This is a genomic window from Saccharopolyspora erythraea NRRL 2338 (genome assembly GCF_000062885.1).
In the GTDB taxonomy this organism is placed as follows: Bacteria; Actinomycetota; Actinomycetes; order Mycobacteriales; family Pseudonocardiaceae; genus Saccharopolyspora_D; species Saccharopolyspora_D erythraea.
Genome location: NC_009142.1, coordinates 57672 through 173014, shown reverse-complemented (window position 1 = coordinate 173014; position 115343 = coordinate 57672). Strand labels below are relative to the sequence as shown.

At 71.4% G+C, this 115343-nt stretch carries 98 protein-coding genes, 2 tRNA genes and 3 pseudogenes (2 of these 103 cut by a window edge); 56 read left to right on the top strand and 47 right to left on the bottom strand.

What is annotated here, in order from left to right:
- The 3 genes in view from cydD to SACE_RS00680 are tightly spaced (at most 12 nt apart) and all read right to left on the bottom strand, a layout consistent with a single transcriptional unit that may run on beyond the window.
- Positions 1-2512 carry the 5' portion of a thiol reductant ABC exporter subunit CydD gene (gene cydD, locus SACE_RS00690; protein ID WP_011872954.1) on the bottom strand. Its footprint begins 761 nt before the window's first position, so the window shows 2512 of its 3273 coding nt (coding positions 1-2512); it begins with the start codon at positions 2510-2512; its stop codon lies off the left edge, out of view.
- Positions 2509-3519, bottom strand: a complete 1011-nt coding sequence (gene cydB, locus SACE_RS00685; RefSeq protein ID WP_009949265.1) for a cytochrome d ubiquinol oxidase subunit II — start codon at positions 3517-3519, stop codon at positions 2509-2511. The genes cydD and cydB overlap by 4 nt, the downstream gene beginning before the upstream one ends.
- 12 nt (positions 3520-3531) lie before the next feature.
- Entirely contained in the window at positions 3532-5067 is a 1536-nt protein-coding gene (locus SACE_RS00680; protein ID WP_009949267.1) for a cytochrome ubiquinol oxidase subunit I, read from the bottom strand.
- Between the two features lie 389 nt (positions 5068-5456).
- Here SACE_RS00680 and SACE_RS00675 point away from each other — a divergent pair, with 389 nt between their 5' ends.
- From SACE_RS00675 to SACE_RS00660, 4 genes are read left to right on the top strand one after another with little or no spacing between them, the layout of a single operon-like run.
- Positions 5457-5996 (top strand): RNA polymerase sigma factor, encoded by a 540-nt coding sequence (locus SACE_RS00675; protein ID WP_372491226.1) that lies wholly within the window; start codon positions 5457-5459, stop codon positions 5994-5996.
- Entirely contained in the window at positions 5993-6799 is an 807-nt protein-coding gene (locus SACE_RS00670; RefSeq protein WP_009949269.1) for an anti-sigma factor family protein, read from the top strand. Before SACE_RS00675 ends, SACE_RS00670 begins: the two co-directional genes overlap by 4 nt.
- A gap of 5 nt (positions 6800-6804) precedes the next feature.
- Positions 6805-7530 (top strand): ABC transporter ATP-binding protein, encoded by a 726-nt coding sequence (locus SACE_RS00665; protein ID WP_009949270.1) that lies wholly within the window; start codon positions 6805-6807, stop codon positions 7528-7530.
- A complete protein-coding gene (locus SACE_RS00660) occupies positions 7527-8726 on the top strand; it encodes a hypothetical protein (protein WP_009949272.1) in 1200 nt (399 codons plus the stop codon). Before SACE_RS00665 ends, SACE_RS00660 begins: the two co-directional genes overlap by 4 nt.
- Positions 8727-8773: 47 nt before the next feature.
- Here SACE_RS00660 and SACE_RS00655 read toward each other — a convergent pair whose 3' ends face one another.
- Genes SACE_RS00655 through SACE_RS00645 form a run of 3 tightly spaced genes read right to left on the bottom strand, consistent with a single transcriptional unit; the run spans position 8774 to position 11533 of the window.
- Positions 8774-9460 (bottom strand): IclR family transcriptional regulator, encoded by a 687-nt coding sequence (locus SACE_RS00655; RefSeq protein ID WP_009949273.1) that lies wholly within the window; start codon positions 9458-9460, stop codon positions 8774-8776.
- Between the two features lie 4 nt (positions 9461-9464).
- The gene (locus tag SACE_RS00650) at positions 9465-10670 is read right to left on the bottom strand and encodes a fumarylacetoacetate hydrolase family protein (protein ID WP_009949274.1); all 1206 of its coding nucleotides are present in this window, start codon (positions 10668-10670) and stop codon (positions 9465-9467) included.
- A complete protein-coding gene (locus SACE_RS00645) occupies positions 10667-11533 on the bottom strand; it encodes a hypothetical protein (protein WP_170108593.1) in 867 nt (288 codons plus the stop codon). The genes SACE_RS00650 and SACE_RS00645 overlap by 4 nt, the downstream gene beginning before the upstream one ends.
- A gap of 557 nt (positions 11534-12090) precedes the next feature.
- Between SACE_RS00645 and SACE_RS00640 the strand changes: the two genes are divergently transcribed.
- On the top strand, positions 12091-12870 hold the full coding sequence (locus tag SACE_RS00640; protein ID WP_009949277.1) for a DUF2470 domain-containing protein: 780 nt from the start codon (positions 12091-12093) through the stop codon (positions 12868-12870).
- 81 nt (positions 12871-12951) lie between these two features.
- Here SACE_RS00640 and SACE_RS00635 read toward each other — a convergent pair whose 3' ends face one another.
- Complete coding sequence (locus tag SACE_RS00635; protein WP_231849894.1) at positions 12952-13308, bottom strand: hypothetical protein; 357 nt, start codon at positions 13306-13308, stop codon at positions 12952-12954.
- Positions 13309-13462: 154 nt separating this feature from the next.
- Here SACE_RS00635 and SACE_RS00630 point away from each other — a divergent pair, with 154 nt between their 5' ends.
- From SACE_RS00630 to SACE_RS00620, 3 genes are all read left to right on the top strand, one after another.
- Entirely contained in the window at positions 13463-14275 is an 813-nt protein-coding gene (locus SACE_RS00630; protein ID WP_011872953.1) for a CPBP family intramembrane glutamic endopeptidase, read from the top strand.
- 131 nt (positions 14276-14406) lie between these two features.
- The gene (locus SACE_RS00625; RefSeq protein ID WP_009949280.1) at positions 14407-15588 is read left to right on the top strand and encodes an arginine deiminase; all 1182 of its coding nucleotides are present in this window, start codon (positions 14407-14409) and stop codon (positions 15586-15588) included.
- 323 nt (positions 15589-15911) lie between these two features.
- Positions 15912-16472, top strand: coding sequence for a ferritin (locus SACE_RS00620; protein WP_009949282.1), 561 nt, complete (start codon positions 15912-15914; stop codon positions 16470-16472).
- Positions 16473-16523: 51 nt separating this feature from the next.
- On the opposite strand, the gene SACE_RS35715 is transcribed toward SACE_RS00620, so the two are convergent.
- The 4 genes from SACE_RS35715 to SACE_RS00600 form a co-directional block, all read right to left on the bottom strand.
- Entirely contained in the window at positions 16524-17021 is a 498-nt protein-coding gene (locus SACE_RS35715; RefSeq protein ID WP_011872952.1) for a hypothetical protein, read from the bottom strand.
- Positions 17021-17602 (bottom strand): SigE family RNA polymerase sigma factor, encoded by a 582-nt coding sequence (locus tag SACE_RS00610; protein WP_011872951.1) that lies wholly within the window; start codon positions 17600-17602, stop codon positions 17021-17023. The genes SACE_RS35715 and SACE_RS00610 overlap by 1 nt, the downstream gene beginning before the upstream one ends.
- Before the next feature lie 124 nt (positions 17603-17726).
- The gene (locus SACE_RS00605) at positions 17727-18674 is read right to left on the bottom strand and encodes a DUF5926 family protein (protein ID WP_009949285.1); all 948 of its coding nucleotides are present in this window, start codon (positions 18672-18674) and stop codon (positions 17727-17729) included.
- A 54-nt stretch (positions 18675-18728) separates the two neighbouring features.
- Positions 18729-19493 carry a glycerophosphodiester phosphodiesterase gene (locus tag SACE_RS00600; RefSeq protein ID WP_009949286.1) on the bottom strand — a complete coding sequence of 255 codons (765 nt, stop codon included), beginning with the start codon at positions 19491-19493 and terminating at the stop codon, positions 18729-18731.
- A gap of 59 nt (positions 19494-19552) precedes the next feature.
- Here SACE_RS00600 and SACE_RS00595 point away from each other — a divergent pair, with 59 nt between their 5' ends.
- Positions 19553-20710, top strand: a complete 1158-nt coding sequence (locus SACE_RS00595) for a cytochrome P450 (protein WP_009949287.1) — start codon at positions 19553-19555, stop codon at positions 20708-20710.
- Between the two features lie 4 nt (positions 20711-20714).
- Here SACE_RS00595 and SACE_RS00590 read toward each other — a convergent pair whose 3' ends face one another.
- The 12 genes and pseudogenes from SACE_RS00590 to SACE_RS00535 form a co-directional block, all read right to left on the bottom strand.
- Positions 20715-21590 carry a DUF4328 domain-containing protein gene (locus tag SACE_RS00590; RefSeq protein WP_009949288.1) on the bottom strand — a complete coding sequence of 292 codons (876 nt, stop codon included), beginning with the start codon at positions 21588-21590 and terminating at the stop codon, positions 20715-20717.
- A gap of 29 nt (positions 21591-21619) precedes the next feature.
- Positions 21620-21967, bottom strand: a complete 348-nt coding sequence (locus SACE_RS00585; protein WP_009949289.1) for a rhodanese-like domain-containing protein — start codon at positions 21965-21967, stop codon at positions 21620-21622.
- Between the two features lie 485 nt (positions 21968-22452).
- Positions 22453-24093: a solute symporter family protein gene (locus tag SACE_RS00580; RefSeq protein ID WP_009949292.1), complete on the bottom strand. Its 1641-nt coding sequence runs from the start codon at positions 24091-24093 to the stop codon at positions 22453-22455.
- A 329-nt stretch (positions 24094-24422) separates the two neighbouring features.
- A pseudogene (locus tag SACE_RS38945) lies at positions 24423-24761 on the bottom strand (DUF485 domain-containing protein); the annotation flags it as partial.
- Between the two features lie 290 nt (positions 24762-25051).
- Complete coding sequence (locus SACE_RS00570; RefSeq protein WP_009949295.1) at positions 25052-26809, bottom strand: sodium/solute symporter; 1758 nt, start codon at positions 26807-26809, stop codon at positions 25052-25054.
- A 78-nt stretch (positions 26810-26887) separates the two neighbouring features.
- The gene (locus SACE_RS00565; protein ID WP_009949297.1) at positions 26888-27298 is read right to left on the bottom strand and encodes a hypothetical protein; all 411 of its coding nucleotides are present in this window, start codon (positions 27296-27298) and stop codon (positions 26888-26890) included.
- Positions 27295-28083, bottom strand: a complete 789-nt coding sequence (locus SACE_RS00560; protein ID WP_031334463.1) for a LytR/AlgR family response regulator transcription factor — start codon at positions 28081-28083, stop codon at positions 27295-27297. The genes SACE_RS00565 and SACE_RS00560 overlap by 4 nt, the downstream gene beginning before the upstream one ends.
- Before the next feature lie 325 nt (positions 28084-28408).
- Positions 28409-29305, bottom strand: coding sequence for a S49 family peptidase (locus SACE_RS00555; RefSeq protein WP_009949299.1), 897 nt, complete (start codon positions 29303-29305; stop codon positions 28409-28411).
- Between the two features lie 207 nt (positions 29306-29512).
- Complete coding sequence (locus SACE_RS00550) at positions 29513-30757, bottom strand: GAF domain-containing sensor histidine kinase (RefSeq protein ID WP_009949300.1); 1245 nt, start codon at positions 30755-30757, stop codon at positions 29513-29515.
- Between the two features lie 168 nt (positions 30758-30925).
- The gene (locus SACE_RS00545) at positions 30926-31780 is read right to left on the bottom strand and encodes an Fpg/Nei family DNA glycosylase (RefSeq protein WP_009949301.1); all 855 of its coding nucleotides are present in this window, start codon (positions 31778-31780) and stop codon (positions 30926-30928) included.
- 76 nt (positions 31781-31856) lie between these two features.
- On the bottom strand, positions 31857-32294 hold the full coding sequence (locus SACE_RS00540) for a hypothetical protein (protein ID WP_011872946.1): 438 nt from the start codon (positions 32292-32294) through the stop codon (positions 31857-31859).
- A 275-nt stretch (positions 32295-32569) separates the two neighbouring features.
- Positions 32570-33277 carry an RNA polymerase sigma factor gene (locus SACE_RS00535; protein WP_009949305.1) on the bottom strand — a complete coding sequence of 236 codons (708 nt, stop codon included), beginning with the start codon at positions 33275-33277 and terminating at the stop codon, positions 32570-32572.
- 115 nt (positions 33278-33392) lie between these two features.
- Here SACE_RS00535 and SACE_RS00530 point away from each other — a divergent pair, with 115 nt between their 5' ends.
- The 5 genes from SACE_RS00530 (at position 33393) to SACE_RS00510 (ending at position 37613) form a co-directional block, all read left to right on the top strand.
- Positions 33393-33803, top strand: a complete 411-nt coding sequence (locus SACE_RS00530; protein WP_011872945.1) for a PPOX class F420-dependent oxidoreductase — start codon at positions 33393-33395, stop codon at positions 33801-33803.
- Between the two features lie 132 nt (positions 33804-33935).
- Positions 33936-34008, top strand: a tRNA-Gly gene (locus SACE_RS00525).
- A 657-nt stretch (positions 34009-34665) separates the two neighbouring features.
- On the top strand, positions 34666-35271 hold the full coding sequence (locus tag SACE_RS00520; protein ID WP_011872944.1) for a lytic polysaccharide monooxygenase auxiliary activity family 9 protein: 606 nt from the start codon (positions 34666-34668) through the stop codon (positions 35269-35271).
- A 205-nt stretch (positions 35272-35476) separates the two neighbouring features.
- Positions 35477-36175: a poly-gamma-glutamate hydrolase family protein gene (locus SACE_RS00515; protein ID WP_009949309.1), complete on the top strand. Its 699-nt coding sequence runs from the start codon at positions 35477-35479 to the stop codon at positions 36173-36175.
- Positions 36176-36368: 193 nt separating this feature from the next.
- Positions 36369-37613 (top strand): hypothetical protein, encoded by a 1245-nt coding sequence (locus tag SACE_RS00510; RefSeq protein WP_011872943.1) that lies wholly within the window; start codon positions 36369-36371, stop codon positions 37611-37613.
- 96 nt (positions 37614-37709) lie between these two features.
- Here SACE_RS00510 and msrA read toward each other — a convergent pair whose 3' ends face one another.
- Together msrA and SACE_RS00500 are read right to left on the bottom strand one after the other, a co-directional pair.
- On the bottom strand, positions 37710-38393 hold the full coding sequence (gene msrA, locus SACE_RS00505) for a peptide-methionine (S)-S-oxide reductase MsrA (RefSeq protein ID WP_009949312.1): 684 nt from the start codon (positions 38391-38393) through the stop codon (positions 37710-37712).
- 21 nt (positions 38394-38414) lie between these two features.
- Positions 38415-40439: an acyltransferase family protein gene (locus SACE_RS00500; protein WP_143538043.1), complete on the bottom strand. Its 2025-nt coding sequence runs from the start codon at positions 40437-40439 to the stop codon at positions 38415-38417.
- A gap of 235 nt (positions 40440-40674) precedes the next feature.
- Between SACE_RS00500 and SACE_RS00495 the strand changes: the two genes are divergently transcribed.
- Positions 40675-41922: a hypothetical protein gene (locus SACE_RS00495; RefSeq protein WP_009950867.1), complete on the top strand. Its 1248-nt coding sequence runs from the start codon at positions 40675-40677 to the stop codon at positions 41920-41922.
- A 111-nt stretch (positions 41923-42033) separates the two neighbouring features.
- Here SACE_RS00495 and SACE_RS00490 read toward each other — a convergent pair whose 3' ends face one another.
- The gene (locus SACE_RS00490) at positions 42034-45285 is read right to left on the bottom strand and encodes a glycosyltransferase (protein ID WP_009950868.1); all 3252 of its coding nucleotides are present in this window, start codon (positions 45283-45285) and stop codon (positions 42034-42036) included.
- Positions 45286-45456: 171 nt separating this feature from the next.
- Between SACE_RS00490 and SACE_RS00485 the strand changes: the two genes are divergently transcribed.
- The 6 genes from SACE_RS00485 (at position 45457) to SACE_RS00460 (ending at position 51811) form a co-directional block, all read left to right on the top strand.
- Positions 45457-45711: a hypothetical protein gene (locus SACE_RS00485; protein ID WP_009950869.1), complete on the top strand. Its 255-nt coding sequence runs from the start codon at positions 45457-45459 to the stop codon at positions 45709-45711.
- On the top strand, positions 45701-47155 hold the full coding sequence (locus SACE_RS00480) for a sensor histidine kinase (RefSeq protein ID WP_009950871.1): 1455 nt from the start codon (positions 45701-45703) through the stop codon (positions 47153-47155). Before SACE_RS00485 ends, SACE_RS00480 begins: the two co-directional genes overlap by 11 nt.
- Positions 47152-47814, top strand: coding sequence for a response regulator transcription factor (locus tag SACE_RS00475; protein WP_009950873.1), 663 nt, complete (start codon positions 47152-47154; stop codon positions 47812-47814). The genes SACE_RS00480 and SACE_RS00475 overlap by 4 nt, the downstream gene beginning before the upstream one ends.
- 239 nt (positions 47815-48053) lie before the next feature.
- Positions 48054-48968 (top strand): DMT family transporter, encoded by a 915-nt coding sequence (locus SACE_RS00470; protein WP_009950874.1) that lies wholly within the window; start codon positions 48054-48056, stop codon positions 48966-48968.
- A gap of 165 nt (positions 48969-49133) precedes the next feature.
- Positions 49134-50645 (top strand): SLC13 family permease, encoded by a 1512-nt coding sequence (locus SACE_RS00465; protein ID WP_009950875.1) that lies wholly within the window; start codon positions 49134-49136, stop codon positions 50643-50645.
- Positions 50646-50659: 14 nt separating this feature from the next.
- On the top strand, positions 50660-51811 hold the full coding sequence (locus SACE_RS00460) for a glycerate kinase family protein (protein ID WP_011872941.1): 1152 nt from the start codon (positions 50660-50662) through the stop codon (positions 51809-51811).
- A 27-nt stretch (positions 51812-51838) separates the two neighbouring features.
- Here SACE_RS00460 and SACE_RS00455 read toward each other — a convergent pair whose 3' ends face one another.
- The 3 genes from SACE_RS00455 to SACE_RS00445 all read right to left on the bottom strand — a co-directional run bounded on the left by SACE_RS00455 (position 51839) and on the right by SACE_RS00445 (position 57729).
- Positions 51839-53938: a putative bifunctional diguanylate cyclase/phosphodiesterase gene (locus SACE_RS00455; protein ID WP_009950877.1), complete on the bottom strand. Its 2100-nt coding sequence runs from the start codon at positions 53936-53938 to the stop codon at positions 51839-51841.
- A gap of 200 nt (positions 53939-54138) precedes the next feature.
- Positions 54139-55944 carry a gamma-glutamyltransferase family protein gene (locus SACE_RS00450; protein WP_009950878.1) on the bottom strand — a complete coding sequence of 602 codons (1806 nt, stop codon included), beginning with the start codon at positions 55942-55944 and terminating at the stop codon, positions 54139-54141.
- 471 nt (positions 55945-56415) lie between these two features.
- Complete coding sequence (locus tag SACE_RS00445) at positions 56416-57729, bottom strand: UDP-glucose dehydrogenase family protein (RefSeq protein ID WP_044547055.1); 1314 nt, start codon at positions 57727-57729, stop codon at positions 56416-56418.
- A 152-nt stretch (positions 57730-57881) separates the two neighbouring features.
- Between SACE_RS00445 and SACE_RS00440 the strand changes: the two genes are divergently transcribed.
- The 6 genes from SACE_RS00440 (at position 57882) to SACE_RS00415 (ending at position 62072) form a co-directional block, all read left to right on the top strand.
- On the top strand, positions 57882-58844 hold the full coding sequence (locus SACE_RS00440; RefSeq protein WP_011872939.1) for an aldo/keto reductase: 963 nt from the start codon (positions 57882-57884) through the stop codon (positions 58842-58844).
- Positions 58845-59388: 544 nt separating this feature from the next.
- A complete protein-coding gene (locus tag SACE_RS00435) occupies positions 59389-60147 on the top strand; it encodes an SDR family NAD(P)-dependent oxidoreductase (RefSeq protein ID WP_009949850.1) in 759 nt (252 codons plus the stop codon).
- Between the two features lie 235 nt (positions 60148-60382).
- Positions 60383-60703, top strand: coding sequence for a YbaB/EbfC family nucleoid-associated protein (locus SACE_RS00430; protein ID WP_009949851.1), 321 nt, complete (start codon positions 60383-60385; stop codon positions 60701-60703).
- Positions 60700-61014, top strand: coding sequence for a hypothetical protein (locus SACE_RS00425; RefSeq protein ID WP_009949852.1), 315 nt, complete (start codon positions 60700-60702; stop codon positions 61012-61014). The genes SACE_RS00430 and SACE_RS00425 overlap by 4 nt, the downstream gene beginning before the upstream one ends.
- Before the next feature lie 27 nt (positions 61015-61041).
- The gene (locus tag SACE_RS00420; RefSeq protein ID WP_009949853.1) at positions 61042-61392 is read left to right on the top strand and encodes a hypothetical protein; all 351 of its coding nucleotides are present in this window, start codon (positions 61042-61044) and stop codon (positions 61390-61392) included.
- 11 nt (positions 61393-61403) lie between these two features.
- Positions 61404-62072 (top strand): hypothetical protein, encoded by a 669-nt coding sequence (locus tag SACE_RS00415; protein ID WP_009949854.1) that lies wholly within the window; start codon positions 61404-61406, stop codon positions 62070-62072.
- A 27-nt stretch (positions 62073-62099) separates the two neighbouring features.
- Here the strand turns inward: SACE_RS00415 and SACE_RS00410 are convergent, their stop codons facing one another.
- Positions 62100-63734 (bottom strand): TM0106 family RecB-like putative nuclease, encoded by a 1635-nt coding sequence (locus SACE_RS00410; protein ID WP_011872937.1) that lies wholly within the window; start codon positions 63732-63734, stop codon positions 62100-62102.
- A 165-nt stretch (positions 63735-63899) separates the two neighbouring features.
- Between SACE_RS00410 and SACE_RS00405 the strand changes: the two genes are divergently transcribed.
- From SACE_RS00405 to SACE_RS00380, 6 genes are all read left to right on the top strand, one after another.
- The gene (locus tag SACE_RS00405; RefSeq protein WP_009949857.1) at positions 63900-64544 is read left to right on the top strand and encodes a DUF6474 family protein; all 645 of its coding nucleotides are present in this window, start codon (positions 63900-63902) and stop codon (positions 64542-64544) included.
- 49 nt (positions 64545-64593) lie between these two features.
- A complete protein-coding gene (locus SACE_RS00400; protein WP_231849893.1) occupies positions 64594-65382 on the top strand; it encodes an ArsR/SmtB family transcription factor in 789 nt (262 codons plus the stop codon).
- Between the two features lie 105 nt (positions 65383-65487).
- The gene (locus SACE_RS00395) at positions 65488-66870 is read left to right on the top strand and encodes an MFS transporter (RefSeq protein ID WP_009949859.1); all 1383 of its coding nucleotides are present in this window, start codon (positions 65488-65490) and stop codon (positions 66868-66870) included.
- A gap of 131 nt (positions 66871-67001) precedes the next feature.
- Complete coding sequence (locus tag SACE_RS00390) at positions 67002-67817, top strand: lipase family protein (protein ID WP_009949860.1); 816 nt, start codon at positions 67002-67004, stop codon at positions 67815-67817.
- A 155-nt stretch (positions 67818-67972) separates the two neighbouring features.
- Positions 67973-68455 (top strand): VanZ family protein, encoded by a 483-nt coding sequence (locus SACE_RS00385; RefSeq protein WP_011872936.1) that lies wholly within the window; start codon positions 67973-67975, stop codon positions 68453-68455.
- Between the two features lie 180 nt (positions 68456-68635).
- Complete coding sequence (locus SACE_RS00380; RefSeq protein ID WP_009949862.1) at positions 68636-69004, top strand: hypothetical protein; 369 nt, start codon at positions 68636-68638, stop codon at positions 69002-69004.
- Positions 69005-69053: 49 nt separating this feature from the next.
- Here the strand turns inward: SACE_RS00380 and SACE_RS00375 are convergent, their stop codons facing one another.
- Genes SACE_RS00375 through SACE_RS00355 form a run of 5 tightly spaced genes read right to left on the bottom strand, consistent with a single transcriptional unit; the run spans position 69054 to position 74315 of the window.
- Positions 69054-70010 carry a glycine betaine ABC transporter substrate-binding protein gene (locus SACE_RS00375; RefSeq protein WP_009949863.1) on the bottom strand — a complete coding sequence of 319 codons (957 nt, stop codon included), beginning with the start codon at positions 70008-70010 and terminating at the stop codon, positions 69054-69056.
- A 35-nt stretch (positions 70011-70045) separates the two neighbouring features.
- Positions 70046-70813 (bottom strand): ABC transporter permease, encoded by a 768-nt coding sequence (locus SACE_RS00370; protein ID WP_009949864.1) that lies wholly within the window; start codon positions 70811-70813, stop codon positions 70046-70048.
- Positions 70810-71964: an ABC transporter ATP-binding protein gene (locus SACE_RS00365; RefSeq protein WP_031334447.1), complete on the bottom strand. Its 1155-nt coding sequence runs from the start codon at positions 71962-71964 to the stop codon at positions 70810-70812. Before SACE_RS00365 ends, SACE_RS00370 begins: the two co-directional genes overlap by 4 nt.
- A gap of 13 nt (positions 71965-71977) precedes the next feature.
- On the bottom strand, positions 71978-72625 hold the full coding sequence (locus tag SACE_RS00360) for an ABC transporter permease (RefSeq protein WP_009949866.1): 648 nt from the start codon (positions 72623-72625) through the stop codon (positions 71978-71980).
- Between the two features lie 4 nt (positions 72626-72629).
- The gene (locus SACE_RS00355) at positions 72630-74315 is read right to left on the bottom strand and encodes a BCCT family transporter (RefSeq protein ID WP_009949867.1); all 1686 of its coding nucleotides are present in this window, start codon (positions 74313-74315) and stop codon (positions 72630-72632) included.
- A gap of 276 nt (positions 74316-74591) precedes the next feature.
- Here SACE_RS00355 and SACE_RS37305 point away from each other — a divergent pair, with 276 nt between their 5' ends.
- The 4 genes from SACE_RS37305 (at position 74592) to SACE_RS00340 (ending at position 77902) form a co-directional block, all read left to right on the top strand.
- Entirely contained in the window at positions 74592-75146 is a 555-nt protein-coding gene (locus SACE_RS37305) for a hypothetical protein (RefSeq protein WP_011872933.1), read from the top strand.
- Positions 75147-75246: 100 nt separating this feature from the next.
- Positions 75247-76005, top strand: a complete 759-nt coding sequence (locus tag SACE_RS00350; RefSeq protein ID WP_011872932.1) for a YcnI family copper-binding membrane protein — start codon at positions 75247-75249, stop codon at positions 76003-76005.
- On the top strand, positions 76002-76532 hold the full coding sequence (locus SACE_RS00345) for a copper resistance CopC family protein (RefSeq protein ID WP_009949870.1): 531 nt from the start codon (positions 76002-76004) through the stop codon (positions 76530-76532). Before SACE_RS00350 ends, SACE_RS00345 begins: the two co-directional genes overlap by 4 nt.
- A 422-nt stretch (positions 76533-76954) precedes the next feature.
- Entirely contained in the window at positions 76955-77902 is a 948-nt protein-coding gene (locus tag SACE_RS00340) for a macrolide 2'-phosphotransferase (protein WP_011872931.1), read from the top strand.
- A gap of 4 nt (positions 77903-77906) precedes the next feature.
- Here the strand turns inward: SACE_RS00340 and SACE_RS00335 are convergent, their stop codons facing one another.
- The 3 genes from SACE_RS00335 to SACE_RS00325 form a co-directional block, all read right to left on the bottom strand.
- On the bottom strand, positions 77907-78200 hold the full coding sequence (locus SACE_RS00335; protein ID WP_231849891.1) for a hypothetical protein: 294 nt from the start codon (positions 78198-78200) through the stop codon (positions 77907-77909).
- 160 nt (positions 78201-78360) lie between these two features.
- Complete coding sequence (locus tag SACE_RS00330; RefSeq protein WP_009949876.1) at positions 78361-79251, bottom strand: phosphotransferase enzyme family protein; 891 nt, start codon at positions 79249-79251, stop codon at positions 78361-78363.
- A gap of 130 nt (positions 79252-79381) precedes the next feature.
- Complete coding sequence (locus SACE_RS00325; RefSeq protein WP_009949877.1) at positions 79382-80752, bottom strand: helix-turn-helix domain-containing protein; 1371 nt, start codon at positions 80750-80752, stop codon at positions 79382-79384.
- Between the two features lie 222 nt (positions 80753-80974).
- Between SACE_RS00325 and SACE_RS00320 the strand changes: the two genes are divergently transcribed.
- The gene (locus tag SACE_RS00320) at positions 80975-81226 is read left to right on the top strand and encodes a hypothetical protein (protein ID WP_009949878.1); all 252 of its coding nucleotides are present in this window, start codon (positions 80975-80977) and stop codon (positions 81224-81226) included.
- A gap of 13 nt (positions 81227-81239) precedes the next feature.
- Positions 81240-81578 carry a hypothetical protein gene (locus SACE_RS00315; RefSeq protein WP_009949880.1) on the top strand — a complete coding sequence of 113 codons (339 nt, stop codon included), beginning with the start codon at positions 81240-81242 and terminating at the stop codon, positions 81576-81578.
- 412 nt (positions 81579-81990) lie between these two features.
- Here SACE_RS00315 and SACE_RS00310 read toward each other — a convergent pair whose 3' ends face one another.
- Positions 81991-85311: an L-tyrosine/L-tryptophan isonitrile synthase family protein gene (locus SACE_RS00310; RefSeq protein WP_011872929.1), complete on the bottom strand. Its 3321-nt coding sequence runs from the start codon at positions 85309-85311 to the stop codon at positions 81991-81993.
- Between the two features lie 579 nt (positions 85312-85890).
- Between SACE_RS00310 and SACE_RS00305 the strand changes: the two genes are divergently transcribed.
- Positions 85891-86538 carry a TetR/AcrR family transcriptional regulator gene (locus tag SACE_RS00305; RefSeq protein WP_009949882.1) on the top strand — a complete coding sequence of 216 codons (648 nt, stop codon included), beginning with the start codon at positions 85891-85893 and terminating at the stop codon, positions 86536-86538.
- Here the strand turns inward: SACE_RS00305 and SACE_RS00300 are convergent.
- Positions 86508-87707, bottom strand: a complete 1200-nt coding sequence (locus SACE_RS00300; protein WP_009949884.1) for an amino acid deaminase/aldolase — start codon at positions 87705-87707, stop codon at positions 86508-86510. The genes SACE_RS00305 and SACE_RS00300 overlap by 31 nt on opposite strands.
- Positions 87708-87795: 88 nt before the next feature.
- On the opposite strand from SACE_RS00300, the gene SACE_RS00295 reads away from it, so the two are divergent.
- Together SACE_RS00295 and SACE_RS40020 are read left to right on the top strand one after the other, a co-directional pair.
- Positions 87796-89097 carry a D-arabinono-1,4-lactone oxidase gene (locus SACE_RS00295; protein ID WP_009949885.1) on the top strand — a complete coding sequence of 434 codons (1302 nt, stop codon included), beginning with the start codon at positions 87796-87798 and terminating at the stop codon, positions 89095-89097.
- Positions 89098-89235: 138 nt separating this feature from the next.
- Positions 89236-90084, top strand: a pseudogene (locus SACE_RS40020) (IS5 family transposase); the annotation flags it as partial.
- A gap of 150 nt (positions 90085-90234) precedes the next feature.
- On the opposite strand, the gene SACE_RS00290 reads toward SACE_RS40020, so the two are convergent.
- The 3 genes from SACE_RS00290 to SACE_RS00280 form a co-directional block, all read right to left on the bottom strand.
- Positions 90235-90891: an SDR family oxidoreductase gene (locus SACE_RS00290; protein ID WP_011872926.1), complete on the bottom strand. Its 657-nt coding sequence runs from the start codon at positions 90889-90891 to the stop codon at positions 90235-90237.
- 56 nt (positions 90892-90947) lie between these two features.
- Positions 90948-91586, bottom strand: coding sequence for a hypothetical protein (locus tag SACE_RS00285; RefSeq protein WP_009950411.1), 639 nt, complete (start codon positions 91584-91586; stop codon positions 90948-90950).
- 195 nt (positions 91587-91781) lie between these two features.
- Positions 91782-92570, bottom strand: a complete 789-nt coding sequence (locus SACE_RS00280) for an IclR family transcriptional regulator (protein ID WP_009950413.1) — start codon at positions 92568-92570, stop codon at positions 91782-91784.
- Positions 92571-92869: 299 nt separating this feature from the next.
- Between SACE_RS00280 and SACE_RS00275 the strand changes: the two genes are divergently transcribed.
- Both SACE_RS00275 and SACE_RS00270 read left to right on the top strand, forming a co-directional pair.
- Complete coding sequence (locus SACE_RS00275; RefSeq protein ID WP_009950414.1) at positions 92870-93727, top strand: arylamine N-acetyltransferase family protein; 858 nt, start codon at positions 92870-92872, stop codon at positions 93725-93727.
- Positions 93728-93870: 143 nt separating this feature from the next.
- On the top strand, positions 93871-95100 hold the full coding sequence (locus SACE_RS00270) for an FAD-dependent monooxygenase (RefSeq protein ID WP_009950416.1): 1230 nt from the start codon (positions 93871-93873) through the stop codon (positions 95098-95100).
- 58 nt (positions 95101-95158) lie between these two features.
- Here the strand turns inward: SACE_RS00270 and SACE_RS00265 are convergent, their stop codons facing one another.
- Positions 95159-97009: an ABC transporter ATP-binding protein gene (locus tag SACE_RS00265; RefSeq protein ID WP_231849890.1), complete on the bottom strand. Its 1851-nt coding sequence runs from the start codon at positions 97007-97009 to the stop codon at positions 95159-95161.
- 114 nt (positions 97010-97123) lie between these two features.
- Positions 97124-97291: a hypothetical protein gene (locus tag SACE_RS37300; RefSeq protein WP_011872925.1), complete on the bottom strand. Its 168-nt coding sequence runs from the start codon at positions 97289-97291 to the stop codon at positions 97124-97126.
- A 640-nt stretch (positions 97292-97931) separates the two neighbouring features.
- Between SACE_RS37300 and SACE_RS00260 the strand changes: the two genes are divergently transcribed.
- The 4 genes from SACE_RS00260 (at position 97932) to SACE_RS00245 (ending at position 103576) form a co-directional block, all read left to right on the top strand.
- Positions 97932-99305: a pyridoxal phosphate-dependent decarboxylase family protein gene (locus SACE_RS00260; protein ID WP_009950420.1), complete on the top strand. Its 1374-nt coding sequence runs from the start codon at positions 97932-97934 to the stop codon at positions 99303-99305.
- A gap of 739 nt (positions 99306-100044) precedes the next feature.
- Positions 100045-100845 (top strand): MBL fold metallo-hydrolase, encoded by an 801-nt coding sequence (locus SACE_RS00255; RefSeq protein WP_009950421.1) that lies wholly within the window; start codon positions 100045-100047, stop codon positions 100843-100845.
- Between the two features lie 155 nt (positions 100846-101000).
- A complete protein-coding gene (locus SACE_RS00250) occupies positions 101001-102542 on the top strand; it encodes an alkaline phosphatase D family protein (protein WP_009950422.1) in 1542 nt (513 codons plus the stop codon).
- A gap of 32 nt (positions 102543-102574) precedes the next feature.
- Positions 102575-103576, top strand: a complete 1002-nt coding sequence (locus tag SACE_RS00245; protein WP_011872924.1) for an endonuclease/exonuclease/phosphatase family protein — start codon at positions 102575-102577, stop codon at positions 103574-103576.
- 263 nt (positions 103577-103839) lie between these two features.
- On the opposite strand, the gene SACE_RS00240 is transcribed toward SACE_RS00245, so the two are convergent.
- Positions 103840-103922, bottom strand: a tRNA-Leu gene (locus tag SACE_RS00240).
- A 230-nt stretch (positions 103923-104152) separates the two neighbouring features.
- Here SACE_RS00240 and SACE_RS00235 point away from each other — a divergent pair.
- The 8 genes and pseudogenes from SACE_RS00235 to SACE_RS40015 all read left to right on the top strand — a co-directional run.
- Positions 104153-105466, top strand: coding sequence for an FhaA domain-containing protein (locus SACE_RS00235; RefSeq protein ID WP_011872923.1), 1314 nt, complete (start codon positions 104153-104155; stop codon positions 105464-105466).
- Between the two features lie 53 nt (positions 105467-105519).
- Positions 105520-105984 carry an FHA domain-containing protein FhaB/FipA gene (locus SACE_RS00230; protein ID WP_009950427.1) on the top strand — a complete coding sequence of 155 codons (465 nt, stop codon included), beginning with the start codon at positions 105520-105522 and terminating at the stop codon, positions 105982-105984.
- Positions 105981-107399 carry a PP2C family protein-serine/threonine phosphatase gene (locus SACE_RS00225; protein WP_011872922.1) on the top strand — a complete coding sequence of 473 codons (1419 nt, stop codon included), beginning with the start codon at positions 105981-105983 and terminating at the stop codon, positions 107397-107399. The genes SACE_RS00230 and SACE_RS00225 overlap by 4 nt, the downstream gene beginning before the upstream one ends.
- Positions 107399-108835 carry an FtsW/RodA/SpoVE family cell cycle protein gene (locus SACE_RS00220; RefSeq protein WP_009950429.1) on the top strand — a complete coding sequence of 479 codons (1437 nt, stop codon included), beginning with the start codon at positions 107399-107401 and terminating at the stop codon, positions 108833-108835. Before SACE_RS00225 ends, SACE_RS00220 begins: the two co-directional genes overlap by 1 nt.
- Positions 108832-110283, top strand: coding sequence for a peptidoglycan D,D-transpeptidase FtsI family protein (locus tag SACE_RS00215; RefSeq protein ID WP_009950430.1), 1452 nt, complete (start codon positions 108832-108834; stop codon positions 110281-110283). Before SACE_RS00220 ends, SACE_RS00215 begins: the two co-directional genes overlap by 4 nt.
- A 3-nt stretch (positions 110284-110286) precedes the next feature.
- On the top strand, positions 110287-111597 hold the full coding sequence (locus SACE_RS00210; protein WP_009950431.1) for a serine/threonine-protein kinase: 1311 nt from the start codon (positions 110287-110289) through the stop codon (positions 111595-111597).
- Between the two features lie 58 nt (positions 111598-111655).
- On the top strand, positions 111656-113617 hold the full coding sequence (gene pknB / locus SACE_RS00205) for a Stk1 family PASTA domain-containing Ser/Thr kinase (RefSeq protein WP_009950432.1): 1962 nt from the start codon (positions 111656-111658) through the stop codon (positions 113615-113617).
- Between the two features lie 11 nt (positions 113618-113628).
- A pseudogene (locus SACE_RS40015) lies at positions 113629-114048 on the top strand (transposase); the annotation flags it as partial.
- Between the two features lie 54 nt (positions 114049-114102).
- On the opposite strand, the gene SACE_RS38940 reads toward SACE_RS40015, so the two are convergent.
- Positions 114103-115343, bottom strand: partial view of an IS256-like element ISSer2 family transposase gene (locus SACE_RS38940; RefSeq protein WP_011872920.1) — the 3' portion only. It continues 139 nt past the right edge of the window; the window shows 1241 of its 1380 coding nt (coding positions 140-1380); the start codon falls outside the window, past its right edge; the stop codon is at positions 114103-114105.

The following is a 115343-nucleotide window of genomic DNA, read 5'->3' as shown; positions in this document are numbered from 1 at the left end:
GCAGCGCGACGGCTTCCGCCGCCGCGAGCGGCACCAGCGCCAGCAGCGGCGCCAGCTCGGGCGCCAGGCGGCCTCCGGCCACCGCCTGCGCCCCGAGCCACGCGCCTCCGAGCACCGCCGCGCCCACCAGCAGGGTGACGACCGCGGTGGCGCTGCCCGCGCCGAAGGCGGCGCGGCGGGCCCGCGCGGCCAGCCGCGCGTCCTCGTCGGCGAGCCGGGCGCGGCGCTGCCGGTCCGCGCCGAAGGCCAGCAGTTCCGCCGCGCCGTCGAGGAGCTCGAGCACCTGCGCCGCGACCCGGCGGCGGCCGCGCGCCGCGACCGTGGTCGCCCGGCGGTCGGCCAGCACCGCGGCGACGGGCCCGGCGATGCCCGCCACGAGCAGGCAGCCCGCGAGCAGCGCACCGGCGGCGGGGAGCACGGCGGTCTGGATCGCGACCGCGCCGATGGCGACGACCAGCGCGATCAGCGGTGGTACGAGCACGCGCGGCACCAGGTCGCGGACGGCGTCGACGTCGTCCACGAGCCGCGCGACGCCGTCGCCGCGCCGCAGTCCGGCGCTGCGGACCGGTCCGATGCGCACCAGCGCGTCCCAGAGCCGGCAGCGGAGCCGGCCGGAGAGGCGGAAGGCGGCGTCGTGCGTGACGAGCCGTTCGAGGTAGCGCAGCGCCGCGCGGGAGAGCGCGAAGGTGCGCACGCCGACCACGGCGACCGAGAGCATGAGGACCGGCGGCTGCTGGGAGGCGCGGGCGATCAGCCACGCCGAGGTCGCGGCCAGCGCGAGCCCGGACAGCAGCGACAGCCCGCCCAGGGCCACGCCGGTCAGCGTCCGCGGGCTGAGCAGCTCGCGGATCCGGCCACGTGCCTCCGGCAGGTCGATCGCCGCGTGCGGCCGGGAGACCTCGGCGGAGGCCGCCTCTTCGGCCTCGGCCCGGGGGCGGTGGCTGGCGAGGATGACGGTGGTGCCGCGGTCGGCCGCCGCGCGGACGGCGGAGTCGACGCGGTGGGCCGTCGCGGCGTCCAGATGCGCCGTCGGTTCGTCGAGCAGCAGCACCCGCGCGCCGCCGTGCAGCCGCAGCAGCGCGCGTGCCACGGCGACCCGCTGGCGTTCGCCGGTGGACAGCTCGTCGATCCGGCGGTCGACCAGGTGCGCACCTGCGACGTCGGCGAGCACCGACTCCGCGAGCGCGCGGTCGACGGTGACGTCGGAGTCGGCCACGGCCAGGCGGAGTTCGTCGAGAACGGTGCCGCCGGTGAAAACCGGCCGCTGCGGCACCCAGGCGAGCAGCCGCCGCCACTCGCGCGGGTCCAGGTCGGCGATGTCGACGCCCCCGCAGGTGATGCCGCCGCTCTCCGGGGAGGCGAAGCCGAGCAGAGCGGCGAAGGTGGTCGACTTGCCGCTGCCGCTCGGGCCGATGCCGCCGAAACCCTCCAGCCGCAGGACCTCCCCCGGCCTGGCCGTGAAAGCGAGCCCGTCCGGCGCGTAGCCGTCGCGCCGCGCGACGCGCAGACCCGAGACCCGCACGGTGAACTCGTCCGGGAGCGATGAGCGACCCGGTCGCGCGTCACCGCTGCCTTCCACGACTTCCTCGACCCGCCGGACCGCCTCGACACCGTCCTCGCTGGCGTGGTGGGCCGCGCCCGCCGCGCGCAACGGCAGGTAGCACTCCGGCGCCAGCACGAGCACCAGCAACCCGGTCGCCAGGTCGAGATCACCCGACACCAGGCGCAGGCCGATGCCCACCGCGACCAGCGCGACCGACAGCGACGAGAACAGCTCCAGCACCAGCGCGGAGAGGAACGCGATGCGAAGCGTCGCCCCGGTCGTGCGGCGGTGGGTTTCACCGACCCTGCGAACGACCTCGCCCTGCGCCCTCGCCCGCCCGAACGCGGTGAGCACCGGCAGCGCGCGGATCAGCTCCAGCAGTTGGCCGGAAAGTCGTTGCACCGCGTCGGCGGCGCGAGCCGTCCGGCGCTCGGTGTAGCGGCCGACCAGCCACGCGAACAGCGGGATCAGCGGCACCGTGATCACGATCGCCAGCGCCGAGACCCAGTCGGAGAACAGGATCCACGCGCCCACCAGCAGCGGCACCACACCGGCCGTGACCAGCGCGGGCAGGTACTTGGTGAAGTAGGCGTCCAGCGCGTCCAGGCCCTTGGTCGCCAGCGCGGTCAGCTCGGCGGGCCCGCGTCGCCGGACCCACTCCGGTCCGCGCCGCAGCGCGGAGTCGAGCAGGGCCGCCCGCAGCTCCTCCTTCGCCCCGGCGGCCGCCCGCGCCGAGACCGCCTCGGTCGCCCAGCCGAACGCGGCCCGCGCGACGACCGCGCCGGCGAGCACCACCAGCTCGTCGCCGATCGCGGTGGTCCCGGTGGTCACCACCGCCGCCAGCGCGGTCGCCAGCGCCCACGCCTGCACGATCAGCGCGACCGCGTTGCCCAGCGCCAGGGCGCCCGCCGCGACCAGCGCGCGACGCGCGGACCGCGACAGCTTCGGCAGCGCTCCGTTCGGGCTCATGAGGGCGCGTGCACCTTCGGGATGTGCTTGGTGCCGATCCGCTTGCGGAACACCCAGTAGGTCCAGCCCTGGTAGACCAGCACCGCCGGGGTGCCGAACGCCGCTACCCACGTGATGACCGCCAGCGTGTAGGGGCTCGACGCGGTTCCGGCGACCGACAGCGACCACGCCGGGTCCAGAGTGGACGGCAGCACGTTCGGCCACAACGTGCCGAACAGGCCGACGACGACGGCGGCCAGCGCGACGCCCTGCAACGCGAACGCCTGCCCGTCACGCCAGCCGCGCAGGCGCAGGAACCCGGCCGCAGCGGCAAGCACCGCGATCACCAGCGGCACCCACGTCCACGCGGTGCCCTGGGTGAACTGCGCGATCAGCACCAGCGCGGTGACCGGCAGCAGCAGCGGGACGCCGAGCCGCAGCGCGAACTTGCGGGCCCGCACCCGCAGGTCTCCCTCTGTCTTCAGCGTCACGAAGAACGCGCCGTGCAGGAGGGCGAACCCGCACACCGCCAGCGCGCCGACCACGCTCGGCAGCGAGAAGATCCCGAGCAGGCCGCCCACCCGGTCGCCGTTGGCGTCCAGCGGCAGGCCGAAGACGTTGGCCGAGAGCACCAGGCCGACGACCAGCGGCGAGATCCACGACGCCAGCACGATCACGGTGTCCCAGCCGCGCCGCCAGCGGTCGCTGTCCACCTTTCCGCGGTACTCGAAGGCCACCCCGCGCCCGATGAGCGCCAGCAGCAGCACCAGGAACGGCAGGTAGGCGGTGCTCAGCAGCGAGGCGTACCAGCCGGGGAAGGCGGCGAACGTCGCGCCCGCCGCGACGATCAGCCACACCTCGTTGCCGTCCCACACCGGCCCGATCGTGTTGATCATGACGCGCCGCTCGGACTCCTCGCGTCCGAGGAACGGCAGCAGCATGCCGACGCCGAAGTCGAAGCCCTCCAGGAACAGGTAGCCCAGCCACAGCAGAGCGATCAGGCAGAACCAGACCGTGGGCAGATCCATCAGTCGCTCCCCTCAGTACGCGAACGACAGGGCTTCATCGGACTCCTTCTTCCCCTCCGGCGGTTCCGGTGGCAGCACACCCGCGATGCCGCCGCGCACGTAGCGCACGATCAGGAAGATCTCGACGACCGCCAGCACGCCGTAGATCGAGGTCAGGCCGATCAGCGAGGTCAGCATCTCGCCCGGTGTCACGCCGGAGGACACCGCCGTCGCGGTGTACATGAACACGCCGTCGACACCGGACGGGTTCGGGTTGGGCGCCACCACGAACGGCTGCCTGCCCATCTCGGTGAAGATCCAGCCGAAGCTGTTGCCCAGGTACGGGGTGGCGATGCTGAGCACGGCCAGCGGCGTCCACCAGCGCCACTTCGGGTACCGGCCCTTGCGGGTCAGCCACAGCACCACGACCGCGCCGGCGGCGGCGACCGCCCCGAAGCCGATCATGAACCGGAAGCCCCAGTAGGTGACCGGCAGGTTCGGCACGTAGTCGACGGGCTTGCCCGCGTAGGGGCCGAGCCTCGGGTCGTCCGGGTAGTGCGAGCCGTATGCGGCCTGGTACTCGCCGATGAGCTGCTGCACGCCCCTGACCTCGCTGTGGAGGTCGCCGTTGGCCAGGTACGACAGCAGGTAGGGCACCGTGAGGCTCTTGACGTCCTCGCAGTTGGACTGGCCGACGTCGCCGATCGCGAAGATCGAGAAGCCGGCGGGCTGCTCGGTGTGGCACAGCGCCTCGGCGGAGGCCATCTTCATCGGCTGCTGCTCGAACATCAGCTTCGCCTGCAGGTCACCGGAAATCGCCAGTCCCGCGAAGGCGATCACGCCGACCCACGCGCCGAGCCGCAGCGAGCCGTGCCAGACCTTGCGGTCCTCGTTCTGCTCTTCGGTGCGGCGCTCCAGGCCGGGGTTCTTGCCGACGGTGTCGCGGTGGTGCTTCCAGATCTGCCAGGCCGAGATGCCGACCAGGAAGGCGCCGGCCACGGCGAAGCAGCCGAACACGGTGTGCGGGAACGCCGCCAGCACGGTGTTGTTGGTCAGCACCGCCCAGATCGAGTCCAGCCGCGGCCTGCCGTCGGTGAACACGATGCCCACCGGGTGTTGCATCCACGAGTTGGCGGCCAGGATGAAATACGCCGACGCGACGGTGGCCAGCGAGAACGCCCACGCGCACGCCAGGTGCACGCCCTTGGACAGCCGGTCCCAGCCGAAGATCCACAACCCCAGGAAGGTGGACTCGACGAAGAACGCGACCAGGCCCTCCATCGCCAGCGGAGCGCCGAAGACGTCGCCGACGAACCGCGAGTAGGCGCTCCAGGACATGCCGAACTGGAACTCCTGGACGATGCCGGTGACCACGCCCATGGCGAAGTTGATCAGCATCAACTTGCCCCAGAACTTGGTCATCTTGAGGTACCGACGGTCACCGGTGCGGTACCACGCCGTCTGCATCCCCGCGACCAGGATGGAAAGCCCGATGGTCAACGGCACCATCAGGAAGTGGTAGACGGTCGTGATGCCGAACTGCCAGCGTGCGATGTCGAGCAGGTCCACGCCCTACACACTGCCGGGTCGCGCGCGTGGATTCGCAGGGTCAGGGGTCCTGCCACCCGGGCCGAGAGTCCCGTGCGGACCGGGACCAAGGTCCCGCGCTCGCGGGAGCGCCGCGCATCGGCCCCAGTTGTTGTACCAACCAACCCGCAACAGCGGAAGGTCCCGGCGGGAAATCCGTCGCGGCGCCGGCCTGGAAACCGCCGCGGCACGGGATGCGTATTCCCTGGCAGATCCCGGCAAGAACCGCCGGGACGGCTCGAAGGGAACACCCATGCGCACCTCCACTCCGGCATCCTCCCGGCCTTCGCGCGCACCGGCACGGTCACCGTCCTCGACAGCGGGTAGGCGATCCGGAAAACCGTTCCGCGGTCCCGTGCGTCAGGAGTGTCGTGCGCGATCGAGAACTGAGCGACGAGCGGTTGCTCCGGAAAGTGGCGCGCGGCAACCGCTCCGCCTTCGACCAGCTCTACCAGCGCAACGCGGGCTGGATCGCGGCGCGGTTGCGCCGCCGCTGCGAGGACCCGGAGCTGGCCGCCGAGGTGCTCCAGGAGTGCTTCCTGACCGTGTGGCGCTCGGCAGGCGGGTTCGACCCCCGCAAGAACGCCGCGGCGTGGCTGTGGACCGTCGCGTCCAGCAGGCTGGTCGACGCGCACCGCCGTCGCCAGGCGCGGGTCCGGACCACCGGTGAGCCCCACGAGTCGGCGCTCACCTCGGCGTCGGCCGAAGCGGAGTACATGCGTTCGACGCTCAGCCCGGAGCTGGCCGACGCGGTGCACCGGCTGCCTCCCGAACTGCACGCGGTGCTGAAGGCGACCGTCCTCGACGGCATGACGGTCCGGGAGACCGCGGCGCTGCTCGGCATCCCGGAAGGAACCGTCAAGACCCGCGCCCGCAAAGCCCGCCACATCCTCAGGGAGGCACTCGCATGACGCACCAGCACTTCCCCGCGTCGACCCTGCGTGCCTACGCCGAGGGCGCGCTCACCGACGCCGACGCGATCGAGGACCACCTGCTCGACTGCACGGACTGCCGGCGACTGGTCAACGAGTCCGCTCTGGACGATCCGCTGGTCCAGCAGGTGCGCACCGGTCTGACCGCTCTACCCCCGCAGCCACCCCGTCCGAGCCGCTGGCGCCGGCTGCGAGTGCTGCTCAACGCCGCTCCCGCGGTGCGCGGTGCGTGGCTGTTCACCGTGCTCGCCACGTTGGCGGGCGCGGTCGCGGCCGACCTGCTCGGCGGCCCGGGCGGCGGGGTCGGCCCGTGGTGGTCCGAGCACGGTTCGGCCTTGCTGCTCGTGGCCCCCGCCCTGCCCGTGCTCGGCGTGGCGCTGTGCTTCGGCAGGCTCGGCGACCCCGCCTACGAGATCACCGCGAGCACCGCGTCCGGCGGCCTGCGCCTGGTCCTCTGGCGCACGCTCTCGGTCCTGCTGACCACCGTTCCGGCCACCGTCCTGGTCGGCACCGTCACCGGCCGGGTGACGGCCACCGCGTGGTTGCTGCCGTGCCTGGCGCTCACCGCGATGACGCTGGCGCTCGGCTCGCTGCTGCGGATCGAAGCGGCGGCCACGGCGATCGCCGTGGGCTGGCTGGTGGTCGCGGTCGGGCCGCTGCTGGCCGACCGGGTTCCGGTCGTCCTCGACCGGCCGCTGCCGCTGCTCTGGTCGGCGCTCATCGCGGTGTCGGCGTTCGTGCTCTTCCTCCACCGCACCACGTTCCACGATTCCAGGAGTTGAAAGCCTTGATCCAGATCGAGGACTTGACCGTCAGGTACCGAGCGCGCCACGCGCTCGCCGGTGTCACCGCCCGCTTCGACGTCGGCGTCAACGGACTGCTCGGACCCAACGGCGCGGGCAAGTCGACGCTGGTCCGCGTCCTGGCCACGCTGATCACGCCGACCAGCGGCTCGGCCGAGGTCCTGGGTCGCCGGCTCGACGCCGCTTCCGACCCTCGCGAGATCCGTCGCCGGCTCGGCTACCTCCCGCAGGAACTCGGCTACTACCCGAGGTTCACCGCGCGCGAGTTCGTCGAGCACTTCGCGTGGCTGAAGGAGGTTCCCGCCGCCGGGCTGCCCGACGCCGTGCCGCGCGCGCTGGAGCGCGTCGGACTCGCCGACCGCGCCGACGAGAAGATCCGGCGGCTCTCCGGCGGCATGCGGCGCCGCGTCGGCATCGCGCAGGCCATCGTCGGCGAACCGCCCGTGCTGCTGCTCGACGAGCCGGCCACCGGTCTCGACCCCGAGCAGCGGATGGAGTTCCGGCAGCTGCTGGCCGAGCTCGGCCGGCAGTCGTGCGTGATCGTCAGCAGCCACCTCGTGGAGGACGTGGCGAAGGCGTGCGACCGGATGTGGGTGCTCGACGCGGGTCGTCCGGTCTTCGAAGGCACCCCGGCCGAACTCGCCGCGGACGGCGATCTCGAAGCCGGCTACCGGGCGGTGCTGTCCTCGGCCCGGGAGGAGGCGGCATGACCGGCCGGATCATCCGCACCGAACTCGTCCGGGGCGCCGGCGGCCCGCTCGCGCTGGTCGTGCTGGCCGCCACCGCGGGTGTGCTGTTCACCAACCCGGACTGGGCGGGCAACTGGAACGGCCTGGCGATGGGCGTCCGGGGAAGCCTCCTGCTCTCGTGCCCGCTGGTGGCGATGGCCGGGACGTGGGCGGTGGGCCGGCAGCACCGGCGGCAGACCTCGGAGCTGCTGACGATCGCACCGCGTCCGCGCTGGCAGCCGTTCACCGCATCGTGGCTGGCGCTGACCGCGGGCGCCTGCCTCGGGCTGCTGGCCGGGTGGCTCACCGGCGGCGCTTTCGTCCTTCCCGTGGCCACCTACATCGGCCTCGGCTGGGTCGCGACGTTGCTGGCCTGCGTACCGGTTCTCGGGGCGTCGGCCGCGTTCGGGATGCTGGTCGGCCACTTCGTGCCGTGGCGTCTGATGACGCCGGTGACCGGCATGGTGACCGGACTCGGGATGCTGTGGACGCAGTCGTCCGTGTCGGGCGGGCTCGAGTGGCTGGGGCCCGTGGCGGGGAATTCGTGGCTGGGCGGCACCGGCTACGCGGCTACCACCAACGCGCTGCACACCGCGTGGTTCTCCGGGCTGGCGCTGACGTTCCTGGCGGTCGCCTCGCTGCGGCGCAGGATCCTGGCGCTGGTGCCCGCCGCGCTCGCGGTGGCGGCGGCGACGTCGCTCATGGCGCTGCCCCAGCACTGGACCACCGAAGCGGTCGCCGAGGAACAGGTGTGCGTCACCAACGGCGCCACCGTTTGCGGGCCTCGGTACCAGGAACACCTCTACCCGGAACTGGCGGGCCTCGCGCGACCGATGCTCGACAAGATCCGGGGTGTTCCCGGCGCACCGGCGCAGATCACCTACGGCGGCGCGGAGGGCACGACGCTGCACGAATCGACGCCCGCAGGAACCCTCGCCGACCCCGCGGACGAACGCCGGGCGCTGGCCTACTGGCTGGCCAGTGCCAACTACCGCTGTCCGGGACAGCCCTTCTCCGAAGGCTCGTCCGCCGCTGCCCGTTGGCTGCTCGAAGGCATCCCGGGCACCGAAGGCCTCATCTCCGGCGTTCCCGTTCGCGACCGGGACTGGGTGGTCAGGTACTACGCGGCCCTGGAAAGCTGCGACACCCCCGCCATGCACGAGTTGGTGGGCGAGTAGGACGAGCCGGCCGCCGCGGACCGCGTCTCGCGCTCCGCGGCGGTCCCTCACTTCAGCGCCGCGGCCACGGCCTCGGCGGTCTCCAGCACCAGCGGGCCGATCTCCTCCGGTGACACCGGCACGAGCGCCACGATCCCCACGCTCGCCCGCAGCCCCGGCACGCCGCGCACGGGCGCGGCCACGCCGAAGGCGCCGGACTGGAGCTCGCCGGTGCTGCTGACCCAGCGCGGGCCGCCCGGCGGCAGGTCCACCGCGCGGCCGGCCGCTCCCCGGTGCACCGGATGCCTGGTGCCGACCCGGTACGACACGTGGTAGTTCGTCCACGACGGCTCGACCACCGCGACCGCCTGCGCCTCGCCGCCGTCGGCGACCGTCAGGTGCACCGTCGCGCCGACCTGCTCGGCCAGTCCGCGCAGCGCGGGCAGCGACGCGACGCGCAGCTGCGGAAGCACCCGCCCGGCCAGCCACAGCACCCCGAGCCCGAGCCGCACCTTCGAACCCTCGCGGCGCACCAGACCGCGGTTCTGCAGCGGCCCGAGCAGCCGGTACACCGCGGCGCGGCTGACGCCGATGGCCGCGGCCAGGTCGCTGATCGTGGGCGCCTCGCTCTCGGCGTCGGCGACCGCCTGGAGCAGGTTGAGGCCGCGCTCCAGCGTCAGCGAGCTCTCCTTGGCCGGGGCGTCGCCGGGCGCGCGGGTCACCGGCGAACGGGTCGGCTCTGGTGTGAAGGCCATCGAGTCACCTCCGGGCCACGGCGAGGACGGTTCCGGTCACCTCGCCGAGTCCGACCACCGAACCGTCCGGGCCGGGGGCCGTGCCACCGAGTGTCACCCGGTCGCCGTCCTGCAGGAAGGTCCGCTGCTCGCCGTCTTCGAGGCTGACCGGTTCGGCCCCGCCCCAGGTCAGCTCCAGCAGGCAGCCGCGCTGCCCGCGCTCGGGCCCGGACACGGTGCCCGAGGCGAACAGGTCGCCCGGCCGCACGGGTGCGCCGTTGACGGTCATGTGCGCGAGCTGCTGCGCGGGCGACCACGCCATGTCGGCGAACCTCGGCCGGGAGAGCACGGTGTCGTTGCACCGGATCTCCAGGCTCAGGTCGAGCCCCCACGGCTCGGACTCCACCAGGTAGGACTGCAGCCCGTGCTCGGGCACCGGCGTGGGCACGCGGGCGTGCGAGAACGCCTCCAGCGGCGTGATCCAGCCCGCCAGCGAGGTGGCGAAGGACTTCGACAGGAACGGCCCCAGCGGCTGGTACTCCCAGGCCTGGATGTCGCGCGCGGACCAGTCGTTGACCAGCCCGACGCCGAACACGTGCTCCTGGATGTCGGAGGTCGCCACTCGTCCGGACGGTTCACCGCCGCAGACGAAACCCACCTCGGCCTCGAAGTCCAGCCGCCGCGTCGGGCCGAACGCGGGCTGCAGGTCGCCCGGCGCCTTGCGCTGACCGCAGGGGCGGTGCACGTCGGTGCCCGAGACGTACACCGTCCCGGCGCGGCCGTGGTAGGCGACCGGCAGGTGCGTCCAGTTCTCCAGCAGCGGCGACGAGCCCCGCCGGAAGATGTGCCCGACGTTCTCGGCGTGGTGCCGGGAGGAGTAGAAGTCGACGTAGTCGGCGACCCGGAAGGGCAGCACGAGCGTGTGCCAGTCGGTGCGCAGCAGCTCCGCGCCGGGCGGAGCGCTCCCGGCGGTGACGATCTCGGTCAGCCGCTCGCGCAGCTCCCTCCAGCTCTCCCGGCCGGCCGCGAGCAGAGGATCCAGCGAGTCGCCGTCGACCAGCTCCGGCAGCCGGGGGCCGAGCGAGCCCGCGATCCGCCGCAGCGGGAGCGCGTGCCTGCCGACCCGCACCGACACGACCGGACCCGCGGAGGTCACCAGCACGCCGTAGGGCAGCGTCTGGGGCCCGAAGGGCTTGTCGAGCGCGAACTCGGGATCCTCGATCCAGCTCACAGCAGTTCCAATCCTTCGAGGTCGGTGACCGGATCGGTCAGCGAGGCAGAGCCGTAGGAGGCGAAGACGTCGCGCACCGCCCTGGCCGCGTCGTCGGACAGCGAGCGCGCCTCGTCGGCGAGCCCGGCGTCGTCGGTGCTGCCCAGGGCTTCGCGCACATTCTTGCCCGACAGCGAGCGCGCGGTGGCGACCAGCAGGTTGAGGAAGCCGTGGTGGGTGAAGCCGGTCTCCGGGTCGGTCCGGCGGACCGCGCTGTGCACGCCCGCGGTGACCTTGAACGGGACGCCGAGCGTGCTGGCCACCGCGAGGAAGTCGGAGACGACCTCGACCGACGGGAACGACTCCGCGGTCTGGCCGCCGCAGCGCAGCTTCGGCCAGCAGCCGTGCTCGGCGACCCGTTTGATGCCGTCGAGCCAGCCGTTGGCGCCGCGGCGGGGCTCGACCACGCGGACGATGTCCTCGGGCACGAACTCCGAGACCCGTTCCAGCCAGATGTCGTCGACGTCGGACGGCGCGGGCATCTCCACCATCCGCAGCGCGAGCAGCTCCTGCCTGCCCTCGATGATCGACAGCGCCTTCGGCACCCCGCCGAGACCGGTGTCGCAGACCAGCGACAGCGCCACCGGCTCGGCGGGCTTGGCCTTGGCCAGCTCGGTGATCAGTTCGGCCAGCCGGGACGCCTGGCACAGCATCGGGCCCATCACGCCGGCGTACGGACCGCTCCGCGCCGCGAGGTGGTCGACGACCGCCTGCGGCACCGGTGCGCTGCCCGGTGGGAACAGTGCTGCGTCATCGACCAGTCGGGCGAACAGGGGCGGGATGCCGCGCGGACCGGGCGCGCGAAGCTCAACAGCGCTTGACACGGCTGACACGCTAATGCCGTACCGGCCAGTGAACAAAGGTGCCCGATAAACGAACGCCCATAGGGACCAATTCGGCACTACGGTCGGGTGGAAGACCGTTCACCGGAACGCCGCAAAGCGCCGGTGGGGGCCACAACACCCCATTGTCACGTGCCTGTGGCGCGGGCCCGCGCGCAGGGTCGGCACACGGGTAGCGCCGCTGGTCGCACCGGACGCGGCTCGCACCGCCGAGCGGCGGCCCCAGCGGCCCGCGTTCGCATGGGACGCACTGCTCCTCGCCCGCGGGGTCGCGGCCGACCGCCCGCCTCGCGCGAAAGTCCGTCCACCGCTCGGCCCGCCCGCTGGCCGCTCCCGCACCCGAGATCACTCCGATCGGGTGGTTCTCGCCGAATCCGGCGTCCGACCGGCGCCCGCCGTGCGTCATCGGGGTGACCAGCCGCGTGGTGCGTCCGCACGCCGTACCGGCTCCGCCGGACACGGTTCTCACCTCCTGGCGGAGAAGTCGACTTCCACCCGCAGGTCATCTAAGTTAGGGTTACCTAAGTTGGAGGTGAGCAGTGGGCGAGAAGACGACCCGCCGACCGGCGCTGCCGAGCCCGGCGGAACGGGCCAGGACGATCGCCAGACGCGGCGGCAAGGGGGTGCTGATGCCCTCCGGCGAGAACTCGGCGCGGATCGCGCCTCTCCTGCACCACGTGCACCCGGACGGCGCCGCGACCGTGCTGCTGGCCGACGAACACCCCCTCATCGCGTCGGCCTGGCAGGCCCCGCGCGGCGAGCTGACCGCGATGCTGGAGGTGGCCGACCCGACGCCGGTCCGGCTCCGCGAGCCGGTGCGCGGCCTGCTGTGGCTCACCGGCTGGCTGCGCGTGCTGGAGCCGGAGCAGGCGCGCGCCGAGGTCGTCCGGGTCGCCGAGCAGCGGCCGGACTCCCGTCTGCTCGACGCCGGGCACGGCGCGAGCGTGCTGCGGCTGGAGTCGGCGTCGATGGTGCTCGCCGACGCCGAAGGCACCGCCTCGGTGCAACCCGAGGACTTCCTGGCCGCGAGCCCCGACCCGTTCTGCCTGATGGAGGACGGCTGGCTGCGGCACCTCGAGCTGTCGCACCGCGACGTCGTCGGCCTGCTCGCCCGCCACCTGCCGGAGCGCCTGCGCGGCGGGCACATCCGGCCGCTGGGGCTGGACAAGTACGGCCTGCGGCTGCGAGTGGAGTCCGCCGACGGCGACCACGACGTCCGGCTGGCGTTCTCCCGGACGGTCACCGACGCCGAACACCTCGGCGTCGAGCTGCGCCGGCTCGTGGGCTGCCCGTTCCTCGCCCAGCAGCGCCAGGGCTGACGCCCTGCCTTCGGTCTTCGAATCGGCGCAGCCGCTTGGCCCGCGACCGGCACGGCCGCGCAAGGGGCCAGGCCCTGCGCTTCAGTACCGTTCGCCGGAGGTCGGCACGGTCCGGATGCGGCCCTCCCGGTAGTGCAGCGGCTCGGTGTCGTCACCGAGGAGCAGCGCCTCCTCCACCGGCAGCCTGCGGGTGACCACCCAGAGGAACGAGTGCGCGGCGGTCCACGCGTCGGCCGGGCCGCCCGCGTCGACGAACCGCACCCGCGTGGCGTCCGCGCCTTCCCTGGTCACCTCCACCAGCACGCCGTCGCGCATGCCGACCAGCTCGGCGGGCCCGACCGGCCCGTCCAGGGTGTCGAAGGGGCGCAACGACTCCAGCGTCCGGGCGATCAGACGACTGTCGGTCCACCCCCACAGGAACACTCGATACCCGTCCATTCCGCTCCTCACGACGGCTCGCCGTTGCAGGGGTGCCGCAAATCGGACGGGAACCGCGCGGGACTCGTTCCCTCCGCCACTTCCACAGTTTTGCCAGTTCTCCCCCCACCGCTGGGCGTCGGCCGACGCCGGAGCCCCGGGTAGGGTCCGCGAGGTGAGTGGCAAGCTGCGCGCATGGTTGGCCCCGGGTCGTCCCGGCACCCCGGAAGTGATCACCGACCCGGCCGAGCGCAGGGCACTCGTCATCGAGCTCCTCATCGTCTTCGCGGTGACGCTCGGCCTCTCCGCGCTGCAGAGCCTGCTCTCGCTGCTGGACGCGCTGATGCGCCCGGAGCCGCTGGCCGACCAGGCCGTCGCGATCAACGTCCCCCGCGCGGAGCTCGGCCTGCTGGACATGGCGCAGCAGCTCGCCGGCGTCCTGCGCCTGTGCGCGTGGGGCGCGCTCGGGGTCTACCTGCTGTGGCGGGGCGGGATCGCGCTGCGCAGCGTCGGCCTGGACCGCTCCCGCCCGCTGCGCGACGCGCTCGGCGGCGTCGGCCTGGCCGCCCTGATCGGCGTGCCGGGCCTGGGCCTGTACCTCGTCGCGCACGCGCTCGGGCTGAGCCTCACCGTGCAGCCGTCCACTTTGGACGAAGCGTGGTGGCGGGCGCCGGTTCTCGTGCTGGCCGCCTTCGGCAACTCCTTCGCCGAAGAGGTCCTGATGATCGCCTACCTGCTGACCCGGCTGCGCCAGCTCGGCTGGGGCGAGAACCGGGCGCTCTGGGCCTCGTCGGTGCTGCGCGGGGCCTACCACCTCTACCAGGGCTTCGGCGGGTTCGTCGGCAACGTGGTGATGGGCCTGGTCTACGGCAGGGCGTGGCAGCGCACCGGCCGGATCTGGCCGCTGGTCGCCGGCCACGCGCTGATCGACGTCGTGGCGTTCGTCGGCTACGCCGCGCTGCGCGGCCGGGTGGGCTGGCTGCCCTGATCCGACCGAAAACCGTACGCAACGAATAGCCGCTCAACGCGCTTCGACACTTAACGTTCGATCGAATTCGCCTTCGAACACTGGCGTTTCCGATCGTCAGAGCTAGGCTTCGGGCCGTGAGCGAACCACACGTGCAGAGCGAGGTCGGCCCGCTGCACACGGTGCTCCTGCACCGTCCGGGCAACGAGCTCAAGCGGCTCACGCCGCGCAACAACGATCAGCTCCTGTTCGACGCGATCCCGTGGGTGGACCGCGCCCAGGAGGAGCACGACGCCTTCGCCGAGACGCTGCGGGGCCGGGGCGTGGAGGTGCTGCTGCTGCACGAGCTGCTCGCCGAGACGCTGACCGACACCCGCGCCCGCGCCGCGGCGGTGCACTCCGGCGTCGACGAGCTCAAGGTCGGCACCGACATCGCCGACACCCTGCGCTCGCACCTGTCCAGCGCGGACGCCCCTGCGCTGGCCGAGGTGCTCATCGCCGGGATGACCTTCGAGGAGCTGCCCGCGTCGGAGGGCCAGTCGCTGGTGCGCCGCATGCACCACCCGCACGACTTCGCCATCGAGCCGCTGCCGAACCTGCTGTTCACCCGCGACTCGTCGGCGTGGGTTGGCGACCGGGTGGCCATCGCGGCGCTGGCGATGCCCGCGCGGCGGCGCGAGTCGGCGCTGACCGACCTCGTCTACGCCTACCACCCGCGGTTCTCGCACTGCGCCCGCGCGTACGGCGCGCACTCCGCGCCGGTCGAGGGCGGCGACGTCCTGCTGCTCTCCCCTGGCGTGGTGGCCATCGGCGTCGGCGAGCGCACCACGCCCGCCGGGGCGGAGTCGTTCGCGCGGTCGGTGTTCGCCGACGACCTCGCCCACACCGTGCTCGCCGTGCCGATAACGCAGCAGCGCGCGTCGATGCACCTGGACACCGTGTGCACGATGGTCGACCGCGACGCCGTGGTCATGTACCCGGCGATCCAGGACTCGCTGACCGCGTTCTCGCTGCGCCCCCGCGACGGCGGGATCGACGTGTCCGGACCGCAGCCGTTCCTCACCGCGGCGGCCGAGGCGATGGAGATCGACCACCTGCGCGTCATCGACACCGGGCTCGACCCGGTGACCGCCGAGCGGGAGCAGTGGGAGGACGGCAACAACACCCTCGCCGTCGCCCCCGGCGTCGTCGTCGCCTACGAGCGCAACGCGGAGACCAATGCCCGCCTGGAGGAGGCCGGGATCGAGGTGCTGCGCATCAGCGGCTCCGAGCTCGGCTCCGGCCGCGGCGGCCCCCGGTGCATGTCCTGCCCCATCATTCGCGAAGTGCTCTGAGCACGTGCGCAACCGTTCGCCAGGAGCCGCGGTTCCTCTTTTCCGGAACCGCGGCCCGGCGCGGGAACTATTGCCGAGAACACAGCGGGACCGGGAATTCGGAACGCCCCCGCCCCGCCAGGCCATTCGAACGGTGGCCCATGCCGCACAGAACGTGATCAATATTCACCTGCGGCGGCTGTGACCAGCGGATATCCAGCCGCGACAAGCCTGAGGTTTGCCTAACCGAAATAAGGTGAACAAAACCTATATAAGGCAAGCCGAAACAATTGTAGGCGACCCTGATAAATGCGTCTTGACTGATTCCAGAGTATATTGGCCGCATGGCTATCACCGCGAAGAAGATTGAGCGCAGGGAATCGAAGTTCCACCAGTTGCTGCAGGAGCAGGTGCACAACGAGTTCACCGCCTCGCAGCAGTACATCGCGGTCGCGGTGTGGTTCGACAACGAGGACCTGCCCAGGCTGGCGTCGCACTTCTACAAGCAGGCGCTGGAAGAGCGCAACCACGCGATGATGATCGTCCAGTACCTCATGGACAACAACATCAAGCCGAACATCCCGGGCGTGCCCGACGTCCGCAACGACTTCTCCGAGACCCGCGAGCTCGTGGCGCTGGCCCTGGAGCAGGAGCGCGAGGTCACCCAGGAGATCGTGAACCTGGCCAAGACCGCCCGCGAGGAGGGCGACTACCTCGGCGAGCAGTTCATGCAGTGGTTCCTCAAGGAGCAGGTCGAAGAGGTCTCCCAGATGTCGACGCTGCTCAACGTGGTGGACCGCTCGAACGGCAACCTGTTCGACGTCGAGACCTTCCTGGCGCGCGAGACCGTGGGCGACGAGGGCGCCGACTCCGGTGCGCCGCCGGCCGCGGGCGGCACGCTCTGACCCCGCCAGGTCAGGCCCTGCCGCGCACCCGGTCCGGGACTGAGCCCGCGCTCAGCCTCCCGGACCGGACTCGTCCTGCGACGGGTTCTCCCCGGACTCCGACGACGGCCGCGACGTCGTCGGCGGGTTTTCCGGCTCCGAGGTCGACGGCGGCTCGGAGGTCGTGGGCGGCAAGGTGTCGCGCAGGATCGACGGCCGCTCGCTGGTCTGCGGGCTCGGCGTCACGTGCGAGCTCTCCGGCGGCGACCACGGGTGGTGCGGATCGACCTGCGGCGGCGGCGACGAGCCGCTCGACCCGCTCGGGCTGGTCGTGCTGGTGACCACCGGCGGCACCGCGGGCGGCACCGGCCGCTTCTCGTAGCTCATCGCCGCGACGCCACCGCCCACCAGCACCGTCGCGGCCAGCGCTCCGCCGACCGCGGCCACCGCGGTGTTGCGCTTCCTGCGGCGACGCGCACCGGCCACCAGCGACCACTCGGCCCCGGTCCGAACCGGGATGTCGAGCTTGTCGTCCCGCAGCACCCGCCGCAGTTCGTCCTCGAGGCCCATCACACGTCACCTCCCTCAACCAGCGGTCCGAGGCGCTTGCGCAGCGTGGCCATCGCCTTGCTGTTCTGGCTCTTGACCGTTCCGCAGCTCACCCCGAGCGTGTCGGCGATCTCGGCCTCGGAAAGCCCTTCGTAGAAACGCAGCACCACCACCGCGCGTTGCCTCGGCGGCAGCGTCTGCAACGCCTGCCACACCGGCTCGTCCTCCAGCCGGTCGTGCCTCGGCTGGGCGGGGACGTCCGGGAACTCCGCGATCAGCGTCTCGCGCCGGGTGCGGCGCCAGCGGCTGACGTGGGTGTTGGCCATCGCCTTGCGCACGTAGGCGCGCGGGTCGTCGCAGTTCTGGCTCACCTTCGCCCACCGCGCGCCGACCTTCTCCAGGACGGTCTGGACCAGGTCGGCCGCGTCGTGCGGGTTGCCGGTCAGCGCGTGGCCGTAACGCATCAGCCCAGGTAGAGCTACCCGGACGAACTCCGCGAAGTCGTCTTCCGTCGCCGCCATGTCCCCCTGATGCGCGCGCCCAGGCCAGCTGCGTGCCGCCTCCGCGGCGGATGCGGGTGCAGCAGGCAGGTGCGCGGTCACACTCCACTCCCTCCACGCCGGGACTCGCCGTGGAGGACACGTCCGTCCACCATGATCGGTTGCCGCGGCCCCCCTTCGTCACTCGATCGGAGCAATGTGGGGGTGATCGCCGCCGAACCGTGACTCAGCGGACGGTGATCTGCCTGCCGCGCAGACCGTCCCGGGACCGCCGCTCGGCGGCGTTGAGCGGCTCGGAGTCCAGCGACTCCAGGGCCTCGGCGAGCCGGGTGCCGAGCTCGGCCGCGGGCTGCTCCCACTCGCGGGCGTGCTTCTCGCGGTCGAGGTCCCAGACCGGCACCAGCAGGCCGTGCGCCCGGAACGACCCCGCGTACCGGCTGTCCTCGCCGAGCGCCAGCTCACCGCGCGCCGACAGCCGCGCGAGCGCGGCCAGCAGCTTCTCCTCCGGCTCCGGGCGCACCCACCGCAGGTGGGCCTTCTCGCCGGCGTCGACCCAGTAGGCCGACTCGACGCCCTCGGCGTTGAGCCGCTCGGTCGGCATGATCGCGGCGTTGGCCCGCTCCAGCGACAGCGCGACCTCGCCGGTCGGCTCGGTGTCGCCCGGGATCCACCACGAGAAGTCGTCGTGCAGCTCGACGTCGAGCTTCGCGTCGACGTCGACGAGGTCCTGCAACCGGTTCGGGACGGTGCCCGCCTCGGCGGTCTCCGGACCGACGACCGGCAGCGAGGTGCCCGCCTCGGCCGACTGCACCCACTCCAGGGCCCGCGCGAGGTCGCGGCTGATGTCACCGGAACGGGTCTGCACCTGGAGCCCGACGAACGCCTTCTCGTCGACACGCATCAGCGCGGCGGCCGCCATCGGCAGGACGGTGGCGAGGGTGACCTCGCGGCCCTCCCGCACCGGCAGCTTCGCCGTCGCCGACGGGACGAACTCGCGCAGCGCGACCAGCTCGCACTCGGCGGCCAGCCCCTCGAAGGGCCTGGTCACGATGACGTCGGCGGCGCCCCCGGCGCGGCCGTGGCAGGCCTTGTAGCGCTTGCCGGAGCCGCACGGGCAGGGTTGGCGCGGGCTGATGCCGCTTTCGGGCCTCGGTTCGGCGGTACGCTTGGCCACTTTGGACGTCTCCTCGCTCGCTGTGACTGTGGTTACGACGCTATCGAAGCGAGGTCAGCGCTGGTCAACCAGGTAGGAGCGGGTTGAGCCCGGCCGGTTGGTGGCGATGTAGCGGACCCCGGCGCGCCGGCACAGCTCGATGTCGGCGGGCTCGTCGACCGTCCAGCAGTAGGTGGGGTGGCCGCGTTCGGCGGCGCGGGCGACGTAGCCGGGGTCCTGCCGCAGCAGCCGGATGTCCGGACCCGCGCAGTCGGCCCACGACGGCAGTTCACCGGACCGGCGGCCGTTGGGCATCCGGTCGAACAGCAGCACCGTCGGCAACCGCGGCGCCGTCTGGCGGACGCGGCGCACGGCATTGGACGAGAACGACATCATGACCACCTGCGAGGACTCCGCGTCCCGCGGTGCGGCCAGGCCGTGCCGGGCCAGCAGCGCGACGAGCTTGGCCTCCACCAGCCCGGCGTAGCGCACCGGATGCTTGGTCTCGACGAACAGCTTCACCGAGGTGCCCGCGACCAGCTCCAGCAGCATTTCCAGCGTCAGCACCCCGCGCTCGCCGGAGGGGTTGCGCCAGCCGCTGAAGTCCAGGCCCGACATCATCGGCACGGTCAGCTCGCTGACCACGCCGCGACCGTTGGACGTGCGGTCGATGCGCCGGTCGTGCACGCACACCAGGTGGCCGTCGCGGCTGACCCGCACGTCGCATTCGAGCGCGTCGGCGCCCTGTTCGAGGGCCAGTTCGTAGGCACCGAGGGTGTGCTCGGCGCGTTGCGCCGACGCCCCCCGGTGCGCAACGACTGCCGGGGTCGCCTGGCACACGCCGACATTATGCGCGCGAGATCTGTCCGGGGACCGCGCGGCGTGGCTAGTCTCGATCGATGTTCGACACCGCCGATCCGGCCTTCGTCGCCGACCCCTACCCGTGCTTCGCCGAGCTGCGCCGACGGGGCGAGGTGCACCGGCACCCGGGGCTCGGGATGGCGGTCGCCGTTTCCCACGCCGCCGCCTCCGAGGTGCTGCGGCACCGCGGGCTCGGCCGGATCTGGGTGGACGCGCAGCCCGCCGCGGACTTCCCCGCCTTCAACCTGCTGCACCGCACCTCGCTGCTGGAGACCGAGGGGGCTGAGCACACCCGGCTGCGCCGCAGCATCAGCGCGGCCTTCGCGCGCGGCCACGTCGAGCGGGTGCGGCCGTGGGTCGCCGGACTGGCCGACGCGCTGGTCGGCGGCCTCGTCGAGCGCGGCGGCGGAGACGTCGTCGAGGAGGTCGCCGCGCCGCTGCCGGTGCAGGTGATCGCGGAGCTGCTGGGGGTGCCCGAGTCCGACCGGAACCTGTTGCGGCCGTGGTCGAACGCGATCGTGAAGATGTACGAGCCGGGCCTGCCCGAACGCAGGCGCGCGGCGGCGGAGTCGGCCGCGGCGGAGTTCGCCGAGTACATGCGCGCGCTGGCCGACCGGCGGCGCTCGGCCCCGGCCGACGACATGGTCAGCGACCTGGTGGCCGCCGAGGAGCTAAGCGCGGACGAGGTCGTCGGCACCGCGGTGCTGCTGCTCATGGCCGGCCACGAGGCCAGCGTCAACCTGGTGGCCAACGGGGTGCTCGCGCTGCTGCGCCACCCCGGCCAGTGGCGGCGGCTCGTCGACGACCCCGGCCTGGTTCCGACCGCCGTCGAGGAGCTGATCCGCTACGACTCGCCGCTGCAGCTCTTCGAGCGCACCGCGGTCGAGGACGTCGTGGTCGCCGGGCACCGCGTGGCGGCGGGGTCGAAGATCGCCGCGCTGCTCGGCGCGGCGGCGCGCGACCCGGAGGTGTTCGAGTCGCCGGACGTGCTCGACGTCGGGCGGCAGCCGAACCCGCACCTCGGTTTCGGCGCCGGCATCCATTACTGCCTCGGCGCGCCGCTCGCGCGGGTGGAGGCCGCCGCCGCGCTGTCGGCACTGGTGCGGCTGGCGCCGCGACTGGAGCAGGCGGGCGAACCGGTGCGGCGCCCGGAGTTCGTCATCCGCGGTCTGCGGGAACTGCCCGTCTCGGTTTGACGGCTCAGCGCTGGGCGTCCGCGGGCCGGGGCGGCCGCGGGGGTGCCGGAGCGTCGCGGAGGCCGAGCACGCGCAGGTGCGGCAGTTCGGTCGGGTCCGCCGGGACGAGCAACGTCGTCAGGTACCGGACGACCCGGATGGTGACCACCGCGAGCACCACCACCGCGATGTTGGTCCACACGTGCAGCACGACGCCGTCGGCCAGCGCCTGTGTGCCGCTGCGGAATCCCCACAGGAAGGCGGTCCAGCCGAGCAGCAGGCTCGCCACCCAGGCCGCCCACCACACCAGGACCAGCCGCGACGGGCGCGGACGGGCACCCCGCTCGCGGGCGCCCTCCCCGACCAGGACGGCGTGCTCCAGTTCGCTCAGCGACGAGCCAGCCACGACCAGGTTCAGGCCGGGAACCAGCACGCCCAGCACGAACTGGGCGTCGGAACGCGCGCTGCGCACACCGATCCGCTCGGTCGCGGCCTCGCGCGCCCGCAGCGCCCACAGGACGACGACCACTCCGGCGAGCGCACCGAGGACCAGGGTCAGCACGCCGGTCGTGACGACCAGCGCATCGGAGACCGCCAGGGTCGTCGCGGGCAGCGCCTCACCGCGGCTGCGCAGCAGCAGGACGTAGCGCCAGAGCTCGGCGACGGCGGTCAGACCGCCCATGCCCGCGATGATCCACAGCGTCGAGGTGGCCGTCGCATACAGTGCGGCCACCCGCCGCACCGGGTCGACGGCGGGCCCGGTGGGCAGCGCCAGCGGCCACCGCCAGGCCAGCGCCGGGAACCCCCAGCGCGGCACCGCCGGGTAGGCGGGCGGACCGGCGTAGGGGCGCGCCTGGCGCCGGACGGCGCGCGGGCGCGCGCCACCCGGCGGGGTCGCCACCCACCGCACCCTCGACACCGGCGGCCGGGTCACAGCACGAACGGCTCGGAGTCGGGATCCTCACCGGTCAGCGGACGCCCGGAGGCCGCCCAGCCGTTCATGCCGCGCTCCACGTTGACCGCGTCCCAGCCGTTGGCGTTGAGGTATGCGGTGACCTTCGCGGAACGGCCGCCGGACCGGCAGACGACGTAGAGCTGGTCGGCCTCTGGCACGTCCCCCAACCGGGAGGGGATCTGGCTCATCGGGATGTGCACCGCGCCGGGGGCGTGGCCGGCGGCCCACTCGTTGTGCTCCCGGACGTCGAGCAGCGCGGTGCCTTCGCCTGGCAGGTTCTCGGGCAGGTCCTCCGGCTGCACGCCGGGGACCTGGCCGTCCATCGGTGTAGTCACACCCCGATGCTGCCACGCCCGCCGTGGTGCCCGCGTGAGGCTCCGGCGCCCGGCCGATCGTCGCTCACAGTGACCACGGATTGGTTGCTCACGCTTTCAGGTTCAATTCCGGTTTCGCGCCGAAGGTTGGTGAGCGAAACGTGCCACAGTTTTCCCGTCCGAATCAGTCCCCCGTCTCGCACAGAAAGAAAGGAATACGTGTTTCGTCACGCAATTCTCCGCTGGCAGCAAGGAAGCGGCTGGGGTCATCTGGCCCTCAGCACCGAAGCCGGAGCACCCCGATTCGCAGGCTTCGTACGCATGACGGACCCCCGCGTCCTGGAACTGCTGGCGGAGAACTCCCCGATCAAGGCCGACAGCGACATGCTCGAACTGCACTTCACCGTGCGCGACGACGCGCTGGTAGCGGCCTGAGACGTACGAGGGCCCGCCCGGCGTGCGCCGGACGGGCCCTCGTCTGCGGTCGCGGCGGATCAGTGCCCGCTGCCCGCCTTCTCCGCGCCGGCACCGGTCAGCGACCGGACCTCCATCTCGGCGTACTTCTCCTCGTTGAACGGCTCCTTGCTCAGCACCGTTCCGAGGTAGCCCAGCAGGAACGAGACCGGGATCGAGATCAGGCCCGGGTTCTTCAGCGGGAAGTACGCGATGTCCAGCGACGGGAACATCGCTTCGTCGTTGCCCGACACCGCGGGCGAGAAGACGATCAGCACGATCGTCACCGCCAGACCGCCGTAGATGCTCCACAGCGCGCCCGCGGTGTTGAAGCGCTTCCAGAACAGCGAGTAGAGCAGGGTCGGCAGGTTCGCCGACGCCGCCACCGCGAAAGCCAGCGCCACCAGGAAGGCGACGTTCTGGCCGTTGGCCGCGATGCCGCCCAGGATGGAGACCACGCCGATCACCACGGCGGTGATCCGCGCGACCTTGACCTCCTGCTGCTTGTCGTCGACCGCGCCCTTCTTCAGCACGTTGGCGTAGATGTCGTGGGCGAACGACGCCGAGGCCGTGATGGTCAGACCGGCGACCACGGCCAGGATCGTGGCGAAGGCGACCGCCGAGATGAAGCCCAGCAGCAGCGGGCCGCCGAGCTCAAGCGCCAGCAGCGGCGCCGCCGAGTTGACCCCGCCCGGGGCCTCCTTGATCGTGCTCGGCCCGACCAGCGCACCGGCGCCGTAGCCGAGCACCAGCGTGAACAGGTAGAACAGGCCGATCAGCCAGATCGCCCAGACCACCGAGCGGCGGGCCTCCTTGGCCGTCGGCACGGTGTAGAAGCGCATCAGCACGTGCGGCAGGCCCGCCGTGCCCAGCACCAGGGCGATGCCCAGCGAGACGAAGTCGAGCTGAGAGGTCGGGCTCTTGCCGTACTGCGCACCCGGGTTCAGCACCTTCTCGCCCGCCGCGTCGGCGGCGGCGCCGAGCAGGCCCGACAGGTTGAGGCCGTACATGCCCAGGACCCACAGGGTCATCACGAACGCGCCGGCGATGAGCAGCGCGGCCTTGATGATCTGCACCCACGTGGTGCCCTTCATGCCGCCGACCAGCACGTACAGGATCATCAGCGCGCCGACGACCGCGATGACCACGGCCTGGCCGACCTTGTCGGTGATGCCCAGCAGCAGCGCGATCAGGCCGCCCGCACCGGCCATCTGCGCCAGCAGGTAGAAGAAGGTCACCGACAGCGTCGAGAGCGACGCCGCGGTGCGCACCGGACGCTCGCGCATCCGGAAGCTGAGCACGTCGGCCATCGTGTAGCGGCCGGTGTTCCGCAGCAGCTCGGCGACCAGCAGCAGCGCGACCAGCCACGCCACCAGGAAGCCGATTGAGTACAGGAAGCCGTCGTAGCCGTAGACGGCGATGGCGCCCGCGATGCCGAGGAACGACGCGGCGGACAGGTAGTCACCGGCGATGGCGATGCCGTTCTGCGGACCGGTGAACGCACGCCCGGCGGCGTAGTAGTCCGACGCGGTCTTGGTGTTCTTGCTCGCGCGGAACACGATCACCATGGTGACCGCGACGAACACGGCGAAGATGCCGATGTTGAGCCAGCGGTTGTTCGCGGTCTCGCTCTGCGCGAGCACCTGCGCGCTCAGTGCCGGGGAGGAGGTCAGGGCGATCACGGCTTGCCTCCTTCGGCACTGCTGGCGGACTTGCTGTCGGCGTCGCTGTCGCTGTCGGAGTCGCTGTCGGAGTCGGTCTCGGACTTGCTCTCGACGTCGCTGTCGGAGTCGCTCTCGCTGTCGGAGTCGCTGTCGGACTTGCTCTCGACGTCGCTGTCGGAGTCGCTCTCGCTGTCGGAGTCGCCCTCGGAGTCGCTCTCGACGTCGCTGTCGACGTCGGCGTCGCCCTCGGAGTCGCTGTCGCTGTCGGAGTTGCTGTCGCTGTCGCTGTCGGAGTTGCTGTCGCTGTCGCTGTCGGAGTTGCTGTCGGAGTTGCTGTCGACGCTGCTCTCGACGCTGTTGCGGATCTCCTCCGACACCGGGTCGAGGTGGCGGTTGGCGTAGCGGACGTACAGGGTGGTGATGACGAACGTCGACACGAACTGGAGCAGGCCCAGCACCAGCCCGACGTTGACGTTGCCGATCAGCTTGATGCTCATGAAGCCGTGCGCGTAGTCGGCGAGCAACACGTAGACCAAGTACCAAGCCAGGAACAGCGCCGATACCGGGAAGACGAAGTTGCGCAGCCGGCGCCGTAAGGCTTTGAACTCGGGGCTGCTTTGCGCGGAGGCCCAGGTTTCGGCGTCGATACCGGACCCGGACCCGGACGGGTGGTCCGTGGTGCTCACGGCGCTCCCTTCAACATTGAACCGGCTCCGTCCGCGGGGTTGCACAGAGCCGGAAAATCGTTCAACGCGGGAACGCTACGTAGATCAGTCGGCTATGTGAAGACCCGTTCAGGGGTACAGCCTCTAACGATCGTGTGAAGATCGACTTCCCCGCCGACACGCACCGAAAGTGGCCCGAATGCGGTAAACCGTGGGAATCCCGGCGTTAACCGGTGGTTCGCATCACGAACTGCAAACGAATCGGAGTCCGTTTTCACCCGTTCAGCCCTAAGAGGACTTCCCGGTCGTGATCACTCGCGCAGGTGCCTGCCCGTCTTCGGCTCCTGCGGCACGCCCCGCACCGACGTCCGGTCGTCGATGAACCCGAGCCGGTCCGGGGCGTGCATCCGCAGCATCACCCGCGACACGCCCGCGGGCACCCGCCGCCGCGTCGCGCGGCTGACTCCCCAGGTCACCAGGAAGGCGACCGGCACCGTGACCACGGCGGGCTGCCAGCTCAGCGCCGACACCCAGCTCCCGTCGTCGCCGGTCAGCATGCTCACCACGACCGCCACCAGCACCAGCCCGCCACCGGTCACCAGACCCGCAGCCGCACCCGCCGCGGTCAGGCCGCGCCACCAGATGCCCAGCACCAGCATCGGGCAGAAGGTCGAGGCGGCCATCGCGAACGCCAGTCCCACGCTCTGGGTGATGTCCTGGTCGGACATGCGCAACGCCAGCAGCGTCGGCAGCACGCAGGACACGACCATCACCAGGCGCACGTCGACCGCCCTGCCGCGCAACACGTCGGCCGACAGCACCCCGGCAACGCTCACCAGCAGGCCCGACGAGGTGGACAGGAACGCCGCGAACGCACCCGCCGCGGTGACCGCCCCGAGCAATCCGCCCAGCCAGTTGCCCAGCATCAGGTGCGGGAGCAGCAGCACCGCCGCATCGGTCTCCCCGGTGACCAGCAACATCGGGACGTAGAACCGCGACAGCAGCCCGAACACCGTCGGGAACAGGTAGAAGGCGCCCAGCAGCGCGAGCACGTACAACGTGGTCCGCCGCGCGCCCTGCCCGTTGGGGTTGGAGTAGAAGCGGGCGAGCACGTGCGGCAGGCCCATGGTGCCCAGGAAGGTCGCCATGATCACCGAGTAGGTCTCCACCAGGCCGCGGATGCCGCCGTCCTGGGGCCGCAGCCACGACGCGTTGTCGGGCTCGGCGTCGTCGACGACCGGAACCGGCGAACCCGCCGGGAAGCGCAGCACCACGCCGGTGGAGACCGGGTGCTCGCCGGGTCGCATGTAGACGGTTCCGTGCTCCGCACCGACGACCTGCACCCACACCGGTTCGTCGACGCGCAGCCGCACGTCGGTCTCGAAGTGGACCGCGGTGTCGCGCTCGAAGACCGGCGGCGCGGGCGAGTCCAGCGCGCGCTGGTGCTGGGCGTCGCCGGTCATGAACACGAAGAACAGCACGAACGCGGGCAGCGTGATCGCGAAGAGCTTCACCCAGTACTGGAAGGCCTGCACCAGCGTCACCGCGCGCATGCCGCCGCTGAGTGCGCTGACCAGCACGAGCCCGGTGACCGCGAGGACTCCCACCCAGTACGGGTGCCCGGTGACCGACGACAGCGTCAGCCCGGCCGCCTGCATCTGCGGGACCAGGTAGAGCCAGCCGATCAGCACCACCAGCGCCGTCGACAACCACCGCAGCGGCAGCGAGTCCAGCCGCTCCTCGGCGAAGTCGGGCAGCGTGTAGGCGCCGGAGCGGCGCAGCGGAGCCGCCACGAACAGCATCAGCGCCAGGTATCCCGCGGCGAAGCCGATCGGGTACCACAGCGCGTCGACCCCCTCCTTGAGCACCAGCCCCGCGATGCCGAGGAAGGACGCGGCCGACAGGTACTCGCCGGAGATCGCGGCGGCGTTGCGCTCCTCGCGCACCGACTGCCGGGCCGCGAGGAAGTCGGAGGTGGCGCGGGCGTTGCGGGCGCCCCAGAACCCGATGCCGAAGGTGGCGGCGGCGATGACGCCGATGCCGGACAGCGCCCAGATGCTCGAACTCATCGCGCCGCAGCCGCCTCCTGCCGCGCGCCGGGCGGGCCGCCGGCGGCCAACTTCGAGATCTCCAACGGTGCCGCCCGGCTACTGCTCGACCATGTGGATGAAGTCGCGCTCGTGCCGCTCGGCCACGCGCACGCACAGGTACCCGACCAGCACCAGGAACGGGTACGGCAGCACCCCGAGGACCAGCCACGACACGTGCATGCCGAACCAGACGGTGTCACCCAGCGAGGGCAGCGCGTAGAACAGCGCGGGCAGGCTGAGCAGCACCAGCAGCGCGAACCCGGCGAGCAGCAGAGCGCTGCGCATCTGCACTTTCATCAGGTGCCGGACCAGGAACTCGCCGACGCTGGTCTGCTCCTCCAGCTCCATCATCGTGCGCGCGACCTGGCGCGTCCGCCGCTTGCTGTCGGCCAGCACCACGCGGCGCCTGCGCGGCGGACGGGTCGACTCGCCGCGCGCCCGGATCTCGAAACCGTGGTCGCGGCTCATGACATCCCCGGCTGCTGCCCCCAGCCGCTGCGCGGCGCGCGGACCAGGCGGTCCTTGAGCTCGCGGGTGTGCCGCCTGCTGACCGGGAGCTCCTTGGCGGGCCCGCCGCCGAGGACCACCGAGTACCCCGACGACGACATCCGCAGCTCGTTGACCAGCCCGAGCGACACCAGGTACGAGCGGTGGATTCGCAGGAACCCGGCGTCGGCCCAGCGTTCCTCGAGCTGGGCTAAGGGGATGCGCACCAGGTGCGAGCCGTCGGTGGTGTGCAGGCGGGCGTAGTCGCCCTGCGCCTCCACCCAGCGGACGGTCTTGCGCGGCACCAGCTTCGTGGTGCCCGCGAGCTCGACGGGGATCACCTCGTCGTCGTCCGGGGCGGACCCCTCGACCGGACGGCTGGGCGCGGTGTTCTGCGACTTGCGGCGCTCGATGGTGCGCAGCGCGCGGTCGACCCGCTCGGCGTTGGCGGGCTTCATGATGTAGTCCAGCGCGCCGACCTCGAAGGCCTCCAGCGCGTTCTCCTCGTGCCCGGTGATGAACACCAGCGCGGGCGGGTTGCGGAACGCCTGCAGCACCCTGGCCAGTTCCATGCCGCTGAGCCCGGGCATCGACACGTCGGCGAACACCGCGTCCACGATGGACTCGTCCTGGTCGCGTCTGCCGCGCAGCTCCGGGTCGTCGCTGCGCAGCAGGCGCAGCGCTTCCGCGGCGTCGAAGGCGGTAAGCACCCTGCCGACGCGCGGATTGTTGCCGAGCAGGTACTTCATCTCGTCCAGGCCGGCCATCTCGTCATCGACGGCCAGCACGACAAGACCGGAGGAGCTCTGTCGAATACTCACTGTAACGCCATATCCTGCCGCGCCGGGGGCGCACTGTCCACGGTCGAATGTCGGCGTCGAGCTTCAGCACTCCCGCGTCGGCGTCCGCCCCGGCGCCCGACACGCGAAGAAGCGCACCCCGTCATCTTCGCGCCGGGCGGACCGGCAGCGGCCCCGGCGAAATCCACGGCAAGTGAGATGAATCACGACTGGTGCTATAACGTACGCGTGTGCGGAGCGTGCAGGTCCTGGGGGCCTCACTCCCGCTTCCGGTACCAGCCGCGGGAAACCTCTACAGGCCGAACCGCGACCACATCGCGCGGTGTTCCAGCGCCTCCACCACGGCACCGACTCCGCCGAGGCGGGCCGACGCCGGGGAACCGACGCCCAGCTTCGCCAGCAGCGGCTTGCGCGGCTCCACGGTGACCAGGTGCGCGTCGGGGAACTTCCGGCGCACGATCCCGCGCAGCGAGCCGACACCGTCGACCAGTCCGAGCTCCAGCGCCTTCGCGCCGCTGTAGACCTCGCCGGAGAACAGCTCCTCGTCGGTGCCCTTCAACCGCTCGCCGCGGCGGTCGCGAACCCACTGCTGGAACTGGTCGTGCAGCTCGGCCTGCAGCCCGTGCAGCCACCGCACGTCGTCTTCCTTCTCCGGGCTGAACGGGTCGAGCCGCACCTTGTGGTCGCCCGCGGTGTACACGCGGCGCTCGACGCCGAAGCGATCGAGCAGGCCGTTGAAGCCGAAGGTCGCGCTCACCACGCCGACCGAGCCGACCATCGAGGTCTGGTGCGCGTGGATCTCGTCGGCCGCGCAGGCCAGCCAGTAACCGCCGGAGGCCGCGACGTCCTCGCAGAAGGCCAGCACCGGCACCTTCTTCTCGTCGGCCAGCTCGCGGATGCGGTCGGCGACCAGCGCCGACTGCGTCGGCGCACCGCCGGGCGAGTTGATCGAGAGGACCACCGCCGACAGCCGGTCGTGGCCGAAGGCGCGCGTCAGGGCGGACTCGGTGGTCTGGGCCGAGATCGTGCTGCGGCTGACCGGCGACGGCGTCGGCGTGATCACGCCGTGCAGCTTGACCACCGCCACCACCGGACCGCGCTCGGCCTTCTCGCCGAGCTTGCCGGGCAGCTTCGCGGACAACTTCTCACTCAGCAGGTCGGTGAACTTCTGCGGCGCCTTGTCGTTCATGCTTCGACGTTACCGGCTCCGCGGCGACCTGGCCGCTACCTGGGCAGGACGGCCCGCGGCACCGCGGGCTCTGCCCGTCGGTGACGGCTCGGCGGCCGGCGTCGGGGCTGCGGCACCACCGGCTCGGCGGTCGGTGCAGCTCAGCGGTCCGTACGGCTCGGCCGTCGGTGCGGCTCGGCGATCGCCGGTGGCTGGTCCTGGCCGCTCCTACTGCGGTCCGGCCGCCAGCCCGACCGAGGGCTCTTCGATCGCCTGCGCGGGTACCGGGCGCACCCCGGGCGCGAACTTCGGCACGCGCATGATCACCTTCATGCCCGCGCCCTCCTCGGTCTCCACGACCAGGCCGTAGTCGTTGCCGAAGGTTGCGCGCATCCGGTTGTTGATGTTGCCCAGGCCGACGTGCGCGCCGGTCAGGTGCGCGTCGGCGAGCTCGGCGTCCAGCCGTTCCGGGTTCATGCCGATGCCGTCGTCGTCGACGCTGATCAGCGCCTCCACCCCGTTGTCCTCGGCGATCACCGAGACCGTGCCGCCACCGGGCTTGTTGGCCAGGCCGTGCCGCACCGCGTTCTCGACCAGCGGCTGCAACGCCAGGAACGGCACCACCACCGGAAGGACCTCCGGGGCGATCTTGAGCTGCACCTTGAGCCGGTCGGGGCCGAAGCGGGCGCGCTCCAGCGTCAGGTACCGGTCGATGTTGCGGATCTCGTCGGCCAGCGTGGTGTAGAGGCCGCTGGTCCGGAACGAGTAGCGGGTGAAGTCGGCGAACTCCTGGAGCAGGTCCCGCGCCTGCTCGGGGTCGTTGCGGATCTGCGAGGAGATGGTGTTGAGCGCGTTGTAGATGAAGTGCGGCGAGATCTGCGCCCGCAGCGCCCGGACCTCGGCCCGCGCCAGCCGCTCCTTGGACTCCTGGAGCTCGGCCAGTTCGAGCTGCGTGGACACGTGGTTGGCCACCTCGCCCGCGGCGCGCAGCAGGCGCCTGCGGTCTCCGGCGGAGATGATCACCAGCGCGCCCCGGTTCTCCCCCTCCACCTCCAGCGGCACCACCACGGCGTGCCGCATCACGCACGGCCGCTGCTCGCACGCCACCTCGCCGTGGTCGACGTACTCGCGCTTGCCGGTGCGCAGCACCTGCTCGATCCGGGTGCGCAGTCCCCCGTAGTGGTGGTTGGCCTCGCCGTCCCAGCTGAGCAGCGTGCCCTCGGCGTCGACCACGCCGACCGCGATGCACCCCAGCAGGGCGCGCAGGTGCGGCGCGGTCTGGTCCGCGGATTCCTGCGTCAGCCCCGCCCGCAAGTGCGGCGCGGCGCTGGTCACCTGGTGCAGGGCCGCGAGCGTGGCGTCCTCGACCGAGGTGCTCACCCGTCGCGACCGGCACAGCATCACGAACATCGCGAGCACGGCTAGCGCGGCGAGCGTGGTCAGCACCGTCCGCTCAGTCAGAAGCTCCGGCACAACATCAATGTTGGGGTTCGACACTCCGGGAATCAAGGCGGCTACGCTCAGTGCACTCGTTCCATCGGTGAGCGGTACCCGTTACTTCCGTTCAGCGGAACCGGTTCGGGTGACCTGGTGGAACGGCCTGTGTACAACTCGCCGACTTGTCCACAGCCTGTGGACAAGTCATTTCAGGAGCCGGGAGAGCCGCCGGTCCGCCAGCGGTCTGCCTCCGGTCTGGCAGGTGGCGCAGTACTGCAGCGACCGGTCGGCGAAGGACACCTCGCGCACCTTGTCCCCGCACACCGGGCACGGCAGCCCGGTCCGGCCGTGGACGCGCATGCCGGAACGCTTCTCGGCCTTGAGCCTGGCCGCGTCCTGCTTCAGCGACCGCTCCACGGCGTCGGTCAGGATCTCCCGCATCGTGGCGTGCAGGCGCTCGACCGCGTCGGCGTCGAGCCTGCCCGCGGTCGCGTAGGGCGAGAGCTTGGCGGCGTGCAGGATCTCGTCGGAGTAGGCGTTGCCGATGCCCGCGATCATCGACTGGTCGGTGAGCACGGTCTTGATCCGCTCGGTCCGCCCGGAGAGCACCGCGGTGAGGCCTTCGACGTCGAGCGAGAGCGCGTCCGGGCCGAGCTTGGCGATGCCGGGCACCTCCGCCGGATCCTCGACGACCCACGCCGACAGCTTCTTCTGCGTCCCGGCCTCGGTCAGGTCGAAGCCGACGCCGCCACCGAGGTGGACGCGCAGCGCGATCGGCCCCCTGCCCGGCTTGGGCGGGGCCGGGGACAACGAGTCCGACCAGCGCATCCAGCCGGCCCTGGCCAGGTGGAACACCAGGTGCAGACCCTCGCAGTCGAGGTCGAGGTACTTGCCGTACCTGGTGGCGCCGGTGACGGTGCGGCCGTGCAGCTCGCTCCACGGCGGGCTGACCGTCTTGAGCACGCTCAGCGAGGCGATGTCGACGCGGGCGACGCTTCGGCCGGTGGCGTTGTCGCGGAGGTGCTGCGCCAACGCCTCGACCTCGGGGAGTTCTGGCACCCCACCAGTGTCCACCACCCGACGGGCCCGGTGCCCGGCTCGACGCGCGATCCTTCGACCGGTCGAGCGTGGTGGCCTACTCGACGGGCTGCAGCTGCCCGTTCATGTCGGGCTCGGCGTAGAGCTCGATCTGGCGGGCGACCTTGGCCGCCTCCTGGCGGGCGTTGAGCCCGCCGCGGACGACGCCGAGCCAGGTCTCCGGCGGGTGCTCGTCGTGGTCGCCGGGGGTCTCCGCGCGGATCGTCCACGGCCTGCGCAGCACCCAGCGCACCGGGAAGAACAGCGCCGCGGCCAGCAGGGCGAGCAACAGCCACGGCGGCACGACGACCTCGGGCGGTGTCCACACCACGAACACGACCACGAGGAACAGCAGGACCGCGCCCATGATCACGCCCGGCATCGGGCCGCCGTTGACGTCGTGCTCGAACTCGTCGGCCGCGATCGGGTTCGACCACTCGACGTTGGTCTTGACGGTCCACATCCGGCCGTCGGAACCCCGAACCACCCGGTTCATCGTCGCCTCCCCGCCCACCCGGGCTGGTCGATCGGTGTCGTCCCACGCCGATGACCCCGCCGGTCACCGAGCGTGCATACACGGTACCGCTCCCGTCATCGGCCCGGCGGGTGAAAGTCGGCCGTCACCCGACATTGTCGATCATGCCGGGCGGTGGGGCCAGCCTCGGCGACGACTCTTCGCCGAGGGATGAGCCACGCCACACGGGCGCGGTGGCGCTCCGGACGGGCGCGACGGCATCCACCGAGTCGGGGGACAACTCGACGCACCACGGGCTACTGGCGGGCGCAGGTCAGGTCCGGGGCCGCGCCGAAGGTCCGGCGTGCCTTGGCACGAGTGGCCCCGCTCTTCGGGCCGCCGGTGATGTCCGCGCCGTTCTCCGGGCCGGCGCGGTGCTCCGCGGCCGACGCCGCCTGGAAGTAGGCGGCCCGCAGACCGCGCCGGGCCCGGTGCGCCAGGACGGCGGTCGCGTTCGGGCTCAGCCCGAGCTGCCCTGCGATGCTGGCCGGGCGGTGGCCCTCGACCTCGGTGCGCCACAGGACCTCGCGCCACCGCTGCGGCAGCCTGTGAAACGCCCTGGCCAGCAGCTCGCCCTCGGCCTGTATGCCCTGGTGGTCGCGAAGCCCGGGTATTCGTTTACCGATCTCGTCGACGAGCATCGGCTCCTCGCGGCGAGCGGCGCACCACTCGGCCTGCACGCGGCGCACGACGGTGAGCAGGTAGGTACGGACGTAGTCCTTCGGACCGGCCCCCGCCCGGACCGCGCGCAGCACGCGCAGGAAGACCTCGGCGACGACGTCGTCGGCGTCGATCCCCTGCCGCGGCGCCCGCATCGCGAACCGGCGCACCGCCTGGACGTGCCGCCAGTAGAACTCCCCGTACGCGAGGTCGTCCCCGGCGCGCAGGCGGTCCAGGAGCGCGCGGTCGATCTCTTCGCAACGGCCCGGCCCCGGGCGCGCCGCGCCGCCGGCGTCTTCGTGCATGAATGGCCCTCCCCAGTTTCGGCGACCCACTTGGTATCGCGTGACCTGGGAAGATCGGTACTCCGGCCTCACTCGGACGAGTGGATGCCGGTGACGGAGCTCACGGGAGGCGAACATGGATCTCGAAGAAGCGGTGGCAGTGGTCCGGCAGCAGCACCGGGCCGTGCTCAGCACCCTGCGCGCGGACGGGACACCGCAGATGTCGCCGGTGCTGGCCACCACCGACGACGCCGGGCACGTCACGGTGAGCACGAGCGAGAAGTCGGCGAAGGTCCGCAACCTGCGCCGCGACCCGCGCGCCTGGCTGTGCGTGCTGCCCGACGAGTTCTTCGGCCGCTGGGTGCAGGTCGAGGGCGACGTGGAGATCGTCGAACTGCCCGACGCGATGCCGCTGCTGGAGGAGTACTTCCGCAGCATCTCCGGCGAGCACGACGACTGGGAGCAGTACCGCGCCGCGATGCGCGACGAGGGCAGGGTGCTGCTCCGGGTGACGCCGACCCGCGCCGTGTCGGCTCCGACCGGTTGACCTGACCAGCGGTAACGCGCTCTCGGAGCGGGCAGGCGGTGTTCACCCGGACGCGAACCGGACCCCCCTCGAACAACGGGCGAACGATGCGTTAAAGTAGTCCGCAACAGGCCCTGAGGGGCCGGAGAAAATGCGGATGTAGCGCAGCTGGTAGCGCATCACCTTGCCAAGGTGAGGGTCGCGGGTTCGAGTCCCGTCATCCGCTCGCAGGCAGAAAGCCCCGCCGCACGATCGGCGGGGCTTTCTGGCGTCCGGGGTCTGGCGTCTGGCGTAAGCACCGGGCAGGCGAACGGCCGCGCCGGGCAGCAGGGTCGAGCAGTCGAGCGGCCGAGGTGACGCCGGCCGCCCCAGGTTTCCGAGCGAGCCGTCGAGTTGCCGAGCAAGCGGCCGAGGTGACGGCGACCGACCCGAGTTTCCGAGCGAGCCGAGCTGACCGAGCGAGCCGCCGAGCTGCTGAGCGAGCAGGCGAGTTGGTAAGCAGGCAGCCAAGTTGCTGAGCTAGCGGCCAAGCCGCTGGGCAGGCAGCCGAGCTACGGAACGAGCAGGAGAAAGCCGGGAGAAGTCGTTCGGCCGACTCCTTTCCAGCGTCGTCCCACAACCGGCCCCGGAGCCGTCGCACGGGCCGCCTCGTCTTCCGGTCGGCCCTGGCTCCCGTGTGCCCCAGGTCAGCGGGTTCTGCGCGGGGCGGGCACGCCGATGGGCGGGAGCCACGTACGTCAGTTGGACTGGACCAAACGGACTCATGGTCTGGACCAAAACCCACGACTTTCCGTACGGGATGTTGCGCGAAACGGTGCTGTTTCCCGGCGCGTCGCCGGGAGTAATTTCTTCGAAACCCCGAAGCAGTTGGAAGGAGCATCCCGTGCTCGCGAAAAGAATGAAACGCACTCTCGGCATCGCGTTGTTCGCCCTCGTCCCGCTCACCCTTCCCGTGGTGACCGCCGGAATGGCGCAGAGCCACGGATTCACCCAGAGCCCGTCGAGCCGCCAGGACGCGTGCGCGCAGGGCAAGGTCTCCGACTGCGGCACGATCGTCTGGGAGCCGCAGAGCGTCGAGGGCCCGAAGGGCTTCCCGCAGGCCGGGCCCGCCGACGGCAAGATCTGCTCCGCCGGGCTCGCCCAGTTCGCCGAGCTCGACGACCCGCGCGGCGGCCAGTGGCCCGCGACCAACGTCAGCGCAGGTCAGGACTTCACGTTCACCTGGAAGATCACCGCGGCGCACTCGACGATGTCGTTCCGCTACTTCGTCACCAAGGACGGCTGGGACCCGTCGCAGCCCCTGACCCGGGCCGCGCTGGAGCCCGCGCCGTTCGTCAGCCAGGACCTCGGCGGCCAGCGTCCGCCGAACACCTACACCCACACCGGCAAACTTCCGAACAAGTCCGGCAAGCACGTGATCCTCGGCGTCTGGGACATCGCCGACACCGGGAACGCCTTCTACTCGTGCGCGGACGTGAACTTCGGTTGATCGACGGAACAGTCCGCAAGAACGCCTCGGTGCACCCCCACACCGAGGCGTTCTCCATTCCGCGAAAATCTCTGCCGTCCATTTTCCGGTCTTCAGTGGGAAATTTTCTGCCGTGAATTTCAAATAGAGAAGACATCGCCCCGGCGATACGGTAGGAGCGGTCGCCACTGAACCAGCTCGCCAAGCGTCTGCCTCGGGAGTGCGGATGGGAGTCGACACCGGACGGACACCTCTTCCGGCCGGTCTTCCGGCCAGGGCCGCGGACACCTACCCGTCGAACACCGCGCTTTACGCGGACCCGGCGCTGGTTCACGGCACCGACTACCGCATCCGGCACCGGCGGCACCGCACGCCTTCCCCTCCGGCCGTCATCGCCCCGCACGGAGGGGAGATCGAAGCCGGGACCTCGGAGCTGTGCCTGGCGATCGCCACCTGGCCGGACGGCGCCGCCTTCGACTACTGGGCCTTCGAGGGGCTGCGCTCGCCGAGCGCCCTGCACGTCACCTCGACCCGTTGCGACGATCCGCTCGCACTGTCGCTCTGCGCGCGCAGCCCTTGCGCGCTGAGCCTGCACGGCTGCCGCGCGGAGCAGACCGGCACCGACCGCGACGCGCAGTCCGTCCTGGTCGGCGGCCGCGACGGGACCACCCGGCACCACCTCATCCGCGAGCTGCGCCGCGCCGGCTTCGACGCCACCGACGCCTCCTCCCACGGCGTCCTCAGCGGCATGTCCCCGGCCAACATCTGCAACCGGACGCGCAGGGGCCGCGGCAGCCAGCTGGAGATCACCACGCCCCTGCTCGACGCCATGTTCACCAGCAACACCATCGAAGGCCGCAAACACACCAGGACACCCGTCTTCTGGGCCTTCGTGGCAGCGGTCCGCGCGGCGTTCCTCCAGTGACCGGAGCGCGGTGCGGACCCCCGTGAAGATCAGGGGCCTCCCCCGCGCCGAGACTCTGGCGCGCCCCTGCCGTTCGGCGGGGCGACACCATCGAGCCGTTCTCGTCCGGCTGTCACCTTTTCCCAGGTAAGCCCGATCAGGGCACGCCCCTCCGGCCAGTGCGGCGCCGGATGAGCAGAAAAGGAGACCGGCGTTGAACGACACCGGACGATTCACCCCCACCGACCGCGTCAAGCCCACGCGATCCACCGGTAATAGGACGGTCGCCGCAGTCCTGACACTCGGCATCGCAGGCGGCCTGGGTATGGCCAGCCTGGGGACGGCCCAGGCGGAACCCGTGGCCTCCGCTTCCACCGTCGCCGGCGCACCGTCGCTCACCGCCGGTTTCAAGCAGCGCCAGGTCACCCCGGAAGAGGCCAAGCAGGTCGAGGACGACGCCAACAAGGCGTTCCGGAACGCCGAGGAGGCGCGCAACGCCGCTGATGCCGCCCGTGCGACGGCGAACGAGCTGGAGGGGCAGCGGGCCGCGGCCGAGGCCGAGCGCGGCAGGCTCTTCGGCATCGCGTTCAGCAAGCTGGACGAGCTCAACGCCGCCGAGGAGCAGCTCGCCAAGACGATCGAGGACTTCAACAGGGCGGAAGCGGCCGCGAAGGCGGACCCCACCAACGTCGTCCTCAAGGCCGTGCTCCTGCAGGCCCGCCTCGCGTTCAACGACGCCGTGCAGCTGCACACGAACAAGAAGGAAGAGCTCCGCCAGGCCAACACGGCTGTCGTGACCGCCGGCAACCAGATGCGCGAGCTCGAGAACCGCGTGCGGATGGCCGAGTCGGCCGCCCGCAGCGCCGAGGGCGCCGCCGAGGTGGCCGACCAGGAGTTCGCGAAGGCCGCGAAGAAGTTCGAGGACGTCACCGGAGTCCCGTTCGTCCCCAAGCCGGTCGAGGTTCCCGCCACGCCGAGGCCGGTCGAGGCTCCCGCCGCACCGACCGGTGACGAGATCGTCAAGGACGAGCAGAAGGAAGACGAGCAGAACAAGCCCGGCGAGGAGGAAGCGAAGTCGCCTGCCCAGACCGCCGACGGCGAGGAAGACGGCAAGCGCGAGCAGGATCCGGACCAGCGCGTTCCCGGCTCGGGTGGTGAGGAGCAGTCCTCCAAGAAGTCCGACGACGTCGGCACCGGTTCCGGCGTAGGCAGCGACACCGGGGACGGCAAGGAGTCAGCGGGCAAGAAGGGCACCACTGCCGGCAAGAGCGACGGCACGGCCGTCGGCGAGGGCAACGCCTCCAACGGCCAGAACACGGGCGGCACCGCCGTCGGGGAGGGCGACAGCACGGAGGCTGGGACCAGCAGCGGCGGCTCCGCGGTCGGCGCCGGCAACGCCACCAGCGGTCAGAGCGGTAGCGGCGGCAGTGCTGCCGGTACCGGAGACGGCACGAAGTAACCGCGAAGGTCGCACGAGAGCCCGGATTCGCCCCTACCCAGGGATGAGTCCGGGCTCCGGCGTGCTCGCCGCCAATGCAGGTGGGCGGCTCCCGGCTCAGCTATCGCCCGGCATGGCCAACCCCACCGGGCACGACACGCCGGTGCCGCCGATGCCGCAGTAGCCGTTGGGGTTCTTGGCGTCGCTCAGGTACTGCTGGTGGTAGGTCTCGGCGTAGTAGAAGTCGCGCAGGGGCGCGAGTTCTGTGGAGACGGTGCCGTGGCCCGCGGCGGTGAGGGCCGCCTGGAACTGGTCGCGGCTGGCCTCGGCGATCTGTCGCTGCTGGTCGTCGGCGTAGTAGATCGCCGAGCGGTACTGGGTGCCGACGTCGTTGCCCTGGCGCATGCCCTGGGTCGGGTCGTGGTTCTCCCAGAAGACCTTGAGGACCTGCTCGTAGCTGATCACCTTCGGGTCGAAGACCACCAGGACCGCCTCGGTGTGGCCGGTCAGGCCGCTGCACACCTCTTCGTAGGTCGGGTTCGGCGTGTAGCCGCCCGCGTAGCCGACGGCCGTCGACCACACGCCCTCGGTGCGCCAGAACGTGCGCTCCGCGCCCCAGAAGCAGCCCATGCCCACCACGGCGGTGGCCAGGCCCTCCGGGAACGGCGGGACGATGCGCCGATCCGGGTGCACGGCGTGCCACTCCGACACCGGCATCGGCGTCGAACGGCCCGCCAGCGCATCACCCGGCTCGACCATGCGGACCTTGTGCGAGGAGAACGGGTCACCGAACAGCGCCATACCGACGAGGGTACGCGGCGGTCACGTGCCGTCCACCTCTCCGGGAAACGACCGCATCGCGGGACGGGTCTCCTCCTCGGACTGCCGCTGGTCCGGTCGGGCGTGCCGACCGCCCTGCCCGCGCGCCGGAGGCGCGGGGCGCGGCCCCGACGGCGGCTCGACCGCGCCGGAGAGCCGGCGGGCGAGGACGGAGTCCTCGTCCGGAGCCGGCGGACGGTGGCCGTTGGAGCTCGGCGGCGCAACGGCGCGCGGCGGGCGCGGGCGGCGCGGTGGCACCGGAGGTGCCGCGCCGCCCGACGGCGGAGCGTCCGGGCGCGGAGCGTCCGGGCGCACGGGCCACGTGCCCGGCACCGCGCCGGGCCGCGGAGCGGGCCCGGCGGGCCGGGGCGGGGCGGAGCGCGGCGAAGCCGGCGAGTCCGGCCCGGACGGGCCGTAGGGAGCGGAGGGAGCCGGCTGTCCGGACTGTGCGGCCGCGGGGGGTGTGGCGTGGCGGGATGAGCGGCCGTTGGGGGATGACGGCGAAGCCTCGGGGAAGCCGGGGGACGCGGGCGGCCGGGGCCGCTGGTGCGGGCGAGACGGGGCTGCGGCCGGGTCCGGGGCCCGCCGGGTCGGCGGTGTCCACGGTGACGGAGAGCCGTGGGAAGGCTCCCCGGGATCGGCGGCGCGTCGGTGCGCCGGCGCCGACGGGTCGCGGGGCGGCATTCGGCGTCGAGTGGCGTCCTCGGCGGCGGGAAGGGATGTCACCTCCGTCTCGGGGAAAGCTGCGCGCCCGGATTCGGGGAAAGCTGCGCGCCGGGGTTCCCGGTCGTCGAGGCGGTCGGGCGGCGCTGGGCGATCACGGCGGTCGGCGCCGTTCCGCTCCTCAGCACCATCGAGGTCGTCGGCAAGATCGTCGAAGGCGTCGTCGTCCGGTTCGTCGTCGGCCTCGCCGTGCTCCTCGTCCTCCAGCGACGGCGACGGCTTGCGCGACGGCTCCGGCTGCGCCGGGGTGATGTAGTGCCGCAGCCGCATCGTGGGGTCCTCGACGTACTTCCACGACAGCGTGCCCATCACGTACGCCAGCGGCGCGGCGCAGACCAGCATCAGGTACTGGTTGGCGATGCCCGCCATCGCCAGCAGCTGCTGGATCGGGAAGCCCCAGACGTAGACGCCGTAGCTGCCGTTGACCCACACCCCCGGCACCTCCAGCCGCGAAGGCCAGAAGTGGCCGGTCACGATGACCGCGTAGCTGACGGCGAAGGTCATCAGGAACGAGCCGACCTGGTTGTTCGGCATCAGCACCAGCACGCCGAGTCCCGCGGCAGCCGCGACGGGCGAGAGCGGGACGCGGTAGAGGTTGAGCACGACTCCCAGCGCGAACGCCACCAGGAACGCCACCAGCGACTCGATCGGCACGCTCAGCAGCGAGCCCGCCGACTCCGCGCCCGGGGTGTCCTCCAAGTGCCTGTCCCAGGCCACCAGACCGACCAGCGCGACCACCGAGAGCCAGCGGTAGCGCTGCTTGCCCGCGCCGAGCAGCAGCAGGGTGTAGAGGCCGCCGTAGGCGAGCAGCTCCATCGGCAGCGTCCACAGCGAACCGTTGACCGCGTCCGGCCACGGGTTGCCGGTGAAGACCCCCGGCAGCTCGTGCTTGAGCGTGAGCATGCCCGCGTTGTTGACGATGTAGCCCCACGTGCCGTGCGCGCTGAAGTACTCGCCGACGGGCAGCGTTGTGACCATCGGGCCGACGACCAGCGCCATGCCGAGCGTCACGGTGAGCATCGGCGGCCACAGCCGCAGGACGCGCTTGGCGGCGAAGCGCGCCGGATGCGGGTCGCGGATCCAGCTCTCGGTGATCTGGAAACCGCTCATGGCGAAGAACCCCATGAGCACGCCCTCGTCGGGCTGCACCGGCCATTCCGGCGGGAACAGCTCACCCGTGCCGACCAGCGGAGAGCTGTGCCCGTAGATGACCACGAGCGCGCCGATCATGCGGATCCACGCGAATCCGTGGTTGGGCGATGCGAACAACTCGGGGCGGGCGTGGACGACTCTGGCGTCACCCACCCAGATCACCCCATCACGACATGGCCCCCACCACCGGATCAACGCTGCGTAGCGTATCCCGCCCTGGTCGATCTATGGAGACCATTGCCTCCACCTGGGCTACCGTTAACTGCGGGTGAAGCGGGGGGAACCGCCGGATCGTTATCCGGCCGGTGCACCCGACCATTGCGCAGGGGTGCAAAATGGCGGTCGATCGCCATTGGTGTGCGGTCGCCAATCCGGAAAGGGCGCATCGGTGACCTGGCAAGACGAGCTGCAACATCTCGACGCCGAACTAGCGGCTGGACGCATCTCCGCCGAGGAGTACCGCAACCGCCGCGACGTCGCGCTCGGCAGGGCGCAGGCGCAGTCCGGTCCCACCTCCGGCGGTTTTCCCCAGCAGGATCCCCAATCCGGCGGATTCCCCCAGCAGGACCCGCAGTCCGGAGGCTTCCCGCAGCAGCAGCCGGGGCAGGCCGACCCGTTCCCGCCCGCGTTCAACTGGGGCGCCGCCGCGCAGGGCGTTCCGCAGCCCGGGCCGCAGGGCCCGCAGCCGCCCGCCGGCGAGGAGTCGACGCAGATCGTCCACAACCCGATGCTGCAGCAGCCTCCGGCGCAGCACGGCGGCGACTCGGAGAGCACCCAGGTCGTCAACCTCAACCAGGCGCCGCAGCAGCAGTGGCCCGGTCAGCAGCAGGGCCAGCAGCAGTGGCCGCAGCAGCAGGGGTGGAGCACCTCGGACAACCCCGGCACGCCGTGGGGTGACGAGCTGCCGCCCGCCGAGCACGGCGACACCAGCTGGATGCGCCAGGGCCCGGAGGTCTTCGAATCCGCGGGCAAGTCCTCGAAGGGCAAGCTGGTCGCGGGCCTGTCGATCGGCGGTGTGCTGCTGGCCGGCGTGATCGTGGCCGGCGTCTTCTACTTCACCTCCGGCGGCGAGGAGCAGGTGCCCGACGCCCAGGGCACGACGCAGCAGCAGGAGCCGCCGCCCACCACCAGCGCGCTCCCCGAGCCGCCCGCCGCCAAGCCGGCGCCGCCCGCCACCTCGCAGGAGGTGCTCATCGCGTCTCCCGGCGGACCGCCGCACCTGTGGAACGGCGCGCTGGACCCGGCGCTGCTCAGCGGCCCGAGGGCCGGGCTGCTCCAGCCGCAGCAGGTGCGCGACTTCGCGCTGCAGAACGGTTTCGCCGACGGCTGGTTCGTCGGCACCGAGGGCGCGCCGCGGTCGACGCTGCTGGCGCTGCGCATGCCCGACCAGAACACCGCGTCGGGCCTGGTGAAGAAGTACCTGGAGTCGCAGCAGGGTCTGTCCACCGTGGACGAGCTGTCGTACCAGGGCGTGCAGGTGAAGTCGGCGGGCAACGTGTTCCGGACGGCTTACGTGGTGCACAACTGGGCGGTCATCATCGACGTCGGCGCCGACGACAAGGCCGCCGCGCAGCAGCAGTTCCAGACGGTGCTGGGTCAGCAGCTCCAGCAGAGCCCGCCGACCGTGCGGGAGTGACCTGAGCGGGAAAGGATGAGGGGGATGCCGGTCGGCATCCCCCTCATCTTTTTGCGTCCAACGCGGCCACCGTGGGCGACGAGGTCGCGCAACGGCGGGGCCGCCCGGGTGTCAGGCGACCTCGTCGGTGACCTTGCTCAGGAGCTCGCGCAGCGTGCCCAGCGACACCGCCGGTCCGAACTGCGCGGCGACGGCGACCTTGCCGGCTTCCGAAAGCCGCTGCCACGCCTCGTCGTCGATGAGCAGCCGGACGACGGCGTCGGCGAAGCCGCGGGCGTCGTCGGCGACGAGCACGTCGCGGCCGTCGACCAGGTGCATGCCCTCCGTCGCGACCGTCGTGCCGACCACCGGGACGCCCTCGCCGAGGCTTTCGCCGACCTTGCCCTTGACGCCCGCGCCGAAGCGCAGCGGTGCCAGCGTGACGCGGCTGCGCCGGTACAGCGGCGCGAGATCGGGCACCCAGCCGTGCACCTCGACACCGCGGCCGGCCAGCTCCCGGACCTCGCCGGTGGGGTTGCTGCCGACGACGTGCAGCACCGCGTCCGGGCACTTCTCCCGCACCAGCGGCATGATCTCCTGCGCCGCCCAGCGCACCGCGTCGCTGTTCGGCGGGTGGTCGAAGCTGCCGACGAACAGCACGTCTCGCCGTCCCGCCGGGTCGGCCGCCTGCCAGTCGATCTCGTGGACGTTGGACAGCACCCGCACGTCGGCGTCGGGCACCAGCTCGGTCAGCAGCTCGCGCTCGGCCTCCGAGACCACCAGCGTGACGTCGCAGGACCGGGTCAGGCCCAGCTCCATCTGGCGCGACGCGAACGCCTTGCGGCGCAGAGCCTGCCCGGCCTCGGCCTCGCCCTGCGACTCGGCCAGCGCCGCCTGCCGCTCGAGCCTCAGGAAGTGCACGTCCACGGTGTCGTAGGCGATGACGCACTGCGGCGCGCTGGTGCGCAGCTCCTCGACCAGGCTCCACGCCACCTGCGGGCGCGAGAGCAGCGCCATCGAGATCTCCGAGCCCGCCTCGGCCAGGAACGCCTGCTGGAGCTCCGGTGCGGGCAGGACGGTGACTCCGAGCTGCTGCAGGTCGGTGGTGTAGGGCTCCAGGCGGGCGTGGTTGCCGGGGAAGAACACCACGCGGCAGCCGAGTTCGACGAGCTGCTGCATGATGCGGCGGATGCGCACCGAGCCGGAGTCGAAGTCCGGTCGCGGCACCTGGTGGTCCTTGACCAGCACGATCGGGCCGTGGTGGCCGCGGGTGCCGCGGTGGCGGGCCAGCCACAGGTTGCGCGGGGAGGCTTCCGGCAGGTGCTCGGCGGCCAGCGTGTCCGCCCACTTCTCGACGAAGGCCCGGCGGTTGAGCTCCTGGTGCTTCTTCACGCCGGTGCTGATGTCGGTGCCGTTGGACACGCCTTCGTGGTGCACGACCACGGCCTTCGGCTGCACCACGGTGCGGTAGCCCCGCGCGCGGACGGCGAAGGCGAGGTCGGTGTCCTCGTAGTAGGCGGGCGCGTAGCGGGTGTCGAAGCCGCCGACGCCGCGGAACAGCTCGGCGCGCACCAGGATCGCCGCGCCCGAGCAGTAGTCGACGTCGCGCACGTCGTTGAACTCCGCGGCGCCGGCGTCGCCGTTGCGGCCGTAGTTCCAGCCGTTTCCGTCGGCCCAGACGATGCCGCCGCACTCCTGCAACCGGCCGTCCGGGTAGACGAGCTTGGCACCGACCAGGCCGATGCGCTCGTCGGACTCCATCGTCTCGACCAGGATGTCCAGCCAGGACTCGGTGACCTCGGCATCGTTGTTCAGGAAGAACAGGTGCTCGCCGCGGGCGTGCTCGGCGCCGAGGTTGCAGGCGCCGATGAAGCCGAGGTTGCGCTCGGCGCGCACCAGGCGGACGCCCTCGCAGGCGGCGAGCTTGGCGGCGCTGTCGTCCGGGGAGGCGTCGTCGACGACGATCACCTCGAATGGCACCGACACCAGGTGCCCGGCCAGGAACCGCAGGCACTGCCGGGTGTAGGGCCACTTTCCGTGCACCGGGACGATCACGCTGACGACCGGGCGGTCGCTGCACGGCACCGGCAGCGGACTGGTTTCGGCCGTCTCGGTCACCTGCGGCACGCCGGGTTTGCGGCCGAGCGCGATCTCGTAGACGTCGCGGCGGGTCGTGCCCCGCGGGGCGACCCGCTCGACGACCTGCCGGTACTTGCCGACCGCGCGCTGCACGAGCGCGGAGTTCTGGGCGGCGAGCTCGGCGTTGGTGGCGGTGAGCTCGGCGGCGCGCTGCTCGGCTTCGGCGACGCGGCCTTCGAGGCGGGCGAGGCTGTCCTGCAGCCACTCGATGCGGGCGGCGTCGCGTTCGGCGGCCTGCTCGGCGGCGGAAAGCTTGGTGTCGACGACGACGCGCAGCTCCGCACGCTCGCGCTCGGCGGTCTCGGCGCGCTGCTCCTCCTGCCGCCGCAGCGACTCGAGCTTGGTGATCGTCGCCTTCAGCTCCTCGGCCTCGACGCGGCTGCGCTGGTAGAGCCGGTTGAGCTTGGCGACGTCGGCGACGGCGGTGTCGCGCTGCTCGACGACCGCGCCGCCGGCCCCGTGGGCGAGGGTCAGGCCGGCGTCGAGCAGTACGGCCGAGCCGGGCAGCTTCGGCAGCTGGCGGTCGGAGGCGATGCCGACCAGGTAGGTGTGCGGCAGGCCCGGCTCGACGGTCCAGCGGTCCTCGCCCTGGCGCAGCGTCTGGAGCCGGACGCCGTCGATGGCGGTGTCCGGGTCGCCCGGGTCGGCGGGCGTCATGACCGAGCCGACCGCGACGTTCTGCTTGAGCAGCGCGACGTGCCGGAACGCGCCCTCCAGCAGGGACTCGAACTCCGGCGCGGTGAGCTCCTTGACGTGGAACGGGTTGTCGTTGCCGTGCTCGTGCTGGTAGACGGCGGTGTCCGGGGTGCTGACCAGGAAAAGCCCGCCGCGCACGAGCCGGTTGCGCACCAGCGCCAGCACCGCGTCGTGCTCGGCGACGTGCTCGATGGCCTCGAAGCAGACGACCACGTCGAACGGCTTCTCGTCGGCCAGCAGGTCGGGGTCGGTGATGGAACCGGTGCGGAAGCTGACGTCGCGGCCGCCGTAGGTGCGCCGGGCGTGCTCGACGGTGGTCTCGTCGATGTCGACGCCGACGACCTCTGCGCCCTCGGCGGCCAGCAGCGCCGCGCCGTAGCCCTCGCCGCAGGCCAGGTCGAGGACGCGCTTGCCCTTCACGAAGCGCGCGGCGATCGCGTAGCGGTGGTAGTGCTCGTAGATCACCTGGACGTCGTCCGCCCACGGGACGCAGCGCTCGCCGGTCCAGTCGATGAGCCGGTCGTCACCGCTGCCGCTGTTGTCGATCATCGTCGTCCCTCACCGCGAGAAGTCTGCCCGCAGGCTAGCGCGTCGCTTCCGCTCCACGGGGCGGGATCGCCCGACTCGCGCGGGGGATGCCGGCACCTCCGTACGGGCGGATGAGGAAGTTCTCATCTTCTCTTCATCCCGGCGCGCGGGTGCGGCGGTCACAGTGGTGGCATGAGGTCGGTTCCCCGCGCGCTCCTGCTCGTCCTGGCGCTGGCGCTGCCGATCGCGGCCGTCGTGGTCAGCTTCGCCATCACCGACGGGCCACGCGTCCCGGACGTGCCCGCGCAGGTGCGGATCGGCAGCTCGCCGGGCCCGGACCAACCGGTGCCCTCGGTCGCGCCGCCCCCGGGGACACCGCCCGCCCAGCTGCCGCCGCCACCGCCAGACGACGATGACGACGACCACGACGCCGACCATGACGACTGAGCCGCGCACCGCCCAGCGCAGGCACGGCACCCGCATCCCCGCGCGCGCCCAGATCATGGGCTGGATGCTGCTGGTTCTGGTGGTCGTGCTGCTGTCGGTGATCCTGATCGTGCGGCAGTTCCTGCACAACGACGTCAACAACCAGGTCACCAGGTCGATGGAGCAGGAGGCCCGGGAGTTCAGCCAGTTCGCCGAGAAGGGCCGCGACCCGGTGACCAGGCAGTTGTTCACCGATCCGCAGTCGCTGTTCCACTCGCACCTGAGCAGGCAGTACCCCGACACCGCCGAGGCGCTGATCGGCGTGTGGCGCACGCCGGCGGGTCTGGAGCCGATAACCCAGGCGCAGGACGGGCTCAAGCCGGTGGCCTCCGACCCCGCCGTCCTCGGCCCCATCGTCTCCTCCCCCGCCAACCACGGCCGGGTCGACACCCCGGCCGGGCCGATGCGCTGGGTGAAGGTGCACGCGGTGAGCAACGGCGTGGACGCGTGGTTCGTCACCGAGCACTTCACCGCGGCCGAGACCGCCGAAGCCGACCGCACCGTCCAGACGTTGCTGCTGGTCAGCGCGTTCGGTGTGCTGCTCGCGGCGATCTCGTCGTGGGTGGTGGCGGCCGAGATCCTGGCCCCGGTGCGCACCGTGCGGCAGGCCGCGGCCGAGATCAGCGAGCACGACCTGACCCGGCGCATCCCGGTGGAGGGCCGCGACGACATCGCCGCGCTGGCCGACCAGTTCAACGCCATGCTGGACCGGCTGGAGGACGCCTTCCGCACGCAGCGCCGGTTCGTCGACGACGCCAGCCACGAGCTGCGGACGCCCATCACGATCGTGCGCGGCAACCTCGAGCTGCTCGGCGACGATCCGGCGGAGCGGGAGGAGGTGGTGCGGCTGTGCACCGACGAGCTGGACCGGATGACCCGCATCGTCGAGGACCTGCTGATGCTCGCCAAGGCCGACCGCCCCGACTTCGTCACCCCGGCCCCGGTCTCGCTCGCCGAGCTGACCAGCGACATCGAGGCCAAGGCCCGCTCGATCGCCGACCGCAGGTGGGTGCTGGAGGGCATCGGCGAGGGTGAGGTCGTGGTCGACGAGCAGCGGGTCACCCAGGCGATGGTGCAGCTCGCGCAGAACGCCGTGCAGCACACCGAGCCCGGCTCGACGATCAGGATCGGGTCCGCGCTGAGCCTGGGCCGGATCTCGCTGTGGGTCACCGACGAGGGACCCGGCGTCGACCCGGCCGAGGTCGAGAAGATCTTCGAACGCTTCTCGCACGGCAGCGGCCCCGGCCGCGGCGGCGCGGGGCTCGGACTGGCGATCGTCAGGGCCATCGCCGAGGCCCACCACGGACGGGTGCGGGTGCTTTCCGCGCCGGGCGAGGGCGCCACTTTCGGGTTGGAGCTGCCGGCCACCCCCGGCACCAGAACCGCTGAGGAGAGCGACTCTTGAGCAAGATCCTGATCGCCGAGGACGAGGCCCGGATCGCCGCCTTCATCGAGAAGGGCCTGCGCGCGAACGGCTTCACCACGACCGTCGTCGGCGACGGCGACACCGCGCTCGACTACGTGCTGACCGGGGACTTCGACCTGGTCGTGCTCGACCTCGGCCTGCCGGGCAAGGACGGCTTCGCGGTGCTGCGGGCGTTGCGCGCCCAGCGCGTGACGGTGCCGGTGATCATCCTGACCGCGCGGGACTCCGTTCACGACACGGTCGCCGGCCTCGAAGGCGGCGCGGACGACTACATGACCAAGCCGTTCCGCTTCGAGGAGCTGCTGGCGCGGGTGCGGCTGCGGTTGCGGCCCACCGACCGGGCTCCGGAGGTGACGGTGCTGCGCGACGGCGAGCTGTCGCTGGACCTGCGCACCCGGCGCGCCCAGGTGCCCGAGGGAACCGTCGACCTGACGGCACGGGAGTTCTCGATGCTGGAGCTGTTCCTGCGCCACTCCGGTCAGGTGCTCTCGCGCGAGCAGATCCTCTCCCACGTCTGGGGCTACGACTTCGACCCCGGCTCGAATGTCGTGGACGTCTACGTGCGGGCGCTGCGGCGCAAGATTGGCAGCACACGCATCCACACCGTCCGCGGCATGGGCTACCGCCTCGGCGTCTGAGTGCCTGTCCTTTGAAGTCGCCTTGCGTGGCGGTACCGCCGGGCAGCCCGCTACGCAGATCGTCACCGCAACTCTTTAGAGTGAGGCCGTGAGCTCTTACTGGCACCGCGTCACTCCGCCTCCCGCCGCCTGACGGGCGCGGGAGCGCGGTTTCACTTCCCCAGGTAGTGCGCCTGGGGCCCTCGCACGCGCCCGTTCGCCGACAGCCGTATCTCCTCCGCGAACGGAAAAGAGTTCACGTGTCCAACGACGTCTTCACGCCTTCCCGCCCCGCGCCCGGAAGGACCCGGTTCACCACCGGCCCCCTGCCGGTCCTGCTCGCCTCCGCCCTGTGGGGCACGACCGGCACCGCCGCCACCTACGCGCCCGCGTCCGCCGGCGCCCTTTCGATCGGGGCGGCGACCATGGGCTTCGGCGGGATCCTGCTCTGCCTGGTCGCCGGTCGCTCCGCGCTGCGCGTGCTGCGCTCGGCGCCGGTCGGCCTGCTGCTGACCGGTGCGCTGTCCATCGCCGTGTACCCGCTGGCGTTCTACTCCTCGATGGCCTTGGCCGGGGTCGCGGTCGGCACCGTCGTGACGCTCGGGTCGGCGCCGGTGTTCGCCGCCGTGGTCGAGCGCGTCCTCGACGGGGTCCGGCTCGACGGCCGCTGGGCGCTGGCGGCGGCCGTGACGGTCGGCGGCGGCGTCCTGCTCATCACCGACGGAGTCCAGCTCGGCGACGCCGGGGGAGCGGTCGCAGGCACCCTGCTCGGGCTGCTCGCGGGCCTGTCGTACGCGATGTACTCGTGGGTCGCCGCCCGGATCCTGCGCGGGGGCCGCCACGGCTCCCGGGCCGTGATGGGTGCGATGTTCGGCAGCGCCGCGCTGGTGCTGCTGCCGGTCTTCGCCTGGACCGGCGGGCCGCTGCTCAGCACCGGGGTTGGCGTGGCCGTCACCGCCTACCTCGCGGTGGTGCCGATGGGGCTGGCCTACGTGCTGTTCGGCGCGGGCCTGCGCCACACACCGGTCCGGGTCGCGACGACGCTGAGCCTGCTGGAGCCGGTGGTGGCGGCGCTGCTGGGCGTGTTCGTGGTCGGCGAGCGGCTGGGAGCGATGGCCTGGCTGGGCATGGCGGGCATCGGCATCGGGCTCGTCCTGGTCCTCACCCGGCGCTGAGGGACCTGTGCACAACACCGGAATGATGTCGAGTTTCCCCTGGTCGCAAGTTGTGCACAGAGTTATCCACAGGCTGTGCACAACGGCTGTGAAGTGATCAGCGGATGAACTTGGCCTAATCCGGCGTTCACGATCAGCTCAGCGCCCGGCCACATCGTTGAGCGCATGAACGTCGGGCAGCAAGGGGGCGACCACCGCATCGCCGGCCGCGTGCACGGCGACGAGCGGGGAGTCGACTACCGGACTCCGGCCCGCCCGCGGGCGGCCGAACCACCGCGGCGCGAAACCGGCTGGGCCGTGGGGCTCACCGCCGCCGCCCTGGCGCTGCTCGGCGGCGTCTCGCTCCTGCTCCTGCCCGCCGAGCAAGCGCGGGCGGCAGGCACCGTGCTGGTGTTCGCCGCCGCGGTGGCCGGCTGGATCAGCAAGCGCTTCGACGACACCCACGTCGCGCTGGCGGCGGCCGCGGCGGTGGTCGCCATCGGCGCCCTCGAACCCGACGAGATGTTCGAGACGCTCGGCTCGGAGCAGATCTGGCTGCTGGTCGCGGCGTTCGTGCTGGCGGCGGGCATCAGCCGCACCGGGCTGCCCGCCCGGCTGGCGGTCTCGCTGATCTGCCGCGCCCGCTCGGCCCGCGCGCTGGTCCACCTGGTCTCCGCCGGGCTGGTCGTGACCGCGCTGCTGATCCCCAGCACCAGCGGTCGGGCCGCGCTCGTGCTGCCCGTCTTCACCGCGCTCGCGTCGGCCTTCGCCGGCCGCCCGCGGCTGGTGCGCGCGCTCTCGCTGCTCTTCCCGACGGTCGTGCTGCTCTCGGCGGTCGCCACCCTCGTCGGTGCCGGCGCACACCTGATCACCAGCCAGATCCTCGACGAGGCCACCGGCGCGGGCATCGGCTTCGCGCAGTGGCTGCTGTGGGGTCTGCCGCTGGCCGTCGTGAGCTCGCACGTCGCCGCGGAGCTTGTGCTGCTGCTGTTCACCCGGCGAGCCGACCGGACCGCGCGCCTGCGCGTCGACGGTGCCGGGCTCCGCGAGCGGATGGGGATCCCCGAGCGCGTCCAGCGCCACGAGCTGCGCGCCGCCGCTCTGCTGGGCGCGGTCGTGGTGCTGTGGAGCACCGAGTCGCTGCACCCGTTCCCGCCCGCGCTGGTCGCGCTCGCCGGGGCGCTGCTGATCACCGCGCCGAAGGTGGGCACCGTCCGGATCGGCGCCGCCGTGTCCGAGATCCCCTGGTCGACGCTGCTGTTCATGGCGGCCACGACCGCGCTCGGCCTCGCCCTGACCGAGTCCGGCGCGGCGTCGTGGGCCGCCGAGCTGCTGCTCTCGGGCTCCGGCTCGACGCTGCTGGTCTCGGTCGTGGTGCTGAGCACCCTGGCGCACCTGCTCGTGCAGTCCAGGTCCGCGCGGTCGTCGGTGCTGATCCCGCTGGTCGTCCCGGCCGCCGCGGCGGCGGGGATGAACCCGGCCGCGCTGGCCTTCGCCTCGACCGCCGCCGCGGGCTTCTGCCACACGCTGCCCTCGTCGGCCAAGCCGGTGGCGATGTTCGCCGCCGTGCCCGACGTCCCCACCTACACCGCGCGCGACCTGCTGAAGCTGTCCGCGCTGCTGGCTCCGGTGCTCGCCGCGCTGGTGCTCTTGTTCGCCACCCAGGTCTGGCCGGTCCTCGGCCTGCCGCTGCGCTGATGGAGGAAAAGATCATGCGATTCCTGGTCGCTCCCACCGGGTTCAAGGAGTGCCTCGACGCGCGGGAGGTCGCCGATGCCATCGGCGCGGGCATCCGCCGCGTGGTGCCGCGGGCCGTCGTCGACGCCATGCCGCTGATCGACGGCGGGGAGGGGTCGGCCCGGCAGCTCGCGGGCACGACCGGCGGCGAGCTGGTGCCGGTCGTGGTCACCGGACCGGTCGGCGAGCCGGTGCGCTCGCACTTCGCGCTGCTCGGCGGCGACGGGCCGCGCACCGCGTTCGTCGAGGTCGCCGCGGCCGCCGGTCTCTCGCTGGTGCCGCCCGGCCGCCGCGACCCGGGGCTGACCACGAGCCGGGGCGTCGGGGAGCTGATCGCGGCCGCGCTGGACGCGGGCACCACCCGCGTCGTCGTCGGCTGCGGCGACTCCGGGATCTGCGACGGCGGTGCCGGGGCGTTGCAGGCGCTGGGGGCGGGAGTGCTCGACAGCACCGGCAGGCCCGTCGGCAGCGGCGGCTACGCACTCGCCCGCGCACGCCGCATCGACACCAGCGGCCTGGACCCCCGGCTGCGCGGCGTGAAGCTGGTGATCGCCGCGAACCCGAGCAACGTGCTGACCGGGCCGCACGGCGTGGCCCGCGTGTTCGGACCGCAGAAGGGCGCGACTCCGGCGCAGGTCGAGGAAATGGCGGCCGCCATGAGCATCTGGGCGGACCTGCTGCGCGGGCACGGCGGCGCGCGGATCGCCGACCTGCCCGGCAGCGGCGCCTCCGGAGGTCTCGGAGCCGGGCTCGCGGCCGGGCTCGGCGGCACCCTGCGGTCCCGGTTCGACGTGCTGTTCGACCAGGCCGACCTGGACCGCCGCCTGGCCGTCGCCGACCTGGTGATCACCGGTGAGGGCGCCATCGACGCCTCCACCGCGCGCGGGAAGGTCCCCGCCGAGGTCGCCCGGCTGGCCAAGCGCCGCGGGAAGCCGGTGCTGGCCATCACCGGCACCATCGGCCCCGGGGCGGAGAGCAGCTACGACATCGGCATCGACGCCATCGCCGGGATACTGACCGGTCCGGTGGACCTCGCCGACGCCATCAGCCGCGCACCCGAGCTGATCTCCGACGCCACCGCCCGCACCCTGCGGATGCTGCTGCTCGGGCGGTCGCTCGCGGCCTGAGGGTCCGCAGGGTGAGTTCGGACTCTGCTACTCGGCCACGGCCAGGGCCGGCCGGATCGGGCCCGCCTCGATCAGGTCGGCCAGCTCGGCCGAGGGAACCGCCTTGGAGAACAGCCAGCCCTGGTAGCGCTCGATCGGGATGCTGCGCAGCCGGTCGAACTGCCCCACCGTCTCGACGCCCTCGGCGACGCAGGAGCAGCCCAGCGCGCCAGCCAGGTCGGTCACCGCCTTCACCACGACGAAGTCGTACGGGCTGGTGGTGATCTCGCTGACGAAGGTGCGGTCGACCTTGATGATCTGCGCCGGGAAGTCGCGCACCCGGCTCAGCGACGAGTAGCCGGTGCCGAAGTCGTCCACCGCGAACCGCACGCCGCGGCCGGTCAGCTCGGCCATCCCGGCGCGCACCCGGCTGGGCAGGTCGACGATCGCGGTCTCGACCAGCTCGACGATGATCCGGCTCCAGTCGATGCCGGTCTCGGTCACCGCGCGTTCGAGCAGGTCGGTGAAGATCGGGTAGCCGGGCATCAGCTCACCGATGTTCAGCGAGACCGCGACCGGCTCACCGTCGCGCGGTGCCGGCCACCTCGCGGCGTCGCGCAGCGCCCGGCGCACCACCCAGCGGTCGATGTCGGGCATCATGCCGTTCTGGTCGGCGATCGGCAGGAACACGTCGGGGTGCAGCAGTCCCCGCTGCGGGTGCGGCCAGCGGATCAGCGCCTCGGCGGAGCGGATCGTGCCGTCGGCGCCGACCTGCGGCTGGTAGTGCAGGGTCAGCTCGTCGCGGTCGAGCGCGCGCCGCAGCTCGGCCTCCAGCCGCAGCCTGCCCTCCAGCGAGTCGATCAGCGCGGGTTCGGCCATCGAGATCCCGACGCGGCCGGTCTTCTTCGCCCGCACCAGCGCCGACATGGCCAGCCGCACCAGGTCCTCGCCCCGGCCGCCGGACTCGCTGGCCACAGCCGCACCGATCATCGATGACACCTGGATGCGCTCGCCGCGCACCTCGATCGCCGCGTGCATGACGCGCGAGACGGTGGTCGCCACCGCGGCGATCCCGCCCGCCTCCTCGACGTCCGGGCAGATCACCGCGAACTCGTCACCGGCCGCCCGGGCCACCGGCCAGCCCTCGGGCAGGTGCTCCTCCAGCCGCCGCGCCAGCGCGACGAGCACCTCGTCGCCCGCCGGGTAGCCGAGCGACTCGTTGACCCGGCTGAAGTTGCGGATGTCGCAGTAGAGCACCGCGGCGCGGTCGGGGTGGGCGTCGGCGAGCAGGTCGGGGATGGCCGCGCGGTTCCACAGCCCGGTGAGCTCGTCGTGGTAGGCCCAGTAGCGCAGCGACTCGGCCTCCCGGTACCGGTCGGTGACGTCCTCGAAGACCACCACCCAGAACGGCTCGCCGGAGTCCTCCTCGGCGCGGGCGATGTGCAGCTCGCAGAAGACCGGCTCGCCGTCGGAGCGGACCAGCCGGCACTCCTGGACGCTCTCCCCGTCCGGCGGGACGCCGCGCGCGAACGCTTCGACGAGCTGCTCGCGGGCAGGGGCGTCCTGCGGGATCAGCGCGGTGGCGTGACTGCCGCGCAAGCGCTCGGGCAGGTGGCCGAACAGCTCGCACATCGCCATGTTGCAGTCGAGCACCGTGCCGTGGCGGTCGAAGAGCCCGAGCGCGACCGGCGTCAGCGAGAACAGGTCCCGGAACAGCCGGGAGGACTGCTCCAGCCGGCGCGAGGACTGCTCCAGCTTGTTGTGTACGACGGTGTCGTCCCTGGCGACCTTCGCGTAGCCGCGGAGCTCACCCTTGGAAGACCACAGCGCGGTCGTCACCACGTGCGCCCAGAACAGGCTGCCGTCCTTGCGGACCCGCCAGCCCTCGTCGACGTGGCTGCCCAGCTTCCTCGCCTGCTCCAGCACCCACTCCGGGTGCCCCTCGGCGCGCTGCTCGGCGGTGTGGAACACCGCGGCGCTGCGCCCGATCACCTCGGAGGCCGTCGCTCCGATGATCAGCTCGGCGCCCAGGTTCCAGCTGGTCACCAGCCCGTCCGGGTCGAGGGTGAAGACGGCGTAGTCGCGCAGCGCCCGCCCCAGCGGTCCGACCGGTTGGTCGGTGTCCGCGTGCAGGCCTGTGTCGGACATGCGTCCCTCCAACAACCGAGAGCCGTCGCCGTCCGCGTGGAACGGGTGGTGTTCGCAATACTCCGCCGAAGTCATCCGAACGTGCGATGCGCCCTCCGTCCGGGCGGTGTTGGCGCACCGCCCGCTACCAGTGTCTCCACTACTTCGACACGATGCAGCAGTCTATGTGGCGCGCTTGTGTCACATGTCTCAGATGCTGGTCACCGCCCTGCCGCGTAGCCCTGCGCGCCGCGCGCGTTCGCCGCGGCGCGCAGCGTGCCGGTCTCGGGGTCGCGGGAGACCGCCGACAGGCGGCCGAGCGCCCACGGACCGCCGTCGAGCACGTCGTGGCCGCGGCGGCGCAGCTCGGCGATGCGGTCCTCGCCCAGGCGGGACTCCACGACCAGCCGCCCCGGCTCCCACGTGCGCGGGTAGAAGGAGCTGGGGAAGGCACCGCTGTGCCAGGCGGGCGAGTCGATCGCCTCCTGGAGGTTCAGGCCGGCCCGCACGTGCGCGAGCCAGAAGCACAGCTGCCACTGGTCCTGCTGGTCCCCACCCGGGGTGCCGAAGGCCAGCACCGGCACGCCGTCGCGCAGCGCCAGCGACGGGCTGAGCGTGATGCGCGGGCGCCTGCCCGGGGCGAGCGAGTTCGGCAGGCCCTCGTCCAGCCAGAACATCTGCGCCCGGCTGCCTAGGCAGAAACCGAGTCCGGGGATCGCCGGGGAGGACTGGAGCCAGCCGCCGGACGGCGTCGCCGACACCATGTTCCCCCAGCGGTCGACCACGTCGATGTGGACCGTGTCGCCCCGGCTCTCCCCGGTCGGCGAAACCGTCGGCTCGCCGAGCCCGACGCCGCTGGGGTCCTTCGGGCCGCCCGCGCCGCGCTCCTGCGCGACGAAGCCGGGCAGGCGGACCCGCCGACCGCCGGGAGCGCCGGGGCGCAGCTCCATCGACGCGCGCTCGCCGATGAGCGCGCGGCGCGAGGCGGCGTAGTCGCGGGACACCAGGTCCTCCAGCACGCCCTCCTCGGCGGAGTCGCCGTACCAGGCCTCGCGGTCGGCGAAGGCGAGCTTGGCCGCCTCCGCGGCGGCGTGCACGGTGGCGGCGTCGGCGACGCCGTCGGCGTAGCCGACCTCGGCGTCCTCCAGCATCCGCAGCTGCTGGACCAGTGCGGGGCCCTGCGACCAGATGCCGAACTTCGCCAGCGTCCAACCGCCGGGCAGGTCCGCGGTGAGCGGGTCCTCGTAGGTGGCCTCGAAGTCGGCCAGGTCCTGGCCGATGATCACGCCCGCGTTGTCGCGGCCGGAGTTGTCGCGGTGCGGGGTGCGGACGAACTCCTCGACCGCCTCCGCCACGAACCCCTGCGACCAGGCCCGGCGGGCGGCGTCGATGCGCGCCTCCCGACCGGTCGCGGCGGCCTCGGACTCGGCCAGCAGCCGCTCCCAGGTGCCGGCGAGCGCCGGATTGCGCAGCAACGCTCCGGGCCGCGGCACCTCGCCGCCCGGCAGCAGCCACAGCTCGGCGGAGGTCGGCCAGTGCTCGGTGAACATCTCGCGGACCGTGGCGATGGTGGTGGCGATCCGCTCCACCGCCGGATAGCCGTTGCGCGCGTAGCCGATGGCGTACTTGAGGACATCGCGCAGCGACTTCGTGCCGTGGTCGCGCAGCAGCGTCAGCCAGCCGTCCCAGGCGCCGGGCACGGTCGTGGCGAGGAAGCCGGTGCCCGGGACCAGCTCCAGGCCGAGCTCGTCGCGGTAGTGCCGGATGGTCGCACCGCGCGGAGCGGGACCCTGCCCGCACAGGGCGCGCGGCCGCGGGTCCTCGGCGGTGGCGAACAGCGCGGGGACCTCGCCGCCCGGGCCGTTGAGGTGCGGCTCGACGACCTGGAGCACGAACCCGGCCGCCACCGCGGCGTCGAAGGCGTTCCCGTCGTCCTCGAGGACGGCCATCCCCACCGCCGAAGCCAGCCAATGGGTGGACGCGACCATGCCGTGCGTGCCTGCTAGCTCCGGGCGGGTGGTGAACACCCGAACCACCTTATTCGGCCACACCCGACCAGGCGGTATCCCGCCGATCCGGTGGGTGGAAGGCAGCCCCGGAGCGAGCGGGGCGACCTGGTGGTGGATGGCCGGTCATCGTGCGGTGCTGATCGAGGTTGCGGTCGGGTCGGCGTGCTGATCCGCGGTTGGTGGTCCGATTCAGCCGACAAGACCGAGGGGACCGGAACTGGACGGCCCGGACTGCCGGCCAGGGCTCGGCGGCCCGGCCCTGTCGGCGAGGTTGCCGGTCGGGCTTGGCGGTCCGGCCCTGCCTACCGGTCCGGGCCAGACGGTCGAGGCCGCCGTGTCGGTGTGCCGGTCGGGTCGCGTGTCGGCCAGGTCGGTGTGCCGGGCAGGTCGCGTGTCGGCCAGGTCGCGTGCCGGGCAGGTCGCGTGCCGGGCAGGTCGCGTGCCGGTCGGGTCGGTGTGTCGGTGTGCCGGTGGGGTCGGTGTGTCGGGTCAGGGGGTCACCGGGGTGCGGCCCACACCCCGCCAGGACAACCCCGCCCGCCGCAACACGTCCGGATCCAGATGGTTGCGGGTATCCACCACCACCGGGCCCTCCAACAGCCCCGCCACCCGCGTCCAGTCCACCGTCCGGAACTCCTGCCACTCGGTCAGCACCACCAACCCCGCCGCGCCCTTGGCCGCCTGATACGGGTCATCCACCAACGTCACCAACTCCGCCACCCCCGGCTCATCGCCCCGCAACCCCGGGTCGTAGGCCACCAGCTCCGCACCCCGCGCCGCCAGCAACCCCGCCACCGCCATCGCCGGCGAATCCCGCAGATCATCCGTACCCGCCTTGAACGTCAACCCCAACAACCCCAACCGCACACCCCGCAACGACGCACCCGCGCCCACCCCGCAGGCCTCGGCGACCTTGTCCACCATCCGCTCCCGCTGCCGCGCGTTGGCCGCGATCGTCTCCCGCAACAACCCGAACTCGAACTCCACCGACTCCGCCACCCGCATCAACGCCGCGGTGTCCTTCGGCAGACACGACCCACCCCAACCCGGACCCGGCTGCAGGAACGACTGCCCGATCCGCCGATCGAACCCCATCCCCTCGGTCACATCCGCGATATCGGCACCCAACCGCTCGCACAACTCCGCCACCGCGTTCACATACGACAACTTCGTCGCCAGAAAACAGTTCGCCGCGTACTTGACCATCTCCGCGCTCGCCGCGTCGGTCAGCACCGTCGGCGCCCCCAACCGCGCATACAACGCCGCCACCCGCTCCGCCGCGTCCTGCGAATCCGAACCCACCACGATCCGATCCGGATTCAGGAAGTCATGCACCGCCGAACCCTCACGCAAGAACTCCGGATTGCTCACCACCGCCACATCCGCACGCCCCACCAGCTCGGCCACCCGCGCCGAGGTACCCACCGGCACCGTCGACTTGCACACCAGCACACACCCCGCCGGCAGCAACTCACCCACCTCGGCCACCACCGACTCCACCGCCGCCAGATCCGCCGCACCACCCGAACCCATCGGCGTCGGCACGCACAAGAACACCACCTCGGCCTCGGCCACCGCCGCCGCCGACCCCACCGCGAACTCCAACCGCCCCGCGGCCAGCCCCTCACCCACCAACTCGGCCAGCCCCGGCTCCAGAATCCGCACCTCACCCCGCGCCAACGCCGCCACCTTGGCCGCGTCCACATCGCTGCACACCACCCGATGCCCCAACGACGCCAGACACGCACCCGTGGTCAACCCGACGTAACCGGTCCCCACCACAACGATCCGACGGGCGAACACCGCACACCACCTCTCGGCGAAATCCCAGGCCCCGGCCCTCTCCGTTCGAATCGTGGCACAGTCACGCGAAAGCGGAACCGACTTGGGCAACTGTTCACCGGACGTATGTCGCATGTGTCCCAGCGGTGTTGCGCCGTTTAGGCTCACGCCCCGTGGAACAGCGACGTCTGGGCGAATCCGGTCTGGTGGTCAGCGCGGTCGGCCTGGGGTGCAACAACCTCGGCAGGCCCGGTACGGCGACGGAGTCACTCTCGGGCGCGAGGGAGGTCGTGAACACCGCTCTGGACTGCGGCATCACGTTCTTCGACGTGGCCGACGTCTACGGCTCCCCGCGCGGGCGCAGCGAGGAGCTGCTCGGGCAGGCCCTGTCCGGCCGGCGCGAGAGCGCCATCATCGCGACGAAGTTCGGCATGGACATGCAGGGCTACAACGGCCCCGACTTCGCCGCCCGCGGCTCCCGCAGCTACGTGCGGCGCGCCGTGGAGTCCTCGCTGCGGCGGCTGGGCACCGACTGGATCGACCTCTACCAGCTGCACCGACCCGATCCGGTGACACCGCTGGAGGAAACCCTCTCGGTGCTCGACGACCTCATCCGCGAGGGCAAGATCCGCTACGTCGGGCACTGCAACCTCGCGGGCTGGCAGATCGCCGACGCGTCGTGGACGGCCACCGCGGCCGGCCTGGCGACGCCGGTCTCGGCGCAGAACCACTACTCGCTGCTGGCCCGGGAGGCCGAGCGGGAGGTGATCCCGGCCTGCCAGAAGTTCGGCGTCGGCGTCATCCCGTACTTCCCGCTGGCCAACGGCCTGCTCACGGGCAAGTACCGGCGGGACCAGGAACCGCCGGAGGGCAGCAGGCTCGCGGGTCGCGACCAGCTGCTGGCCGACGCGCCGTGGGAGCGCATCGAGCGGCTGCGCGCCTTCGCCGACCAGCGCGGCGTGCAGATGACGGCGATCGCGGTCGGATGGCTGGCCGCGCAGGAGGCGGTCGGCTCGGTGATCAGCGGCGCGACCACGGCGGAGCAGGTGCGGGCCAACGCCGCGGCCGGGCAGTGGCGGCCGACGCCCGCCGAGATGGAGGAGATCGACGCGCTCTGCCCGCCGTTGCGGCGCTGAACGCCGCCGAACGCACCCGTGAGTCCTTCGGGTCGCGGTGGCGACCGGAAGGACTCAGGGCAGAGACGTCACCCGAACGCGTGCGGATCCCCTCGCGGTTCGGGCGCCGCGGGCCGCCGATCACCACGGACGGTGCCTGAATCGTCCCAGGGATCGACCTCAGCATTCCCCCTGCGGCGGACGCGGAATTCCTGGTCGGTCGTCACCCTGGCAGGTATGGAGCTCATCGCGTTCGCCGCCGTGTTCGTCGGCCTCGCGCTGCTCGCGGCGCTGCCCCTGATGGCGCTGCTGCTGCTCGCCGACACGCCTTCGCGGCACCCCGACCACGACCGCTGACCCGCCGCCCGGATCACGACTCCCTCCGCCCTCCCAGCCCAGGCCCGCCGCATTCCTCCTCACTCCGAACGGCTCCGCACGGGGTCGTTCCCGCGTCGCGCGCCGCGATCCCGGCAGCGGCCGCGGGTGTCGCCGGCTGTTCCACAGTCCGAGATCACCCGGTTAGGCTGCGACCGACTGCCGAAGCTGCGACATGCGAGGAGACCTGATGCTGATCACCGACACCGCGGCCATCGTCACCGGCGGGGCTTCCGGCCTCGGCGCGGCCACGGCCAGATCGCTGGCATCTCGGGGGGCCCGCGTGTTCGCCGTCGACCTGCCGCAGGTGATCACCAAGGCGCCGGTCGTCGACGGGGTCAACTACGTCGGCGCCGACGTCACCGACGCCGAGCAGGTGCAGACCGCGGTCGACCAGGCCGCCGGCGGCGGCGTGCCGCTGCGGATCGTGGTGAACTGCGCCGGGATCGGCCCGTCGGCCCGGGTGGTGGGCCGCAAGGGGCCGCACGACTTCGACCTGTTCCGGCAGGTCATCGAGGTCAACCTGATCGGTACCTTCAACGTGCTGCGGCTGGCCGCGGCGGCGATCGGGCAGACCGATGCCGACGAGCAGGGCCAGCGCGGCGTTGTCGTCAACACCGCCTCCGTCGCCGCCTACGACGGCCAGATCGGCCAGGCCGCCTACGCCGCGTCCAAGGGCGGCGTCGCGAGCCTGACGCTGCCCGCCGCGCGCGACCTGTCCTCCTCCGGCATCCGGGTCATGACCATCGCGCCGGGTATCGTGGACACCCCGATGCTGGCCACCATCAGCGAGGAGTTCCGCAAGGGGCTCGCCGACAGCGTGCCGTTCCCGAAGCGGCTGGGAACGCCGGAGGACTACGCGCAGCTCGTCGTCGGCATCGTCGAGCACGACTACCTCAACGGCGAGGTCATCCGGATGGACGGCGCGCTGCGCATGCCGCCGCGCTGACAACACCCGTAGTGGAAGCGGGGAACCTCCTTCGCCCGGCGAGCGTCCTACCGGGTGAAGGAGGTACCGCTTCGAGGACGCATCAGCACGTGCGCGCCGCTCCCGGCAACGGTGGACGCGGCAGACGCACCTCGTGACCGACCGCCCGACCGCGGTCGCACCAGCCATTCCGCTTTTCGACCGCGGTACCTCCTGCGCGGAAAGCGGCCGCGACTTTCGCCAGAGGGAGCCAGGGATGGACAACAGCCGATACGACCCCGACCTGCGTCGGGAGCAACTCCAGCGGTGGCAGCGCAAGGCGGCCGAGCTGGAGTACTACGCCGAGCGCCTCGCCGAGGAGCGCTTCACCGGTACCTCCGACAGCGGTCTGGTCACCGCCGAGGTCGACGGCAACGGGCGGCTGCTGGACATCTCGGTCTCCGACGAGGCGCTGGAGCAGGCGCACCCCCAGAACATCGGCCCGGACGCCGTCGAGGCCATCGCGCAGGCGCGGGCGACGGCGGCGGTGACCGCGATGTCGTGGACGGAGTCGGTCGTGGGGGAGGTCTCGGCATGAGCGAGCGGATGCGCAGGCTGGTCATGCTCGTCGACGAGATGGAGGAGAGCATCGTGCGCGCCCGGCAGGCCGCCGAGACCGCCGCCGAGCACAGCTACTCCATGGAGATCGCCGACGACCTCGGCACCGTCGTCGTCGACTCGTCCGGACGCCTGGTGAGCATCGAGCTCGACCAGGAGAACCTCCGCTACACCAACGCCGAGGCGCTGGGCCCCCGCCTGCTGGAGGCCGTGCTGGCCGCCGAGCGGGGCGCGGAGCGGGCGAGCAGGCAGATCCTTGAATCCGCGGGCCGGACGACCCGGCCGAACTGACGAGAGGGGAAGGCATTGCCTGGTCAGGTGGAAGGAACGGGCTACTCGGTAGTCCCGGAGTCGCTGCGCGGGACCACGACCGCGTGGGAGGAGTCGCGGGACCGGTGGCTGCTCCTGGCGTCCAGGATGGAGACCGAGTTCTACATGCCCGACAACGCCATGGGGCTGCTCGGGCGGGAGCAGAACTTCCCGCGGACCTACAACGAGGCGCGGGCGACGATCGGGCGGAAGCTGGCCGAGGGCGCCGACGTCCTCGGCGGCACCAGCACCGACCTCGACCGCGTGGCCGACGAGTACGAGGACCGCGACTACGAGTACTACAAGAAGTTCGGCTACCTCAACGACGAGATGGACGATCGCGTCAGCGGTTCGTTCTGAAAGGCGGTCCCATGGCGCGCAAGAAGCCCGAGTGGCCGGAGGAGAACGCCGGCACCGTGCGCAAGTACGCGAACCGGTTCGACCACGAGGGTGCGCTCGAAACGCTCGACATGATCCGCGACGAGCTGTTCGGTGACTCCGAGGCGATGGAGGCGCTGGCCAGGCAGTGGGGCTCGGACAACACGATGACCGACTCCGGCCTGGAGATCCAGCGGGCGTCCAACGAGCTGGCGGGCTACTGGCAGGGCGGCGGCTACGACGCCTACACCAAGCACGAGTTCGCGGTGCGCGGGCTGTTCACCAACAACGAGACGCAGATGAACGGCATCTCCGACGTGATGCTGGACTGCGTCGAGCTGATCTACGGCACCTACGCCGACGCGCTGCGGTTCATCTCGTCCTGCGCGCACGACCTGGTGTCGTTCAGCCTGGCCGACCTGATCCCGGGCGCGGGCACCATCGTGAAGATCATCCAGGTGCTCAACGACTTCGTGAAAAACGTCTCCGACCTGGTGGCCGCCGCCATCGAGAAGATGGGGACGCTGATGGTGAAGAAGGGCAAGCTGACCACCTTCGCCAACGACTTCTCGGGGCTTGGCACCGACACCGGCGGACCGCTGGTCATGCCCGGCGCCGCGGGCAACCCGGACGCCTGGAACGTCAAGCCGATCGAGGCGTAGGCGGGCGGGTCGCGCCCGCCGTGCCGTTCACAGGTCTTCGGCGAACGGCACGGCGAGCGCGGCCTCGGAGTTCATCCAGCGGCGGATGGTCCAGGTCGCGCGCACGTCGTCCTCGTTGTAGCGCAGGATCCGGTCGCGTTGCGCCGCCACCGGCGGGGCGCCGTCGAGGCCGACCGCGTCGCGATACCAGCGCATCGAGTTCTCGCCGCTGGCCTCGGGGTCGCGCCAGGCGAACCCGGCGCTGGGCGCGATGACCTTCAGACCCTTGCCGTTGGGGCACAGGAACTGGTCGCGGACCGAGGCGAACAGGTCCACCCACTCGTCGGACTCGATGAACGCCCGGACCTCGGCCACCGGCGGCACGCCCGGCTTGCCCGCGAACCGCTCGGCCGACGCCAGCATCCAGCGGTTCTCCGCCAGCTCGTTGTAGCAGTAGGCGCGGAAGGTCAGCCCCCGCTCCAGCGCGCGTTCGCGCACCGACGAGAACCACGACCAGAACTCGGCGAACGAGCGGGCCTCGTCGTCGGAGGGCAGCGGGTCCCAGGTGGCGAAGGCGCGGTAGCCCGGCTCCTCGCCGACGTCGGCGCCGGAGAGCCAGCTGCCCCACATGTAGGCGCCGGAGTCGGCGTAGCTCTCCATGTCCACGTCGACCTCGACGTCGGCGCGCGGCACGCTGAGCCGGCGGACCCGGCGCACCAGCGGCAGCTCGCGCAGCCACGCCTTGGCCAGCAGCACCACGTCGCCGGTGCGGGCGACGGTCAGCGGCAGCGTCTCCAGCGCCTCGGGCGACAACCGCGCCAGCTCGTCCACGGTGGAGACACCGATCGCGCGCAGGCTGACCGCGTCCTCGCCGCGGACCACCAGGCTCACGTCGCGGTCGGTGCGCAGCTGCCGCTCGCAGGTCGGCCACCACGGGCAGCCCTTGCACTCGGTGATCCGCGACGGCCGCGCCAGCGGTTCGGCGCCGCTGGCCGCCGCGGAGGCGACCGCGAGCCGGTCGGCGAAGCGCGCGTCGTACTCGGCCAGCGCGGTGCGCCCGCCCGGCCAGTTCGGGACCCGCAGGTCGTGCCACACGACGAGGTCGGCGTCGACGCCGATCACGCCGCCGGTCGCGCCCGCCGAACCCATGCCGGTGGCCTCCAGCATGCGCACCGCGTGCGCCAGCCGGAGCTGGTCCCGGGAGTGCGAACGCACCTTGAAGCGCTCGTCGGTCCGCGCCGACGCGGGGTTCGGGTCGGTCAACGGGGAGGTGCGGGCGCCGCTGCCGGGGTCGGTGATCTTGTGGCGCACCACCAGCACCGGCAGGTAGCCGTCGCGGCCGCGCACCAGCAGGTCGACCGCGCCGCGCCTGCCGTTGGCGCGGTCCAGCGGCAGCTGCGCGCCTGAGATGTAGCGGACGCCCTCGTTCATGGCCGCCACCGTCAGCCGCTCTCGTTCGGCGGCGTCGAGCTCGCGGGGGACCTCGGTCCAGGCGTCACCGAGCAGCCTGCCGAGCCGCTCGGCCACGAACCGGCGGTGCTCGGTGGCGTCGGCGATGCGCTGCTCGATCCCCGGATCCGGTGGCGCCTTCTCGACCTCGCGCATCGCCGGATCGGATTCGAGGTGCACGCGTCGACGACACCGCGTCACCACGCCCGCGTCGAGCAGCACCCTGTCATCCACGGTTGAAGCGTATGCCGTCCTACTGACAGCCGCGCCCATCACCCCGGTGACACGGCGAGGCGACCCGCTACGCAGCGTGGCCGCTCCGGCGCGTTGCTGTCGTGCCCGGCGGCGGGCGGACTTAGAGTGACCGCACCGCCGCCGGGACCAGGAAGGACACCACCGATGCGCAGGTCCGCGAAGAAGCGCGCGAGGTCGCCGAGGCTCGGCTGCACCCGCACCGCCGGGCGCTCGCACAAGGCGCTGTGGATGGCCGAGCCGGCAGACCGGGCGGACAAGCGCGCCACGAGGTCGCAGAAGCAGCGGACCAAGGCGCTGAAGCGGCAGATCAAGGCGGAGGAGAAGCGGCTGGAGCTCCAGGAGCGCGGCGAGGGCGGCCGGGTCACCGCGGGCAACGCGAAGAAGGTCATCGCGGTGGCCAGGGTCGTCGTGCCGGTGCTCGCGCCGTTCGCCCTGCGGGCGTCGGTGGCCGTGCGCGCCTACTACGACCGGATGCGTGCCCGGCGCCTGGGCGTGCCGGTCGACGACCTTGGCCGCTTCACCGGCAAGGGCGCCGCCCTGCACGCGCGGATCGCGGGCGACCGCGACGCGCTGCGCGACATACGCACCCAGACGGTCGGGCGCAGCGAGGAGGAGGTCTTCGCCGTCGACCAGTACGCGGAGGAGACCGACGGCAGGCTCGGGCAGCTCGCGAGCGCCGTCCGGGCCGCGGAGCGGATGCCCGCGCAGCGCCGCCGGGCCGCGCACCGGGCGATCGACGGCGAGCTCAAGCGGCTGGAGGGCCACCTCCTGCGGCGGCTCGGGGTGTGACGCGACGTTTCGCCGCCAGCCGAAGCGTGCCGTTCCTACGCTGGTGGGCGTGGGTGAGCGCAGAGGCGGCCCAGGACTGGGCGCGGGTGGTGACGCCGACTTCACCACCCCGGCGGAGCTGATCGGCAACCCGGCGCGCTCGGCGATGCTGCTGGCGCTGCTGGACGGCCGCGCCCTGCCGATGTCGATGCTGGCCTCCGAGGCCGGGGTGGCGCCTTCCACGGCCAGCGCCCACCTGTCCCGGCTGGTGTCGGGCGGGCTGCTGCGGGTGCGAGGTCAGGGCCGCCACCGCTACTACGAGCTGGCCTCGGCCGAGGTGGTCGCGGCGCTGGAGGCGCTGGCCCGGCTGGCACCGCCGAGGCCGGTGCGGTCGCTGCGCGCGGGCACCCGGGCGCACGCGCTGCGGCTGGCGCGGACCTGCTACGACCACGTCGCGGGTCACCTGGGCGTCGCGCTGATGCAGGCGCTGCTGGAAGCGGGCGCGGTCGTCGGCGGGGACGGCAGGCACGATCCCCGGGTCGCGCGCCTGGACCGGCTGTCGGCTCCGGGGCGCGACCTCGACTACCGCCTGACCGACGCCGGGTGGGAGCTGTTCTCCCGGCTGGGCGTGGTCGTGCCGAGCGGACGGCGCAGGCTGACGGCCTACTGCGTGGACTGGACCGAGCAGCGCCACCACCTGGCCGGCGCGGCGGGCAGCGCGCTGCTGACCAGGTTCGAGGAGCTCGACTGGGTCAGGCGCGGCGCCAAGGGCGCGCCGCGCGCGCTCGGCGTCACCGATGCCGGCCGCCTCGGGTTCGCCGAGCACTTCGCCATCGACACCGAGGCGCTCGCCGCCTGACCGCCGGTGCGCGGCCCGACCCCCGACGTTTCGTCCGCAGGCGAAAGCCCTGGTCCATAGCGTGCGGAGGTACCAGCAAGCACGTCGGGAGGACCGGACCGGAGCATGACGCCGACCGTCGAGATCACCGCACCGCCACGTCGCAGGCTGCTGCTCTGGGTGATGTGCGTGGGCATGTTCCTGGTGCAGCTGGACGTCACCGTGGTCAACGTGGCGCTGCCGCGCATCGGTGCCGAGCTCGCGCCGGACCTGTCCGCCCAGCAGTGGGTCGTCGACGCGTACGCGGTGGTGCTGGCCGGCCTGCTGCTGGCAGGCGGTGCGGTCGGCGACCGCTACGGCCACCGGCGGGTGGTGCTCGCCGGGCTCGGGGTCTTCGCCGCCGCCTCACTGGCCTGCGGTCTGGCCCCGGACATCGCGGTGCTGGTCGGCGGCCGGGCCGCGCAGGGGCTGGGAGCGGCGATGCTGCTTCCCAGCACGCTGGCCGTGATCACCAGGGCCTTCCCGGACCGCGCCGAGCAGGCCCGCGCGGTCGGCGTGTGGGCGGGCACCTCCGCCCTGGCCCTGCCCGCCGGGCCGCTGATCGGCGGTGCGCTGGTCTCCACCCTGGGCTGGCGGTCCGCCTTCCTGGTCAACCTCCCCGTCATCGCGGTGGCCCTGCCGCTGGCGTACGGGGTCGTCGCGGAGTCCGCCGACCGCGGTGTGCGCTCGCTCGACCTGCCGGGAGCCGCGCTGGCCACAGCCGGCCTGGCCGCTCCGGTCTACGCGGTGATCGAGGCAGGCGCGGCCGGGATGACCACCTCCGCGTGGGGTGCGCTGGCGATCAGCGCGCTCGCGGTGACCGGCTTCCTGCTGCGGGAAAGCCGCGCCCCGCAACCTCTGCTGCCACTGCGACTGCTGCGTTCCCGGCGATTCAGCGGCGCCAACCTGGTGGCCGCCGCGATGAACCTGGTGGGCATCGGCACCGTGTTCGTCACGACGCTCTACCTGCAGGGCGTGCAGCACCGAAACGCCGCCACCGCCGGAGCGATGCTGCTGCCGCTGTTCGTGCCGATGGCAGCGCTCGCGCCGGTCACCGGACGCCTCACGGGCCGGTTCGGCCCGCGTCCGCCGATGACCGCCGGGCTCGTCATCGGCGCCGCCGGCGCCGCGTCCCTCGTCGGCATCACCCCCGACAGCGGCTACGCCCGGCTGCTGCCCGCGCTGCTCGGCCTCGGAACCGGGATGGGCCTGCTCACCGCGGCCGTGGTCGCCGCGGCGGTCCGGGCGGTGCCAGCCGACCGCGCCGGGCTGGCCGGCGGGGTCAACAACACCGCGCGCCAGACCGCGGGCGCGTTGGCCGTCGCCGTCTTCGGCGGCATCACCGGCGGCCCCGCCGACGCCGTGCGGTTCACCGGAGGGCTGCACCTGCTCGGTCTGCTGTCGTGCGCGCTATGGATTTCGGCGCTCGCCCTCACCTGGTTCGCGATTCCCGCGGAGAAGGCCTGGTAGCGGCCTGCCCTAGCCGATACGCATGACCGTCGATCAGGCGGTTCTCCCGGCGGTGCCGCTGGTCCTCGACTGCAATGGCGGAAAGGTCGCCGATCGCGACTCGACGGGGAAACCTTCGGAAAGGCGGGAGAATGACCGTTTCCGAGCTCGACCACAAGGCCACCGGGTACAGCACGCGGCAGGCTTACTGGCTGGCCCGCGCGGCGGAGCTGACCTACCAGGACGAAGCGGCAATGCGGTCGGAAACGCAGAAATGGGGCTTCGACCGCTTCCACTACTTCTACACGCAGCACCACGAGCTGCCGATCGAGGACACCCAGGGCTTCGTCGCGGCCAGCGACAAAATGATCTTCGTGGCCTTCCGGGGCACCGAGCCCACCAACATCAAGGACTGGCTGACCGACGCCAGCGGCCCGGCCTCGCCCGGTCCGGGCGCCAAGGGTTTCGTGCACCTGGGCTTCCACCAGGCGCTGATGTCGGTGTTCCCGGAGATCGAGGACAAGATCGCCGAGTTCAGCAGCAACGGCCAGACGCTGTGGATAACCGGGCACAGCCTCGGAGGGGCGCTGGCCATGCTGGCCGCCGCCCAGCTGCACTTCGAGGACCCGAGGCTGCTGCCCGACGGCGTCTACACCTTCGGCCAGCCTCGCACCTGCGACCGGCTGCTGGCCAACGCCTACGACGGTGCGCTGAAGTCGCGGACCTTCCGCTACGTCAACAACAACGACATCGTGCCGCAGGTGCCGCCGGAACCGGTCTACCACCACGTCAGCACGCTCCGGTACTTCGACTCGAACGGCAGGCTGCGCGAGAAGAACAGCCTGCTCGGCGGCCTCGACGACAAGGCCAAGGGACTGACCGCCGACATGTTCGCGCCGGGAACGGACGGACTGCGCGACCACTCCATGGCGAAGTACGTCGAACTGCTGGAAAGGAACGCGAACTGACCTCCGCCGGATGCGGGTGGCCCGCGACGGCCATCCGCATCCGGTGAACCAGTCGGCGCGATCGCGCGTCGCATTGACGTGGCAGGGGTCTGGCAGAGCTGGGACACGTCGTCGTCACGGCGCTGCTCGCCGTTCCGGTGGCGGCGTTGGTCGTCGTGGCCCTTGTGCGCCTGCGCGGGCCGAACGCCGCGGACCGGCCCGCCGCGTGGCGGCGGTCGCTGTCGGAGGTCCTGGCGGTCGCCGGTACCGCGCCCTGGCTCTGGATGGTGCTGACGCCGAAAGCCGGCGACCGGGCGGTTTCCCCGGTGCCACTGCGGGATCTGCTCGAACTGCTCGGCGCACGGCCGGTGGCCATCGCCGTGCAGCTCACCTTAAACCTGCTCGTGCTCGCCGCGTTCGGCGCCGCCCTGCCGGTGCGGTTCGCCGCGATGGCCGGGCCCGCACGGGTCGCCGTCGCCGCCGCGTGCGCCGCGGCCTCGATCGAGCTCGCCCAATACGCTCTGCACCTCGGCCGGGTCACCTCGGTGGACGACGTGCTGGTCAACACCGCCTGCGCGGTCTTCGGCGCCCTGCTCACCCGGCGCTGGTGGAAATCCCCCCAGGTGACCGGGAAATCGGCGGAGCAGGCCGACCGGTAGCACGCACCTGGCGCTCCGGGATTCCGCAACGGAGCTTTCGGCGCGGCGGGTGCCGGATGTTCGTCGCACCGAGTGGCGCGAATTCGGTCGAAGATCGCTCAATCGTGCAATTGCCGCAGGTAAACGTGGTGGACGAACCTGGTCCAGCACCGTTGGACCGCGGCGGACTGGGATCAGGTGATGGACGTGGCGGCAGGGAACGCGGAACTCGATCCGCATCTTGAGGCGGTGCGGGCGAGTGTGCGGGCGGGCTTCCGCTTCCGCCACCTGCCCGACGCCGACGACGTCCACGCCCTGCAGGGTTTCCGGGTCCTGTCCGGCGCGATGGACGTCTACCTCGCCCGTGCCGCCGACGACGCGCTCGGCGCCCGCTACCGGCTCGAAGACCTCCAAGGGCCGAGTCCGGCGGCGCTGTGGCACCGGCACGGCACGGTCGCCGAGGTGGTGACCGCGCTGTTGGAACTCCCCGAGCACGGCACGCCGAAGGCTCCGAAGCTCGCCCACGCCCGGCCGGACGGCCTTTGGGTGCCGCACGGCGCGAACCCCTGACCGGCGAAGCGGCGAGGAACGTCCGCGCGGACACCCCTCGCCGTCGCGGCTACGGCGCGGCCCGCCCGGGCAGGGTCACGAAGCCCTTCTCCACCATCCAGTCGCGGGCGACGTCAGCCGGGTCGCGGCCCTCGACGTCGACCTGCGCGTTGAGCTTCATCAGCTCGACGTTGTTCAGCTGCGCCGACACCGGCGCCAACACGTCGGTGATCTGCGGGTACTGCCGCAGCATGTCGGCGCGCAGGGTGACCCCGAGGTTGTAGCGGGGGAAGAACAGCCGGTCGTCGTCGAGCACCTTCAGGTTCAGCGAGCGGATGCGGCCGTCGGTGGTGAACACCTCGCCGAAGGTGCAGGTGCCGCTGGCCGTCGCCTGGTAGATGCTGCCCGAGGTCAGGGTCTTGATCTTGGCCGGATCGGCCCTGAACCCGTAGGTCTGCTCCACCCCGGGCATGCCGTCGTTGCGGCTGGCGAACTCGGTGTCCACGCAGAAGGTGGCGTCCTGCGGGTTCTCGGCCACGACGCGCCGGACGTCCGACAGCTTGCTCACACCCAGCCGCTTCGCCGCTTCCTGCGTCATCGCGAAGGCGTAGGTGTTGTCCACGTCGAAGGTAACGGCGGTCCAGTCGATCCCGTTGCGCTCAAGGTCGAGCTTGCGCACCGCCTCGTACTGCCGGCGGGCGTCGGGGATCGGGTCGGTGTTGCCGTTGTAGCTGATCCACGACGAGCCGGTGTACTCCCACAGCACGTCGATCTGGCCGCTGGCCAGCGCGTTGCGCGCGCTGGCCGAGCCGGTGATGTTGCTCAGGTCGCGGACGTTGGCTCCGGCGGCGTCCAGCGCGAACTGGGCGATGTAGCTCAGCACGATCTGCTCGGTGAAGTCCTTGGACCCCACCGTGATCCGCACGCCCTCCAGCTCGGGGACCGGGCGGATCGAGCCGGGCGCGACCGGCAGCGGCACGGCGGAACCGGAGCTGAGCCCGCAGCCGCCGACCAGCATCCCGGCCATGCCTGCCGACATCAGCTTGAGCGCGGTTCGACGGTTCAACGCAGCCCCCTCGGCGACAGGTACTCCTCGGCGAGCGCGGCGAGCCAGTCGACCAGCAGCGCGAGCGCCATCGCCAGCACCGAGCCGACGCACATCACGGTCCAGTTGTTCAGCTTGTACCCGGTGTCGATCAGCTCGCCGAGACCGCCCGCGCCGACGAACAGCGCCAGCGTCGCGGTGCCGACGGCCAGCACCAGCGCGGTGCGCAGCCCGGCCAGGATGTAGGGCACCGACAGCGGCAGCTCGATGCGCAGCAGCACCTTCACCGCCGACATGCCGATGCCGCGGCCGGCGTCGACCAGCGAGCGGTCGACCTGCTGCAACCCGACCATCGTGTTGCGCAGCACCGGGAGCAAGGCGTAGACCGCGATCGGCAGCACCGCGATCCAGAACCCGGTGGAGCCCTTGGTGGCCAGGAAGAACAGCACCAGCAGACCGACCGACGGGGCGGCCTGGCCGACGTTGGCGATGCCGATGACCACCGGCGAAACCCGCCGCGCCCACGGCCTGCTGAGCAGCACGCCCATCGGTACCGCCACCACGACGACGATCACCGCCACCGCGAGGCTCAGCAGGAAGTGCTGCCAGGTCAGGCTGACGATGTTGGTGGCGTTGATGCTGCGCGCGGTGACCTCGTCGAGGTCCTGGCTGAACGCCCAGCCCAGCACCGAGCCGACGATGGCCAGCACCGCGACCGGCTGGAGCAGCAGCCGCAGCCGCTCGGCCCGCCTGGACCCCGAGTCGGAGGCGTACTGGCTGCTCATGACTCGGTTTCCTGGTCGTCGGCGTACTCCTCGCGCAACGCCTTGATGGTGTTCATGACGGTGTCGATGTCGACGACGCCGACGTACTCGCCGCGCGAACCGGTCACCACGGCGACGCCGTCGTCGTCGGTGAGGATCGCCTCCAGCGCGTCCTGGAGGGTCGAGGCCGGCGAGACGCTGTCCTCGACCGGGCGCCCGGCGCGGTCCAGCGACGAGACGGCGCCCGCTTCGCGCGCGGTCGCCCAGCGCAGCGGGCGCTTGCGCTTGTCGAGCACGAGGCCGATCGCGCCGCGGCGGGTGCCCAGGCGCTCGCGCAGCGCCCACGGCGGCTCGTCGGCCTGCGCGGTCGGCACCTGGCCGAGCTCGATCTCGCGCACCCGGCGCAGCGTGAGCTGCTTGAGCGCGGCGCCCGCGCCGACGAACCCGGCCACCGTGTCGTCGGCCGGGTTGGCCAGGATCGCCTCGGGCGTGTCGTACTGGAGGATCTTGGAGCGGTCGCCGAGCACCGCGATGCGGTCGCCGAGCTTGACCGCCTCGTCGAAGTCGTGCGTGACGAACACGATCGTTTTGCCCAGGTCTGCCTGCAGGCGCATCAGCTCGTCCTGCAGCACACCGCGGGTGATCGGGTCCACCGCGCCGAACGGCTCGTCCATCAGCAGCACCGGCGGGTTGGCCGCCAGCGCCCTCGCCACGCCGACCCGCTGCTGCTGCCCGCCGGAGAGCTGGCGCGGGTAGCGGGTGCGGTACTCGGAGGGGTCCAGGCCGACGAGGTCGAGCATCTCCTCGACGCGTTCGACGATGCGCGACTTGTCCCAGCCGACCAGGCTCGGCACCATGCCGACGTTCTCGCCGACGGTCATGTGCGGGAACAGCCCGGCGTGCTGGATGGAGTAGCCGATCTCGCGGCGCAGCTTGTCCGGGTCGAGACCGAGCACGTCCTGCCCGCCGATGGTGATCCGCCCGGAGGTCGGCTCGATGAGCCGGTTGATCATGCGCATGGTGGTCGTCTTGCCGCTGCCCGACGGCCCGACCAGCACCACCGTCTCCCCCGCGGGGATCGTCATGGTGACCGATTCGACAGCGGGCTGCTTCTGCCCGTGGTAGCGCTTGGAAACCTCCTCCAGGCAGATCTCCACCCCGTGCCCGGGCATCTCGATGTCGTTGTCAGCCACGAATACCTCTCGATGTGGTCAGGCGCCCGATGAGCACGAAGATCGCGTCCAGCAGCAGCGCGAGGACGATCACGCCGAGGGTCCCCGCCAGCGCCATGTTCACCGCGTTGGCGCCGCCGAGCTGGGAGAGACCGCTGAAGACCAGGTTCCCGAGCCCGGGGCCCTTGGCGTAGGCGGCGATGGCCGCGATGCCCATCAGCATCTGGGTGCTGACCCGCATGCCCGCGAGGATCGCCGGCCAGGCCAGCCGCAGCTCGACCCTGGTGAGCACCCCGAACCGGCTCATGCCGATGCCGCGGGCGGCGTCCAGGATCGGCTGGTCGACTGTAGACAGCCCGACGATGGTGTTGCGCACGATCGGCAGCAGCGCGTACAGCACCAGCGTCACCACCGACGGCGCCACGCCGAGCCCGAGGAACGGCAGCAGCAGGCCGAACAGGGCGAACGACGGGATCGTCAGGACCGCGCTGGACAGCGCGGTGGCGATCGCCGCCCCGGCGGGGCTGCGGTAGACCGCAACCCCGACCAGGACGCCGACGATCGTCGCCAGCACGATGCACTGCACCACCATGCTGGCGTGCTGGTAGGAGTCCACCAGCAGCAGCTGCCACCTGGAGGCGACGTAGTCCAGGAAACCCACTGGACTATTCGCTCCCGCTCGCGGACTTCGCCTTGGAGTCCGCGTCGTCCTCCGACTCGTCGCCGTTTTCCGACGGCTCGGCCGGGGAGACCTCCAGCTGGAAGTCGCCGTCGTGCTCCTCGGTACCGATGATGACGGCCTGCTCCAGAACCTCGGCACCCTTCTCCTCGCGGAGGGTGATCCGGTCGCTGCGCAGGTCCCGCATCAGCGCGACGCACATCAGCACCATGATGATCGCGAACGGCAACGCACCGATGAAGGTCAGGTTCTGGATGCCCTGCAGCGCGGTCTCCTGACCGCCTCCGATCACCAGCATGATCGCGGCGACGGCACCGGTGGCGGCACCCCAGAAGATCACGACCCACTTGCTCGGCTCGATCGAACCGCGCTGGGACAGCGTGCCCATGACCACCGAGGCGGCGTCGGCACCGGAGACGAAGAAGATCGCCACCAGGACCATGACCAGCACCGAGGTGACCAGCGTCAGCGGCATGTGCGCCAGCACGTCGAAGGTCTGCGCCTCCGCCGAGCCGTCGCCGTAGACCGGCTGACCGCCCTGCTGGGTGTTGATGGCCGCGCCACCGAAGATGGCGAACCACACCAGGCTGACCACGCTGGGGACCAGCAGCACGCCACCGATGAACTGGCGGATGGTGCGGCCCCGGCTGATGCGGGCGATGAACATGCCGACGAAGGGCGTCCAGGAGATCCACCACGCCCAGTAGAAGACGGTCCAGCTCGAAAGCCAGTCGAGCATGTCCGGACCGCCGGTCGCACCGGCGCGGGAGGCCATCTCACCGAAGTCGCTGAGGTAGGAGCCCAGCGTGGTGGGCAGCAGGTTCAGGATGAACACGGTCGGGCCGACCACGAACACGAAGACCGCCAGCAGCGCGGCGAGCACCATGTTGATGTTGGACAGCCACTGGATGCCCTTGGCCACGCCCGAGACCGCCGAGGCGATGAAGCAGATCGTCAGGACGACGATGATCAGCACCAGGATGGTGGTGCCGGTCTCGCCGATCCAGTTCGCGGCCTGCATGCCGCTCTTGATCTGCAGCGTGCCGATGCCCAGCGAGGCCGCCGAGCCGAACAGCGTGGCGAACAGCGCCAGGATGTCGATCAGCCTGCCGATCGGCCCCTCGGCGTTGCGCTTGCCGATCAGCGGCAGGAACACCGCGCTGATCAGCTGCTTGCGGCCGCGGCGGAAGCTGCTGTAGGCGATCGCCAGACCCGCGACGGCGTAGATCGCCCACGGGTGCAGGGTCCAGTGGAACAGCGACGTGGCCATCGCGGTCTTGATCGCCTCGTCGGTCTCGCCCGGGACGCTGCCCGGCGGCGGATCGACGAAGTGCGACAGCGGCTCGCTGACGCCGTAGAACATCAGACCGATGCCCATACCGGCGCTGAACATCATCGCGATCCAGGAGATCGTCCTGAACTCCGGCTTCTCGCCGTCCTGCCCCAGCGGGATCCGTCCATACCGGCTGAACGCCAGGAACAGGGCGAACACGACGAAACCGGTCGCGGCCAGCACGAAGCCCCAACCGAGGTTGGACATCATCCAGCTGAAGGCCGCCTGCGAGCTGGTGCTGAGCGAGTCGGTGGCCAGCACGCCCCACGAGACCAGGCCGAACATGATCGCGGCGGTAACGCCGAAGACCACCCAGTCGGTGCGCGGGTGGTCGGTCAACTGCGGCGAACCAGGTAGTTCCGTCGAGTGCGGGCCCGGGGACGGGCCACCGCTTCCTTGCTGCGTATCGGTCGACACAGGTTTCGGCGCCGACTGCTCGACGCCCCCTCCTCTCCGTCGTCAGTTACGACGGCCAGGAACCTCGCACCCGTCTCCCACTGCTCGTACAGGATCGATCCTGACCGTCTGCAACCCATAGACCGTGACCCAAACGGGGGACCAAGGCAAGCTCACCTGCGGTCGGCGTGGCCGAACCGACACCTAGACTTGACCGCTGTGACGATCCAGCTGACACCGGCGAAGGGCGCGCTGCGCGTCCTCCGCGGTGCCGGTCTGGCCATCACCTCGGCGTCACTTTCCGTAGCAGCGCACATGACATCTGGCGGCTCGTTGCCCGATCCGGGCACGACCGCTTTGATCACCGCGTTGCTGTCCGGAGCCGGTGTGGCACTCGCCGGTCGCAGGCGTGGGTTGCCGAGCATTGTAGGGGCCCTGGCCGTCGCCCAGCTGGCACTTCACGTATTTCTCCAGCTAGCGGGCTCTCACCAGGGCACTCCGGGACACCTCGTCGCACCGTTCGACCCGGTTGGGATGTCGGCCGGGCACGCCCTGGCGGCGCTGCTGACGGCGGTGCTGCTGGCCCGCGCGGAGCGTGCACTCTTCGTAATCGCCCGGTTGCTCGGCCTGTTCCTCCCCCCGAGCCAGCCACGACTACTCACGGTCACCAAACCTGGGGTCATTCGCGCACCCGCACGCCCGGTTCGCATTCCGTCACACCAGGCGCACCTGCGGCGGCATCCGCTGCGCGGGCCGCCCGCGCACTCCTGGTGATCACGTGGCGTTCGCGCCACCCGATCGTTGTCGATTCGTCACTTCACCCGCACGCGTCGAAGCGTGCGGTCATTCGCATGACCAGGAGTTCTGTCCCCATATGTCCCCTAAATCCGCAAGAAGAATTCTGTCCCGTTCGACCGCCTCGGCCGCGGTTGTCGGGATCGTCGCGCTCGCCTCGGCGGGCACCGCCTCCGCCCACGTCTCGGTGAACCCGGACGGCGAGGCCGCCAAGGGCGGCCACGCCAAGGTCGCCTTCCGGGTGCCCAACGAGCGGGACGGCTCCGGCACGGTGAAGATCCGGGTGTCGCTGCCGCTGGACCACCCGCTCGGCTCGGTCCGGACCAAGCCGATGCCGGGCTGGACCGCCCAGGTGGAGAAGGTCGCACTCCCGCAGCCGGTCGTCGTGGCCGGCGCGCAGGTGACCGAGGCGGTGTCGGCCATCACCTGGACCGCGCAGCCCGGCAATCGCATCGCCCCCGACCAGTTCGACGAGTTCGAGGCGACGCTCGGCACGCTGCCCACCGACACCGACCAGTTGCTGCTGCCCACGGAGCAGACCTACGACAACGGCGAGGTCGTCCGGTGGGACGCCCCGACGCCGCCCGGCGGCGAGGAGCCCGAACACCCGGCGCCGACGCTGGAGCTCGTCGAAGACTCCGAAGGCGGTCACGGTCAGCACGGCCAGCCCGGTCAGCAGGGGCAGCACGGCACGGCCGAGCAGGCAGAGCCCGCGCACGCCGCCCAGTCCGCCGACGACACCGCCCGCTACCTGGGCGGCGCGGGCCTGGGCGTCGGAGCCCTCGCGCTGGGCATCGGCATCGGCGCGCTAGCGCGGAGCAGGAAGGCCAGGTCATGAGGCGGTTCGTCGCGGTCGCGGCGCTGTCGCTCACCGCGCTGCTCGGCGGGGCGGGCACCGCCCTCGCGCACAACGTGCTGATCGGCAGCGACCCCACCGAGGGCGCGCAGCTGGAGGTCGGCCCGCAGCAGGTGCGGCTGACCTTCGACCAGCCGGTCCGGGCCGGGGAGGGCTACAACACGGTCAACGTCGTCGGACCGGACGGGACGTACTGGACCGACGGCGCGGTGCAGGTCGACGGCACGTCGGTCACCGCACCGGTGCGGCAGCTCGGACCCGCGGGCACCTACACCGTCGGCTACCGGATCCTGTCCGCCGACGGGCATCCGGTGCCGGGCAAGGTCACCTTCACCCTGACCAAGCCGGGCGGCGGCACGCCGGCCCAGCCGCCCCAGGCCCAGCAGGAGCAACAGTCGGCCGAGTCCGGCGGCATGCCGGTCTGGCCGTGGGTCCTCGGCGCGGTCGTGCTGGTCGGCGTCGGCCTGACGCTCGCACTGCGGATGGGCAGGCCCACCGGCAAGAACTGAGCCGCGCGGGGTGGTGGGGCGCCGGCGCCCCACCACCCCGCGGCAGGTCTCGCCAACTCACCGCGGGAAGACCGTGGCCTGCCAAACCGCTGCGGGAAGAACGTCGTCGCCACTCGCCGCGGGGGCTCGCCAACCACCGCGGGACGTGGCCCGCAACCTTCGCAGGCCCACAAGCCGCGGGGCTCACCACAAGCCGCAGGCGCCATTGCCCCAGCTACTCGCCGCGCGGTTGGTCGTGGCTCGGTACTCCCCGCGCTGCGGTCGTGGCCCACCTACTCCCCGTTCAGCGGGTCTCGGCCCCACCTACTCCCCGCTCAGCGGGTCTCGGCCCAACTACTCACCGCGCTGCGGTCGTAGCCCACTACTCACCGCGCTGCGGTCGTGGCCGGAAACCGGTGGACCGGCGGAATACACTGTTGATCATGATCGAGCGCGCCCGCGCGCACGGCCTGCGGGTCCGGCCGGTGTCGGTCGACGAGACCGGCTGGGACTTCCGGGTCGTCCACGCCGTCGACGACGACGGCGTCCGCTGGGTGCTGCGCGCCCCGCGCCGGCCCGAGGTCGCCCGGCTCATCGACGTGGAGGCCCGGGTGCTGGAGCATCTTCGGCCCCGGCTGGCGGTCGCGTTGCCGGACTGGGAGATCCGCGCCGCCGACCTGGTGGCCTACCGGCGGCTGCCCGGCAGGCCGATGGCCGACGAGGACCCGCTGACCCTCGCGTTCGACTGGCGGGCCGAACCCACCGACGCCTTCTTCCGGGCGTTGGGCGAGGTCATCGCCGAACTGCACCGCACGCCGGTGGCCGAGGCCGCCCGGCTCGGCGTCCCCGTGAGCAGCGCCGACCAGCAGCGCGCCGAGGTCGCCCGGCAGCTGCGCGAGGCCCGCGCGCGGCTGCCGGTGCCGGCGCACGAGGTCCGGCGCTGGGAGAGGTGGCTGGCCGACGACCGGTTCTGGACCGCCGAAACCCGGCTCGTGCACGGCGACCTGCACTTTGGTCACACGCTGGTCGACGGGTCAGGAGCGCTGGTCGGGCTGCTGGACTGGACCGACGCCGCGGTCGCCGACCCGGCGCTGGACTTCGCCGCGCCGCGGCTGGCGTTCGGCCCCGACGGGCTGGACCGGCTGCTCGGCCACTACGCGGAGGCGGGTGGCACCGTTCCCGAGCTGTTCGGCGAGCACATCGCCGAGCACACCGCGTTCCGCTCCAGCGCGCTGCTCGGCCTGCACGGACTGCGCCTCGGCAACCCCGGGTACGTCGCGATCGCCCGGGCCCGGCTGGCCGACCAAGATCGCAAACGTTCGGCGCGGACGAAGTCGTGTGCGGTCCACCAGGAATTATTCCGCGATGCGAAAAATCGCGACTGTCGCTGAACGGTCACTCACGTTCGGTGAGTTGCTCCAAAGGTGGCCGCTTGGTTGACTCCATACGGCGCAACGCGGCCTTGCCGCGGCGCTCGAGTTCGCGCCGGCTGATCCAGCCCGCCGCGTAGTGCCGGTACGCCTGGCCGAGCATGACCATCTCCGCCAGGTGGTCGGCGCTGCGCTGCCTGGCCTCCGGCGAGAGCTGCGGGAGCAGCGCGACCTGAGCGTTCACCACGTCGTCCAGCACCTGCGCCGAGCGCAGCGCCCGCTTGCCACGCCACCTCGGGACCAGCTTCGCCCGCCTCATGTTCGCGATCTCCATCGACAGCCCGTCCGGTCGCCTGACAGCTCTGGCCACTTCTGGTTTACATGCAGAATGGTGAATCTGTCTCCCAGAATCACTAAACGATACGAGCGTGTCGAACAAGTTCGCCCGAACGTACGAAAGTGTGAGGCGCTGTCATCCACTAGTTGTAGGGCGCCCACTGCGCAGTGACATCACCGGCTCGCATCGTGCGGAGCCTGCGGCGCAGCTCACCGCGGATGCCGGGATTGCTGCGCAGGATCGGCAGCACGCTGACGGTGATCTTCAGTTCGCGCAGGTCGCGCAGAACCTGGAAGCCCTCCCACGCCAGCAGATCGAAGCCGTAGGCGCGGGCCAGCTCTTCGTAGCGCTCCGGCGGATGCCCCAGCCGCAGGCGTCCCACGGCCATCGGGGTCAGGTCCCACTCCGGCGGGCCGACGCACAGCGAGTCCAGGTCGCACAGCACCGGACCGCCAGGTGTGACGATCAGATTCCCGAGGTGGGCGTCGCCGTGGACCACACCGCGCGGAAGCGGGAAGCGCAGGGCGTCGAGCCGCTGCTCGACGTCGTCGCAGCGCTGCTCCAGGAAGTACCGGTCGTCGGAGTCGAGCTCCTCGGCGTCGAAGAGCCTGCGCCGGACGTCCTCCATCGGCCGCCATTCCGGCAGCGTCGTGGGCCGCGGCAACGAATGCACCCTGCGCAGCAGCCTGCCCAGGTGCGCGCCGGTCGGCCGTGCACCGGTGTCGGGCACCGAACGCCACAGCGTCGCCAGATGCCCGCCCACGCGCACCGGCTGCCGGATGCCCGGCAGCAGCCGCACCGCGGGCACGTCGTGCTCGGCGAGCCACCTCGCGGCCTCGACAACGTTGACAGCACGATATGAAAAAGACGGCGCGAGGACGATGCGCACGATCACCTGCTCCCGTTCGAGCAGGAAGACCCCGTTGTTGACGAACCGGAGCAGCCGCGCGTCACGCGAGTCGAGCCCGACCGCGGCGCATATCTCGGCCAGCGCCAGCGCCAGCTTGGGCCGGGTGTACCGGCCGTCCTCCATGGGGCGTGTCTGGAAACTCATCATCAGCCAACCGATGCCTGCCCGGGCGGAGCCCCGGCCGCCTGCCTCCGGTGGCGGCGCGGGACCGCCCGCGCCGCCACCGGGGCGTCCGCCCGGCGAGCTCCGGCCTTCACACTTCGCGGAACCGCCGGATCTCCTCGGAGAGGTCGCGGGCGTCGGAGTTCATCCGGTGCCTGCCCGCCTCCAGCTCCAGCGGCCGCAGCCGGTCGGCGACCCTGGCGGACTTGACCTTCTCGCCGATCGCCAGCGCGGTCCTGCCGACCTTGATGCCCTGCTGCAGGTCACCGGCCCGGATGTGGTTGGTGGCCTGCAGGCTCAGCCCGAACACGTGGGTGCGTTGCATGTCCGTGCCGTAGGCCTCGTTGCACTTGATGGTCTCGGCCACCGCGATCGGGGCGTAGCGGTCCGGGTCGAACACGGCGAGCGCGTCGTTGGCGGAGCCGATCATGCCGTGCAGATCGTTCTCGGTGAAGAACCGGACCCAGTCCGGGGCGTCGTTGACGTCGGCCCTGGCGAACTCGTCCTTCGTGCGCCCGACCATCTTCTGCACCTGGTCTGGCTTGTTGAGCATGCCGTAGGCCCACGCCTCGTTGGCGCACAGCACGGCGACGGTGAGCGCCGAGCCGGACTCCTGGGCCGCGATCTGGCCCAGCTGGAACAGCTTCAGGGCCTCGTTGGGCTCCTGGTAGTGCAGGTAGACCCGGCCCATCCGGTAGAGCACGCTGGCCACGAGGCTGTCGTCCTCGGCCTGCTTGGCGAACTCCAGCGCCTTGCCGAAGTGCCCGCGGGCCGGATCCAGCAGACCGGTGTCGAACGAGGTCCAACCGGCCAGGCTGTGCATGTCGGCCAGCGACACGAACAGCTTCCTGCGCACCTGGTCGGTCGCCGTGGCTTCGAGCAGTTGCTGCGCCCAGGAGAGCTGGGCGACCACCGCGTCGCGACAGGTACCTCCGCCGTAGCGGTAGTCGAGGTCTCGCAACGCCTTCGTCGCGGCCTGGATCTGTTGCACGTCGGTCATGCCGATGCGGCCCGGGGCCGGCGTCTGGGCGCTCGCGGGCACCCAGCTGCTCTCCTCGGCGCCGAAGACGGCCGCACCCATGGTGACAGCCGCGGCATGGGACAAGAACTTCCGACGCTTCACCGACTCGTCCTCCTCAGCCTGGGAGTCGCTGGTCGAGTTAGCGACCCTCACTGCCGTCGCCCCGTCGTAGGCGAGGCCCATGTACCCCCTCGGTATTCCCAGCCCGTCAGCGATGCGTGCCAGCACGTCATATGCCATGACCTGCCGACCCTTGAGGATCTCGGACACCTCGGACTGCGACTGCCCGGTGGAGGCCGCTATCTGGCGTTGCGAAACACCGTGCCTGCGAAGCTGCTTGTAGACCTCGCTGATGTTCCGGTTCGCCAGGGCGTCCCGCATCGGTCGCTCGTTCCACACGTCGGGTGTAACGGGCGAGCCGCTGGAACCGATGATGTTCATTTGGACCCCCTCACGCACTGACGGGCGTTGGTCGCAGAGTAAGGGCACTCCAGCAAGTCGGTGAAGTGCTCTTCGTCGGAGGTGATCGGCGGGGGTGAAGTCCGCCGACCGCTCGTCGTCGCCGTCGGCCCGGTCGTCGCCTACCGACTAGGCGAAGTGGCCCGACACGCATCAATCTAGTCGTGGGTAAGCAACCGAGTACGGAGAGGAACCCCGACGACCGTGGACAGCACCGAGCAGCAGGGAGACCCGGCCGGTCCGGCCGAGTCCTCCGGCGGTGCCGGCGACCGCACCAGGTGGTGGCGGTTCCACTGTCGGGACGCGACCAACGCGCCGCGGGACCTCACCGTGCTGGTGAACCGGGACAAGGTGGTTCTCGTCGGACCGCCGGGCGAGACCGCAGTGCTTTCCACCGGCGGAGCCGGTGAGCTGAGCACCGCGCTGCGGGCTGCCGCTGAGCAGGCGAGAAAGTGACGGTGAGGTTGCGGTGGACGAGATACTGGGACAGGTGCTGCGCAACGCGGTGTGGGAGCGGCTCGACGTGCTCACCGAGCTGGCGAACCGCGCGGACGCCCCTTCCCTGCTCGCCGTGGCGCGCTCCGAGCTCCCTCGTTTGACCGAGGGGTGGCGCACGCTGCTCTCCGCTCACGACGCCGACGAGAAGGGCAACTGCCCGGAGTGCTCGAGCCGCTGGCGCCCGTGCAAGGCACCCTGCACGGTGTGGCGCTCGGCCTACGAGCACCTGGTGAGCGGCGCCCTGGCGCCTCGTCCCGCACGGCACCTGCGCCCCGCGCACGCTCTGCGCGAGGTGGCGCCGGTGCCGTAAAGCCGGCGGTCTCGGTCCCGGAAGCAACATCCTCCTCCCCGACCCGGAACCAGACCGAGAAACCGCCTCGTGGTGGCCGACGGACGTGGACGTCGTGAACCCCCGACCTCGACATCGCGGTCGTCGGCCACCACATCGACCTCCAACTCCACAGTGGACCTCCGCCCGCGGCCGACAGGCCGGGCGGACCGCAGACATCCGCGGACCGGTGCCGAAGCACTCCCCTCCCCCGACCGGTACCGGTTCGCGGATTTCCAAGCCTCTCCGCATCCGTCCTCCCCGACCCGGACGCGGAGTGTGAAAAGGCCCCGGCACTCGTTTCCCCGGACGAGTACCGGGGCCTTTCGCTTGTCCCGGTGCTTTTCGGTCGGAGCGGGGCTTTCGGCAGGACCGGGGCCTTTCGCTCGGCGGGCTACTTCCGCCGCAGGCGGACGCGTTCGGCGAGGGCGTCGTCCAGGCGCAGCCCGCCGGACGCCGACGGCCTGGTGTGCTGCGCCGGGACCATCATCAATGGCTGACGGGGTCCGAGCAGCGGCGAGTACACCGGGACGAAACCCTGGTCCAGCACCGCGATCGCGAAGTCGACGGCCACGTGCCCGCGGGGGTCGAGCACCCCGGTGCCCTGCCACGGCAGCAGGCCCGACCCGCCGAGGTAGGTGAAGCCGCAGCGACCCGGCCGGGCCGCGCTGACGGTGAGCCGCACCCGGTGCGGGAACAGCTCCTCGTAGCCGAGTTCCTCGTCCACCCGCAGCGTCGCCAGGTATCGGACGACGGTGTGCCAGGCCCGGCTCAGCACCGCGGCCCGGCCCCGCCGGACCTCGTCCGGCACCGCCGGGTCGGCCGTGTTGTAGATGTCGGCGTAGACCAGCGTCGACCAGGTGAGCCGGTCGACGCCGGCCGGTACGGTCACCGGGACCGAGTACACCACCGACATCAGCATCTCCCGGAAGAGGCGCATGGACTCGCCCAGCGCTCCGTCCATCATGGACACCCGGTGGTCGACTCCGTCGAGCGTGCGCAGCGGGTTCGCGGTGATGTCCAGGCCCTGGAGGGCCTGGTAAATCTCGGCGCGGTACCGCGCCAGCCGCGCCGCGCGCCGCGCGGGCAGGTCGGGACCGAGCCGCTGCCGGGCGACGGTGTCGATCTCCTCGACCGTCGTGCAGTCGTCGATGCCGACCAGCCGCACGTACTCGCGGAGCTTTCGGCTGTAGGCGCCGGTGATGGCGGCGGGGCGGGGCCGGAAGTGCCTGCCGTCGGTGAGGATGTTGAAGTGCACGCCGGGCGGGTAAACCGCGCTCACCGCCTGCCGGAGCTCCCGCAGCCGCGCCAGCCCGCCCAGCTCGGCGAGGTCGGGCAGCGGACCGAACGCCTTGAGCCGGTTGAGGCACTGCTTGACCGGGAAGCCCAGCAGCACGATCTCCAGCGGCTCGTCGCGGGAGACGAACGGGCCGGCGTCGCGAAGCATGTCCTCCCACCGGTAGTTCGAGCGCGAGCCCTTGAGGAACTGCTTGCGCGTGAACACGTGGTGCAGCGCCCGGATGACCTGCTCGAACCCGGGTTCACCCTGGTCGAGCCCGAACTTCACGCGCGCGCCGCGCGCGGTCCTGGCCGCCGAGCGGTCGGCGTCGGCGAGCACCGAACCGACCAGCGACAGCGTCTCCCGCTCGCTGAGGTGCACCGCCCAGTCGCGCGAGATCCGGTTGCGCCGCATGGCACCGATCTGCAGCTCCTCCAGCGAATGCGTGTTGGACAGGCTCGGTGCGGCACGGCGCGGGACCGTCTCGAAAGTCGAGATCACCGGCGCCTGGTCGCCGAGCGGCTGCCCCGGCCGCCGTTCGGTGGCCATCCCGGGGATCTCCACGGCCACCGCTCTGGCCCCGGTGAACTCCTCGGTGAGCGCGACGCGGTTGCGCTGCAGGTCGTCGAAGACCGCGACGACGTCGATGTCGCCGAGCTCGCGCAGCTTCTCGACCTTCAGCTCGGAGATCGGCCTGGTGCGGTCGTCGGGCATGCACAGCAGCGCCGCGTCCGGCACGCCCGCCGCCGCGAGCACCGCCTCGGTGTGGGCCCGCACGCGTTCCCTGCGGCCGGTGCAGAACACCACGCGGCCGCCGCCGTCGTGGACGTCCCACACGAACCGCGCGAGGCCGGGGTTGACGGTGTCGGTCCGCAACCGCTCCCACGGCCGGGAGAACGCGCGGAAGAACTCGGCGTGCACTTGCCGCCAGTCCACCGTCGGGTACTTGCGGCCGAGGCCGCTGAGGTCGACGAAGTTGTCCCAGGCCGATTCGGAGAAGTTGGGCAGCACCGGCAGTGAACCCGGCCGGGCGAGCTCGAGGATGCCCTCGGGCGCACCCGGGCGCGGACCGGAGACCGCGCGGGCCGCGTCGAGCGTCCTCCGCATCGGCAGGATCCCGCACAGGTCGAGGTCGATGACGACCACGGGCTGCGGCAGGTCGCGTTTCCAGCGCCGTTTGCGGGTGCGCTCCTCGACGGCGTGCAGCACTTCCTTGAGCACCCGGTCCTGGTCCTCCGGCACGCTGTGCGCGAAGCCGCGCAGCCCGTGGTCGCCGGCAAGCAGCTCGGCCGTGCGCGGCCGCAGGAACCGCAGCTCCTCGGCGGTCACCTGGTCGACCGCCGCTCGCACCGCCGCGTGCGGGTGCCCTCCGCCCGCGAAGCCGATCGCGGCGAAACCGGCGGTCAGCTCGTCGAGCGTGCGGGTGAGCCCGTCGGCGGCAGCGGTGACCTCGGCCCCGGTCGGCTCCGGCCGGACCTCGCCGGGGTCGGTGACCACCGCGCGGCCGGTGAGCTGTAACTCGGTCGACAGCTCGAAGCCCGCGCCGTCGGGGTTCAGCGAGAGCAACGCGAGCCGGTGGTCGTCCAGCGCCAGGCGGAAGGTCCGCAGCAGCGGCCGGACCAGGTGGTCGAGGAAGTAGCCGAGCTCGTCCTCCCGGTGCTCGAAGCGGTTCTCGATCACCAGCCGCAGCAGCCCTGCCCGGCCGCCGGCGGTCGGGCGCAGCAGTGCGGGCAGACCAGCGACGACTGTGCCGCCGGGATGCCCGGGATGCCTCGGCGAAGGCTCGATGCCCTGCAGCAACAGCACGGAGTCGGCGTCGGCCAGCGCCGCCGGTACGGCCTGCGCCGCGCAGTGCATCCGCAGCACCGGGTCGGACTCCACCGCGGCCGCCAGCGCGGACCAGTTGCTGAGCTGGCTGCGCGCGCCACCGAGGTCGGTGGCGCGCAACCGGACCGGCGGGCCGGCCTCACCCCGGACGGTGATCACCCCGCCGTTGTCGTCGACGACCAGGTCCGGTCGCTCCAGCCCGCCGCCGCTGGCGGGGAACAGCATCGAACCGTCCGACGCCACCAGCGGGGCGAGGAAGTGGCGGAGGTCGGTGCCGCAGTCGGCCGTCAGCCGCTCCAGCCGGTCCGGCGGCACCGCGACCCAGCGGGTCGCGCCCGCGGCGGGCACCTCGCCGGACAGCGTCCGGGTCAACCGGTGCAGCCAGGCCGGATCGTGCGTTCGGCGGGTCCGCCGCAACCTGACCAGCGCGCGGTACAGGTCGGCCCAGGTCGGCGCTTCACCCAGCGGCAGCCCGACACCGGCGCCGGGTCCGGTCAGCCGCCACGGTGCCGGCTCGACCCGGAGCCCGTAGGCGCCGTCGCGGAGCATGGCGTTGGCCTCCGCGACCGCCAACGGGGACCACAGGTCCCGTCGACGCCAACCGTCCAACGGGCGCTCTCCTCTTGTCGGTGCCCCGCAGCGGGCGAGGGCCTGCGACGCGGTCACCGGGCGCGCCGCGAGCCGGCCCAGGCGGCCGCGAGCCGCGGACCGGGCGGCGCTTGCCGGGTGGCCCTGGCCGGTGTCCACCGCATGAGCACAGCACGAGGGGGACCGGAAGAACGAGAGGCGGCGCCGCAGTTACCCACGATGACCCTTCTGTCGCGGACCGAGAAGACTCGAACACGCTAGATAGTGACCCTTCGCACTGGCAACGTGACCGAATGCATACGCCGTCCTGGCCCCCACCGGCCCCGCGCGGGCGGCGAAAGCGGCTGTGCACCGGCGGAACGGCTCCGCGGTCACGGTCAAGGCGTTCCCGGGCGAAACACCCGACCGGCTGATATAGGTTTCGGCATGTCCGAAGGGCACGAAGAGTGCCGGAACGAGAGACTTGAAGCATCGGGGCCGCCGGGTCCCGGTGCACCAGACCGCCGGGCTCCGCCCCTCGGCGACGATGGAAGGGCTCCCCTGAAAGAGAGTCACGGTCGTGGTCGGCAAGATGGTCAAGAACATGATCAAGGAGTCGCCTTGCCCACCGAAGTAGCGCCCCTGCGCCGCAAGCCGGTTCAGCAACGCAGCGCCCAGCGGGTCGAGAAGATGCTCGAAGCCTGTGCCCAACTCATCGACGAGGTCGGTTACGACGGGCTGTCGACCACGCTGATCGCCGAGCGGGCGGGCGTGGCGGTCGGCTCGCTCTACCAGTTCTTCCCCGACAAACGCGCCGTGGTGCAGGAGCTGACCCTGCGCAACCTGGACCGGTTCGTCCGCACGGTGTCGGCGCGCTTCGAGGGCGTCGAGATGGCGCACTGGTGGGACGCCGTGGACGCGGTCTTCGACGTCTACATGACCATGCACCGCGAGGTTCCCGGGTTCAGCCGCCTGCACTTCGGCGACGTCGTGGACCTGCGGCTGCTCGACGCGAGCAAGGACAACAACACGGTCATCGCCGAGAAGCTGACCTCCCTGATCGCCGCCGAGTTCGACCTGGAGGCCGCCGACCTGATGCTGCCGCTGTCGGTGGCGGTGGAGGCCGCCGACGCGGTGCTGCACCTGGCTTTCCGCCGCGACCCCGCGGGCGACCCGACGCTGGTCACCGAGGCGCGGGAGCTGGTCCGGGGCTACCTGGCCAACCGGCTGCCCGACGATCAACCGAAGGACCTGCCCTCCCCGCGGTAGGTGGGCACCGAGTCGGCCACCCGGTCGCCGTCGACCAGGTGGTACTCGTTGAACCGCTCGGCGAGCTCGCCGGCCTTGGCGTGGCGGAACCAGACCCGGTCGCCCAGGCGCAGCCGCCGGGCGGCGTGCCCGGCGACCGGCGTCTGCACCTCGCCCGCGCCTTCGACGGCGGTCAGCTTCAGCCCCGTGGGCAGGTAAGGCGTCGGTGCGCGGTCGGCGCCGACCGGCCCGGACGCGATGTAGCCGCCGCCGAACACCGTCGCCACCCGGCCGCCGGGGCGGTGCACTACGGGCAGCGCGAACAGCAGGGCGGGCTCCGGCCGGAAAGACCGGTACGCGTCGAACAACGTCGGCCCGACCAGCCCGGACCCGGCGGCGACCTCGGTGACGGCGGACTCGGCGGTGGTGGTCTCGATGCTGCCGGTGCCGCCGCCGTTGACGAACTCCAGCTCGGCCAGTTCCCGGATCGCGGTGACGATCTCGGCCCGGCGCCCGGCGAGCTCGGCGGCGGACCGGCGCTGCATCCACCGCACCCCCGCCCCGCGCAGCGGGCTGCCGGGCGGGGCATCACCGAGCCCGGCGATCTGGCCTTCGTAGGCCATCAGGCCCGCGAGCCGGAACCCAGCGCGGCGCACCACTGCCTCGGCGAGCCGCCGCGCGTCCGCGGCGGTGTGCACCGGCGAGCGCCGGGTGCCGATGTGCATGGCGGGCAGCGGCCGCCAGGACGCGTCGATGTCCAGGCACACCCGGATTTCCGGGCGGCGCGTACCGACGGCGGCGTCGACCAGGTCCAGGTGCTCGACCGAGTCGACCATGATCGTGATGGCGGCCGCGGCCGTCGGACGCGCCACGAGTTGGCGCAGCGCTCCCCGGTCGGCCGTCGGGTAGGCGACCAGGACGTCCTCGCTGAGTCCGTCGCCGTGCAGCCAGAGCGCCTCGGCGAGGCTGTAGCACATGAGGCCGGCGAAGCCGGGCGTCGTCAGGGTCCTGCGCAGCAGTTCCCGGCACCGCACCGACTTGGTGGCCACCCGCACCGGCCGTCCCGCCGCACGTCGCACCAGGTCGGCGGCGTTGCGGTGGAACGCGTCGAGGTCGGCCACCGCGAACGGCGGGTCGAGTTCGATGGTGGCCGTGTCGAGTCGTCGCGACTCGGGGAGCGCCTTGAGCACGTTTCACACGGTAGGCCGACAACCCTTGTTATGTGAATCATATTCACATAATTTCTCCCCACCGAGTGTCATCCGGAAAGGGCTCGCTGTGACCAGATGGACGAACTGGGCGGCCACCGAGACCGCCGACCCGGCACGGGTCGTGGCACCGCGCGACGCCGAGGAGGCCGCGTCGGAGATCCGTGCCGCCGTCGAGGCCGGCCGGCGCGTCCGCCCGCTCGGCACCGGGCACTCCTTCACCGGAGTCGGCGCGCCCGAGGACGGTGGCGTGGCGCTCGACCTGTCGCACTGGACCGGCGTGGTGGGCGTCGACGGCGAGCTGGTGACCGTCCGCGCCGGCACGCCCCTGCACCGGCTCAACCACGAGCTCGACGAGCTCGGCCTGGCCATGGCCAACCTCGGTGACATCGACCGGCAGACCGTCGCCGGGGCGATCTCCACCGGCACCCACGGCACCGGCGCCGCGCTCGGCGGCCTGGCCACCCAGGTGGAGGCCGTGGAGCTGCTGCTGGCCGACGGCTCGCTGCGCCGCTGCTCGGCGACCGAGGCCCCGGAGCTGTTCGCCGCCGCACGGGTCGGTCTCGGCGCGCTGGGCGTGGTCCACACCGTGACGCTGCGCTGCGTGCCCGCCTTCGACCTCAGCGCCGACGAGCATCCCGAACGCCTCGACAGTGTGCTGGAGCGGTTCGACGAGCTGGCGCGGGACAACGACCACTTCGAGTTCTACTGGTTCCCGCACAGCTCCAACACGCTGGTCAAGCGCAACAACCGGCTGCCCACCGGAACCCGCCCGGAGCCGTTGGGCAGGCTCCGGCACTTCGTCGAGTACGAGATCGTGGAGAACCGGCTGTTCGGCGCGCTGTGCCGGATCGGCCGCGGCATCCCGGCGACCGTGCGCCCTTTCAACCGGCTCTCCGGCGCGGTGCTCTCGGCCCGGTCCTACAGCGACCGCTCGCACCGGGTGTTCGTGACCCGGCGCGACGTGCGGTTCGTGGAGTCCGAGTACGCGGTGCCGGTGGAAGAGCTGGGTGCGGTGATCGGCGAGCTGCGCTCGGCCGTGGGCACGCTCGAACACCCGGTCATGTTCCCGATCGAGGTGCGGGTCGCCGCCGGCGACGAGGTGTGGATGTCCACCGCGTACCGGCGTCCCTCGGCCTACATCGCCATCCACCAGTTCGTCGGGATGCCCTACCGGCACTACTTCGAGACGTTCGAGTCGATCGTCGCCTCGGTCGGCGGTCGCCCGCACTGGGGCAAGATGCACCGGCTCGACGCCGCGGCACTGCGCTCGCGCTACCCGCGGTTCGACGACTTCCTGCGGGTGCGCAAGTCCGTCGACCCGGGCGGCGCCTTCGGAAACTCCTACCTGGACCGCGTGCTGGGCGCCTGAGCCTCAGCGCCTGTTTTGATCCTTGAAGCGGCGCAGCCGCTTGGCCCACCCCCGCAACCGGCACCGCCGCGGGTTCTCAGGCGTCCTCTGGCGAGGCGTGATACGCGAGAAAAGATCCCGGAGCCAGAGGGCGCCTGAGTGCCTGTTTTTGATCCCCGGGGGTGGGGTGGAAGAGGGCCTTTGCTAGTGATCGTGACACCACATCAAGATCGACACAGCAAAGGCCCGATCCGTTTGTACACCACAACAGCCCAGGACAGCTCTACCGCCCGCCCACGCCGCTACCCGACCGACACCACCGACGCCGAGTGGGCATTGATCGAACCGCTGCTGCCCACTCCGGCGTGTGAGACCTCCAGCGGCGGTCACCCGGAACAGCACCCGCGTCGCGACGTGGTCGATGCCATCCGCTACGTCATCGACAACGGCTGCAAATGGCGCGGACTGCCCGCGGACTTCCCTCCGTGGCAGACCGTCTCCGGCTTCTACAACCGCTGCAGCCGCGACAACGTCGTCCTCGCCCTGCGTGACAGCCCGCGCGAGCAGATCCGCACCCGCGCCGGACGCCACCACCAGCCCAGCGCGGGCGTCATCGACTCCCAATCCGTGCGCGCCGCCGAAACCGCAGGCCGCGACACCCGCGGCTACGACGCGGGCAAGAAAGTCAACGGACGCAAACGACACATCACCACCGACACACTGGGCCTGCTGCTGGGCGTGTGCGTCACCGGAGCCCACGTCACCGACCGACGCGGCGCCGAACTCCTCCTGCGCTACCTCCGCACAACCCAGCAGCGGCTCAGCCTGCTGCGGGCCGACGCGGGCTACGCGGGCCGCCTGATCACCTGGGCGGACACCGCCCTGGGCATCACCCTGCACATCGTCCGCAAAATCACCGGACAGATCGGTTCCCAGGCACTACCCCGACGCTGGGTCGTCGAACGCACCCTGTCCTGGATCACCCAAGCCCGCCGCACCGTCCGCGACTACGAACGCCTGCCCGCCCACTCCGAAACCGTCATCAACTGGGCCGCCATCACCCTCATGACCCGCCAACTCACCCACCAACCAAGATCAAAAACAGGCACTGAGGTTCCGCCACCGGCACCGCCACGCAGGGTGGGTTCCAAGAAAGCCTCAGGCGACGGCCGCCCGCACGCCATCGGGGATCGGGGTGTCGCCGTTGACCGCTTCGAGGATCTTGCCGGCCGATGCCGGTTCGTCGAGCAGCGCGATGATGACCGACGCGACGTCGGCGCGGGTGATCTCGGCCCTCGCGACCGACGCGCCGATGCGGACCCGTCCGGTCGGGGCGTCGTCGGTCAGCCTGCCGGGCCGCAGGATCGTCCAGTCCAGGTCGCGCTCGCGCAGGTCCTGCTCGGCCGCGCGCTTGGCGTCGAGGTAAGCGGCGAAGACCTCGCCGATGTCCGGTGGGTACGGGCCTTCGGTGCCCATCGCGCTCACCTGGACGAAGCGCCGCACACCCGCGCGTTCGCACGCGTCGGCCAGCACCGCCGACGCCGCGCGGTCCACTGTGTCCTTGCGCGCCACGCCACTGCCCGGACCCGCCCCCGCGGCGAACACCGCGGCGTCGAACCCCTCGATGCGGCCCGCGAGTTCGTCGGCGCCGACCTGCTCGAGGTCGGCGACGATCGGCACGATCCCGTCGGCGCGCAGGTCGGCCTCGTGGTCGGGGTTGCGCACCAGGCCGAGCGCGGAGTCCCCGCGCGCGGCGAGCGCCGCACCGAGCAGCCGGGCGATCTGACCGTGTCCACCAGCTATCGCGACTCGCATGCCCACAACCCTAGTTCGGTGCCCGCCCGGTCGCGCTCGACGGCGATCGCGGCGCCTCAGCCGCGGGTCGGGGCCGGCGCCTCCACGGCCAGCAGTTGCTGGTAGACGACCTCGTTGATCCAGCGCGAGACCGCGGTGTGCTCCACCGGCGGCTGGTCGTCGAAGCAACGGCCTTCCAGCTCGCTCTGGACAGTCTCACCGTCGGCGGAGAGCACGCCGATGCCGAACTGCCGCGCGCGGATCAGGCAGGTCGACATGAAGTCCGGCGCGACGGTGACGCTGCGCGGCACGACGATCGCGGTGTTGGTGAACCGCGCGAAGGGCACGGCGGCGGTCAGCGCGCTGCGCCAGTGCCGGGCGGGGGCGAGCACGCCGGTGACCCTGGCGGCGGGCGGCGGCACCCGGCCGTCCATCTCCGGCCAGACCCAGGTGGCGATCTCGGCCCGGTCCAGCACCGGTTCGCTGCCCAGGCAGAGCCGTTCGGCGTGCGCGTCGGGCACCAGGTCGGCCACCGGCACCACGTGCCTGCCCAGCAGCTTCAGCGGCGGCAGCAGGCTGCCGGACCAGCCCAGCACGCGCACCGACTGCTCGGCCAGCTTGCCTATGGAGGACGGTAAGTCCAGCGGTGACCGCACGTGGGCCGAGCAGACCCGAATCTCGTTGTCGATCGCGGTACGTCCCGGCGTTCCGGTCACGGTCTTCCGCCTCCCTCGAAGCACTGCGAAGGCCACTGGGCGTGGTGGTACCGATGACTAAAACAGCTCAGCGGCGTTCGCAGGCGGCGCGGCGACGGCTTCTGCGACCGGCGGACGGCAGCGGTCGGTGACTGGTCGATGAACGACAACTCGACTTCAGCCCGGCGATCCTCCATTCAGGTGACTTCGGGGGCATTAGAGCGAAAGTACGCCGTCGGCGGCCGGGTCCTTCTCCAGCAGCCGCTGCCGGATCGACTCCGCCGCGGGCAGCAGCGGCTTCACCAGCTTGACCACCTCGGCCCGCACGCTGTGGGCGACCAGGCCGAGCGCGGCGACGACGGAGCCGGTCGCGTCGCGCACCGGGACCGCGACCGAGCAGTTGCCCAGGCTCATCTCCTCGGTCGCCTGCGCGAAGCCCCGGGCTCGCACGCCGTGCAGCTCGCGTCCGAGCCTGCCGGGCTCGGTGATCGTGTAGGGGGTGTGCCGGGAGAGCCCGTGCTCGCAGCACTCCTGCAGCAGCGACGCGGGTGCGTGGGCGAGCAGTACCTTGCCGACGCTGGTCGCGTGCAGCGGCAGCCTGCCGCCGCTGCGGGAGACGATCGGCACGGAGGTGTGCGCGGTGAGCTTCTCGACGTAGACGGCCTCGGTCCCGTCGCGCACGGCCAGGTGCACGTTGTCGCGGGTTGCGGCGCACAGCTCCTGCATGAACGGCAGCGCGACCTGGCGCAGCGTCGAGTTCACCGGCGAGAGCAGGCCGATCTCCCACAGCCGCAGGCCGATCGAGTACCGCCCTTCGGGGTCGCGGTGCAGCGCCCCCCAGTGCTCCAGCTCGCGGACCAGGCGGTGCGCGGTGGCCAGCGGGATGCCCGCGCGGCGGGCGATGGCGGTCAGGGTCAGCCGGCTGTGGTCGATGTCGAAAGCCGTCAGGACGCTCAGTGCACGCGCCGTGACCGAACGACCGGCATCTCGGCTGTTGCCCGCCATTTCGTACCTCCTGTCGTGACGGCAACAGCCCAGCACAGTCACCGCGCGACGCCAAGACACAGTCTTGAGTCATTTCGCGGTCACGGTCGGGTGGCGCTTCGGCACGTCCGCGCTGTTCGAGGGCGTCTCGGCTCGGGTACGGGCCCCTCCCACCGGAGCCGGAACGCGGGTGCGCGCGGGCGCCGGGCGGCGCAGGTGTAACCGAGATCTCCTGCCCGCCCGCGTTCCGGGCGGCGCGAACGGTTGAGTTCCACCGCGCTCGAAGTCCTACCTTCACTTCCGGATATAGGGAGGAAGCTATGGATACGGGCAAGCAGCGCGAGGGCCGCGGCTGGGACGGCGAACGGCTCGACCTGGACGCCTACCTCGCCAGGATCGGCTACCGCGGCGACCGGTCGCCGACCATCGCGACGCTGCGCGCGCTGCACTTCGCGCACGTGACGTCGATTCCCTTCGAGAACCTGGAGATCGTGCTCGGCCGCGGCCTCCCGCTCGACCTGGAACCGCTGCAGGACAAGCTGGTTCGCCGGTCGCGTGGCGGGTACTGCTTCGAGCACGCCCGGCTGTTCTCCGCGGCCGCGGAGCGACTCGGCTTCGGCGTGACCGGGCTGCTTTCCCGGGTGAGCATGGGCAGCGGCAAGCTGCGGCCGGCCACCCACGCGGTGCCGCTGGTGACCACCGCCGACACCGGTGAGAGGTGGCTCTGCGACGTCGGTTTCGGCAGCAGCCCGCTGCAGCCCATCGAGTTCGCCGACGGCACCGTGACGTCGCACGGCGGCTGGACCCACCGGCTCGCGCTCGACGGGGGGACCGGCGAGTGGGAGGTCCAGCGGCCCGCGGGCGACGGGTGGGAGGACCTGCACCACTTCCCGCTCAACCCGGCCTACGCCATCGACTACGTGGTGGGAAACCACTACGTGTCCACGCACCCGAACTCGCCTTTCGTCGGGCGGGTGGTGTTGCAGCGGATGGAGCCGGGAGTGCTGCACGTGCTCGACGAGACCGTGCTGACCGCCCACCGGCCGGACGGCTCGGTCGAGAAGCGGACGCTCGATGCGGGCGAGGTGGCGGAGGTGGTCGCGGAGGTCTTCGGCATCGAACTCGAGGCCGAGGACGACGCGGCGCTGCTCGCGCACCTGCGCCGCGACACCGCATAGCTCCCGGTCCGCGCCGTGCGGCCCCGGCCCGTGCGGTGCAGCATGGGGCGGGACGGGCCCCAAGTCAGGTGTTCGGGGCCCGTGGCGACCCACTCCGCGGTGCCGGCCGTACCGGCGCCGCCGACATGGGAGGTGCGGGGGGCATGAAGATCAAGTGCGTCGGAGCCGGGCCGGCCGGGTTGTACTTCGCCATCTCGGCGAAGCTGCGCGACGCGGGCCACGACATCAGCGTCATCGAACGCGACCCACCGGGCGCGACCTACGGCTGGGGCGTCGTGTACTGGGACGACCTGCTCGACGTGCTCTACGGCAACGACCGGGAGAGCGCGCAGCAGCTGCGCGCGGCGTCGACGCTCTGGCAGGAGCAGGAGATCTGCCTCCGGAGCGAGGACTCGGCCTACCTCGGCGGCTACGGCTACAGCCTCGGTCGGGCGGCGTTGCTGGACGTCCTGGCGCACCGGGCGCGGTCGCTGGGCGTGGACGTCCAGTACCGGCACGGCGTGGAGGACCTCTCCGAGCTCGCCGACGCCGACCTGATCGTCGGCGCGGACGGCGTGCACAGCCGGGTCCGGCAGACCCACGAGCAGGAGTTCGGCACCCAGCTCGACGTCGGCAACAACCCATACATCTGGCTGGGCACGGACAAGGTGTTCGACCGGTTCACCTTCGCGTTCGAGGAGACCCCGGCGGGCTGGGTCTGGTTCCACGCCTACCCGTCCAGCGCCGGGATCAGCACCTGCATCGTCGAGTGCACGGCGCAGACCTGGGAGGCGCTGGGGCTCGACTCGCGCACCGACGAGGACGGCGTGCGGCTGCTGGAGAAGATCTTCGAACGGCCGCTCGACGGGCGCAGGCTGATCAGCCAGTCGCGCGGCAGGCCCGCGCAGTGGATGCGGTTCACGCAGGTGCGCAACCAGAGCTGGGTCCACGGCAACATCGCGTTGATGGGCGACGCCGCGCACACGACGCACTTCACCATCGGGTCCGGTACCCGGCTGGCGATGCTGGACGCCATCGGCCTCGCCCAGTGCCTCTACGAGAGCGAGTCGGTGTCCGCCGCGCTGCACGAGTACGACCGGCTGGCCCGGGCGGCGCTGCGCCCGGTGCAGGCGGCCGCGCGCAGCAGCATGGCGTGGTTCGAGCACGCCGACGACTACCTGGACCGGGACGCCACCTCGTTCGCCTACGCGATGGCTTCGCGGCACGGTCTGCAACCGCCGTGGCGCTACCAGCTGCACCGGGCGACGCAGGTTCCCGCGGTGCGCAGGACGATGCGGGCCATCGACTCGGCCCGGCGCCGGGTGCTCGCGCTGCGGCGGGGCGAGTCGCTGCTGCCGCCGGTGCGGCAGCAGCGGGTTCCGCTGACGTCCTGACACCGGCAGCGACGAGCCCGGCCCCGACCGCTTCGGTCGGGGCCGGGCTCGTTCTCGGTCAGGGCCGGACCCAGCGCTCGGCCTTCCCGCTCGAGGACCCGTTCGGCCGCACCTCCGCCGGGTGGTGCAGCCGGTAGAGGTTGGCGTAGCCGCTGTCGTTGGCCAGCAGCTCGGCGTGCGTGCCCGCCTCGACGATCCTGCCGTGGTCGAGGTAGACGATGTGGTTGGCGTCGGCGACGGTGAGCAGGTTGTGCGAGATGACGATCGTCGTGCGCCCGGACATCAACCGCCGCAGCGGGCCGAGCACGCGCTTGCTCGCCTCGGCGTCGAGGCTCGTCGTCGGCTCGTCCAGCAGCAGCAGCGGTGCGTCGCGGATCATCGCCCGCGCGATGGCGATGCGCTGGCGCTGTCCGCCGGAGAGCAGCCTGCCCCGCTGGCCGACGCGGGTGTCGTAGCCGTCGGGCAGGTCGAGGATGAACTCGTGCGCGTCGGCCGCCCTGGCCGCCTCGACCACCTCGCGGTCGTCGGCGTCGGCCTTGCCCGCCCGGATGTTCTCGGCGATGGTCCCGTCCAGCAGCAGCGTCTCCTGCAGCACGATGGCGATGTTGGACCGCAGCTCGCTCAGGTCCAGCTCGCGCAGGTCGTGGCCGTCGAGCCGGATGCGGCCCTCGGTCGGGTCGTAGAAGCGCAGCAGCAGCTTGGTGAGCGTGGACTTGCCCGCACCGCTGGCGCCGACCACCGCCGTCGTCGTGCCCGGCAGCGCCTGGAAGCTGATGCCGGATAGCACGTCGACGCCGGTGTCCGGGTAGCGGAAGCCGACCTGCTCGACGCTCAGCGTTCCCTCGGTCCGGCCGATGCGGACCGGTTTGTCCGGCGTCCGGACGTGCGGCTTCTGGTCGAGCAGCTCGGCGATGCGCTCGGCACCGGCCGATGCCTCGAACACGGTGTTGGCGAGCTGCCCGAGGCTGCGCACCGGCGTGTAGAGCTGGGACAGGTACACCAGGAAGGCGAGCAGTCCGCCCAGGCTGATGCGGTTCGACGCCAGCTCCCAGATGCCGACACCGAGGATCGCCATCACGCCCAGGACCTCGACCAGGTCGACCAGCGGCGAGAACATCGCCCCGATGCGCGCGGTCGCCAGCTCCGCCCGGACGTTGCCGATGCTCTGCCGGTAGAAGCGGCCGACCTCGGCCTGCTCGCGGCCGTAGGCCTGGATGAGCGGGGCGTTGCCGAGGCTCTCCTCGGCGACGGTGGTGATGGAGCCGCTGCGCCCCCGCACCTCGCGGGAGGCGATCTTGATACGCCGGGAGAAGAACCGGGCCACCCAGAGGAACAGCGGCACCGCCACCAGCGCCACCAGGGCCAGCCGCCAGTCGAGGTAGAAGATCACCCCGGCGAAGACGACGACCTTGACCAGCGAGGAGACGGTCTGCGAGATCCCCGAGAGCACCAGGCTCTCGATGGCCCCGACGTCACCGGTGAGCCTGCTGATGGTGTCGCCGAGCCGCCTGCGGTCGAAGAAGCCGACCGAGAGGGTGTGCAGGTGGGCGAACACCCGGGTCCGCATCCGGTGCAGGAAGTTCTCGCCGATCCAGACCGTGAGGTAGGAGGAGGCGAAGTCGATCGCCCCGCCCAGGATCGTGATGCCCGCGTAGGCGGCGGCGACCGCCGGGAACAGCGCGAAGTCCCGCGGGGTGAGCACGTCGTCGATGACGATCTTGAACAACCAGATCGCCGCGCCGTCCAACAGCGGGGACAGCAGCACCAGCACCAGGCTGAGCACCATCCAGCCCCAGAACGGGCGCGCGTCCGGCCAGAACCGGCGGAACACCTCCCGCACGCGCAACGTCGGCGCGGCCTCGACCAGACCTTCGGAATCCGGCGCCGCCGGCTGCAGCAGCCATCTCATCGCCCCCAGCACTCTCTCACCCCGCAACCTTCGTCGGACACGCGTAGCTCCCACTCAGGGAGTGGGAGCTACGCCGTTCATCTCATCGCTGATAGCTCATGGGGAGCAGGACGCTCAGCAGTCCCACCAACGGCCCCACCAGCCGCCCCAGTGGCCCCAGCCCCAGCCGTGGCCCCAGCCCCAGCCGTGACCCCAGCCCCAGCCCCAGCCGTGGCCCCAGCCCCAGCCACCGCGGTGGTTGTTGCGGTTCTTGCCGGAGAAGAAGACAGTGCTGATTCTCATTTCCGATCTCTCGCTTTCCGGGTCTGTCGGCCTCGCGGCCGTTTCCCTAGAAGGCTTCTCAGCGCCCGGCCCGCCCCCATGTCGGCGCACAGGCCTGGACGGGTGTACCGATCATTTCCGATCGTCCGCACCCTCGCTGCCGCGATTTGGTGCCGCAGGGCTCTCGTGGGAGTCCCCCAGTCCCAATTCCCCGCGGTCGGAGGGCACATGCGGGTGATCCACTCATCCGCGCACTGTTGTCACTCCCGTTGATCGGAGCAGTCACCGTTATCCCCCGGTGACTCGTCCACCCTAAACCCGCATTCGGAGTCATACAAGCGATACCGGAAACCTACCCGGAGGACGGGCCGGGCACCGATCGGAATCACCGTCCGTCGTCGATTTTCCGGGCTTCCAGCCACCCGTACGGGCACTAGGACCCTGGCGTCCACCAGTGACTACGGACGATTGGACGACTTCCGCGGACGGAACCACCGAAATATGATCTAGTGGTTCCCGAGGCGTCCGGCCAGTGGCGAATCAATTTTCGACCGGAGCCGCTACAGCACGCAGCCGAGGAGGGAGAACAACCGGGAACACCGGTGAGCGATTAACCATTTCCCGCCTTTCTCATGATAAGTCCACGTAACCAGGAGAGAGCATGGATCTGCGCCGATGGCTCACGACCGCGGTAGCGGAGGTCGAGCGCTGGCAGGAGGAGTTCGGGGACTTCACCACGCACCCGGCGGCGGAGGTCGCCGACCAGGAGCTCGGCCCGGCGTTCGCCGAGCTCGCCGAACGGCTGCGCGACAACTACCCCTTCTTCCACCCCCGCTACGCCGGGCAGATGATCAAACCGGCGCACCCCGCCGCCGTCGCGGGGCACCTGGCGGCGATGCTGGTCAACCCGAACAACCACGCGCTCGACGGCGGCCCGGCGACCGCGCGCATGGAGCGGGAGGTGGTCGCCCGGCTGGCCGGCGTGTTCGGGTACGGGCCGGACCACCTCGGCCACCTGACGACCAGCGGCACCATCGCCAACCTCGAGGCGCTGTACGTGGCCCGCGAGACGCATCCCGGGCGGGCCGTGGCCCACAGCGCCGACGCGCACTACACGCACTCCCGCATGTGCCGGCTGCTCGGCGTCGAGGCGGTGCCGGTGCCCACCGACAACGCCGGCCGGATGGACCTCGACGCGCTCGACTCGCTGCTGCGCACGCACGACATCGGCACCGTGGTCCTCACCGCGGGCACCACCGGCCTCGGCGCGATCGACCCCGTCCACGAGGCGCTCGCGCTCCGCGAGCGCTACGGCGTGCGGCTGCACGTCGACGCCGCCTACGGCGGGTTCTTCACGCTCATCGCCGACGACTCCCCCGACGGCGTGGCCTCTGCGCCGTTCCAGGCGCTCGGCGCGTGCGACTCGCTGGTCGTCGACCCGCACAAGCACGGGCTCCAGCCCTACGGCTGCGGCGCGGTGCTGTTCGCCGACCCGGCCGCCGAGCGCTTCTACCGGCACGACTCGCCTTACACCTACTTCACCTCGGCGGAGCGCCACCTGGGCGAGGTCTCGCTGGAGTGCTCGCGGGCCGGCGCGGCCGCGGCCGCGCTGTGGCTGACGTTCCGGCTGCTGCCGCCGACGCCCGACGGTCTGGGCCGGGTGCTGCGACCGGGCCGCCGCGCCGCACTGCGCTGGGCGGACCTGCTCTCCGAGTCGCCGGTGCTGGCCCCCTACCAGCGCCCGGAGCTGGACATCGTCACCTACCTGCCCCGCGCCGGGCGCCTCTCGGACATCGACGCCCTTTCCGCCGCGGTGCTGGAGGGCGGCATGACCGCGCCCGCCGCCGAGTCGGTCTTCGTGGCCACCTACGGCGTGGACAGGCCCGCCCTCGCGGCGCGGGGCCACGAGGTCGAGGCCGACGTGGCAGTCGGCCGCATCCTGCGCAGCGTGCTCATGAAACCCGAGCACGACGACTGGCTCGACTACCTGCACACCCGGATCGAGGAACTCGTCCGAACCGCCGCGGGGCGGTGAGACCGTCACATCGGCGTCCATTCCGATGGCAAGTCATTGCCTCCCGGCTCACCTTGGAGCACGATTTTCGACCGGACTGCGGACTCTTCTAAACGTTCTGGCAGCAAGCAACCGGCCATCCCAGCGGGTGACGCTGGGTCACCACTCCGCCGACCGCGGGCGGGCCGCGACAACGGACCACGAGAGACGCCGACCGTTCCTCCGAGGCAGAAGTCCCGGCACCGGTCACGCAGAGTCTCCGCACGAGGACATCGGAATTTTCGGTAACGCTACCGACCGCGACGATGAAGCGGCACAGGAATTCGAAAGAAACGTTGCCGTGGATTCGAGCGATAGAGGCGCCGGCACGACCCCCGAAAGGCAGTCGCCGAGAAAGTTCACCGGCACCAAGGCAATTCTTCGTGCCCGTACCGGAAACGCCGTGAGAACCGGCAGCAGCCGGACGCACCCGTTCACGGCGACCGGTGCGTCGTCGCGCGGCGAAGACGCCCCCTCGGCTGCGCTCATACCGCCGCTGTCTCCGGTGAGCAGCCTGGCCGTCGTCGGCGGCAGTCCGGGCGGGCCATCATCGCGCGGGACGGTCTGGTTCAGGATGACGCTGGAAACGCAGCGTTCTCTCGCTTCGAACCGCCTTCTGCGAGGCCGACGACCGCGCGGAGGCGCCGTCGCCGGTTCGGTCGGACTCCGGCCCGGGTAGCCCCTGCGGGACGCCCGTCGCCGCGCCCGGAGGGCCAGCACCATGATCGACGAGTCGCAGTGCTCCATCTCGTTCATCGGCAACGCCACGACGCTGCTCCGGTTCGGTGACTTCACCCTGCTCACCGACCCGAACTTCGTCCGGCGCGGGCAGTGGGTGCACATCGGCCACGGGATCGTCACCAGGCGCCGGACGCAGCCGTCGATGAACGTCCACGAGCTGCCCGACCTCGACGCGGTCGTGCTCTCCCACCTGCACGGCGACCACTTCGACCGGGTCGCGCGCCGGGGCCTGCATCGCGACCTGCCGGTCTTCACCACCGCCCACGCCGCGCGCAAGCTGCGCGGCTACGGCTTCGCCGAGGCGGTGCCCATGCCGCGCTGGACCCAGCGGTCGATGAGCAAGTCCGGTGACCGGCTGGAGATCACGTCGCTGCCGGGCAAGCACGCGTGCGGCGCGCTGGCCGCGGTCGTCCCGCCGGTGATGGGCACGCTGGTCGAGTACCTGCCGCGCGAGGGCGACCCCCTGCGGGTCTACCTGAGCGGCGACACGGTCCTGCATTCCGACCTGCGCGAGATCACCGACCTCTTCCCCGACATCGACGTCGCCGTCCTGCACCTGGGCGGGACGAAGGTGTTCGGCCGGCTGCTGACCATGGACGGCGGGCAGGGCGCGCGGTTGCTCGACATCCTCAAGCCCGCGCACACCATCCCGGTGCACTACGACGACTACGGGGTGATGAAGTCACCGCTGTCGGACTTCCAGGTCGCGGTCGACCAGCGGCCCGGCGTCCACGCGCAGTACGTCCACAGAGGACAGACCTGTCCGCTGCCGCCGACCTGACCGACCGAAGTCCCGCCCGGGCCGGCTCCCCGACGTGGCACCCGGAGTTCGCAAAGACGCCATCGCGGGTTCTCACCGTTCCCCGAGTGGTACGCAATGCTTGCGCGCGCCTGGAGGCCCGGGGCGCGCGGGCCGGCGACCGCGAGGGGACGGACATGCGAGCCAACCGGAGAGACCTGCTGCGCGGCGCGGTCGCCGCGGGTGCCCTCGGAGCGGCCTGGCCGCTGAGCGTCCGGCTCTCGCCGGCGCAGGCCCACGCCGCGGCCCGCGAGCTGGGCGCGACCTGGGACGAACCGCCGTTCACCCTCGGCGTCGCGTCCGGAGACCCGCTGCCCGACGGCGTGTCGCTGTGGACCCGGCTGGCTCCGCAACCGCTCGCCGACTCCCAACCGCTGCCGGACACCGTCGAGGTCGAGTGGGTCGTGGCCACCGATCCAGAGCTCTCTAACCGGGTCGCAAGCGGGACCGCGCCCGCCCGCGCCGAGTTCGGGCACAGCGTCCACGTCGACGTCGGCGGCCTGGAACCCGGACGCCGCTACTTCTACCGGTTCGCGGCGCGGGGCAGGTCCAGCCGCCTGGGCCGCACCCGGACCGCACCGGTCGGGCCGCTGGAGCGGGTGCGCTTCGCCGCCGCCAACTGCCAGGCGTTCCACGACGGGTTCTACGCCGCGCACCGCGGGATCGCCGCGGAGGACGTCGACTTCGTCGTCCACCTCGGCGACTACATCTACGAGCACGGCCAGGTCGGCGGCGAGCACGTCCGCGACCACGAGGGCCCCGAGGCCTTCACGCTCACCGACTACCGCCGCAGGCACGCGCTCTACAAGGGCGACCCGTCACTGCGCGCCGCGCACGCCGCCCACCCGTGGTTCCTGACCTGGGACGACCACGAGGTGGTCAACGACTACAGCGGCACCGAGCCCTCCAAGCCGTTCCGCGAGCGGAGGGCGGCGGCCTACCAGGCGTGGTTCGAGCACATGCCGGTGCGCTCGGCGAACGCCCAGGCGCCGCGCGTCCACCAGCAACGCCACTGGGGCGACCTGCTGGAGCTGACGATCCTCGACCTGCGGCAGTACCGGTCCGCGCAGAACCTGCCGAACGGCACGATCCTGGGCCGGGAGCAGAAGGACTGGCTCAAGCAGCGGGTCGACGCCGCGCCCGACTCGTGGCACTGCTGGGTCAACTCCATCATGCTGAGCCAGCTCGCCCAGCCCGGCGGCGGCTACTACTTCACCGACCAGTGGGACGGGTTCCTCGCCGAGCGCCGGGAGGTGCTGACCCACGTGCACGACTCCGGGATGCCCGACCTCGTGGTGGTCACCGGCGACTGGCACTCGGCCTTCGTCGACGACGTCCGCCCGGACTTCGACGACCCCGACTCGCCGGTGATCGGCACCGAGTTCACCGCGCACTCGGTTTCCTCCAGCGCCTACGACGCCGAGTGGAACCGCACCAACGGACCGGTGATGGGCGGTGCCAACCCGCACCTGAAGTACTTCGAGGGCGACCGCTACGGCTACGACGTACACGAGGTCACGCCGCGCAGGTGGAGCACGCACATGCGCGTGGTCGCCGACCGCGACGACCCGCGGTCGCCGGTCTCCACCCTCACCACCTTCCACGTCGACCGGGGCAGGCCCGGCTCGTACGAGGACCCGGCCACGATCCACTCGCCCGCCCAGTACCGGCGGGCCTGAACCGTCCACACCGGACACGCGGGGAGGCGCTGATGCGACGGTTGACCGCACTGGTCGCGGCGGCGATCGCCGGGCTCGGCGCGTTTCCGGCCGCGGCCGCACCGGAAGCGGAGCCGGCCGGCACGCAGGTGCGCGTGCTGACCTGGAACATCCTGCACGGCGGGCGCGAGTACGGGCCGCGGAACCTGCCGAACCTGCTCGACCAGGTGGTGGCCGTGCGCCCCGACGTGTTCTTCACCGTGGAGACCTACGGATCCGGGCCCGACATCGAGCGCGCCCTCACCGAGCGGGCCGGCAAGGGCGCCTACACCGGTGTCCGGGTCACCGACCGGCCGCCCGGCGAGGACAACCTGTGGCTGTTCACCCGCTTCCCGGTGAGCCACCGGTACCCCGCTCCGCACGGCGGCGTCGTCGACGACTTCAACTTCGGCGGGGCGCGGGTGCGGCTGCCCGACGGCGCGGAGCTGAACCTGTTCACCGTCTGGCTGCCCTACAGCGACCCGTGGAACGGCTACCTGGTCGACGACAACGCCGCGGCGATCCGCACCGGTGTCCCGCCGCGGCACAGCGGGGCCGACGTCCAGCGGGCCGAGACCGAGCAGCAGCGCCACATCGACGACATCGTGCGGACGCAACTGCCCGCGATGCTGGGCGGCAACACCGATCCCGTACTGATGGGCGGCGACTTCAACACCCTCGCGGCGCACGACTGGCGGCCGGAGCACGCCGCGTGCTCGGGCCACCTGGGCATGAGCTACCCGCTCGGCGCCACCGCGGCGGTGACCGCCGCCGGCTTCGCCGACACCTACCGCACCGCCCACCCCGACGTGTGCGCCGAACCGGGCAGCACGTGGAGCCCGCAACCGGCGGAACGGATGATCACCCCGCAGCGCATCGACTTCACCTTCGCCCGCGGAGACGTCCGCGTGGAACGCAGCGAGGTCATCGACCAGCGCATACCCGAACACGGTCCGGGCGTCTTCTACTCCGACCACGCCGCCGTCCTCACCGACCTCGTGGTCGCCCACCGCTGAAACCCGGGCGGAGGAACGGAAACGCACGCGGAACACCTCGGCCGTCCACCGAGACCGAAGGGCCGATCTTGGGCGGCGTGACCTTCACCGGCGTCTCGAACGACTCCGGGGAGACCCGCCTCACCAACGGCAGCGCCACCGATGTCGATCTATGAAATGCGCCTCAGTGGGATGGGGCACCGGTCGCCGTCGCGGGCGTGCCCGGAAAGCCGACCCTGGAAAGAAGTGAGGCCCCCACCTCGCGGTGGGGGCCTCACTTCGAGTGGGCGAGGAGGGAGTTGAACCCTCACGTCCTTACGGACACACGGACCTGAACCGTGCGCGTCTGCCATTCCGCCACTCGCCCGTGGCTTGAGCCGAACTCTACACTGCCTGATTTCGGCCCCTGGCACCGGGGTCGGTGTAGTCGGTTCGACCGTCTTGCACCGGACCCGCTGCCCTGTTGGCTGGAGCAGCCTAACACGCCCTGACAAGCGTCTTCCGCAGGGGGGCGCCCCACTTGGGAACTGGGCGGTGTCCCGGCCCGTTGACCCAGATACGATGGTCGGTGGAGTCGTTCGCGTGGAGGGGATTGTCGTGGGCCTCGTGCAGCGCTTCGAGCGCCGGCTCGAAGGCATCGTCGGTAATGGCTTCGCGCGCGTTTTCGGTGGGAAGGTCGTTCCCCAGGAGGTCGCGCAGGCTCTGCAGCGGGAAGCCGAGCTGCAGATCCGCGAGCTCGCCGGGGGACGGTTGCTCGCCTGCAATCACTACGTTGTGCAACTGAGCACCCCCGACCACGCACGGCTCGCCGGTGAGGAGGACCGGGTGACCGACCTCCTCGCCGACTGCGTTCAGGAGCACCTCACCGAGCAGGGGTGGGACACATATGGTGACGTCGTAGTCTCCCTGGAGCGCTCTGAAACGCTGCACACGGGACAGTTTCGAATCAGATCGTCCGTCGACCCCGACGTAACCCGACGGCCGGCAACACCTCGTACCGCAGGAGACCGACCCATGAGCCAGCCACCAGGCCACTACCCCCAGGGAGACCCGTACGGCCAGCAGCAGGGGCAGTACGGCTACGACCAGGGATACGGCCAAGGCCAGTACGGGCAAGACCCCAACTACGGCTACGGCCAGCAGCCCCCCGGCTACGACCAGGGCGGCTACCCCCAGCAGCCCCCCGGCTACGACCAGGGCTACCCCCAGCAGGGCTACGGACAGCAGCCTCCCGGTTACGACCAGGGCTACGGCCAGCCCGCCGGATACGACCAGGGCTACGGGCAGCAGCCCGGCGGCTACGACCAGGGCGGCTACCCCCAGCAGCCCCCCGCGGCCTACGACCAGGGCTACGGGCAGCAGCCTCCCGGTTACGACCAGGGCTACGGCCAGCCCGCCGGATACGACCAGGGCTACGGGCAGCAGCCCCCCGGCTACGACCAGGGCTACCCGCAGCAGCCGGGTCAGTACGGCTACGACCAGGGCGGCTACGGCCAGCAGCCCGGCGGCGCCTACCCGCCGAGCCAGCCCGGTGGCTTCCCCGAGCAGGGCTACCCCCAGCAGCCCGGCGGCGCCTACCCGCCGAGCGCGCCCGGTGGCTACCCCGAGGCCGCTCCGCGCCAGCTCACCGCGACGCTGCAGCTCGACGACGGGTCGAACCGGTCCTACACGCTCCAGCACGGCTCGAACGTGATCGGGCGCGGCCAGGAGGGCCAGTTCCGGCTGCCCGACACCGGTGTGTCCCGCAAGCACATCGAGATCACCTGGGACGGGCAGAGCGCGATGCTGGCGGATCTCGGTTCGACCAACGGCACCACGGTGAACGGCACCCCGGTGCAGACTTGGCAGCTGGCGGACGGCGACGTCATCCGGGTCGGCCACTCCTCCCTGGTCTTCCGCAGCCAGGGCTGAGCCTCCCCCCGGGTCACAACGCCCCAGACAACGAGTAGGAGCGTTCACAACAAGTGCCAGAGCTGGTGATACAGCTGACCAGAGCAGGGTTCCTCGCCCTGCTCTGGTTGTTCGTGCTGGCCGCGCTGCGCGTGGTTCGCTCCGATCTCTACTCGGCGTCCGGCATGCGCGTTCCGATGCCGGGGTCGGGCAGGGTCCAGGCCAAGCAGGCCCGCGGCAAGAGCAGGGCACCCCGGCAGATGGTGGTGACCCACGGGGCTCTCGCGGGCACCCGGATCTCGCTGGAAGGCCGGCCGATCATGATCGGCCGGGCCGACGACTCCACGCTGGTCCTCGACGACGACTACGCGTCGACCCGGCACGCCAGGCTGTCGCTCCGCGGCGCCGACTGGTACGTGGAGGATCTAGGCTCCACTAACGGCACATACCTCGATCGGGCGAAGGTCACGGGGCCGACCAAGGTCCCGCTCGGAGTTCCGATCAGAATCGGCAAGACGGTGATCGAGCTGCGCTCATGACCCTCGTCCTTCACTACGCAGCCCGCAGCGACCGCGGCCTGGTGCGATCAAACAACCAGGACTCGGTCTATGCCGGCCCACGACTACTCGCTCTCGCGGACGGCATGGGAGGCCATGCCGCCGGTGAGGTGGCCAGCAAGGTCGTCATCGCGGCGCTCGCGCCGCTCGACGACGACGAGCCCGGCGACGACCTGCTCGGGCAGCTCCGCGACGCGGTGCTGTCGGGCAACAGCGCGATCTCCGAGCTCGTCGCGGGCGACCCGGACCTCGACGGGATGGGCACCACCCTCACCGCCGTGCTGTTCGCGGGGAGCAAGCTGGGACTGGTCCACATCGGCGACTCACGCGCCTACCTGGTGCGCGACGGCGAGCTGTCCCAGATAACCCACGACGACACCTTCGTGCAGTCGCTGATCGACGAAGGCCGGATCACCGAGGAGGAGGCCGCCAACCACCCGCAGCGCTCGCTGCTGCTGCGGGCGTTGACCGGCCACGAGGTGGAACCGAGCCTCGCCGTCCGGGAGGCCCGCGCCGGAGACCGCTACCTGCTGTGCTCCGACGGTCTCACCGGACCGGTCAGCGAGGAGACGCTCGCGGAGGCGTTGCGCATCGCCGACCCGCAGCAGTGCGCTGACCGGATGATCGAGCTGGCCCTCAAGGGCGGCGGTCCGGACAACGTCACCGTCATCATCGCCGACGTCGTCGACGTCGAGTTCGGTGAGGACGCCCCCATCGTCGGGGGGGCCGCGGGAAATGGCGATGAGCATCCACAGCCGGATTCCTCAGCGGCACGAGCCTCGGCGGCTACCATGCCGAGGCCGCAGCCGCAGCGGTACGAACCCACGTCACCGCCACCCGAGCCGCGGCGCCGCCGGCGCTGGCTGCGTTCGGTGCTGGTCGTCGCAGGCGTGCTGGTCGTGCTCGCGGGGGCAGCGCTGGCCGGGCGCTGGTGGATGCTCAACCAGTACTACATCGGGGTCAACCAGGCCGACGATGTGGTGATCTTCCAGGGGTTGCAGGGCAACGTCCTCGGCATGCCGCTGAGCACTCAGGTCGAGGACTCTTGCCCCGCCGGCTCGCCCCCCACCTGCGATCCGATCAACATCAAGGACCTGCAGGAAGCCCAGCGCGCGGACGTCCGCAACGGGATCACCGAGGTCAACGGGCTGGAAGCGGCGCAGGCGGCGATGCACCGCCTGCGGATGACGGCGCTGCTGCCCGAGTGCGAGCAGCCCAAGCCGCAGCCGAACCCGAACGTGCCTCCCCCGTCCGGCCAGAACCCGCCGCCGGCGTCGTCGGTCCAGCCCCCGCCGCCGCCCGACCCGAACCAGCCGAACCAACCGCCCAGCCCTGAAGACACCCCCTTGCAGCAGCAGGAGCAGAAGCCGGGCGTCACCTGCCGGACGGTGAGTTGATGTCACAGCCGGCCGCCGCAGCCGGAACGCAGACCCCCAGCGGCCACACCCCGGAACCCGGGGTTCCCACCCGTCGGGGGACCGAGCTGTTCCTGCTCATCTGCTCCGCGGTGATCATCACCGTCGCGATCATGCTGGTGCAGATCAGCCGCGAGCAGACGATCAGCCGCGAGCTGTTCTACTACGGTGCCGCGTTCCTGGCGCTGTTCGGAGCAGCGCACTTCGCCGTGCGCAGGTGGGCGCCCTACGCGGACCCGCTGATCCTGCCGCTGGTGTCGCTGATCAACGGCCTGGGACTGGTGGTGCTGCACCGCCTCGACTTCGAGGAGGTCACCGGCTCGCCGTTCACGGGCAAGCAGATCATGTTCGCCACCGTCGGCGTGGTGCTGTTCATCCTGGTGCTCGCGCTGGTCAAGGACCACCGGACGCTGGCCCGCTACAGCTTCACCTGCGGATTCGTCGGCCTGGCGCTGCTGGCCCTGCCGGGTCTGCTGCCTAGCAGCATCTCGGAGGTCAACGGTGCGAAGCTGTGGATCAACATCGGCGGGCAGTCGATCCAGCCGGGCGAGTTCGCCAAGCTGCTGCTGCTGATCTTCTTCGCGTCCTTCCTGGTGTCCAAGCGCGAGCTGTTCACCACGGCGGGCCGCCGCTTCCTGGGCGTGGACTGGCCGCGGGCCAGGGACCTGATGCCGGTGATCGTGGCGTGGCTGCTGTCCATCGGCATCGTCGTGCTGGAGAAGGACCTCGGCACCTCGCTGCTGTTCTTCGGCATCGTGCTGGTGATGCTCTACATCGCCACCGAGCGCGCGGTTTGGGTCGGCCTCGGCCTGTCGCTGTTCGGGATCGGCTGCTTCATCGCGTTCAACCTCTTCGACCACGTCCAGGGCCGGGTGAACACCTGGCTGGACCCGATGGCCACCGCGGGCCAGGACCCGGACCCCGGCTTCCAGCTGCGGGGCGGGCTCTACGGCATGGCCAGCGGCGGCATCTTCGGCTCGGGTCTGGGAGGCGGCAGGCCCGACCTGACGATCTGGGCTGCCAGCGACTTCATCATCGCCGCCATCGGCGAGGAGCTCGGCCTGGTCGGGCTGATGGCGCTGCTGATGGTCTACCTGCTGCTGATGATGCGCGGCCTGCGCACCGCGCTGGCGGTCCGCGACTCGTTCGGCAAGCTCTTCGGCGGCGGCCTGGCGTTCACCGTCTGCCTGCAGCTGTTCGTCGTCGCGGGCGGCGTCACCGGGCTGATCCCGATGACGGGTCTCACCGCTCCCTTCCTCGCATACGGTGGTTCGTCACTGCTGGCGAACTACATCCTGGTCGCTCTGCTGTTGCGGATCTCCGACGCCGCGCGCCGGCCGCAGGCCCCGTCGAAGCCGAAGCCCAAGCAGGCTCCGATCGCCGAAGCACATACCGAACTGGTGGAGCGTCCCCGATGAACAAGCCGCTGCGCCGGGTGGCGCTGGCCATGATGGTGATGGTGGTGTTGCTGATGGGCAACGCCACCTACGTCCAGGTGATCAAGGCCGACGAACTGCGGGACGGTCCGGGCAACACGCGGACGCTCTACGACGAGTACTCCCGCCAGCGCGGCCAGATCATCGCGGGCGGCCAGTCGCTGGCCAACTCGGTGGAGACCGACGACAAGCTGAAGTACCTGCGCACGTACCCGGAGGGGCCCGCGTTCGCCCCGGTGACCGGGTACTACTCGTTCGTCTACGGCGCCAACGGCGTCGAGCGGGCGCAGATGAACCTGCTCAACGGCACCGACGACAGCCTGGCTTTCGACCGGCTGTCGGACATGATCACCGGTGAGCCGCCGCGCGGCGGCGACGTCGAGCTGACGATCAACCCGGCGATGCAGCGGGTCGCCTACGAACAGCTGACCAGCAAGGGCTTCCAGGGCTCGGTGGTCGCGCTCGACCCGAAGACGGGGGCGATCCTGGCGATGGCCAACGCCCCGTCCTACGACCCGAACAAGCTGGCCTCGCACCTGAAGTCCGAGGCGCTGGCGGGATGGAACGAGGCGTCGCAGGCCGAGGGCGACCCGATGCTCAACCGCGCGGTCTCCGAGATCTACCCGCCCGGGTCGACGTTCAAGCTGATCACCACCGCGGCGGCCCTGCAGAACGGCTACAACGCCAACAGCCAGGTCACCGACGCGCCGTCGATCACCCTGCCCGGCACCAGGACTCCGCTGCCGAACTACGGCGGCAACACGTGCAAGGGCAACACGCTGACCAAGGCGCTGGCCCACTCGTGCAACACGGCGTTCGCCGAGATCGCGGGCAAGCTCGGCGCGGACAAGATGCGCGAGACCGCCGCGGCCTTCGGCTTCGGCCAGGACCTGCAGGTGCCGATGCGCGCCGCCAAGTCGGACCTGGGTCCGATGTCGGACGCGCCTTCGCTGTACCAGAGCGGCATCGGTCAGCGCGACGTCCGCGTCACCCCGCTGCAGAACGCGATGATGGTCTCCGCGATCGCCAACGGCGGCAAGCTGATGAAGCCGGAGCTGGTGCGCAGGACCACCGCCCCGGACAAGTCGGTGATCAACGAGATGCAGCCGGAGGAGCTGAACCAGGCGGTCTCGCCCGACGTGGCCCGCACGATCCGGGACATGATGCTGCAGTCGGAGCAGAACACCAAGGGCGACGGCAAGATCTCCGGCGTCGAGATCGCGTCCAAGACCGGTACGGCCCAGCACGGCGACCCGGACGACAAGCCGCACGGCTGGTACGTGGCGTTCGCGCCCGCCGAAGCCCCCAGCATCGCGGTCGCGGTGATCGTGGAGAACGGCGGTGACGAGGGCGCCGAGGCCACCGGTGGGTCGATCGCGGCGCCGATCGGCCGCGCGGTCATCCGAGCCGGGCTGCAGGGGGGTGGCTGATCCGTGCTGACCACCGGCCAGTTGCTGGCCGAGCGCTACCGGCTCGGCCAGCGCATCGCCGTCGGCGGGATGGGCGAGGTCTGGAAGGCCACCGACGTCCGGCTGGACCGGACGGTCGCGATCAAGGTGCTCAAGGCGGAGCTGTGCGGCAACGCCGAGTTCCTGCACCGCTTCCGCACCGAGGCCCGCACCACGGCGTCGCTGAACCACCCGGGCATCGCCGCCGTGCACGACTACGGCGAGACCGCGGCGATCCCGGACGGTCCGGAGGACACCGCCTACCTGGTGATGGAACTGGTCGAGGGCGAGCCGCTGGCCGCGACCCTGGCGCGCGAGGGCCGCATCAAGGCCGAGCACGCGCTGGACATGCTGGAGCAGGCGGGCCACGCGCTGCAGGCCGCGCACGAACGCGGCCTGGTGCACCGCGACGTCAAGCCCGGCAACATCCTGATCACCCCGAACGGCAAGGTGAAGCTCACCGACTTCGGCATCGCCAAGGCGGCCGACGCGGCACCGGTGACCCGCTCGGGCATGGTCATGGGCACCGCCCACTACATAGCGCCCGAGCAGGCGCTGGGCAGCGAGGCCACCCCGGCCAGCGACGTCTACTCGCTGGCGGTCGTGGGTTATGAATGTCTCAAGGGCCACCGCCCGTTCCTGTCGGACAACGCGGTGACCGTGGCGATGATGCACATCCGCGAGGTCGCGCCGCCGCTGCCGCCGGACGTGCCGCCCGGGGCGCGTGCGCTGATCGAGGCGACGCTGGTGAAGGACCCGCGCCGCCGCTACGCGACCGGTGGCGAGTTCGCCAACGCCGTCGCCGCGGTCCGCGCGGGACTGCCGCTGCCGACCCCGGCCGCGCTCGCCGTGCCGCAGCAGCGCCAGCAGATGGGCACACCGGTGCCGGGCACCGGCGTGCACCAGCTGCCACCGGCCATGCCACCCATGCAGAACACCTACCCGCCCGGGCTGATCCCGCCGCAGGCGGCCGCACCACAGCCACCGCCGCCCGCGCCCCGCCCGCGCTACAGCCGCACCATGATCTGGGTGGCCGTGTCGGTGGTGGTCGTCGTCGCGCTGACCGCCATCGGCATCGCCGTGGCATTGCGCACGACCAACGGCCAGGGTGTTCCTCATAACGATCCAGAACGGACCAGGCAGGTCGCGGCCGGTGCGGCCACGAACCACCTGGATTCCGCGGACCGTTTCGACCAGACTGCGCTACGTCCGGTCCGAGGGACGAACCGCACGAACACGCACCAAAGCACCGAAGTCGGGGGGACCGCGCACGGCGTCCAGCGGGGGACGTCGTGATACCGCCGGTCGGCATGATGATGGGACGATCGTTGACAAGGATCGGGACGACGCATCGATGAGCTCACCGCGACTTCTCTCCAACCGCTACGAGATCGGTGACACGCTCGGCTACGGCGGTATGTCGGAGGTGCACCGCGGCCGGGACATCCGGCTGGGGCGTGACGTGGCGGTCAAGGTCCTGCGCGCCGACCTGGCCCGGGACCCCACCTTCCAGCTCCGGTTCCGCCGCGAGGCGCAGAACGCCGCCGCCCTGAACCACCCGGCGATCGTCGCCGTCTACGACACGGGCGAGACCGACTCCGAGAACGGTCCGCTGCCCTACATCGTGATGGAGTACGTCGACGGCCGGACGCTGCGCGACATCGTCAAGTCCGAGGGTCCGCTGGCGCCGCGCCGCGCGATGGAGGTCATGGCCGACGCCTCGGCCGCGCTGGACTTCAGCCACCGGCACCACATCATCCACCGCGACGTGAAGCCGGCCAACATCATGATCACCCGCTCCGGCGCGGTGAAGGTGATGGACTTCGGCATCGCGCGGGCGCTGACCGACGGGCAGGCCGCGGTCACCCAGACCGCCGCGGTGATAGGGACCGCCCAGTACCTCTCGCCGGAGCAGGCGCGGGGCGAGTCCGTCGACGCGCGAAGCGACGTCTACGCCTCGGGCTGCGTGCTGTTCGAGCTGCTCACCGGCGAGCCCCCGTTCACCGGCGACTCGCCGGTCGCGGTGGCCTACCAGCACGTGCGGGAGGACCCGCGCAAGCCGTCCGACGTCAACCAGCAGGTCCCGGCGTCGCTGGACGCCGTGGTGCTCAAGGCGTTGAGCAAGAACCCCGCGAACCGCTACCAGTCGGCCGCCGAGATGCGCGCCGACCTGGTGCGGGTGCTGTCCGGGCAGCGGCCGAAGGCTCCGATGATCATGTCGGAGGAGGAGCGGACCTCGATGATCGCTCCGGCACCCGCGACCGAGGTTATGGCCCCGGGCGGACGCCACCGCAGCGTGGAGCCCGCCGTCGAGGACGACCTCGACGCCGAGCAGCAGCGCAAGCGGCGCAAGAACTGGCTGATCGCGCTGGTCACGCTCATCTGCGTCGCGGTGTTCGCGCTGGTCGCGTGGGTTGCCAACGCGCTGCTGAGCGGCCCGAGCGGCGACGACAAGATCGCGGTTCCGCAGCTCGAGGGCATGACCAAGTCCCAGGCGCTCAGCGAGCTGACCGCCGGCAACTGGTTGTGGCAGGAGCAGATCCCGTGCCCGTCCAGCCGGGAGGACGTCGGCCGCGTCATCAACCAGACCCCGGACCCGGGGGTCCCGATCGACAAGAAGCAGGACCGGATCAGGGTCTGCTTCGGCACGGGACCGGAACAGGTCCAGATCCCGGACCTGCGCGGGATGTCCATGGACCAGGCCAGCGCCAAGCTGTCGGAGGTCGGGCTCATGCTCGGCTACAACCCCAAGACCCGCGAGGTCGACAACGACAGCCAGGTCGACAAGATCCTGGAGTGGGACCCGGAGGGCACCGTCGCCAAGGGAACCACGATCAACGTGGTGCTGGGCAAGAAGGCCGAGCAGCGGGCCGTCCCCGACGTCCGCAACATGCCGTACGAGACCGCCGAGAGGATGCTGAGCTACGCCGGTTTCCAGGTCCAGCGCTCGGACCGCGACTCCAGCGAGCCCGCCGGCATAGTGGTCGACCAGACCCCGGCCGCCGACACCAAGTTGAAGCCCGGCTCGAAGGTGACGGTCTACGTCTCCAACGGGCAGCAGATCTCGATGCCTCCGCTGACCGGGCTCTCGCCGACCGACGCCAAGAGGCAGCTCCAGCAGCTCGGCTGGAACGGCCAGCTCGTCGAGCAGAAGGAGTCGACCTCCGACAGCAAGCTCGACGGCAAGGTCATGCGCAGCTCGCCGTCGGGCGGCGACAAGATCAGCAAGAACCAGACCATCACGATCTACGTCGGCGAGTACGACAGTTCGCCGACCACGCAGCCCGACGACGGGTTCTTCCCGCCGTTCCCCTGAAGGCAGCCGTGATGGAAGGGGCCCCGCGATCTGAACTGGTCCCCGAGGGTTGGACTGGAAATCCAGTTCCAGCTCTTGGGGAGCGGTTCGTGTATCCAGGTAGTTCGTTGTCGGAGCGGCAGCGTGAGGCTGCCGTGGCTTTGTTCGAGGCTGGTTACGGGGCGAAGGTCGTCGCGGCCCGGTTGGGTGTGTCGCGCACGGCGGTGAGACGCTTGCGGCACCGATGGGTCCTGCGAGGCGCGGGAGCGCTGATCATGAAACCGAAGCAGTCGTTCTCGTTCGAGTTCAAGCTCGAAGTCGTGCGTCGGTTCCTTGACGGCGAGGCCACCACGGCGGAACTGGCCCGCGAGTACGCCCTGTCCTCGCCCAAGCTGGTCGAGACCTGGGTGCGCAAGTACCGGCGTGAGGGTGAGGACGCGCTGCGGCCCAAGCGGCGAGGCCGACCGGAGCCTGTCAAGTGGTTTGTGTATAGGACTTTGGGTGGGTCAGTTGAGGTAGGGGTCGAGGCGGTCGGGGAAGTGCAGGGCGAGTGCGCCGAGGGCTTGTTTCCAGCCTTGGACGGTGGCGCCTTCGACCAGGCGTGCGGGGGCGTTGCGCTGGTGGGTGGGTAGTCCGCGTTGTTTGTCGCGTTGTCGGGCGCGTTTGTCTTCGATGTCGCGGATGGCCAGCCACAACAGCTTGATCACCGCGTCGTCGGAGGGGAAGTGCCCGCGGTTTTTGATGATCTTGCGGAGTTGGTAGTTCAGTGACTCGATCGAGTTCGTGGTGTAGATGATCTTGCGGACTTCGGGCGGGAACTCCAGGAACGGGATGAACCGTTCCCACGCGTTTTCCCAGGTCCGCACGGCGGCCGGATACTTGCGGCCGAGGTCGGACTCGGCGAACTCCAGCAGGGCGGTCTCGGCGGCCTGGGCGGTGGGCGCGGTGTAGATCGGTTTCAACGCCGCAGCGACCTTCTTGCGGTCCTGATACGAGACGAACCGCATCGCCGCCCGGATCAGATGCACCGTGCAGGTCTGCACCGTCGAGGACGGCCAGGTCGCCTCGATCGCCTCCGGCAACCCGGGCAGGCCGTCGCAGCAGACGATCAGGACGTCTTTGACGCCGCGGTTGCGCAGCTCGGCACACACCCCGGCCCAGAACTTCGCCCCTTCGGAGGCCTGGATCCAGATCCCGAGGACGTGTTTGACGCCGTCGAGATCGACACCGACGGCGATGTGGGCGGAGCGGTTGCGGACCTGGTGGCCGTCACGCACCTTCACCACCAGGGCATCCAGGTAGATGATCGGGTAGATCTCTTCCAGCGGCCTCGACTGCCAGGCCGTGACCTCCTCGAGCACCGTGTCGGTGATCTTGGAGATCGTCTCGTGGGAGAGCTCGGTGCCGTAGGTGCGCTGCAGGTGGTGCTGGATGTCGCGGACGGTCATCCCGCCCGCGTACAGCGAGATGATGATCTCGTCCAGGCCGCCGGCCCGCCGCGACCCCTTGGGCACCAGCCGCGGCTCGAACGAGCCCGCCCGGTCGCGGGGCACCTCCAGATCGACCTCGCCGACCTCGGTCGAGATCGTCTTACCGCTGGCACCGTTGCGGGAGTTCGGGCTGCCCCGCCCGGCCGGATCCCCCTTGTCATACCCGAGGTGATCGGCCATCTCGGTCTGCAAACCCCGCTCGAGCACGGCTTTGACCAGCTCGGGCAAAAACCCGCCCTGCCCGGTCAACGCCAGCC

Coding starts and splice junctions, on each gene's coding strand:
- SACE_RS00250 (WP_009950422.1), top strand. CDS start 101,001: ATGCGAGCCAACCGGAGAGACCTGCTGCGCGGCGCGGTCGCCGCGGGT.
- SACE_RS00260 (WP_009950420.1), top strand. CDS start 97,932: ATGGATCTGCGCCGATGGCTCACGACCGCGGTAGCGGAGGTCGAGCGC.
- SACE_RS00660 (WP_009949272.1), top strand. CDS start 7,527: ATGACCGGCCGGATCATCCGCACCGAACTCGTCCGGGGCGCCGGCGGC.
- SACE_RS00585 (WP_009949289.1), bottom strand. CDS start 21,967: ATGGACGGCCAGGTCCCCGGCGTGCAGCCGGAGGACCTGCCCGAGAAC.
- SACE_RS00435 (WP_009949850.1), top strand. CDS start 59,389: ATGCTGATCACCGACACCGCGGCCATCGTCACCGGCGGGGCTTCCGGC.
- SACE_RS00280 (WP_009950413.1), bottom strand. CDS start 92,570: ATGGCGGGCAACAGCCGAGATGCCGGTCGTTCGGTCACGGCGCGTGCA.
- SACE_RS00655 (WP_009949273.1), bottom strand. CDS start 9,460: ATGGCCTTCACACCAGAGCCGACCCGTTCGCCGGTGACCCGCGCGCCC.
- SACE_RS00335 (WP_231849891.1), bottom strand. CDS start 78,200: ATGAGGCGGGCGAAGCTGGTCCCGAGGTGGCGTGGCAAGCGGGCGCTG.
- SACE_RS00560 (WP_031334463.1), bottom strand. CDS start 28,083: ATGGCCGGCCTGGACGAGATGAAGTACCTGCTCGGCAACAATCCGCGC.
- SACE_RS00325 (WP_009949877.1), bottom strand. CDS start 80,752: ATGAACATCATCGGTTCCAGCGGCTCGCCCGTTACACCCGACGTGTGG.
- SACE_RS00595 (WP_009949287.1), top strand. CDS start 19,553: ATGTTCGACACCGCCGATCCGGCCTTCGTCGCCGACCCCTACCCGTGC.
- SACE_RS00340 (WP_011872931.1), top strand. CDS start 76,955: ATGATCGAGCGCGCCCGCGCGCACGGCCTGCGGGTCCGGCCGGTGTCG.
- SACE_RS00245 (WP_011872924.1), top strand. CDS start 102,575: ATGCGACGGTTGACCGCACTGGTCGCGGCGGCGATCGCCGGGCTCGGC.
- SACE_RS00330 (WP_009949876.1), bottom strand. CDS start 79,251: ATGGAGGACGGCCGGTACACCCGGCCCAAGCTGGCGCTGGCGCTGGCC.
- SACE_RS00455 (WP_009950877.1), bottom strand. CDS start 53,938: ATGTCCGACACAGGCCTGCACGCGGACACCGACCAACCGGTCGGACCG.
- SACE_RS00415 (WP_009949854.1), top strand. CDS start 61,404: ATGGCGCGCAAGAAGCCCGAGTGGCCGGAGGAGAACGCCGGCACCGTG.
- SACE_RS00480 (WP_009950871.1), top strand. CDS start 45,701: ATGACGACTGAGCCGCGCACCGCCCAGCGCAGGCACGGCACCCGCATC.
- SACE_RS00390 (WP_009949860.1), top strand. CDS start 67,002: ATGACCGTTTCCGAGCTCGACCACAAGGCCACCGGGTACAGCACGCGG.
- SACE_RS00275 (WP_009950414.1), top strand. CDS start 92,870: ATGGATACGGGCAAGCAGCGCGAGGGCCGCGGCTGGGACGGCGAACGG.
- SACE_RS00290 (WP_011872926.1), bottom strand. CDS start 90,891: ATGCGAGTCGCGATAGCTGGTGGACACGGTCAGATCGCCCGGCTGCTC.
- SACE_RS00425 (WP_009949852.1), top strand. CDS start 60,700: ATGAGCGAGCGGATGCGCAGGCTGGTCATGCTCGTCGACGAGATGGAG.
- SACE_RS00535 (WP_009949305.1), bottom strand. CDS start 33,277: ATGCACGAAGACGCCGGCGGCGCGGCGCGCCCGGGGCCGGGCCGTTGC.
- SACE_RS00515 (WP_009949309.1), top strand. CDS start 35,477: ATGGGAGTCGACACCGGACGGACACCTCTTCCGGCCGGTCTTCCGGCC.
- SACE_RS00370 (WP_009949864.1), bottom strand. CDS start 70,813: ATGAGCAGCCAGTACGCCTCCGACTCGGGGTCCAGGCGGGCCGAGCGG.
- SACE_RS00255 (WP_009950421.1), top strand. CDS start 100,045: ATGATCGACGAGTCGCAGTGCTCCATCTCGTTCATCGGCAACGCCACG.
- SACE_RS00380 (WP_009949862.1), top strand. CDS start 68,636: ATGGACGTGGCGGCAGGGAACGCGGAACTCGATCCGCATCTTGAGGCG.
- SACE_RS00465 (WP_009950875.1), top strand. CDS start 49,134: ATGAACGTCGGGCAGCAAGGGGGCGACCACCGCATCGCCGGCCGCGTG.
- SACE_RS00270 (WP_009950416.1), top strand. CDS start 93,871: ATGAAGATCAAGTGCGTCGGAGCCGGGCCGGCCGGGTTGTACTTCGCC.
- SACE_RS00220 (WP_009950429.1), top strand. CDS start 107,399: ATGTCACAGCCGGCCGCCGCAGCCGGAACGCAGACCCCCAGCGGCCAC.
- SACE_RS00670 (WP_009949269.1), top strand. CDS start 5,993: ATGACGCACCAGCACTTCCCCGCGTCGACCCTGCGTGCCTACGCCGAG.
- cydB (WP_009949265.1), bottom strand. CDS start 3,519: ATGGATCTGCCCACGGTCTGGTTCTGCCTGATCGCTCTGCTGTGGCTG.
- SACE_RS00635 (WP_231849894.1), bottom strand. CDS start 13,308: ATGGACGGGTATCGAGTGTTCCTGTGGGGGTGGACCGACAGTCGTCTG.
- SACE_RS00405 (WP_009949857.1), top strand. CDS start 63,900: ATGCGCAGGTCCGCGAAGAAGCGCGCGAGGTCGCCGAGGCTCGGCTGC.
- SACE_RS00225 (WP_011872922.1), top strand. CDS start 105,981: ATGACCCTCGTCCTTCACTACGCAGCCCGCAGCGACCGCGGCCTGGTG.
- pknB (WP_009950432.1), top strand. CDS start 111,656: ATGAGCTCACCGCGACTTCTCTCCAACCGCTACGAGATCGGTGACACG.
- SACE_RS00530 (WP_011872945.1), top strand. CDS start 33,393: ATGGATCTCGAAGAAGCGGTGGCAGTGGTCCGGCAGCAGCACCGGGCC.
- SACE_RS35715 (WP_011872952.1), bottom strand. CDS start 17,021: ATGGGCCTCGAGGACGAACTGCGGCGGGTGCTGCGGGACGACAAGCTC.
- SACE_RS00215 (WP_009950430.1), top strand. CDS start 108,832: ATGAACAAGCCGCTGCGCCGGGTGGCGCTGGCCATGATGGTGATGGTG.
- SACE_RS00555 (WP_009949299.1), bottom strand. CDS start 29,305: ATGAACGACAAGGCGCCGCAGAAGTTCACCGACCTGCTGAGTGAGAAG.
- SACE_RS00345 (WP_009949870.1), top strand. CDS start 76,002: ATGAGGCGGTTCGTCGCGGTCGCGGCGCTGTCGCTCACCGCGCTGCTC.
- SACE_RS37300 (WP_011872925.1), bottom strand. CDS start 97,291: ATGAGAATCAGCACTGTCTTCTTCTCCGGCAAGAACCGCAACAACCAC.
- SACE_RS00540 (WP_011872946.1), bottom strand. CDS start 32,294: ATGAACCGGGTGGTTCGGGGTTCCGACGGCCGGATGTGGACCGTCAAG.
- SACE_RS00395 (WP_009949859.1), top strand. CDS start 65,488: ATGACGCCGACCGTCGAGATCACCGCACCGCCACGTCGCAGGCTGCTG.
- SACE_RS00350 (WP_011872932.1), top strand. CDS start 75,247: ATGTCCCCTAAATCCGCAAGAAGAATTCTGTCCCGTTCGACCGCCTCG.
- SACE_RS00365 (WP_031334447.1), bottom strand. CDS start 71,964: ATGCCCGGGCACGGGGTGGAGATCTGCCTGGAGGAGGTTTCCAAGCGC.
- SACE_RS00565 (WP_009949297.1), bottom strand. CDS start 27,298: ATGAGCCGCGACCACGGTTTCGAGATCCGGGCGCGCGGCGAGTCGACC.
- SACE_RS00490 (WP_009950868.1), bottom strand. CDS start 45,285: ATGATCGACAACAGCGGCAGCGGTGACGACCGGCTCATCGACTGGACC.
- SACE_RS00570 (WP_009949295.1), bottom strand. CDS start 26,809: ATGAGTTCGAGCATCTGGGCGCTGTCCGGCATCGGCGTCATCGCCGCC.
- msrA (WP_009949312.1), bottom strand. CDS start 38,393: ATGGCGCTGTTCGGTGACCCGTTCTCCTCGCACAAGGTCCGCATGGTC.
- SACE_RS00460 (WP_011872941.1), top strand. CDS start 50,660: ATGCGATTCCTGGTCGCTCCCACCGGGTTCAAGGAGTGCCTCGACGCG.
- SACE_RS00265 (WP_231849890.1), bottom strand. CDS start 97,009: ATGAGATGGCTGCTGCAGCCGGCGGCGCCGGATTCCGAAGGTCTGGTC.
- SACE_RS00620 (WP_009949282.1), top strand. CDS start 15,912: ATGGCTATCACCGCGAAGAAGATTGAGCGCAGGGAATCGAAGTTCCAC.
- SACE_RS00430 (WP_009949851.1), top strand. CDS start 60,383: ATGGACAACAGCCGATACGACCCCGACCTGCGTCGGGAGCAACTCCAG.
- SACE_RS00375 (WP_009949863.1), bottom strand. CDS start 70,010: ATGGCCGGGATGCTGGTCGGCGGCTGCGGGCTCAGCTCCGGTTCCGCC.
- SACE_RS00485 (WP_009950869.1), top strand. CDS start 45,457: ATGAGGTCGGTTCCCCGCGCGCTCCTGCTCGTCCTGGCGCTGGCGCTG.